The sequence below is a fragment of the Sulfitobacter mediterraneus genome (genome assembly GCF_003054325.1).
Taxonomy (GTDB): Bacteria; Pseudomonadota; Alphaproteobacteria; order Rhodobacterales; family Rhodobacteraceae; genus Sulfitobacter; species Sulfitobacter mediterraneus.
The window spans coordinates 57006-172348 of the sequence record NZ_QBKU01000009.1; the positions used below are offsets into that span (position 1 = coordinate 57006).

A 115343-nucleotide genomic window follows, 5' to 3' on the forward strand; every position below is an offset into this window, starting at 1 on the left:
GACGGCACGCTTTACGCAGAGGATGTGCCTATTTCAGAGATCGCAGCGGCGGTCGGCACCCCATTTTATGTCTATTCGACAGCGACGTTGCAGCGGCATTTCCGTCTGTTTGACGAGGCGCTGGAGGGGACCGAGCATCTGGTCTGCTATGCGATGAAGGCCAATTCCAATCAGGCGGTTCTCAAGACTTTGGCGCAGGCCGGCGCGGGCATGGATGTGGTGTCGGGCGGCGAATACCGCCGGGCGCGGGCCGCAGGTGTGCCAGGCGACAAGATCGTGTTTTCCGGCGTTGGCAAAACCCGCGAGGAAATCAAGCTGGCCCTGACAGGGGGCATTCGCCAGTTCAACGTGGAAAGCGAGCCGGAAATGGCAGTGCTGAGCGCGGTGGCGGATGAGATGGGCGTCACTGCCCCGATCACCATCAGGGTGAACCCCGATGTCGACGCCAAAACCCACGCCAAGATCGCCACCGGCAAATCCGAGAACAAATTTGGCATTCCCATCGCCCGTGCGCGCGAGGTCTACGCCATGGCCGCCGCCCTGCCGGGGCTGGAGATTGTCGGTATCGACGTCCATATCGGCAGCCAGCTGACCGAACTTGCCCCCTATGAGCAGGCCTACCTGAAGGTGGCGGAGCTGACCGAGACACTACGCGCGGACGGCCACACCATCCGGCGGCTGGATCTGGGCGGCGGCCTTGGCATTCCTTATGAGCGCAGCAATGCCGACCCGCCTTTGCCCTCTGACTATGGTGTTATGGTCAAGCGGGTGTTGGGGCATCTTGGTTGCGAGATCGAGATTGAGCCGGGGCGCTTGATCGCCGGAAACGCGGGGCTGATGGTCAGTGAGGTGATCTATGTGAAATCCGGCGAGGGCCGCGATTTTCTGATCATTGACGGGGCGATGAACGATCTGATCCGCCCGGCGATGTATGAGGCCTATCACGACATCGTGCCGGTCATTGAACCCGCCGTCGGGGTCGAACCGCAGCCGATTGATATTGTCGGGCCGGTTTGCGAATCCGGCGATACATTTGCCAAACAGCGCCCGATGCCACCCTTGCAAGCAGGGGATCTGGTCGCCTTTCGCAGTGCAGGCGCTTACGGCGCGGTGATGGCAAGCGAATACAATTCACGCCCCATGATCCCCGAAGTTCTGGTGCATGGTGATCAATTCGCGGTTATCCGCGCAAGGCCGACCTTTGACGAAATGATAAATCGCGATACCATTCCTGAATGGCTTTGATGGCATCTTGCTGACAAGGCTTTCTGGAAAGGTTTGTCATGGCCACATTCACCCCCAATGAACAACGCCGCGCGCTGGCGCGTCTGCGCTGGCCTTTGCGCCTGACACGGGCGGGGATGGTGGCCGAGGTTTTGCTGCGCCGGTTCTGGCCATTGATCAGCATTGTTCTGCTAGGATTGGCCGCGCTGATGCTTGGCCTGCAAGACATTGCACCTGTGGAACTGGTTTGGGGCGCTGCTGCTGCGCTGGTGGTTGCAGGGCTTGGGGCTTTGCTGCGCGGGGTCTGGGGGCTGCGGTTCCCGACCGCGGCTGACGCCATGACGCGGCTGGATCAAAGCCTGCCGGGACGGCCCATTCAGGCGATGCTGGATGATGCGGCCATCGGCACGCAGGACGATGCGGCGATGGCCCTGTGGCGGGCACATAAGGCGCGGATGGCAGCCCGCACCGAGGCCGCCAAAGCCGTGCCTGCGGATCTGCGGATTGCATCGCGTGACCCCTATGCCCTGCGCTATGCCGCGCTGCTGGCCTTTGTCGTGGCACTGGTGTTTGGCTCGTTCCTGCGGGTGGCTTCGGTTGCGGATATGGCGCCGGGCGGCGGTGATCTGGCGGGCGGGCCGGTTTGGGAAGGCTGGGCAGAGCCGCCGCGCTATACCGGCAAGCCGACGCTGTATCTCAATGATCTGGCCGAAGGGGCGCTGGAGCTGCCCGAAGGCACGTTGATCACCCTGCGGTTTTACGGCGATCTGGGGGCCTTGCAATTGGCCGAAACGGTATCTGGCCGCCTTGCCGAAGAAGGGGCGGAAGGCGATGCGCCTGCGCAAGCCGCGCAGGACTTCACGGTTTTGCAGGACGGCGAGATTGCCATCGACGGCCCCGGCGGACGCCGCTGGCAGGTGGCCCTGCGCCCGGATACGGCCCCCGAGGTGGAGGTGATCGGCGATCCGCAAGTGACAGCATTGGGCGAGATGCGCCTGCCGTTTGCTGCGCAGGACGATTACGGCGTTGAGGCAGGCGAGGCGCGTATTATTCTGGATCTGGCAGCGGTGGACCGGCGCTATGGTTTGGCCGCGAATCCCGATCCACGCCCCGAGGTGATCGTGCCCCTGCAAACGCCGATCTCTGGCAATCGGGCGCAGTTCGAAGAGAACCTGATCGACAATTTCTCCAAGCACCCTTGGGCCAACCTGCCGATCAAACTGACGCTCAGCGTGTTGGACGCGGCAGAGCAACAGGGCCAGACCGTGCCGCGCGATATGACACTGCCCGGACGGCGGTTCTTTGCCCCCGCGGCGGCGGCGGTGATCGAGATGCGGCGCGATCTGCTCTGGTCCAAATCCAACGGGCCGCGCATTGCGCAGGTGCTGCGGGCGGTGTCTTATCGCCCGCGCGATGTGTTCCGCACCGAGGTCTCTGCGTTGCGGCTCCGCCGGGTGGTTCGGCAGTTGGAGGTGCATGCCAGCTATGGCCTGTCGGACGAGGTGCAAAGCGAGATTGCCGAAGATCTCTGGGGTCTGGCGCTTGAGCTGGAAGAGGGCGTTTTGGCTGATGCGCTGGACCGGATGCGCCGGGCGCAGGACCGGTTGAACGAGGCGATGAAGAACGGCGCCTCGGACGAAGAGATCGCCGAGCTGATGGACGAGCTGCGCCGGGCGACCGAAGACTATTTGCAGCAATTGCAGCGCCAACAGGCGCAGGAGCAGGAAGAGGGCGGCCCGGAGGGGCAGCAACAGCAACAAAGCGAAGGCATGCAGATGACCCAGGACGATCTGCAAGCCATGATGGACCGTATTCAGGAGCTGATGGAAGAAGGCCGGATGGCCGAGGCCGCCGAAGCGCTGAAAGAATTGCAGGAACTGATGGAAAACATGCGTGTCACCGAAGGGCAGCAGGGCCAGCAAGGCCAGACCCCCGGTGAACAGGCGATGGAAGGGCTGGCCGATACGTTGCGCGAACAGCAGGGTCTGAGCGACAAGGCGTTCCGCGATTTGCAGGAACAATACAACCCCGGCGCACAGGCGGGCGAAAGCGATGGCAACGAGGGCCGCAATGGCGGTCAGGGGCGCGGCCAGAGCCATGAAGGCCAGGGCGGGCGCGGTCAGGGCGAAGGCGAACAGCAAGGCCAGAACGGTGAGGGCGGCGAAGAGGGCGCCCCGCGCGAAGGCGATGGCAACGGCGAGCGTAGTCTGGCCGAACGGCAGCAGGCGCTGCGCGATGAGCTGCGCCGCCAGCAGGGCCGATTGCCCGGTGGCGGCACCGAAGAGGGCGAGGCCGCCCGCGAGGCGCTGGATCGTGCGGGCCGTGCGATGGATCAGGCCGAAGAGGCACTGCGGGGTGGTGATCTGGCCGAGGCCATCGACAATCAGGCGCAAGCCATGGAAGCGCTGCGCGAAAGCATGCGATCACTGGGTGAGGCATTGGCCCAGAACGAGCAGAACCAGCAGCCCGGCCAAGGCGCAACGGAGTCGGATCGCCGCGCCAACAACGAAGACCCGCTGGGCCGCGAACAGGCTGGCAATGGCGCCAACAGTTCGGATGGGCCGCTGGCACAGGGGCCGGACGGCGCGGACCGTGCCCGCCGTTTGCTGGATGAAATTCGCCGCCGCTCCGGCGAGACAGAGCGCCCCGAACTGGAACGTGACTATCTCAACCGGTTGCTGGAACGGTTTTAACGTAAGGTCGGCGTTGTGATCAGGAGGCCGACTGGCTCGCCATTGTGTCGAGCCATGTCAGCAAGCGTTGCAACTGCACATCCAGCATCGCCCGCAGCCCATCCACCCAGGTCACATAGGACGACAGGTAGGGATCTACTTGTGGCAATTGCTGTGCGATCTGCGGCGCAAAGATATAGACCAGCGCCATCACGGACACGATCAGGATCATCAGCGCAAACCCACGGCGGAACCCGCGTTTGCGCTTTTTCACCTCTTGCGGCGCATGGCTGCCATGGGCATCCCGGCTTCCGGCGCTGCGATCACTGTCGCTGCGCAGGGTGGAATTGATTTCGTCGATATCGGGCAGCAATTCACGCCGTGAGGAAAGTGCCGCCGCATTGGCCGCCGCTTCGGACACCGGCTCTGCCTCGCCGCGCATACGCGCCATCCGGCGCTTGGCCTCCAGCGCGCGCTGATCCTGCGCGGCGGCGGGGGCATCCTCTTCGTAGTCATCGTCATCATAGCCGTGTGGCGCAGGATCGTCGCCGGTGTCCAGCCCCAGATCGGGCTGGGTTTCCAGCGCCTGTGCCTGCCGCGCTTGGCGGGCCGCATGTTCGGCCTCTGCCTCTTGGCGCAGGATGTCGGCCACAGCCGGATCAAGCTGGCGGCGCTGCGGCTCTTCTACGGCAGATGGCGGCGGCGGAGGGGGCGCGACCTCTTCATCCTCGTCGGGGGCGCTGTTGCCCAGACCAAGGTCGGTTTCGTCCTCATCGGCAGGGGCGTGATCGGGGTGATGCTGAAACCAGGTCTGACCGCAATTGGAACATTGCACATCGCGTCCGGCCACCGGAACGACTTCGTCCGGCACTTCATACTGCGCGTCACAATTCGGACAGGTCAGCCTCATTTTGTTTCCTGCAACATTACTCAAACCAGATTTAGTATAACACCTGCACCATATGTCCAAGATTCCCACAGGAAAAGTGCAATCTGGGCCGGTTTGGTCCGAAGTGGTGCATTGAAACCCAAGCGATGCTGAGGCACAACAGGTCAATTATAACGGGGTATTTTCGTGATCGAGCTCGAAAACGTGGCCTACAGCTATGGCGGCGGCGAATTGTTATCCGACATATCGCTCAAGCTGGCGCCAGGTTCCTTTCATTTTCTGACCGGCCCATCGGGGGCGGGCAAAACCACATTGATGAAGCTGTGCTACGGTGCCTTGTTGCCTACGGCGGGGCATGTCCGTCTGTTTGGCGCGGATGTGCGCGGGCTGGATCGTGATGACATCGCGCAGATCCGCCGCCGCGTCGGGGTGGTGCATCAGGATGTCAAATTTCTGGATCATTTGGGCGTTTCGGAAAACGTCTGCCTGCCGCTGACCGTGTCGGGGCGTCATGCAGAGGCGGCCAACGGCGATCTGGATGAACTGTTGTCCTGGGTGGGGCTGACCAACCGCGCCGACGCCCTGCCGCCAGAATTGTCGGGCGGTGAACGTCAACGGGCCGCATTGGCGCGCGCTGTGATCATGTCGCCGGATGTGGTGCTGGCGGATGAACCTACGGGCAACATCGATTGGGAAATGTCGCAACGGCTGCTGCGGCTGTTGATCGAGCTGAACAAGATGGGCAAGACCGTGCTGATTGCCACCCATGATCTGAGCCTGATCCGCGCCACCAAGGCACATGTTCAGGCGCGGGTGCTGCGCATTGCCAACCGCCGCGTGCAACTGGCGGGGGCGGACCTATGATCGCCAACATGAAATATCTGCGCGGGTTGATCGCGGGTGATCGGCAAGCGGACCGCGTTGTCCCGCCCTCGGGCTTTACCGCGCAGCTGACCCTGTTTGCTGCGGCGGCGATGGCGTTTCTGGCGGTTTTTGCGCTGGCTCTGTCCCTTGCGGCAGGACGTTTGGCAGACCGTTGGGGCGATGAATTGGCCCGGTCCGCGACCCTGCGCATTGTTGCGCCGCTGGACCAGCGGCAGGCCCAGACCGATGCCGCCCTGCGCATTCTGGAAACCACCAAGGGCGTGGCCAGCGCCCGCGCCCTCACGGATGCCGATCAGCAAGCCTTGTTAGAGCCGTGGTTTGGCCCGGATCTGGCGCTGGACACATTGCCGGTGCCGCGCCTGATCGAAGTGATCGAAAACGACGAAGGCATGGATGCCGCCGGTTTGCGCCTGCGTTTGGCCGCCGAAGTGCCGGGCGCGGTGCTGGATGACCACAGCCGTTGGCGCAAGCCGCTGATTGACGCGGCCGGGCGGCTGCGGATGCTGGGCTGGATCTCAACCCTGTTGATCGCGGCGGCGGTGGCGGCAATGATCACCCTTGCCGCGCAGGCCGCACTGGCCGCCAATGCACAGGTGATCGCGGTGCTGCGCCTTGTCGGGGCGACAGACGATTACATCGCACAGGCCTTCATCCGCCGCTTTACCCTGCGGGCGCTGTCCGGCGCGGCGGTTGGCACGGGCGTTGGGCTGATTGCGATGGTGCTGATGCCCGATGCCTCTGACGCGCCGGGGTTCCTGACGGAGCTTGCGTATCAAGGGGTTCACTGGATCTTTCCGCTGCTCATTCCGGTGCTGGCCGGGGCCGTGGCCTTTGCCGCGACGGGCACAGCCGCGCGGCGGACATTGAGGGAGTTGGCATAATGCTGCAATGGGTGCGTTCGATCATCTATATCATACAGGTCACCATCGCGATGCCGATCATCGGGCTGGCCTTTGCCCCATGGGCGATGTTTTCCAAGGCCGGGGCCTATAAAGCCTGCAAAACCTATGCGGCCTATGCGATGTGGTCGGCCCGCTGGCTGATCGGCTTGCGCAGCGAAGTGCGCGGCGAGGTGCCGCAAGGCGAGGTTCTGGTCGCGGCCAAACACCAGTCATTTCTGGATATCATGATCATTTTTCACGCGCTGCCACGGGCCAAGTTCATCATGAAGCGCGAGATCCACTGGACCCCCGTCATCGGCCAATACACCAAGCGGATGGAGATGATCGCGGTCGATCGCGGCAAACGCGGCAAAGCCATCGCCAAGATGATCGAGGATGTGAATGCGGGCCGCATGGAAGGCGGGCAATTGGTGATCTATTCCCAAGGCACCCGTGTCGCGCCGGGGGCGCATATTCCTTACAAGGTCGGCACCTCTGTGCTTTATGGCCAATTGGGTCAACCCTGCGTGCCTGTGGCCACCAATGCCGGCTACTTCTGGCCGCGCCGGGGGCTTTATCGGCGCCCCGGAGTGGCCGTGGTTGAGTTTCTGACACCGATCGAGCCGGGCCTGACCAAGGAGGCCTTTATGGCCGAGCTGGAAACACGGGTTGAACGGGCCTCGGAAGATCTGCTGCTTGAAGCGGGGTGGAGGAGGCCAGATGTATAAGATCACCGATATCACGGCGCTTGAGACGCTGTATGGGCAGGCAGGCGCACCGTCGTTGCGCAAGGTCGCAGACCGTCTGACGCCGCTTTATCGCAAGTGGATCATGGCCTCAAAACTTTGTGTTCTCAGCACCGCCGGGGCCGAGGGTACGGACGCCAGCCCGCGCGGGGATGATGGCCCCGTGGTAACGGAACTGGATGAATTCACGCTGGCCATGCCCGATTGGCGCGGCAACAACCGATTGGATTCGCTACGCAATATCGTGACGGATGGCCGCGTGTCGCTGATGTTTGTGGTGCCGGGCTCCAACAACGTGGTGCGGATCAATGGCACTGCTTTTCTGACCGATGATGCAGACCTGCGGGCGCGGTTTGAAAAGAAAGGCCGCCAGCCTGCCACTGTGATCGTGATCCAGATCGCGGAGGTCTACACTCAATGCGCCCGCGCCCTGATGCGGGCGGGCACATGGGCGGGTGTGGACGAAAGCACCGGCTTGCCGACTGTGGGCGAAATTCTGGCTCAGATGACCAGCGGAGAAGAGGGCGGTGCCCCCTATGACGCCGCATGGGGCGCGCGGGCCAAAGACACCATGTGGTGACAGGCGATTTGACAGGCACAATCTTTTTTCGACTTTGACCGATTTTCGACACTTTTCCCGATTACTACTGCCGTAGGCAGTGGGAAAGAAAAGAAAATGCAGACAGGAATTGACCTTTTAGACCGCTTCATCGCGCATGCCATGGACATCGTGATGTTTCCGTTCGACTCGCAACAGCGGATCTTTGCGCTGTATCTGGCGTGCTCAGTGGTGATCGCATTTGGGATCTATTTGCTGGCCCGGCGGCGCGGCGCACAGACCGAGGGCGGGTTTCTGCGATTTCTGTTTCCCAAACACGTCTGGCAACACCCTTCGGCTTGGCTTGACCTGCGCTATTTCTTCTTTCATCGCATCTTTGGGCATTTCTTTATTCTGGGGCTTGGCGCGTGGTTTACCGTGCTGCCCTACAAATACATCACTGGCACCGACCAGGTGGTCGCAAAAGCGTTGGAGAATGTGACGCCGCCTCTGTCTGAGCTGGGGCAATCGCTGGGCTTTATGGTTGTTGCGGTGATTGTTGCTGATCTGATCGGCTATGTGGCGCATTACCTGCAGCACAAGTCGGTGTTTCTGTGGCAATTCCACAAGGTGCATCACAGCGCCGAGGTGATGCATCCGGTGTCAAACTACCGAGAACACCCCGTCGATAACCTGTTTTACATCACTTTGAACGGGTTCGGGTACGGGGCGATCCTGGGTCTGGCGACCCTGGTCTATGGTTTCACACCCAGCTTGCCGACCCTGCTTGGCGTGCCTGCGATGCATCTGCTGTTTAATGTGGCGGGGTATAACCTGCGGCATTCGCATATCTGGCTGAAGTGGCCGGGCAAGCTGTCGATGATCTTTCCCTCGCCCGCGCACCACCACGTGCATCACAGCTGCCACCCTGATCACATCGACAGAAACTTTGCCTTCATGCTGCCGATTTGGGACGTGATCTTTGGCACTTACCACATGCCTGAGGACAATCGTGACGTGAAATTCGGGATCGGCAAAGAGGACAAGGGTGAATTCACCAGCTGCGCCCGTCTTTATTGGGTGCCTTGCCGGGATGCTTATCGGGTTGTGCGGCGCCGTTTGCGTCGCAAAAACGGGCAAGCGCAGGCCGCAGCGCCGCAAACACCGAACGTGCCCGCGGAATAATCACGCCAAGCAACCGCGGCAGGCAGCGCCTGCGCGGTTTGTTTTGCAATCCTATCTGGATCTGTGGGGCCGTTAAGAAATGGCGGCGCCGCCGGATCGGAGATGTGAGACAGGTGTCACCCTGCACCCTGAACTGTTCAGTGCGGTCTGCCTGTATGGCAGACCTCGTTTTCCGAATGTGCCACGGAATGTCAGCCCGCAGCGGTGTCGCGACGGGTTGGGTTGTAGGCGGGCAGGGTGAAGGAATGGTGAGGCCAGCGTACGGTGGTCGTTACACTCAAAACCTTTCCAAATGATTAATGCGGTGCTGCCTTGCAAGACAATTCATGGTAGAGGTGATTCTTTACATTTCAACTATGAGAATCGTACATGAAGAATACCATTTCAGCCGCATTGATCGGCGTTGTTGGCCTTGCGGGATGCGCCCAGAAAGCTGAGGACGTCACGGCTACATATATTTCACCGATGGCCTACCAGTCCTACTCTTGCAAACAAATTGCCCAAGAAGCCAGCCGCGTGAGCGGCCGCGTTGGCGAATTGTCTGGCGTTCAAAACAAGAAAGCCAGCGACGATGCTGTCGCGACCGGGATTGCCCTGGTGGTCTTTTGGCCTGCTGCTTTCTTTATCAAGGGCGACAAACAAACCGCAGCTGAACTTGGACGGTTGAAGGGCGAGTTGGAGGCATTGGAGCAAGCAAGCATTCGCAAGAAGTGCGGTATCGTGTTCAAGCGGGCCGTACCAGCGGAGGCCGAGAAAGAAGAAACTGAATAGTGGATCGGTGACGGGTGAGGATCAACTTGCCCGCCACCAAATGCATCAACTGTGGATCGGACCATCGCCGCAGGCCAGCGCGGCCTCGCGCACGGCTTCGGAATAGGTCGGATGGGCGTGACAGGTCAGGGCCAGATCCTGAGCAGATGCGCCAAACTCCATTGCCACACAAATCTCGTGGATCAATTCGCCCGCTGCCGGACCAATGATATGAGCGCCTAGAATGCGGTCGGTTTCTTTGTCTGCGAGAATTTTCACAAACCCTTCACCGGCGAAGTTCGCCTTGGCGCGGGCATTGCCCATAAAGCTGAACTTGCCAACCTTGTAGGCACGGCCTGCTTCTTTGAGGGTGGCTTCGGTTTCACCAACGCTGCCAACCTCGGGGGCGGTGTAGATCACGCCGGGGATCACGCCATAGTTCACATGACCATGCTTGCCCGCAATCACCTCGGCAACGGCCATGCCTTCGTCTTCGGCTTTGTGGGCCAGCATCGGGCCTTCGATCACATCGCCAATGGCATAAACGCCCGGCACCGAAGTTTGCCATGTGCCGTTCACGGCGATCTGGCCGCGTTTGGTCATCTCGACATTCAGCGCCTCAAGACCCAGCCCTTCGACATAGGGTTTGCGCCCCGTTGCGACCAGCACAGTGTCGGCATCCAGCACATGTTCGCTGTCATCCTTGCGCAGCTTGTAATGCACCTTGGCTTTGGTTTTGGTCGCTTCGGTCTTTTGTACCGCGGCGCCCATGACAAATTTCATGCCCTGTTTCTTGAGGGTGCGCTGGAAGGTTTTCTGGACCTCGGGGTCCATGCCGGGGGTGATCGCATCGAGGAATTCGACAACGGTCACTTCGGCGCCCAGGCGGGCATAGACGCTGCCCAGTTCCAGCCCGATCACGCCTGCGCCGATCACCACCAGTTTCTTTGGCACCTTGTTCAAGGTCAGTGCGCCGGTGGAGGTCACGACCACCTTTTCGTCCACTTCGACGCCCGGCAGGGCCGATGGCTCTGACCCGGATGCGATGATGATGCTTTTGGCTTCATGCACCTCTTCGCCCACTTTGACTTTGCCGGCCTCTGGCACGGAACCCCAGCCCTTGAGCCAGTCGATCTTGTTCTTTTTGAACAGGAATTCGATGCCCTTGGTGTTGGTGTCGATGGTGTTTTGCTTGTAGGTCAGCATCTGCTTCCAATCGACAGAGGGGCTTTTGCCCTTCAGACCCATCTCGGCAAAGTTATGTTCGGCCTCATGCAGCATATGCGAGGCATGCAGCAGCGCCTTGGACGGGATACAGCCGACGTTCAGGCAGGTGCCACCAAGGGTTTCGCGCCCTTCGACAACGGCGGTTTTCAGGCCAAGCTGGGCACAGCGGATGGCGGCCACATAGCCGCCGGGGCCTGCGCCGATCACGATGACATCATAGCTGGACATTGGGGGTCTCCTTGGGTGTTTGGGACATGTCTGAATTTGAATTTGTGGATGAGGTTAGGCGCCGCGAGGGGCGCGGGCAAGGGCGGCAGGTCATACAAGCGCCGCCAGCAGCATCAGCGTGGTGGCCAGAAATCCGGCGCTCCAGATGGCAGAGCGGCCGGGGCGCAGGCCCTTGGCATAGGCAGGGATATAGGCCACCCGCGCCGCCAGATAGATCCATGCGCACAGACCGGTAAAACCGGAGTTCTGGCCGGACATTTCGATCACGCCCACAGCGATGGTGAACAGGATCAGCCCCTGAAAATGGTTATCAAAGGCGCGGCCCAGCCGTGCGGTTTGGTCCGACATCGGACGGCTTGGCGCGCGGTCGCGGGGCGACATGGTATAGCCCGGCCCGACCTCGCGGTTGGCAGGCACCGCATAAAGCAAGAACTGCACCACCTGCAAAAGCGCGGCGAGGGTCAGAACGGTGAGTTCGGTGGACATGGACATCAATCCAGTTCAGGGGGCAGGGTCAATGAGAAGGCAGGCCATTTGCACAGGCCCAAACATCAAAGCGCCAGAAGATACAAAACGGCGGTGGCGGCAAAGCCGACCAACCAGGCCAATGTGCGGATCGCAGGCACGCCCAGTGCATAGACCGGCAGATAAATGATCCGCGCCACGAGAAAGAGTTGTGCCACCAACAGGGTGGTTGAGGTGGTCTTGCCCTGCACCACCAAAAGCAGGATCGCGGGGGCAAACAGCGCCATTGCGGTGATCGAATTGGTCAGTGCCCGGTTCATCCGCGCCGTCATGCGCCCCACCTCGCGCGGCTCATCCCGTGCGGACATCAGATAGCCCATCGACAGGGTTTGCAGAGAGCCGAGGACTTGCAGCAGGATCGTCAGCAGAACCAACAGGCCATAAGCGGCGAGGATGGTTGTTTCGGTCATGTCGGGAACTCCTCAAAGATCGCGGTGGGCTTCGGGACGGAAGGGCAGGCCGGGCAGGATGCCCGGCCTACGGGGTCTTTTACAGATCCATCAGCAGGCGGCGTGGATCTTCGAGCATCTCTTTGACGCGGACAAGGAAGGTCACCGCGCCTTTGCCGTCGATGATCCGGTGGTCATAAGACAGCGAGATATACATCATCGGACGGATCACGACCTGACCGCCAATGGCCATCGGACGGTCCTGAATTTTTGCCATCCCGAGGATGCCCGATTGTGGCGGGTTCAGGATCGGCGCCGTCATCAGCGAGCCGTAGACGCCGCCGTTGGAGATGGTGAAGGTGCCGCCGGTCATGTCGGCCATGGTCAATTTGCCATCGCGGGCCTTTTTGCCCATTGCGCCGATAGCCTTTTCGATACCGGCAAAGGACATCGTATCCACGTCGCGGATCACCGGCACAACCAGACCTGTTGGCGTGCCTGCGGCAACGCCCATGTGCACGTAGTTCTTGTAGATCACATCGGTGCCGTCGATCTCGGCGTTGACCTCTGGGATCTCCTTGAGCGCGTGACAGCAAGCCTTGGTGAAGAAGGACATAAAGCCCATGCGCACGCCATGCTTTTTCTCAAAGTCGGCTTTGTAGGTGTTGCGCAGTTCCATCACCTCGGTCATGTCGACCTCGTTGAAGGTGGTCAGGATCGCCGCGGTGTTCTGTGCCTCTTTGAGGCGGCGGGCCATGGTCTGTTTCAGACGGGTCATGCGCACGCGTTCCTCGCGGGATGCATCGTCTGGTGCGGATGCGGCGCGGGCCGGAGCGGCGGCGGGTGCCGGTGCAGAGGCCGCAGCGGAGGTGCCAGCGGCCAAGGCGCGGGCCACGTCGTCTTTCATGATGCGGCCATCGCGGCCAGAGCCTTGGACCTGATCGGGGCTCAGCCCCGCTTCGGCCATGGCTTTCTTGGCAGAGGGGGCATCTTCGACGTCTTTGCCGGTGCCGCCCGAAGGTTGGGCCGCGGGCGCCGGTGCGGCAGCGGATGCGCTGGCCGAAGCCGCCGCGCCCGCGCCGGAGGCGATGACTGCCAGCTTGCCGTTGGCCTCAACCGTGCTGCCTTCGGCGGCGATGATCTCGGTCAATGTGCCAGCGGCGGGTGCGGGCACCTCAACGCTGACCTTGTCGGTTTCCAATTCGCACAGCATTTCATCCTGCGCGACGGTATCGCCGACCTTTTTGAACCAGGTGGAAACCGTCGCCTCTGTCACGGATTCGCCAAGGGTCGGCACCATCACATCAACGGCTGATCCGCTGTCTTGTACAGCGGCGGCTGGCGCGGCCTTGGCTGGTGCGGCGGCGTCTTTGGCGGCGGGCGCGGCAGCGGCGGCGCCACCTTCGGAAATCGTGGCCAGCAATGCGTTTACACCGACAGTTTCGCCCTCGGCGGCAACGATATCGCCAAGAGTGCCAGCGATCGGGCTTGGCACTTCGACGGTGACTTTATCTGTTTCCAACTCGCAGAGCATCTCATCAACAGCCACCGCATCACCGGGTTTCTTGAACCACGTTGCAACGGTTGCCTCGGTAACAGATTCGCCCAGTGTCGGGACGCGTACTTCGCTAGTCATTATGATTTTCCTTTAACGGTAAGCGCCTCGTCCACGAGGGCGGCTTGTTGTGCTTTGTGCTGGCTGGCGAGGCCAGTCGCAGGAGAGGCCGCAGTGGCGCGGCCCGCATAGATCGGGCGGGTGTGCTTGGCTTTGATCCGGCCCAGCACCCATTCGATGTTGGGTTCAATAAAGGTCCAGGCGCCCTGGTTCTTGGGCTCTTCCTGACACCATACCATTTCGGCCTGTTTGAACCGTTCCAGCTCCTTCACCGCGGATTGGGCGGGGAAGGGGTAGAATTGTTCAAAGCGCAGCAGATAAACATCGTCGATGCCGCGCGCGTCACGTTCCTCAAGCAGGTCAAAGTAGACCTTGCCGGAACACATCACGACCCGTTTGATCTTGTTATCTGCCACCAGTTTGGTGTCGGAGTTGCCCTGCTGGGCATCATCCCAGAGCACACGGTGGAAGGAGGATCCGGTGGTGAACTCTTCGGCGCGGCTGACCGCGAGTTTGTGACGCAGCAGCGACTTGGGTGTCATGAGCATCAGCGGCTTGCGGTAGCTGCGGTGCAGTTGGCGGCGCAGGATGTGGAAATAGTTCGCAGGCGTGGTGCAATTGGCGACGATCCAGTTGTCACCGCCGCACATGGTCAGGAACCGTTCCAGACGCGCGGAGGAGTGTTCCGGCCCTTGCCCTTCATAGCCATGCGGCATCAGGCAAACGAGACCCGACATGCGCAGCCATTTGCTTTCGCCCGAGCTGATGAACTGATCGAACATGATCTGCGCACCATTGGCAAAATCGCCAAACTGCGCTTCCCACAGGGTCAGCGCGTTGGGCTCTGCCAGCGAATAGCCATATTCAAAACCCAGCACCGCATATTCAGACAGCATGGAATCGATGACCTCGTATTCGGCCTGACCCTCGCGGATGTTGTTGAGCGGGTAATAGCGTTCTTCGGTCTCCTGATTGACCAGACCGGAATGGCGTTGCGAGAACGTGCCGCGGGTGCTGTCCTGACCGGCGAGGCGCACTTTGTAGCCTTCGGTCAGCAGCGACCCAAAGGCCAGCGCCTCGGCTGTGGCCCAGTCAAAGCCTTCGCCCTCTTTGAACATCTTGGCCTTGGCATCCAGCAAACGCCCCACTGTTTTGTGCAGCGGGAAGCCGTCGGGCGCGGTGGACAATGCGCCGCCAACCTCGTCCATGGTTTTCTTGGCGATGGCGGTTTTGCCGCGCTGGTATTTGTCTTTCTGCTTGTCCAGATGGGACCATTTGCCATCCAGCCAATCAGCCTTGTTGGGGCGAAATTCTTTGCCCGCCTCGAACTCATCGTTCATGCGTTTCTGGAAATCGGCCTTGAGGTCTTCGATTTCGCCCTCAGGCACCAGACCGTCACGGACCAGACGATCAGAATAGAGGCTGAGCGTGGTTTTCTGGTTCTTGATCTTTTTATACATCACCGGGTTGGTGAACATCGGCTCGTCGCCTTCGTTGTGACCAAAGCGGCGGTAGCAGATCAAATCAATCACCACGTCTTTGTGGAACTTCTGGCGGAATTCGGTGGCCACTTTGGCGGCGTGTACCACGGCCTCGGGATCGTCGCCGTTGACGTGGAAGATCGGTGCCTCAACCACCAGCGCATTGTCGGTGGGATAGGGCGAGGAGCGCGAGAAATGCGGCGCGGTGGTGAAACCGATCTGGTTGTTCACCACGATATGCATGGTGCCGCCGGTTTTGTGGCCGCGCAGGCCCGACAGGGCGAAACATTCGGCGACGACACCCTGACCGGCAAAAGCCGCATCGCCGTGCAGCAGGATCGGCATCACCGCGATGCGGTCATGATCGTTCAACTGGTCCTGCTTGGCGCGGACCTTGCCGATCACCACGGGGTTCACCGCCTCAAGGTGGGAGGGGTTTGCCGTCAGGCTGAGGTGGACGGAGTTGCCGTCAAAATCACGGTCGGAGGAAGCGCCGAGATGGTATTTCACATCGCCGGAACCGTCGACGTCTTCGGGTTTGAAGCTGCCGCCCTGAAATTCATTAAAGATCGCGCGGTAGGGTTTCTGCATGACGTTGGCCAGCACCGACAAACGGCCCCGGTGCGGCATGCCGATCACGATATCGCGCACACCCAACTGGCCACCGCGTTTGATCACCTGTTCCATCGCGGGGATCAGGCTTTCGCCGCCATCAAGGCCAAAGCGTTTGGTGCCCATGTATTTCACATGCAGGAATTTCTCAAAACCTTCGGCTTCGACCAGCTTGTTCAGGATCGCTTTTCGGCCCTCTTTTGTGAAGGCGATCTCTTTGCCGTAGCCTTCGATCCGCTCTTTGAGCCAACCGGCCTCTTCAGGGTTGGAGATATGCATGTATTGCAGCGCAAAGGTGCCGCAATAGGTGCGTTTCACGATATCGACGATCTGTTTCATCGTCGCAACTTCGAGGCCAAGCACGTTGTCGATGAAGATCGGGCGGTCCATATCCGCATCGGAGAACCCATAGGATTTTGGGTCAAGTTCGGGGTGGCTGCCCATGTCGCGCATGCCAAGCGGGTCAAGGTCCGCCGCCAAATGCCCGCGAATACGGTAGGCGCGGATCAACATCAGGGCGCGGATACTGTCCAGCACGGCCTGTTTGACCTGATCGTCGGTGATGCTGACGCCTTTTTCGGCGGCCTTTGACTTGATCTTGTTCCCGGCGGCGGTGGCCTCTTCGGCTTCGGGCCAAACACCGGTCAACGCGCCCATCACCTCGCCAACGGGGGCGGGGGGCCAATCGGGCCGCGCCCAAGACGGGCCAGCAGCCTCAGCCGTGACATCGCCGGAGGTGTCGCCCATCGCCCCAAAAAACGCCTGCCATGCCGCATCCACTGCATTGGGATCATTGGCATAGCGGGCATACATCTGTTCGAGGTATTCGCCGTTTTCCCCTTCGAGGAAGGAAGAGGCGTGGAATTGGTCGTTGCCGGGTTGTTCGGTCATGGGAATACCTCGTTTGAGTTAGGACCGTATGTCTTGGGGCCGGAATATGGAGCAGGCGCTGCCCAATCGGGCAGGGGCGCAGGCCGGACACAATTGCCCGGCCTGCGATTTTTGGTTTAGCCTTTTGCGATGGCTTCTTTCACCGCTTCGCCCAGTGTTGCGGGGCTTTCGGCGACGGTAATGCCCGCGGACATCATCGCTTCGATCTTGTCTTCGGCGCCGCCTTTGCCGCCCGCAACAATTGCGCCGGCGTGGCCCATGCGGCGGCCGGGAGGGGCGGTGCGGCCCGCGATGAAACCGGCGGTTGGCTTCCAACGGCCTTTTTTCTTTTCATCGGCGAGGAATTGCGCCGCTTCTTCTTCGGCAGAGCCGCCGATTTCGCCGATCATGATAATTGACTGGGTCTCGTCATCGGCGAGGAACATTTCCAGCACGTCGATGTGTTCGGTGCCTTTGATCGGGTCGCCGCCGATACCCACAGCCGAGGACTGGCCATAGCCCAGATCGGTGGTCTGCTTGACCGCCTCATACGTCAGCGTGCCGGAGCGCGAGACAACACCGCAGGAGCCGCGTTTGTGGATGTGGCCGGGCATGATGCCGATTTTGCAGGCGTCAGGCGTGATCACGCCGGGGCAGTTTGGCCCGATCAGGCGGGATTTGGACCCTTCAAGGGCACGCTGCACGCGCATCATGTCCAGCACCGGGATGCCTTCGGTGATGCAAACGATCAATTCCATCTCGGCGTCGATTGCCTCAAGAATGGAATCGGCGGCAAAGGGGGGCGGCACGTAGATCACCGATGCGTTGGCTTCGGTCACATCTTTGGCCTCGTGCACGGAGTTGAACACCGGCAGGTCGAGATGGGTCTGGCCACCTTTGCCCGGTGTCACGCCGCCGACCATTTTGGTGCCATAGGCAATCGCCTGTTCGGTGTGGAATGTCCCCTGAGAGCCGGTGAGGCCCTGACAGATCACGCGAGTATTTTCGTCTACAAGTACGGCCATTGGTTTTCCTTAGTTAGCGGGCAGGGGCTGCGCGTTCGGGATGAACGCAAAACGCCTGCGGGTCATTTGAATGGTGAGCGGGTTGCCATCGCGCCGGTCTGCCGGAGCGGCAGGTGGGGCAAGGCGGTCAAGGGTTTGGGCGGAAACAGACGAGATCATGCCGTTCCCTCCGGTGATTTGCGCAGCAACACCGAGACGTTGTCATCAAGGGGCAAGGTCACGCGGTTGATCAGCGTTGTCGAAAATCCGGCGCGTCTGGCGGTGTCCGTCAGGGTGGCCAGCGTGAAATAGTTGACGTGGTCAGGATAGCGAAAGCCGCACCACTTCGGGCCAATCGCCTTGCGGTTCAGCGAGCCGTAGTTGGGCACACGCACAAACACACCGCCGCTGTCCTTGAGCGCCCGGTGCGCACCGCGCAGCACCGACATCACGTTGGTTTCATGCTCAAGATAGGAGAACATCACGATGCCATCAAACTGGCCCTCGTCGAATTTCCAGATCGCCTCGGCCCCGGCGCCGTGGATGCAATATCCGCCGGATTTGCGCATTTCGCTGTCGGCGCGGGCATGCAAGGCGGTGGACAATTCGATGCCATAGGGGGTCATTGGCGGTTTGATCCGCGCCCCTGCGCCGCAACCGATGTCCAGCACATGACCATCGTTAAACCAGCGCCGGAAAGACGCGGTCTTGTCGCGGGTCATGCCCAGTTTGGTCCGGATGGCCCGCACATATGGGCTCAGCGGAGTGGACCCTTTGGTGGCGGTTTTCTTTTCTTCGTAGGTTTTTTCCCAAGCGAAGTCTTCTTCGAGGGCGGCGTATTCTGCGGGGTTGCGCAGATAGACCAGATTGCAGCCCGCGCAGGACACCATTTGCCAGTGATCGGGGGAATAGTCGGGCAGCGGGGTGCAGGTTGCACTGCTGCACACCGGACACTTGCGCAGCTCGGGCGCGGCATCGGGGGCGGGCAGTTCGGCACCGGGGAGGGCATGTAGCGTGGCGCTCATGATCCGTCCTCCGGCAGGCCAAGCCCGGCATAGAGGCGATCAACGCCCATGTAGGTCTGAACCCTGCCTTGCGCCGCGCGGGTGCCAACCTGCACAACCGCCACACGCCCGCGCAGCAATTCCCGCCCTTCGATCAGGGCGGTGCCGTCGTCTGCGGTATGGGTGTCGGGCAACGGGATCTTGGTGCCGAAAACCGGCGGTGTCGCCATCTGCACGCGCAGGGCTTTGATCGCGGCAGTGCTGTGATCGCCGTCAAAGGAGACCTCGCAGCGCCGTTCCACGCCCTGTGGTGCACCGTCAGGGCGCGGCTCTAGGCTGTCATCCCAGAAGGTCAGAGCAAAGGGCGCGTCATCAACGCCCATATTGGCCCGCGCCTGTGCCTCTGTCTGGCCAGCCTTGAAACACCAAGCGTTGAAGGTGTCGATGGCGGTATGGGCCGATCCCTGCGCAACAGCAACAGACGCCGCCCCGAAAAGGGCGATGCCTGCAAGCAGTGTTGCGGAGGATCTGGTGATGGCACTCATACCGATATCTTCACCTTAGATGGCTAAGCCGAAGCTTAACCCTTAACAGCCTGCACGATCTTCTGTGCGCCGTCTTTCAGGTCGTCGGCGGCGATCACATCAACGTCGGAATTGTTGATGATGTCCTTGCCTTCCTGCACGTTGGTCCCTTCGAGGCGCACAACCAGTGGCACCTTGAGGCCAACCTCTTTCACAGCGGCGACAACGCCTTCTGCGATCACATCGCAGCGCATGATGCCGCCGAAGATGTTCACGAGGATGCCTTTGACCTGTGGGTCGGAAGTGATGATCTTGAAGGCTTCGGTCACTTTCTCTTTGGTCGCGCCGCCGCCCACATCGAGGAAGTTGGCAGGCTCGGCCCCGTAGAGTTTGATGATGTCCATGGTGGCCATCGCCAGACCCGCGCCGTTCACCATGCAGCCGATTTCACCGTCAAGCGCGATGTAGTTCAGATCGTATTTGGAGGCTTCGAGTTCTTTGGGATCTTCTTCGGTCACATCGCGCAGTTCGGCGATGTCGGCGTGGCGGTAGATCGCGTTGCCGTCAAAGGACACTTTGGCGTCCAGCACTTTGAGATCACCGGAATCCGTGACGATCAGCGGGTTGATCTCAAGCATTTCCATGTCTTTTTCCATGAACGCTTTGTACAGCAGACCCATCAGGCCAACGCATTGCTTGACCTGCTTGCCCTCCAGACCCAGCGAGAACGCGATGCGGCGGCCATGGAAGGCTTGGTAACCTGTGGCCGGATCAACAGAGAAGCTGAGGATTTTTTCAGGGGTGCTGGCGGCGACCTCTTCGATGTCCATGCCGCCCTCGGTGGAGCAAACGAAGGACACGCGGGATGTCTGGCGATCGACCAGCAGGGCGAGGTAAAGCTCGGTCTCGATGCCGGAGCCGTCTTCGATATAGATGCGGTTGACCTGTTTGCCGACCGGGCCGGTCTGATGGGTGACCAAGGTGCGGCCGAGCATCTTTTTGGCTTCTTCAGCGGCTTCTTCCACGGATTTGGTCAGACGCACACCGCCTGCTTCGCCAGCGTCGGCCTCTTTGAATTTGCCTTTGCCGCGGCCACCTGCGTGGATCTGGGCTTTAATCACCCAAAGTGGGCCGTCAAGTTCACCGGCGGCGGATTTGGCGTCTTCGGCTTTGAGCACGACGCGGCCATCGGATACAGGGGCGCCATAGCTGCGCAGGAGGGCTTTCGCCTGGTATTCGTGGATGTTCATGAAAAACGGTCCCGTTTTGGTTCAAGTCACCGTGCAGTATGCCGATGAATCTTATGGTTCGGTAAAGGTTTTTCGCAGTTTGCCTCATATTACCAGTATAAAGTGACATTTGTGATCACACGAGAAAAAAGTGTGATCACAAAAACTGGGGATTATGCGAATCCCCAACAAAATATGAAGGTCATTCGATGTTTTGGGCGGCGCGTTCAAAAAGGTGCGACTCAAGTTCGAGACACATTGTAATCGTTTGATCCGCCGGATCGTAGAATGCGTTGGCCTCGCCGCAGGGTTCGGCACGGATGGTCACAGGATAGGGCAGGGTCAGCTGATCGTTCAAGGCCGCGACCTCGGTTGCGATCACATCTTGCAGGGGGGAGGGGCCAGCATCCTCAAACACCAAGGATGCGCCGCCACCATTCTGAGTGATGTCGTCCAGCACCGGCCCCCAACTGGCCAGCGCAAGATCAAATTCCTCGGCGCAGGTTTCGGCGCGGTCTTGTGGCAGGTCAAGATCCACCGCGATGTCCGCGCGCAATTCCGGGTCCGCGCCGTAGAACAGGCAAACGAGGTTATAGTGCCTTTGCAAGTCGGGGCCGTGGACATCCCACCAGAGCGGCTCTTCCCCCTCTGTCGCGGCAGCCTCGTCCAGAAAACCAAAGGCCGCGTCGCGGGCGATGGACTGCGCGGTGTCTTCCTCAAACAGCGCATCAATCAGCAGGATTGACGCGGTGTCGGCGGCGTCCTCTTCCTGGCCAAAGACGGGTAGGGCCATGACATCAATCAAAGCATGGCCCAATTCGTGATAGAAGATCGAGATCAGGTTGGCCTCGACATAGGCCTGAGTCTCTGTGGGTGATTGCGCAGCAGCGGGACCGTTCAGCGCCATGGCGGCGAAAAGAGAAAAGCCCCGCAGCCAGATCACAGCGGCATCAACGCCCAATAGTCGAGATCGAGCAGCACATCGGGCAGGTATTTGCCGTCCGCCCCGCGCAGGGCAAAGGGATCGCCGCCTTTGGTCGCCACCAGTCGAAGCCGGATTGCACCGACGCCGGGCGCATCCGTTTCGGCTTTGTCTAGCACCTCGGACCAGGCCCGCACGGTGTCGCCGGACAGGCAAGGGTTGGCATGGGCGCCGCCATTGAGGCCCGCAATCATCTGCGCATTGGCCAGCCCGTTGAAAGACAGCGCCCGCGCCATCGAGATCACATGCCCGCCATAGATCAGGCGGCTGCCATCGGGGCGGGCGGAGGTGTCGAAATGCACTTTGGCGGTGTTCTGCCACAGGCGGGTGGCCATCATATGTTCGGCCTCTTCGATGGTCACGCCATCGACATGGTCGATCTGTTCGCCGATCTCATAGTCGCCCCAGCGGTGCGGCTCGCCCGCGAGGGTGAAATCGTAGTTGGAGAAATCCAGCCCCGTCGGCACCACCAGTTGATCCGGGGTCAGCGCCTTTGGCAGATCGGGGATCACGGTTTCGGGCGCGGGGGCATCCAGATCGCGTTTGCGCACCATCACCCAGCGCACATATTCCAGCACGGTTTCATCCCGTTGGTTCACCCCGGTGGTGCGCACATAGACCACACCGGATTTGCCGTTGGAGTTTTGTTTGAGGCCGATCACTTCGGATTGGCTGCGCAGGGTGTCGCCGGGCCAGACAGGGGCCAGCCAGCGCCCTTGGGCATAGCCCAGATTGGCCACCGCATTGAGCGAGACATCCGGCACGGTTTTGCCAAAGACGATGTGAAAGGCGATCAGATCATCCAGCGGGCTGGCAGGCAGGCCGCTGTTTTTGGCGAATTGGTCGGAGGAATAAAGCGCATGCCGCGCGGGGTAGAGCATATGATAAAGCGCCCGTTCGCCCCCCGAAACGGTGCGCGGCACCGCGTGGTGCAGGGTCTCGCCCAGGCGGTAGTCTTCGAAAAAGCGCCCTGTGTTGGTCTTGGCCATCAGTGTGCCCCCAGCTTGGTTTCGGGGGTATAGGTGCCATCGACCTCTTTCACCACGGATTGGCCGCAGCGCATGACGCCCGCCTTGTGATCCCATGTCTGGGTGGGCGATCCGTAAAGTTCCCAGCCTTTGTTCAAGGCATCGGTGACCTTGTGGCAGAATGCGGATGTGTCCTCTTCGGAGAGGAAGCGATAGAGTTTCATGGCAATTTCCTTAGCCGAAGGGGTTGTAGCCGAGCCAGCTGTGGACAAGGCCGATCACGGCCAAAAGCACCAGGGAGATGACAAGGAACATCGCGTCCTTGGCGATGCTGCCCTTTTGTGGCGGGGTCCAGCCAGGTTCGGCACGGTTGATCACGACCATTTCGGCCAGCGCCCAGACGAGCAGCCCGCCAAAGAGCACCACCGAAGGTGTGTCGCCATTGACCAGCAGGTGGGCTATCGCCCAAAGCGAAAAGCCGGTCAGCATCGGGTGGCGCATCTTGTAAAAGATCGCCCCTTTGGAGGGGCCGGGGCTGACGAAATAGAGCGCGGCAACCATCAGCAGGTTGTTGATCCCCGTCAGGGCAGAGGTGCGGCCCCAGAAGAATGTGCCGTCCCACATCCGGTAGCCGAAGATCATCAGCAGGATGGAGAGGCCGATGGCCAGTGCCACAAAGCCTTTGCCCTTTTCGCCAAGGGCCGCGCGTTGGGCGGGGAGGGCGCGTTTGTAGAAATGGGCGGCCGCCCAGAGGGCGAGGCCGAGGAAAAGAAGGATCATGACGGGTTACTCCTGCTGAAGGGCTTGGATCGCTTCCAGTTTTGCCAGTGTTTCACGGGCAGTTGCAACATGCAGGTTTTCGACAATACGTCCATCGACCACCGCAACCCCCTGACCGGAGGCTTCGGTTTCTTCAAAGGCGGCGATTTGGCGGCGGGCCAGATCGGCCTCTTCTTGCGAAGGGGAGAAGGCGGCATTGGCCACGGCAAGCTGTGCCGGATGGATCAGGGTTTTGCCGTCAAAGCCCATGTCGCGGCCCTGATCGCTTTCGATTTTGAGACCGTCGTCATCTTTGAAGGCGTTATACACACCATCAATAATCGCAATCTGATGCGCCTTGGCGGCCAGAACGCAGAGGCCGAGACCCGTCATCAGTGGCAGGCGGTCAGCGCGGGTGCGGGTTTGCAGGTCTTTGTTCAGATCGTTGGTGCCCATGACCATCGCCTCAAGCTGGGGATGTGCGCCGATGGCCCCGGCGTTGAGCATGGCCATCGGGGTTTCCATCATGGCCCAAAGCGGGGTGTCGCCCACCAGAGCGGCCAGTGCATCGAGATCGGCAGGGCTGCCGACCTTGGGCAGCAGGATGGCATCGGCGTCCATCTTGGCGGCGGCGCGGGCGTCATCAGCGCCCCATTCGGTGTCCAGACCGTTGATGCGGATCACCTTGTAGCGCGCGCCATATCCGCCCTCGGCCAAAGCCGCCGCGAGGGTTTCGCGGGCTGATACTTTTTCTTCGGGCGTGACTGCGTCTTCGAGATCAAAAATGATCGCATCGCACGCCAAAGTCCGCGCCTTGTCCAGCGCACGGGGCTTGGAGCCGGGGATATAAAGGACAGAACGCAGGGGGCGGGTGATCTTGGGCATGGGCAGCTCCGTTCGAGGGCGCAGATGCGCCGGGGTCATAAAGTTGCGCACAAAGGGGCATTTCTTTCAGAAAAGTTCAAGCCAAAACGTGCCGCGCTGCAGCAAAAATCAAATGCAACAGGTATGAGGGCGCATCATTAACCTTAATTTCAGTCCTCTGACGCAGGCTGGCCCCGTCACCTTTCGTGGCTTGGGCACTCACCGCGCAAACGCCGGATCGCCTGATCGGAAGTGCAGACATGTCATAACCGGGCTCGCCCCCCGTTCTGCCGGCAATACCGGACAGGTCATGAACCGGAGGCGCCGCCTTTTGAATGAAGGCAATGGAATGCAACGTATGGACAAATATTTGAAACTTATCGGGCTGACCGCCGCGGCGGTCTTTTATCTGGCTGCGGTCACGGATGCAGCGGCGCAATCGTCGCGCAATTGCGGGCCGCGCATTGCGGTGGTTGAACGATTGGCCGAAGGGTACGGAGAGACCCGGCAATCCATGGGCCTTGGCGCGAACAACGCGGTGGTTGAGGTTTTTGCCTCTGAAGAGACCGGCAGCTGGACCATCACCATCACACGGCCAGGCGGCTTGACCTGCTTGGTCGCGTCGGGTCAGGCGTTTGAAGAGGTGGCCGAGGCGCTGCCGACCAGCGATGAGGATGCCTGAGGCAAGAAGGCCGATCTGAACAATACCAAAAGGCGGGCTTTGGCCCGCTTTTTCTATGTCAGACCATCCCAGATCAATTTTGATCCGGTGACAACCAGCAGCACATAGGTCAGCGCAAAGAACAGCCGTTCCGGAACCAGCACATGCGCCCGCACGCCCAGCCATGTGCCCAGAATCGCAAAGGGCGCAAGGATCAGATTGGCCAGCAAGGTTTGCGCAGTGAACATGCCAAGCGCGGCATAAGGCACAAATTTGATGATATTGAGAATCCAGAACAACAGGACCGTGGTGGCCTGATACTGCGTCTTGTTCAGATCGCGGGTGAGCAGGAAAATGGCGGCAGGCGGGCCGCCTGCGTGGCTGACGAAGGTGGTAAAGCCGACCACGGTGCCGATCACCACACCCGCCCAATCGGGCATGCGTTGTTGAGCCAGACGGACGATCCCGAGCTTGAGCGCCATTTGCCAAAGCACAAAACCCACCGAGACACCGCCGATCAAGAGCCGGAACACATCGGGAGACGCCACCCGATATAGGGCCGCGCCAAGGATCACACCCGGCACGCCGCCTAGCACCAAAAGCCGCACGTCCGGCACGCTCCATTTGCGCCAATAGGGTTTGAGAGATCCCGCGTCGATCAACATGAGCAGCGGCAACATCACCCCAAGCGCCAGCCCAGGTTCAATCACCAGCGCCAGCACAGTGGCCGACGCAAAGGCCGCGCCAGAGCCAAAACCGGCCTTGGACACCCCGGCAAACACCACCGCCGCGCCTGCGATGCATAAAAACCAGAGGTCAAAGGTGATCATGGCGGCGGGGCTTCACATTTTTTCGAGAACGACCGGAACAAGACCGGCAATGCGGCGTTAGGTCCACACTCGGTAACGTTAACTTAGTAACTCTTAGGAGAACAGTACAATGAAACGCTTTCTGACAACAACAGCCGTAGCTTTGACCCTGTCCAGCGCCGCCTTTGCAGGCAGCCATTCGGGCATGATCACAACTGTAGAAGCTGAGAAAAGCGACTTTTTCGCATCCGACCTGATCGGCATGCGGATCTACAATTCCGAAACAGATATTGACCCCATGACGCCCCTTGCGGACGGCGCGGAGCGTGAATGGGATGACATCGGCGAGATCAACGACATCATCATCAGCGAGAGCGGCGATGTGCGGGCGGTGATCCTGGGTGTGGGTGGTTTCCTTGGTTTGGGGGAACGTGACGTGAGCGTCTCAATGGATGACATCAAGGTGCTGCGCGAAGCGGGCGACAGCGGGGACCGTTTTCTGGTTGTGACGACCTCAAAGGAAATGCTGGAGAAAGCCCCCGCTTTTGAGCGCGAGATGGAGCAGGCAGCAAACAACATCAAAGCCGAGACACATGCGATGGCCGAAACAGCCGAAGCCGAAGCGACGGATCTGAAACAAGATCTGGTTGCCTCTGCCAATGACGCGGCAGAGGGCGTTGAAACCCGCATCAAAGAGGTCGCGCAGGAAACCGAAGCCGAAGCAGAGCAACTGACGGCAGAGGCGGACGCGGCGATCGACGCGCCAGTTCTGGGCCGCCCGATGGTAGAGCGTGACGGATTTGAGCCGATGGACATCGACGTGGCGCGGGCCGATCCGCTGACGGCGGAAAAGATCCAAGGCGCCGCTGTGATGGGCCAGAACGACGAATCCGTAGGCGAAATTGACGCATTGGTCCTGACCGACAAGGGCGAGGTGGCCGAGGTCGTGATCAATGTGGGCGGCTTTTTGGGTCTAGGGGAAAAGCCGGTCGCAGTTCCCTTTGAACAGTTGCAGATTCTGCGCGATGTCGATGGCGATGATCTGCGGATTTACATCGACGCCAACGAAGCGGCGTTGAAGGCCAAGCCCGAATACAAGGGCTAAGGAACCCGTTTCGTTCGGGCAAAGCCCGGACAATCAGTTAGTATGTTAAAGAGTATGGGCCATCGCATTTGCGGTGGCCCGTTTTTATTGCATTTGTGATCACGAATTCTTAACCACCTGCGGCGTTTAAGCCTGTCTTGATCGCGCAACTTGCAGCGCGGCGCGCATTTCGCTATCTCACGCGCAACGTAACCTGGACGGAGACATATCATGGCCAGACCCAAAATCGCGCTCATTGGCGCCGGTCAAATCGGCGGCACCCTTGCCCACCTCGCAGCATTGAAAGAACTCGGCGACGTTGTTCTGTTCGACATCGCAGAAGGCATCCCGGAGGGCAAAGCGCTCGATATCGCAGAATCGGGCCCATCAGCCAAGTTCGACGCCAACATGTCCGGCACCCAAGATTATGCCGATATCGCGGGCGCAGATGTGTGCATCGTGACCGCAGGTGTGGCCCGCAAACCGGGCATGAGCCGCGACGATCTGCTTGGCATCAACCTCAAGGTCATGAAATCCGTGGGCGAAGGCATTGCCAAACACGCGCCGGACGCCTTTGTGATCTGCATCACCAACCCGCTTGATGCGATGGTCTGGGCCTTGCGCGAATTTTCTGGCCTGCCACATGGCAAGGTGTGCGGCATGGCCGGTGTGCTGGACAGCGCCCGCTTCCGTCATTTCCTGGCAAGCGAATTTGACGTCTCCATGAAAGACGTCACAGCATTCGTGCTGGGCGGTCATGGCGATACCATGGTGCCACTGGTGCGCTATTCCACAGTTGCCGGTATCCCGCTGCCGGATCTGGTGAAGATGGGCTGGACCACGCAAGAGAAGCTGGACGCGATTGTGCAGCGGACCCGTGATGGCGGCGCCGAGATTGTTGGCCTGCTGAAAACTGGTTCTGCATTCTATGCGCCCGCGACATCGGCGATCGAGATGGCAGAAAGCTATTTGAAAGACCAAAAGCGCGTCTTGCCTTGTGCAGCCTATGTTGATGGCGCTTACGGTTTGGACGGGTTCTATGTTGGTGTGCCAACAGTGATCGGCGCAGGCGGGATCGAGCGTGTTGTGGAGATTTCCATGAACAAGGACGAACAGGCGATGTTCGACAGCTCGGTCAACGCGGTTAAAGGTCTGGTCGACGCCTGCAAAGGGATCGACGGCAGCCTGAAATAAGGTTTGCATTGAGAGATTGAGGAAGGGCGTGCCGCTGGGCGCGCCCTTTTTTGTTTGAGTGGGCCCGGAACAAGGCGTAGCCGCCGGGCCATCGGCGGCCCGCCCCACGGGTCGGCGATTTTGATGGGTGGTTGGGGGCTGGTGGGCGCGCGTGCGCTTGGCTGCGATAAAGTGCCGAACTGCGAAGGTTGGTCGCCCACCCGCAGGCCGCCGATGGCCCTGTGACGCTTGCTGAAATCTTGTACTTTCCTCTGTTTTTGCGAGATGCGCACTCTTAGCCCGGAACAAGGCGTAGCCGCCGGGCCATCGTCGGCCCGCCCCACGGGTCGGCGATTTTGATGGGTGGTTGGGGGCTGGTGGGCGCGCGTGCGCTTAGCTGCCATAAAGTGCCGAACTGCGATGTTTGATCGCCCATCCGCAGGCCGCCGATGGCCCTTTGTGCCAATCTCAGGATTGTGTGATGCGCAGGCGGGCGCGGTGATCTAACCTGCGGCCATGCGTGTGCTTTTGACTCTTCTGGCGTTGCTGGCCCGTCCTGCCCTGGCCTGTGAACTGGCGCTGGTTTTGGCGGTGGATGTCTCCGGCTCGGTTGACCGGGATGAATACCGCATCCAGATGGACGGGCTGGCTGCGGCCCTGTCAGACGGCATTGTGACGGAAGCCTTGGTTGAGCAACAGGCCAGGGTGACGTTGATCCAATGGTCTGGCACCTCGCGGCAGGAACAGACGATCCCCTGGACCGTGATCACAGATTTTTCAGATGTTGCGGCGCTGGCAGAACAGGTCGCTCATGCACCACGGCGCTGGCACAATTATTCAACGGCCATTGGCGAGGCGCTGACCCTGTCTGCACAGGTCTTGGAGACCGCGACAGAGTGCCGCCGCAAGGTGGTGGATGTGTCGGGGGATGGCAAATCCAATGAAGGGATTGCCCCGGCAGATGTTCTGCCACAGATGCGGGGCAAGGGCATCATTGTGAACGCTTTGGCCATTGAGACTGACGATACGGACCTTACGGCCTACTTTTTTGAGAATCTCATTTCCGGCGAAGGCGCTTTTGTTATCACAGCCAACGGTTTTGAAGACTATCCGGCCCAGATCCGGCGCAAATTGCAGCGTGAAACCACCAAACAACTGAGTCTTGCTCTGCCATTTGAGTGAGCGTGTGATCACAGTGGATTATCGTGTGATCACAAAACGCAAGAATCGCTACTATTTTGAAAAAAATGTGCCTAGATGCGCCAACAAACCGCGCCCATACCCCCGCTAGACCCGTGACAGGCCGTAAAAAAACGCTATCACTGGGGTAACCAACAGCAAAGGACCTGTGCCATGGCCGATGTAAACCGGGGCAACCGCCCGCTGTCGCCTCATTTGTCGATCTACCGACCGCAACTGACGTCGATGTCATCCATCCTGACCCGGATCACCGGCAATGCGATGCTGGTGGCGGCGTTGTTGATTGTCTGGTGGTTCCTGTCTGCGGCCACCTCGCCTGCATATTTTGAGATTGTGAACGGCCTGCTGACCTGCTGGTTCGGTGATCTGGTCATGTTCTTCTCGGTGCTGGGGCTTTGGTATCACACGCTGGCCGGGATACGGCACCTGATCTGGGACAACGGCTATGCGCTGGACATTCCTACGGCTGAAAAACTGGGCTGGGCCGTGATCTTTGGGTCTATCCTGCTCACCCTGATCACTGTCGTGATCGTTTAAGGAGGTCTGAGAAATGGCATATCTTACCGACCGCAAACGCGCCCGTGGCCTTGGCTCTGCCAAAACCGGCACGGCGCACTTCTGGGCCATGAAGGTCAGCTCTGTTGCGCTGCTGATCCTCATTCCGTTTTTTGTGTTCACCTTCGGGTCGGCGCTGGGCGGAAGCTATGAGGAAATCCTTGCCTATTACAGCCGCCCGTTCCCGGCGATTGTGGCGGCCCTGACCATTCTGGTGGGCTTTAAACATTTCAATGATGGCGTGCAGGTTCTGATCGAGGACTATGTGCATGGCACCAGCCAAAAAGTGGCGATCATCCTGATGACCTGCCTGAGCTACGGCGCAGCGGCGGTTGGCGTTTTTGCCATCGCCAAGCTGGCGCTCTGATCCAAACATTCCCACGGGAGACCGAATAATGGCCGCATATGAATATGAAACCCACGAATATGACGTGGTTGTGGTGGGTGCCGGCGGCGCCGGTTTGCGCGCAACCCTCGGGATGGCGGAACAGGGGCTGCGCACGGCCTGTGTGTCCAAAGTGTTTCCGACCCGTTCGCACACCGTTGCGGCGCAGGGCGGGATTGCCGCCAGCCTCAGCAATATGGGCCCGGACAACTGGCAGTGGCATATGTATGACACGGTCAAAGGGTCTGACTGGCTGGGCGACACGGACGCGATGGAATATCTGGCGCGTGAGGCCCCCAAGGCCGTTTACGAGCTGGAGCATTACGGCGTGCCGTTCTCGCGCACCGAAGAGGGCAAGATTTATCAGCGGCCCTTTGGCGGTCACACCACCGAATTTGGCGAAGGCCCCCCGGTACAGCGAACCTGCGCCGCGGCGGACCGGACCGGCCATGCGATTTTGCACACCCTTTATGGGCAAAGCCTGAAGAACAACGCGGAATTCTACATCGAATATTTCGCCATCGACCTGATCATGTCCGACGATGGTGTCTGCCAAGGCGTTTTGTGCTGGAAGCTGGACGATGGCACCATGCATCTGTTCAGCGCCAAGATGGTTGTGCTGGCCACGGGCGGCTATGGCCGCGCCTATTTCAGCGCCACTTCGGCCCACACCTGCACCGGTGATGGCGGCGGCATGACGGCCCGTGCGGGCCTGCCGTTGCAAGACATGGAGTTTGTGCAGTTCCACCCCACAGGGATCTACGGCGCGGGCTGTTTGATCACCGAAGGGGCGCGGGGCGAGGGCGGATATCTGACCAACTCCGAAGGGGAGCGGTTCATGGAACGCTATGCGCCGACCTACAAGGATCTGGCGTCACGTGACGTGGTAAGCCGCTGCATGACCATGGAAATCCGCGAAGGGCGCGGCGTCGGCGAAAATGGCGATCACATCCATTTGCACCTCAACCACCTGCCGCCCGAAACGCTGGATCTGCGCCTGCCGGGCATTTCCGAAAGCGCGCGCATCTTTGCCGGTGTCGATCTGACCAAAGAGCCGATCCCGGTACTGCCAACCGTGCATTACAACATGGGCGGCATTCCGACGAACTATTGGGGCGAGGTTCTGGCCCCAACCAAGGACAGCCCTGATGCAATCTCGCCCGGTCTGATGGCCGTGGGTGAGGCGGGCTGTGCCTCTGTGCATGGGGCGAACCGTTTGGGTTCAAACTCGCTGATTGACCTTGTGGTCTTTGGCCGTGCCGCTGCAATCCGCGCGGCTGAGATCGTCGATCCCAAAACCGCAGTGCCAACGCCAAATCAGGCCTCTGTCGATGCGGCCTTTGATCGGTTTGACGGGCTGCGCCATGCCAAGGGCGGCGTGCCAACTGCGGATCTGCGCCTTGAGATGCAAAAAACCATGCAGGCTGATGCGGCGGTGTTCCGCACCGACAAGACGCTCGAAGAGGGCCGTCAAAAAATGGTCGCCGTGGCGGACAAGATGGCCGATCTGCATGTCACCGACCGGTCGCTGGTCTGGAACTCTGACCTGATGGAAACGCTGGAACTGACCAACCTGATGCCAAATGCGGTGGCCACAATCACCGCAGCGGCGGCGCGTAAGGAAAGCCGGGGCGCACATGCCCATGAGGATTACCCTGATCGCGACGACAAAAAGTGGCGCAAGCACAGCCTGTGCTGGTTTGAGGGCAACGCGGCCAAGCTGGGCGACCGGCCTGTGCATCTTGATCCGCTGACCCAAAAAGACGAAGGCGGCATCGACCTCAAGAAAATCGCACCCAAAGCGCGGGTGTACTAAGCCGATGCGTCTGGTGGCCCTTGTTCTTTGCGCGGCAACGCTGGCGGCCTGCACCGAGGTGGAGCAGGCCGTGGACAACACCGCGCGGCGCGGGGCCAAGGGGGTGGTGACAGAAACCCTTGCCACCCGTTTCCCGCAGGTGCCCAAAGAGCTGATCACGCCCTTCACCGATTGCATCATCGACAATTCCTCGGCCGTGGAAATCCGCGAATATGCCAAGGCTGCCGTGGTGGGTGTGGACGATGGCACGGTCGAAACCGTGCGCACAGTGTTGGGACGGCCCGAAACCGCCGCCTGTTTGCAGGCCAAGGTGCTGGCCTCCGCCACAACGTAGGGCGGACAAAAATTTACATCCTGCGCCCCGGCGCAGGGCCAAGTGAAACGCCCCAAGGGGCAGATGAGATGACACAGGAGACGCGAAATGGTTCAGCTGACGCTCCCCAAAAACTCCCGCATGACGAGCGGGAAGACATGGCCCAAGCCGCAAGGCGCCACCAACCTGCGTGAGTTCCAGATTTACCGCTGGAACCCCGATGACGGCAAAAACCCGGCGATAGACACTTATTTTGTGGATATGGACAGCTGCGGACCGATGATTTTGGACGCGCTGATCAAGATCAAGAACGAGATTGATCCAACGCTGACTTTCCGCCGGTCTTGCCGCGAAGGGATCTGCGGATCCTGTGCGATGAACATCGACGGGATCAACACGCTGGCCTGTACCTACGGTATGGAAGAGATCAAAGGTGTGGTCAAAATCTATCCGCTGCCGCATATGCCTGTGGTCAAGGATTTGATCCCCGATCTTAACCACTTCTATGCGCAGCACGCCAGTATCCAGCCCTGGCTTGAGACCGACACGCCCGCCCCTGCAAAGGAATGGAAACAGTCGATTGACGACCGTGCCAAGCTGGACGGTTTGTATGAGTGCATCATGTGCGCCTGCTGTTCCACGTCCTGCCCCAGCTATTGGTGGAACGGTGACCGCTACCTTGGGCCAGCAGCGTTGTTGCATGCCTATCGCTGGATCATCGACAGCCGCGATGAGGCCACGGGGGAGCGTCTGGATGAATTGGAAGATCCGTTCAAACTGTACCGCTGCCACACCATCATGAACTGCGCCAAGACCTGCCCCAAGGGTTTGAACCCTGCTGCAGCGATTGCGAACATCAAGAAACTGATGCTCGAACGCACCGTTTGAGCCTGATCCCAGCCCCCTTGCGGGGCTGGATATCGCCCTATGCCCCTATTCATTGCCTTTGTGATCGCTGTGATCGTCGTTGCCATCGTGGCGCGGCGCAATGCCGGCACGCGCTTGTGCCGTTGGCGCGAAGATCGCGCGGGCAGCAAAGGTGCCTTGGTCAAATACAATTGCATCAACTGCGGGGCAGAGGCATTCCGCAGCACCGGCAAGCCGGATCGCTGTCTGAGCGGGCAACCCAAATCGGGTTTGTGAGCATAGCCAATCCCTGACCCAGCGTCCGGCTCGACAGAATGGTTTGATCCTGCTTACCTAACGGCAAAGCGGGGGACCAAATGAGCGACAGTAATTTTCAGGCAGACGTGATCATCGTGGGTGCAGGACTGGCCGGGATGGTGGCCGCCCATGGGGCCGTGCAACGCGGGCGCAAGGTATTGCTGTTGGATCAGGAGGCGCCGCAATCTCTGGGTGGTCAGGCATTTTGGTCGCTTGGCGGTTTGTTCATGGTAGACACCCCCGAGCAACGCCGTTTGGGCATCAAGGACAGTGCTGAACTGGCGTTGAGTGATTGGATGGGATCGGCGCAGTTTGACCGCGCTGAGGATGCCAATCCCCGCGCCTATGCCGAAGGGTTCATCGATTGGGCCGCAGGCGGCATGCGCCAATGGTGTTACGATCTGGGTATGCGCTGGTTTCCGGTGGTCGGTTGGGCCGAACGCGGCGGCGAACAGGCCCATGGGCATGGCAACTCGGTGCCGCGGTTTCACATCACCTGGGGCACCGGCACCGGGGTTGTGGCCCCCTTTGCCAAGCGGATGAAGGAATATGCAGCGCAAGGCAGTTTGCAACTGGGGTTCCGGCACCGGGTGGCGGATCTGATCTCGACCGATGGGCGGATCACAGGCGTGCGCGGCGACATTTTGGAAAACAGCACCGAGGCACGGGGCAAAAGCACCACGCGCGACGTGATCGGCAGCTTTGAACACAGCGCTGATGCGGTGGTTTTGACCACGGGCGGGATCGGCGGCAACCATGACGTGGTGCGCAAACATTGGCCCGCCGAACGGCTTGGGCCAGCGCCGGATGTGATGGTTGCGGGCGTGCCGGATTATGTGGATGGCAAGATGCACGAGATTGCGCGGCAGGCGGGTGCGGGCCTGATCAACGAAGACCGGATGTGGCACTATTGCGAGGGTCTGCAAAACTGGAATCCGATCTGGCCCAATCATGGCATTCGCATTCTGCCCGGCCCGTCTTCACTTTGGTTTGATGCCAAGGGCGACCGGATGGAAGCGCCGTATTTGCCGGGTTTTGACACCCTTGGCACGTTGAAACGCATTCTGAGCGTCGGGCAGCATTCGTGGTTTATCCTGACGCAAAAGATCATCGAAAAGGAATTTGCCCTGTCAGGGTCGGAGCAGAACCCGGACCTAACCGATGGTGGCTGGCGTGACGTTTTGAAGGCCCGATTGGGCAAGGGGGCGACACCAGCGGTGGAGGCGTTCAAGAAAAATGGCGCGGATTTCATCGTGGCGGATGATCTGGAAACGCTGGTGGCAGGGATGAACAGACTGACCCCGGATGCGCCTGTGGCGCTGGATCATATTCGCGGGCAAATCAAAGCGCGGGATCTGCAATTGACCAACCCCTTTGCCAAGGACGCACAGATCACCGCCATTCGCGGCGCCCGTAATTATCGCGGCGACAAGTTGATCCGCACGGCCAAACCCCATGCAATCCTTGATCCGGAAAACGGCCCGTTGATTGCGGTGCGTTTGAATGTGCTGACGCGAAAATCGCTGGGCGGGTTGCACACAGACATGCAGGGCAGGGTGCTGACGCCCGCGGGCGATGTTCTGGAGGGGCTTTTTGCGGCTGGCGAGGTCTGCGGCTTTGGTGGCGGCGGCTATCATGGCTACAACGCGCTTGAGGGGACGTTTCTGGGCGGGTGCCTCTATTCAGGGCGCATCGCCGGGCAGAACGCCTGAAGCAGGCTTTACAGGGGCGCAGCCCTGCGGCACCGTTGGCCAAATGTCGAAAGGATGCCAGATGACCACCACGCCTGATGATGCCGAAGCCCGCCGCGCCGTGAAGCCTGTGATCTGCTATCCGGTGGAAACCCTGCCGCAGCCGGATATGGCACTGCTGACAGGTGCGCGGCAGGATCTGCGCAAAACCGGCGAAGTCTTGGTACAGCCCCGCGATGCGGCGACGTTCACAGTGCCAGCAGGGCATTTTTTCCGCATTACTTCGGTGGAAGGGTCACAGGTGGGGGATCTGAACCTGTGGAACGCCAATGATCTGAACGAACGGTTTTATTCCGGCAAGACCCGCGCCCTGCATGGCACCCATATCACCACGGGGGAGCGGATGTGGTCGTCCTTTCCCGGCATGCGGCCCATGGCGACGATCAGCCATGACACATTGGGCTGGTACGGGATCGATGCCTATGGTGGATCGGTGCATGATGTGATCGGCACCCGCTGTGATCCTTATACCCATAACCTGCTGAAAGGCGGGCATTATCACCATTGCTGCCATTCCAACCTGACCCGCGCCATGGCGGCGCATCTGGGTGTGCCTGTACGGGAGGCTGAGCCGTTGGTGCATGATGTGTTAAACGTGTTCATGTGTACCGGGTTCACCCGCGATACCGGCCAGTATTTCATGAAGGCCAGCCCGGTCCGGCCCGGCGACTATCTGGAATTCTTTGCCGAGATGGATCTGCTTGGCGCGCTTAGCGCCTGTCCCGGCGGGGATTGTTCGGCAGAACATTCATCGGATGCTGCCGCCTGCTACCCGTTGTTGGTAGAGGTGTTTGCGCCGCAGGACGGGGCGCTGGACGGTTGGACCCCTCCGCCCGTCAACGGGTATGATCGCAGACATGGCGCATGACCAGCGACCGACACGCCCTATGTGCTGGCTTATTGATCAGATTTGAAGGGCAGCGCACGGCCGAGGTGGGGGCAAAGCCCCCGCCTGGGGGCGGGCGGGTGCTGCCCGGCGGTGCCGGGCGAAGAAGACCCTAAGCAAACGCCGCTTCAAGCGCGATCTCGACCATATCGCCAAAGGTCTTTTCACGATCTTCGGATGGCAGCGCCTCACCGGTTTGCAAATGGTCCGAGACCGTCAGAACCGCCAGCGCACGGCGACCATGGCGGGCGGCAAGCGTGTAAAGCTCTGCCGCTTCCATTTCGACGCCAAGAATGCCATGGCGCACCATCTGTTCGTCCAGATCAGGACGTTCGGCATAAAACACATCTGACGAATAGATGCCGCCGACATGGGTTGTGCATCCCTTGCCCTCGGACGCGGCAACAGCGGCGCGCAACAGCGACCAATCGGCGGTGGGGGCATAGTTCACTTCTTTGAAAATGCCGGAAGACGGCGATGTGATTGTGCTGGCGGTCATGGCGATGATCACGTCACGAATACCAACCTGCGGCTGCATTCCGCCGCAAGACCCGATGCGGATCAGGGTTTTGGCGTCATAATCGCGAATCAGTTCATTGGCGTAGATCGACAATGATGGCATCCCCATACCGGAGCCTTGGATGGTCACGCGGTTGCCTTTCCACGTGCCGGTAAAGCCCAACATGCCGCGCACTTCGTTGACCAGTTCGGCCCCCTCCAGAAAGGTCTCAGCCGCCCATTTGGCGCGGTAAGGATCGCCGGGCATGAGGACTGTTTCGGCGATCTCGCCGGGCTTGGCTCCGATATGGACGGTCATTGGAATCTCCGCTTTTGACAGGAGTGTAACCTGCCTTTCCGGCGGCGCGGGGGCAAGGGGATTGTCAGAATGCAGGCAGGTAAAGGGCCGGTTGCGTGCAACCGGCCCATTTCACGATTTGACAAATAATGAAGAGAATTGCCGCTCTGGAATTGCACCCGCATTCAGAATGCAATTAGAAGGCGTTTCAATTCCCCATTAAGATGTATTAACTTCAAATAGCCATCGTTTCTGGTGCAGTGCCATTTTCAACCGCGGCGCGATACCAATTGGGTTGGCGTCCCTTTCCCGTCCATGTCTGTGACGGATCTTCGGGGTTTGCGAATTGCGGCTTGCCCTTCTTGGCAGGTGCTTTTGCCTTGGTTTTCCGAGGCTTGGATGCCCCTTTGATTTCGGCAGACAATTCATTGAGAGAAAAGCCGTATTCGGCTGCGGCTTTCTCTGCGGCTTTGCGGGCTTTTGCGCGGTCGCGGGCGCGGGCATTTGCCAGAGCTTTCTTGGCATCGCCAACCAGTTTTTCCAATTCCTTGGAGGTCAGTGATTTCAGATCGATTTTCATGCGTGCAGGTCCATTTCCTAATTCGGAGATGGACCTACACTAATTGCGAAAAGATTAAAATGATATTGAAATGGAGGAGGCCTATTCCGCCGCCACCGCTTCGGGATCGGCGAGGGTGACGATATCGCCCATGATCACGTTCAATTCAAAATCCTTGGGCGTATAGACCCGCGCCACGCCCATCGCAGACAGGCGGGCGGCGTCATCGTCGGGGATGATCCCGCCGACGATCACTGGAATATGGCCCAGACCGGCCTCGCGCATTTGGGTCATCAGATCTTCGACCAGCGGAATATGCGAGCCCGACAGGATCGACAGGCCAACCACATGGGCATCGTCCTTTTGTGCGGCTTCGACGATTTCAGCCGGGGTCAGTCGGATGCCCTCGTAAGAGATGTCCATGCCGCAATCGCGGGCGCGGACAGCAATCTGTTCGGCGCCGTTGGAATGGCCATCAAGGCCGGGTTTGCCGACGAGGAATTTCAAGCGGCGGCCCAGACGGTCACTGACCGCATCAACGGCACTGCGCAGATCATCCAGACCTTCGGTCTTGTTGGACTGACCTGCGGCGACGCCGGTTGGCCCGCGATATTCACCATGCACCGCCCGCATTTGCGCGGCCCATTCGCCGGTGGTCACACCCGCCTTGGCGGCGGCAATTGACGGTTCCATCACATTGCGCCCTTCGGCAGCGGCGGCCCGCAGATCGGCCAGCGCCGCATTCACGGTGGCTTCATCCCGGTCCGCCCGCCATTGGTTCAGCCGCTCAATCTGTTCGGCTTCGACCGCAGGGTCCACAACCATGATGCCGCCATCGCCGGTCATCAGCGGCGACGGTTCGCCCTGCTGCCATTTGTTGACGCCCACAACCACGGTTTCGCCAGCCTCAATCCGGCCAAGGCGTTCGGCGTTGCTTTCGACCAAACGGCCTTTCATATAGTCGATGGCGGAGATTGCGCCGCCCATACCGTCAAGATTGGCCAGTTCGGCGCGCGCCCCGTCTTTGAGCGCCTCGACCTTGGCATCGACGGCGGGATTGCCGTCAAACAGATCGTCAAATTCCAGCAAATCGGTTTCATAGGCGAGGATCTGTTGCATGCGCATCGACCATTGCTGATCCCAGGGGCGCGGCAGGCCAAGCGCCTCATTCCATGCGGGCAATTGCACAGCACGGGCGCGGGCCTTTTTGGAAAGGGTCACGGCCAGCATTTCGATGAGAATGCGGTAGACGTTGTTTTCTGGTTGCTGTTCGGTCAGGCCAAGGGAATTGACCTGCACACCATAGCGGAAGCGGCGGTATTTCGGATCTTGCACGCCATAGCGGGTTTCGAGGATTTCATCCCACAGATCGACGAAGGCGCGCATTTTGCACATCTCGGTCACGAAACGGATGCCCGCGTTCACGAAGAACGAAATGCGGCCAGCGAGTGCGGGGAAGTCTTCCGCAGGGACGCGCGGCTTGAGCGCATCGAGAACGGCGGTCGCGGTGGCCAAGGCAAAGGCCAGTTCCTGCTCGGGCGTCGCGCCGGCCTCTTGCAGGTGATAGGAACAGACGTTCATCGGGTTCCATTTGGGCACGTTGGTATAGCAGTACTCGGCCACATCCGCGATCATCTTGAGCGAGGGGGCAGGCGGGCAGATATAGGTGCCACGGCTGAGGTATTCCTTGATCAGATCGTTCTGAACCGTGCCTTGCAGGGCGGAAACATCCGCGCCCTGTTCCTCAGCCGCCGCGATATACAGGGCCAAAAGCCACGGCGCGGTGGCGTTGATGGTCATCGAGGTGTTCATCTGTTCCAGCGGGATATCCTTGAACAGCATCCGCATGTCGCCCAGATGGCTGACCGGTACGCCCACCTTGCCGACCTCGCCGCGCGACAACACGTGATCACTGTCATATCCGGTCTGGGTGGGCAGATCGAAAGCCACGGACAGGCCGGTTTGCCCTTTGGCCAGATTGGCCCGATAAAGCGCATTGGACGCCGCCGCGGTGGAGTGGCCCGCATAGGTGCGGATCAACCAAGGGCGGTCGGCCTTGGGCGCTGCGGTTGCATCTTTGCGGTCGGTCTTTGGGTCTGACATGGCGGGCCTCGCTGAATCGGTCGGGCAATATTCTTGCGTTTGATTGTGTTTACGAGACACTTTATACCAATGTCAATTCGCTGCAATGCGGCATGTGCCGGTGCAGCATCTTTTTTCAACTCTGCCTGCCAAAGATGCAAAAGGGCCTGTGGGTTGGCCTGTGTTTTGGCCGCAAAGGGCGGCCCCGCGTGCAGATAGATATTGTTCTTGAGCGCGGGCACTGCGAGGGTGCAGGCATGACCCAGACGGTGCAGCTGCCACTTTGGCTTTTTATCCTGATTTTGCTGTTTGCGGCGATGACGGCGCTGAGCCATTTTCTTTTGCCGTCCGTGCGCTGGTTCTTTCGGCGGCGGCTGGAGCGGGCGGTGGCGCGGCTCAACACACGGCTCAAGCGCCCGATTGAGCCGTTCAAGCTGGCGCGGCGCTATGACATGATCCAGCGGCTGATTTATGATCCCGAAGTGACGCATGAGATAGTGGTCTATGCCCGCGAACATGGAGTGCCGGAAAACGTGGCCTTTCAAAAGGCCCGCGACTATGCCCGCGAAATCGTGCCGAGCTTTTCGGCCTTTGCTTATTTCAGCTTTGGCATCCGGGTGGCGCGGTTGTTGGCCAACGCGGTGTACCGGATCAAAACCGCCGACAGCAATGACCGGATCTTCGATGCGATCCCCAAGGAAGCGACAATTGTTTATGTAATGAACCACCGGTCCAACATGGACTACGTGTTGGTGACCTATCTGGCGGCTCGGGATTCGGCGCTGGCCTATGCGGTGGGGGAATGGGCGCGGGTTTGGCCGCTCAGCCGGTTGATAAAATCCATGGGGGCCTATTTCATCCGCCGCAAATCGCGCGGGGCGCTCTATCGCAAGGTTCTGGCACGATATGTGCAGATGGCCACGGCGGGGGGCGTCAATCAGGCGATGTATCCCGAAGGCGGGCTGAGCTTGAACGGCAAGTTGCAGCCGCCGCGGATGGGGTTGCTGTCCTATGTCGCGGACGGGTTTGACCCTGAGGGCGAGCGGGACGTGGTGCTGGTGCCGGTGGCCATCAACTATGATCGGGTGCTGGAAGACACGGTTCTGATTGCCGCTGACCAACGGGGCGACCGGCGCTTCGGGGCGCGGATCACCGTGGTGTTGCGGTTTGTGTTGCGCAAGCTGTGGCAGCGGTTGACCCGGCAGGAAACCCGATTTGGCATGGCGGCGGTTGCCTTTGGTGCGCCGATGTCGCTGCGGGAGGCGGGGCCGGACGCAAGTATTGAGCAGATCTCCGAAGATCTGATGGGCCGGATTTCGCAGACCATGCCGGTGCTGTCGGTGCCGGTGGTGGCCTATGCCCTGCTGGAACAGACCGATGGCTATAGCCCTGATGCGCTGAAAGCGCGGGTTGGTGCATTGCTTGAAATGGTGCCGCAGGCCAACCGGGTGATCAAAGCCGATGCGATTGATTTTGAGCTGGGCCGCGCGATTGCCGGGCTGGTGGCGCGGCAAATTATCGAAATGCGGGATGGGAAATGGCACATGGCAGAGGGGCAAGCGCCGGTTTTGCAGTTCTACGCCAACTCCATTGCGCATTTTTTGCCCGAGAATGCTGCGCTTGCACAGGAAATTTCTGCACCCGCTGGGTCATAAAGTTTCAAAAAGTGCCGTTGAGAGGTTGCATTGTTTCGCGCCCGCCAATATTCCATGGGCAAGCGATTTGATTCTGCATCGCGGCAAAACGCAAGAAACGCAACGCATAGACCAGCCGACAGGAGGCCCATCATGGCACTCGATACATCCATCGCGCAGTACGACGCACCGGAAAAAGATCTCTATGAAATGGGCGAAATGCCCCCGATGGGCCATGTCCCGAAACAGATGTACGCATGGGCCATCCGCCGCGAACGCCACGGCGATCCGGACAGCGCCATGTTGCAAGAAGTTGTTGATGTGCCACAGCTTGATAGCCATGACGTGTTGGTTTTGGTGATGGCCGCAGGCATCAACTACAACGGTGTCTGGGCCGCACGCGGCGTGCCGATCAGCCCCTTTGATGGCCACAAGCAGCCCTACCACATTGCGGGCTCCGATGCTTCGGGCATCGTTTGGGCCGTGGGTGACAAGGTCAAGCGTTGGAAAGTTGGCGATGAGGTGGTGATCCACTGCAACCAGGATGATGGTGATGATGAGGAATGCAACGGCGGCGATCCGATGTATTCGCCAAGCCAGCGTATCTGGGGTTATGAGACACCGGACGGGTCGTTCAGCCAGTTCACCCGCGTTCAGGCACAGCAGCTTATGCCGCGCCCCAAGCACCTGACTTGGGAAGAAAGCGCCTGTTACACGCTGACGCTGGCCACTGCCTACCGGATGCTGTTTGGGCATGAGCCGCATGACCTGAAGCCGGGCCAGAACGTATTGGTCTGGGGGGCATCTGGCGGTCTTGGCTCTTATGCGATCCAGTTGATCAATACGGCGGGTGCCAACGCGATCGGGGTGATCTCTGACGAAAGCAAGCGCGACTTTGTGATGGATCTGGGTGCCAAGGGTGTCTTGAACCGCAAAGATTTTAATTGCTGGGGCCAGTTGCCTGAGGTTGGCAGCGATGAATATGCCACCTGGTTTGCCGAGACCCGCAAGTTTGGCAAGGCAATCTGGGATATCACCGGCAAAGGTGTGAACGTCGATATGGTGTTTGAACACCCCGGCGAGGCAACTTTCCCCGTGTCCACGTTCGTGGTGAAAAAGGGCGGCATGGTTGTCATCTGTGCGGGCACAACAGGTTTCAACCTGACTTTTGATGTCCGCTATATGTGGATGCACCAGAAGCGTTTGCAGGGCAGCCACTTTGCCCATCTCAAGCAGGCTGCATCAGCCAATAAGTTGATGCTGGAGCGTCGCCTTGATCCATGTATGTCCGAAGTGTTCACATGGGCCGATCTGCCCGAGGCGCACATGAAGATGATGCGCAACGAGCATAAGCCGGGCAACATGTCCGTGCTGGTACAGGCACCGACAACCGGCCTGCGCACGTTGGAAGACGCGCTCGACGCACGTTAACCTCCGGTTAGCGATAAATTGAAAAGAATGGCCTGTGGATCAAATGACGATTCGCGGGCCATTTTTGTATTCAGGATCAATACTTTGGATTTTGAGCGATCACATCACGGTGAGACCACAAGTTGACGCTGCGTAAGCTCGGCGTGTCTCGCTTTTGGGTTGTGTTAACTCGCTATTAATTTTTGAGGGGAGCGTGTAAAGATGCAAACAGATTGGATTTTAGATGTTCTGGCTGACCTGAAAACCTTTGCAATGTCCAGCGACCTGCCCAAGTTGGCGGCCCAGTTGGACAACAGCGCAGTGGTTGCCGTGGCCGAGATATCAGCATTGCAAGAAAGACGACTTATTTTAGGTCATGATAACGACAAAGAAATTAAATCCCGTCCTCAAGGCACTGGCCTGCGCTGACACAATTGAGGATCTCAAAGACGCCTGTATCGAATTGCGCGATATGCTGCAGATTGATCATGTTTCATACTATTGTTTTGGGCCCGGTGACGGGCTTTATGGCTATGCCACCTATTCGATGGAATGGAAGGCCCGCTATGCGCAGGAACAATATATGCGCATTGATCCGGTGTTGATCGGCGGCAGCTCTCGCTTTCAGCCCTTCAATTGGGGTGATCTTGATTGGACCCCCAAAGCGGCCCGCAAATTCCGGGTCGAAGCCGCAGTTCATGGTGTTGGATCGCAGGGGTACTCTGTCCCGGTGCATGGACCAAAGGGGCAGTTTGCGCTGTTTTCCGTCAATCACTCTTGCGAGGACGCGGAATGGGCCGCCTTTACACGCAAACATCAGAACAGTTTTATCCTGCTGTCGCACTTTTTTAACCAAAAAGCGCTTGAGGTGGTTGCGAACGTGGACGAACAGCCGACCAAGGCGTTGTCTCCGCGGGAATTGGGCGCGATGACCTTGCTGGCGCGGGGGCTCAGCCGGGCCGAGGTCGCCAAAGATCTGGACATTTCCGAGCATACGTTGCGCGTCTATATCGAAAGCGCTCGCAGCAAGCTGAACGCCCAGAACACCACCCATGCGGTGGCGCGAGCGCTGAGCCGGGGATTGATCGTCGCCTGACCGATCTGGGGCGAGAATCCGATTCAAGTTCGATCCGAAAAGATCTAGTGTCGCGGCATGACATTGACCCCCGTGACCTATTCCGATGATCAAGCCGCCGCTTATGATAGCGTCACCGAAATGCTGCGCCATGCGGGGATTGATCTGGACGACAGCCTGTTGATGCCCCCCTCTGGCGGCGCCGATCAGGTGATGGCCGTGACCGGCAAGGCCGGATCGGGGAAAACTCTATTGCTGGCAGAGCTTTACAAGGCGTTGGAGCAGGCCGGCGTTGAGGTCGTATCGGGCGATTACGAGTCGCGTAAACGCAAGGACAAACGCACTTTGGCGATCCTTGCGCCAACCAACAAGGCCGCGTCGGTGCTGCGGCTGCGCGGGGTGCCAGCCACCACGATCCACCGCATTCTCTATACCCCTGTCTATGACCCCGAATATGAAAAAATCGCCGAGTGGCTGGCGGGCAGCGGCGAGCGACCGGAGATTGAGGGCCTGACCGATCTGGCGCTCGACCGTGCGGCGGCGTTCTATGCAGGCAACAAATCCATTCCGGGCGCTTTGGCGGCCGCGGGTTTGCGCGGATCGGATTTCATCACCGGTTGGAAACGCCGGGAAGAGCCGTTGGACATCGGATTTGTCGATGAATCCTCGATGTTGGATGACAAACAATTCGAAGACCTCAAAGAGATCTTTCCGACGCTGCTGTTGTTTGGCGATCCGGCGCAGCTTGCGCCCGTCAATCAATCCGGCACCATGGTGTTTGAAAAACTCCCTGAAAAGCGGGTTCTGACCCTCAACCGCATTCACCGGCAAGAGGCGGACAACCCGATCCTTGATCTGGCCCATGCTTTGGCAGATCCCGATCTGGGGTTCGAGGATTTTGAACGGATGATCGAAGCGGCCTCTCAAAAGGATGAACGCGTGGTCTGGGGCCAGCGGGTTGAGGTGGATTTGATGGCGCGTTCACCTGTGCTGGTTTGGCGCAACGCCACGCGTATCCGACTGATCAATGCCTTTCGCGCCGTCCATGGAGCGCCCGAAGATGCGCTTCTGGCCGGAGAGCCCTTGATCTGTGACGGCATCGAGCTGCCGCTGAAGCATCGCAAGAAACGGCTCGATCTTGAGGCCCGTGGATTGATCAAAGGGGCGCAGGTTGTGTTTCTGGGCGAGGGGCGCAAGCCGGGGTTCAGCCGACTGCATGTGATGGGCGCCGAAGATCCGCAGGTGTCGGCGGCCTCCATCGTCAAGATCGAAAAACCCGATGAGGAAGAGCCGTTTATCCCCTTTGCCGCCCGTATGGGGGCCACGTTCCTGCATGGGGCGGCGGTGACCATTCACAAGGCGCAGGGCAGCCAGTGGGAAACGGTGCAGGTCTTTGCGCCCGATCTATACGCGGCTGCGCGGATGGGCCGGATGGAGGCAGGACAGCCCCTATGGAAGCGTCTGGCCTATGTGGCGATCACCCGTGCGCAGGAACGTCTGATCTGGGTGGTGCGCAACCGGTTGTCGAAACCCACCGGACCGCTGGTGGTGGATGATCTGCGCGCGACACCGGTTGCGCCCCTGACCCTTGATCCCACAACGGAGGATTTTGCATGACGTCGATTATCATCACCGGTGCCAGCTCCGGCATTGGCCGCGCCACGGCAGAGCTTTTCTTGCGCGAAGGCTGGCGTGTGGGTTTGATCGCGCGGCGGGCCGAGGTTTTGGATGAGATGGCGGCGGCGCATAAAAACGCAGTGGCCTTGCCAGCGGATGTGACGGATGCCGATGCGATGCAGGCGGCCTTTGACCGCTTTGGCGAACTGGATGTGTTGTTCAACAATGCCGGTATGTTTGGCCCCGCTGGCCCGATTGATGAGGTTGCCTTGGAGGACTGGGCGCAGGTCATGGGTGTGAACCTGAACGGCATGTTCATCGCCGCGCGTCTGGCCTTTGCGCGGATGCGGGCGCAGGGTGGCGGGCGGATCATCAACAACGGATCGCTGTCGGCCCATGTGCCGCGCCCCGGATCGGTGTGTTACACCACAACCAAACACGCGATTACCGGATTGACGCGGTCGCTTTCGTTGGATGGCCGGGAATTGAACATCGCCTGCGGGCAGATCGACATAGGCAATGCCGAAAGCGAGCTGGTGGCGACGTTGAAGGAAAAGCAGCCGGAGATGCAAACCATGGATGTGGATCATGCCGCAAAATCGGTGCTGCATATGGCGCAGCTGCCGCTGGAGGCGAATGTGCAATTCCTGACAGTGATGGCGACCAAGATGCCCTATATCGGACGCGGGTAGGGGGCAGCCTAGGCCCGCACCCAGGCGCAGCCGCCGATGGTCTTTGAACTACCGGCGGAACACCGAGAAGATCGCGGAAGCGCCCCAGCCTGCGGCGATGGCAATGGCCAGTGACATCAAGCCATAGAGAAACGCGTTTTCCCGCGACAGGGTAAACAGCCAGCGTTCTAGCCCGACCTTGCGCACGTCGATAATGGTCTCGTATTGCGCAACCACATTGCCGCTGCGGGTCAAGAAAATCCGGGTGTCATAGGCCCCTTCGGTCAGGGCTGCGGGCAGGCGCACGGCGGCGCGGAACAGGGTCTGTTCGTCCACGGTCACGCCGCCTTCGATCACCTGATATTGTTCGGCAGCTTTGCGAATGCGGATCAATGCCTGGGTAAAGCTCGCGGCATCTGCGATCTCCATTGGCGCACCCACAGAGCGGATCGCGCGGGGGATCGACACCTTGTGGCGCAGGTCTTCTGTCCGTTTCAGAACGTCAGCCATCGGCGCACTTGTCACCACGGCGTAGTAACTCGGGGCGCGGTCCACCTCGACGGCTTCGGTGTTCACCCAGATGCCAAACCGCTTTTCCTTGCGGCGCACGATCACCGGCTCTGACGGGCCGGACACTGTCATCACCACTTGCAGCTCTGGACCGTCGGGGATGGGCTGATCACGTTTGACCGCGCCATAGACCAGGATTTCGGAGCCGTTGAAATTGGTGGTGATGGACACCTCAGCCTGGCTGAGGCCCAGCACGATTTCCTCGTTGGCTCGTGCCGGAAGCGCCAGCAGCAGCGCCGCCAGCAAGAGGGGCAAAAGCGCCCGCATCAGTGGCCACCTGCCGCGCCAAGCGAGAAGACCTCACTTGGCTGCAAAAGCAGATCCAGCGCCAGCTTGCCGCAGACCGCCAGCACCATCAGCGCCAGCAGGATGCGCAGCTGTTCGGCCTTCATCTTGACGCCAATACGGGTGCCGATTTGTGCGCCGATCACACCGCCGACCAACAGCAGAACCGCCAAGACGATGTCCACGGTGTAGTTGGTTGTGGCGTGCAACATGGTGGTGAACGCAGTCACAAAAATGATCTGGAACAGGGATGTGCCCACAACCACTTTGGTCGGCATGCCCAGCAGATAGATCATCGCAGGCACCATGATAAAGCCGCCGCCAACGCCCATGATCGCGGCCAGAATGCCCACGGCGATCCCCACAATCACCGGCGGGATCACCGAAATATAGAGGCCAGACACGCGAAAGCGCATCTTGAATGGCAGGCCGTGAATCCAGTTGTGTTTCTTGCGAGCGGGCGGCTTGCCGCGTTTGGTGTTGCGGATCGCCTTGAGCGATTCAAAGAACATCAGCCCGCCGATGACGCCCAGAAAGACCACATAGCAAAGCTTGACCAGCAGATCGACCTGACCCTGCGCCTTGAGGTAGTTGAACACCATCACACCCAGTGCCGCACCGATCAGACCCCCGATAAGCAGCACCGTGCCCATCCTGAGATCCACGGTCCTTCGCTTGAAATGGGCAAGAACGCCGGAGAAGGAGGACGCCACAATCTGGTTCGCCTCGGTGGCCACAGCCACGGCGGGCGGGATGCCGATAAAGAACAACAGCGGCGTCATCAAAAAGCCGCCGCCCACGCCAAACATGCCAGACAGAACGCCCACAAGACCGCCGAGCCCCAACAGAAGGAAGGCATTGACCGAAACTTCGGCGATGGGAAGGTAGATTTGCATGGCATCCCTTAGCGCAAGTTAACGCGGGAAATCAACCATGCCTGCTGCCATGCGGCGAAATGGGCTCATCACCCTTGATAAACTGGACTTATCTGCCGCTGATTTGGGCTGTCTGACCCCCCTTCCGGGGGGCCGAAACTTAGCGTTCCTTGACGTAGGGTTCACCGCCGGCGCGGGGGGGAATCGCCTTGCCGACAAAACCGGCCAGAATGATCACCGTCATCAGATAAGGCAGGGCGCCCAAAAGCTGGCCTTGGACCTTCATGCCGATCACGCTTTCGATCACGTCGGGGCGGGTCTCCAGCGCGCCAAACAGACCAAACAGCAGTGTTGCCCAAAGCGCATACCATGGCCGCCACTTGGCAAAGATCAACGCCGCCAGCGCGATAAACCCGCGCCCGGCAGACATGTCCTTGACAAAGCCTGCCTGCAAGGCCGTGCTGAGGTATGCGCCCGCAATGCCGCACAGGATGCCGCAGATCGCCACCGCCGCATAACGCAGCCCGATCACCGAAACGCCAGCCGTGTCCACCGCCGCGGGGTTTTCCCCCACCGCCCGCAGACGCAAGCCAAAGCGGGTCCGATACAGCAGCCACCACGTCAGCGGCACAGCGGCCAATGCCATGTAGACCAGTATGGAATGGCCCGAGATCAGTTCCGAATAGAGCGGCCCGATGATCGGCACATTCGCCATGGCATCTGCGCCGGGCAGGGTGATCCCCTCAAACCGGGCATCCCCCGTCAGTGAGGGCGTGCGCCCGCCTTGCTTGAACCAATCCTGTGCAATCAGCACGGTCATGCCAGCGGCAAGGAAATTGATCGCCACACCAGAAATCAACTGATTGCCGCGGAACGTGATAGAGGCGACCCCGTGTAGCGCGCTGAGCATCAGCGATGCACCAATGCCTGCTAGCAGGCCAAGCCAGACGGAGCCGGTGACAGAAGCCAGCGCAGCGGAAAAGAACGCGGCGGCCAGCATCTTGCCCTCAAGGCCGATGTCAAAAATACCCGCGCGTTCGCTGAAAAGGCCCGCAAGACAGGCCAGCAGCAAAGGCGTGGCCAGACGGACAGAGCTGTCGAGCAGCTGGATGAGCGTCATATAATCCATCAGTTCGCCCCCGCCGCTTTGTTCCGGCGCAGGGCCAGGAACATCCGTTCCAGCGGCATCCGCACCATGTTGTCCAGCGCCCCGGTGAACAGGATCACCAGCGCCTGAATAACCACGATCAATTCACGCGGGATCGAGGTCCAAAGCGCCAGTTCGGCCCCGCCCTGATAGAGAAAGCCAAAGAGAATCGCGGCGATGAACACCCCTAGCGGATGCGACCGCCCCATCAGCGCCACGGCGATGCCGATGAAACCGGCCCCTTCGGTGGCGTTCAGCACCAGCCTTTCGGCCTCGCCCATGACGTTGTTGATCGCCATCATCCCGGCCAAAGCGCCCGAGATGATCATTGCGATCATGGTGATCTTGAAGGGCGAGATGCCTGCGTATTTGGCACCGCTTTCGGATTCGCCATAGCTGCGGATCTCGAACCCCAGACGGGTGCGCCAGATCAGGAGCCACAGCGCAAAACAGGCCGCAATCGCCACCAGAAGCGAGACATTGGCCGGAGCCGATTTGGAAAAGGCGATGCCAAAGGGCGCCAGCAGATCATGCAGCGTCGGCAGGTTGGTGGCCTCGCGGAAATGTGCGGTGGCGGGATCCATGCTGCCCTTGGGGCGCATCAGATTGACCAGCAGATAGTTCAGCAATGAGGCGGCGATAAAGTTGAACATGATCGTGGTGATCACGATATGGCTGCCGCGTTTGACCTGAAGCCAGGCCGGGATTGCGGCCCAGACCGCGCCAAACAGGCCCGCCATCGCCGCCGCGCCAATCAACGCCACAGACCAATGCGGCCAAGGGATATAGAGACAGGCAATCGCCACGCCCAGACCGCCCAGCATCGCCTGACCTTCGCCGCCGATGTTGAACAGACGCGCGTGAAAAGCGATGGCCACAGCCAGCCCGGTGAACATAAAGTTCGTCGCGTAATAAAGCGTATAGCCCCAGCCGTAGGTTGAGCCGAGCGCCCCATTGACCATCAGCTTGGCCGCGCCCCAGACAAAATCAAGCCGGGCGCCGATGCGGTCCATCATGGTGATGGCGGTGTCGGGGACATCCGCGATGGCAAAGACGACCAATCCGGAAATAAACGCCGCAAGCAGCAGGGAAATGAACGGCACGAGGATCACTTCGGCCCATTTTGGCATCACATCCATGTCAGACCTCCTTGCCTGCGTCGCCGCCCGCATGGGCGAGGTTTTCTTCGATCTCATCAACAGAATGGGCGTTGGCGGTGTCGGTGATCCCCGCCATCAGCAGGCCCAGTTCTTTCTCGTCGGTCTGATCCGGCATCCGCTCGCCCATCACTTGTCCGTCAAACATCACCGCAATCCGGTCACTGAGCGCGAGGATCTCTTCGAGTTCAACCGAGACCAGCAAGATCGCCTTGCCCTGATCACGCAGCGCGACGATTTGTTGGTGGATAAATTCAATCGCGCCGATATCGACGCCGCGTGTCGGCTGGCCAATCAACAACAGATCGGGGTTCCGCTCAATCTCGCGGGCCAGCACGATTTTCTGCTGATTGCCGCCGGAGAAGTTCTTGGCTGCCAGATTGGGGTCGGGCGGGCGCACATCAAAGCGTTCCATCTTTTCGGCGGTGTCCGCCTTGATCGCGGCGTTGTCCATCAACATGGCGTTCTTTTGGTAAGACGCATCGTGGTGATAGCCAAAGGCGGTGTTTTCCCAAGCGTGGAAATTCATGATCAGGCCTTCACGCTGGCGGTCTTCGGGTACATGGGCCACGCCCCGCGCACGGCGCGACTGGCCGTCCGAATGCCGGCCTGACAGATCAAGCGGCTGACCGTTCAGGAGCAATTCGCCGGTGCCGTCCTGATAGCCGCCCAGCACCTCAAGCAATTCTGACTGACCATTGCCTGCAACGCCTGCAATCCCTACGATCTCGCCCGCGCGGACCCGCAAATCAATGCCGCGCAAGCGTTCGACGCCTTTTTCGTCTTTCACTTTGAGGTTTTTGACATCCAGCACCACGTCACCGGGTGTGGCGGGCTTTTTATCGACCCGCAGCAATACTTTACGCCCCACCATCAGCTCTGCCAGTTCGGCAGGCGAGGTTTCGGAGGTTTTAACGGTCGCGGTCATCTCGCCGCGCCGCATCACCGACACGGTGTCGGTGGTTTCCATGATCTCGCGCAGTTTGTGGGTGATCAGGATGATGGTTTTGCCTTCGGACCGCAGCCGCCCCAGAATGCGGAACAGCTGGTCCGCTTCGGCAGGGGTCAGAACCCCGGTGGGTTCATCAAGGATCAGGATATCGGCCTGCCGGTATAGCGCCTTGAGGATCTCGACCCGCTGTTGCATCCCAACGCCAATGTCCTGGACCAGCGCATCGGGTTCCACATTCAGCCCATAGTCATTGGCCAGTTCGATCAAGGTGCGCCGCGCCTTGGCTAGCGAGGGCTTGAGCAGCCCGCCGTCTTCGGCGCCGAGGATGATATTCTCAAGCACGGTGAAATTCTCGACCAGCTTGAAATGCTGGAAAACCATACCGATGCCGGATGCAATGGCGGCCTGACTGTCGGTGATATTGGCCTTTTTGCCGCCGATAAAGATCTCGCCGGCGTCGGCCTTGTAAAAGCCATAGAGGATCGACATCAGCGTGGATTTGCCCGCGCCGTTTTCGCCGATGATACCGTGAATGGTGCCGGGCATCACCCGGATCGAAATGTCTTTGTTGGCCTGAACCGGCCCAAAGGCCTTGGATATGCCTTTCAGCTCAATCGCTGGTGCCTGATTGGCCATATGTCCCCCCGGAGTTGAGAGGGCCGCGCCGATTTCTCAGCGCGGCCCATGTCGTATTGTCTTGAAACGGACTTTAGAAGTCCAGCGCTGGGCAGCTGTCGTTGGCGTAGTAGGCCACAACTTCCAGCTCACCGTCGATGATCTTCTGACGCGCGTCTTCAACGGAGGCTTTCATCGCGTCGCTAACCAGAGGTGCGTTGTTGTCATCCATTGCGTAGCCCACGCCCTCTTCGGCCAGACCCAGAACCATGGAACCGGTCACACCGTCAGCGCCGTTTTTCATGGCGTTATACACGGCCACGTCCACACGCTTGAGCATAGACGTCAGAACCTTGCCCGGATGCAGGTGGTTTTGGTTGCTGTCCACACCGATGGACAGGATGTCTTCGTCCGCTGCGGTTTGCAGAACGCCAACACCCGTGCCGCCCGCGGCCGCATAAACAACATCAGCGCCCTGGCTGATCTGCGCTTTGGTCAGCTCGGAGCCTTTGACCGGGTCATTCCATGCAGAAGGTGTCGTGCCGGTCATGTTGGCCACGATCTTGATGTCAGGGTTCACCGCTTTGGCGCCCTGAGCATAGCCGCAACCGAAGTGACGGATCAGCGGGATGTCCATACCGCCGATAAAGCCGATGGTGCCGGACTTGGACGCCTGAGCGGCCAGCATGCCCACCAGATAAGAGCCTTCGTGTTCCTGGAAGCTGATCATCTGCACGTTGGCAGGGATCTCTGGCAGCCAGCCATCGATGTTCACAAATTTGGTGTCGGGATAGTCGCCCGCAACCGCATCAACAGGTGTCGCGAAAGCAAAACCAGTGGTGATGATCGGGTTTGCACCGGCCTCGGCAAAGCGGCGCAGGGCCTGCTCACGCTGGGCTTCGGACTGCAATTCAATCTCGCGGAAGGTGCCGCCGGTTTCTTCGGCCCAACGCTGTGCGCCGTTAAAGGCGGCTTCGTTGAAGGACTTGTCGAACTTGCCGCCCAGATCGAAGATCAGCGCAGGTTCGGCCAATGCGGCGCCGGCACTCAGCGCCAATGCGGCGGCAGCACCCATAAATTTGGTCATAAGGGTCATATTTGTCTCCCAGGTTTATACTGTTGGGGCGCGGCCTATGTTGGCCGATTGCCCAAGATCAATAGATCAGAGCCAATTTAGGCGGTATGCGGGGGGGAGGGTCAACCGCTTTCTGGCATTTTACCGTGTGAAACACCGCCATGACCAAGGGTCACGGCACGGCGCATCACAATGGCATCGGCCTTTGTACCATTGCTCCGGCTGTAATAGGCGGCGCGGCGTCCGGCCTCGATAAATTTGAACTTCTGGTAAAGATTTATCGCAGGTTGATTGTCGGATGCGACCTCAAGAAAGGCGGTTTCGGTGTCAGTGGGCAGGGTTTCAAGCCAGTTTTGCAGCAGTTTCTGGCCGATTCCCTTGCCCTGATGGCCGGGATCAACGGCAAGCGTCAGCAGCTCGCTTTCACCGGCCAGCGTACGAGTGAGCGCAAAGCCGGACGCGTGGTCAAAGCAGTGAACAAAGCGGTTTTGGGCCAGTTCGGAGAATTCCTCAGCCGACCATGGACGCTCACGCAGGAAAGCGGCGCGGTGCAATTGTGCCATCCGCGCCGGTGTCACGGCAAAATGGCCGGAGGGGCATCACGCGCGGGGGCCGCATCCGCAGGGCGCAGATAGAGAGGGGCAGGGCGGTCAGTCGCAGCGGTGTAACGCTGCGCGGTGATATGGGCGATCGCCTCGGCAACGGGCAGGACCGGCGGCTGGCCCCCAACGCCGATCAACGGCCCATCGAAGGGGGGCAAGGCGTCTGTTTCATACAAGGCAGGTTCGGCCAAAGACGGATTTGCGATGCCTTGCACAAAAACCTGACCGCGCCGGGCATCTACCGCACAAGCGCAAGGTCCGTCCTGCCCAAACGCCAGCGCGTCAAAGTTGGACACCCCCACCGAAGGCACGCCAAGACCCAATGCCAAACCGCGGGCGGCGGACACCGAAATGCGAATGCCGGTGAAATTGCCGGGGCCGACACCGACACCGATGGCATCAAGATCCTGAAAGCTTTTGCCGCTGGCCTGCAATAGCTCTTCACAAAGGCCAAGCAGGCGTTCGGCCTGTCCTTTGGACATCTCTTCGACTGCGCTTTGAAGGATCTGGCCATCGGACAGCAAAGCGGCCGCGCAATGCGCGGCCGATGTGTCAAACGCCAGAATAAGTGGGCGATCAGGCAACCGGGCGCACCTCGGTCACTTCTGGAATATAATGGCGCAGCAGGTTTTCGATGCCCATTTTCAGGGTCAATGTCGAGGAAGGGCAACCCGCGCAGGCGCCTTGCATGTGCAGGTAAACCACGCCGCGGTCAAAGCCGTGGAATGTGATGTCGCCGCCATCCTGTGCCACGGCAGGGCGCACACGACTGTCCAGCAGTTCTTTGATCTGGCCGACAATCTCGCCATCTTCGCCGTCATGCGCGGCATGGCCAGAGCTGGCCTCGTGACCCTCGCCCATGACCGGCTGGCCGGACTGGAAATGTTCCATGATCGCGCCCAGAAGGGCAGGTTTGATGTGGTCCCATTCGATGCTGTCGGCCTTGGTCACGGTGACAAAATCAGTACCAAAGAACACGCCTGTCACGCCATCCACCGCAAACAGCCGCGTGGCCAACGGGGACGAACCCGCCGTATCAGGGGTTGGGAAATCCGCCGTGCCCATTTCCAGAACGGATTGACCGGGCAGGAATTTCAACGTGGCCGGGTTCGGGGTGGATTCGGTTTGAATAAACATCGCTGTGTCCTCAGATGGCTTGGCTTTGATATGCGCCTTGAGGGGCGAAGTGTCAAGATTTGGAACGATTCTAAACGCTGCAATCAGGTGATCGCCTCAAGCCGTTCCTTGCTCAGATCGCCGGGCACAATGGTGATCGGCACCGGCAAAGTGCCGGCAGAGCGGGACATTTGCGTGACCAATGGGCCGGGCCCTTTTTTCTTGTCTGAGCTGGCACCCAGAACCAGCACGCCAATTTCAGGATCATCGGCAATCTGTTGAATGATCTCATCGACGGGTTGACCTTCGCGGATCACCAATTCTGGATCGACACCTTGTTTGTCGCGCATCCATTTGGCGAAAACCTCAAAATGGACCTCAATCCGCTCACGGGCCTCTTCGCGCATGATGTCACCAACGCCGATCCAATGGTTGAACTCTTCCGGCGGTATCACCGCCAGAACCTCAACCCCGCCGCCCGTGTGAGCAGCCCTGAGCGCGGCAAAACGCATGGCATTGAGGCATTCTGTACTGTCGTCCAAGACAACAAGGAACTTGCGCATTTTCTGGTCTCCCTTGAGGGCGGATCATGACCTCAGTTCAGGCGCAGGGCAATCGCTATCTGCGGCTGGTGTGATCGGAATTGGGGGCCTGGACAGGCCGTTTACCGTTCGGAGGCGGCCCAGTCCCAATACATTTCGCGTACCCGGCGGGTCACGGGATTGGCGTTTGCGCCCACCTCGTAAGCGGTGTCGTCAAAGGCTTTGACCGGGGTGACTTTCATCATGTTGCCGGACAGGAATACCTCGTCCGCATCATGGAAATCGTCAAAGGACAGGACGGTTTCATGCACCTTGATGCCATCGGCCTGCATGTTCTTGATGTGCCGCGCACGAGTAATGCCCGCCAGGAAGGTGCCATTGGGGATCGGTGTGAACACTTCGCCGTCCTTGACCATAAACGCATTGGCAGAGGCACTTTCGGCGACATTGCCGGCCGCATCGGCCACCAAAGCATTGCCGAACCCTTTGGAACGGGCCTCGACCATCATGCGGGCGTTGTTGGGATAGAGACAGCCGGCCTTGGCGTTCACAACATTGTCCTCAAGCACCGGACGGCGGAAACGGGTGCGGGTCAGGGTTGTTGCGGCCTCGGGCGGGGCCATCGGGATCTCTTCGAGGCTGATGGCAAAACCGGTTGCCCCTTCGCGCGGCACGATGCCTAGATCGTCCCCCGCCAGCGCCCAATACATCGGGCGGATGTAGACGGCGCTGTCGCGGCCATAGCTTTTCAAGCCCTCGCGGACCATCTCGATCATGTCGTCGGTTTCAACGGTTGGCGTAATCATCAGCGCCTTGGCGGACCGATTGATCCGGGCGCAATGCGCCTCAAGATCGGGGGACAGCCCGTCAAACAGGCGTGCGCCGTCAAACACGGTGGTGCCCAGCCATGCGCCGTGATCGGCGGCATTGATCACGGTCTTGTCGCCGTCATGCCAGCGGCCGTCGTAATAGGTTTTGATGTTGGTTCCGGTGGCCATCTTGGTTGGTCCTGTTCTTATGGTGCGCTGCGATAGATGCCCTCGGGCAGATTCAGCGCCGCCGTCAAATCGCGCAGCTGATCTGGAGAAAGGGTGATTTTGGACACGCGGTCGGTGCGCGGATCCCATTGTTCAAAGGTGATCTCGCCTGCAAATGCCTGCACTGTCACATCTTCTCGGAGGGGGGCGCTGCCTTCGTCCACAAGGGTGATCACCGTGGCGTCGAATTCGTGTTCAATGGTAAACATGGGGCAAACCTGATGGTTTCGGCGGAGCATTGCAAGCGCTGTGTCACGTGGTGGTGATCGGGGTGGCTCTCTGTGCGGGGCGTGCTAGATTACTGCACAGCAGATGTTGCCCAAAGGACGTTGGCAAATGATCAAAAAGACGATGTGTGCGATTGCCGCCGTGGCGGTGCTGGCAGCCTGCGAAGTGGTGCCCGTACAGACCGAAGCGCAAGGCGGTGCGGTGCAGGCCAAACCCTCCGCGCCGACATTGACGCAATCACAGGCCGCACGGAGTTTTGCGCGGGTGGTTCAGACCGTTGAGCCGGTGGCAGAGCGTGAATGCCGGGTGCGGACCTCTGGTGTGAATTGCGATTTCAACATCATTATTGACGATCGTCCGAACCAACCGTCGAATGCATATCAGACATTGGACAAAAAGGGCCGCCCTGTGGTGGTCTTTACTCTGCCGCTCATCCGTGATGCTCGCAACGCCGATGAACTGGCCTTTGTCCTAGGTCATGAGACCGCGCATCACATTGCGGGCCATATTGAACGCCAGCAGCAAAACGCGGTGGCCGGTGCGGTGATTTTTGCCGGATTGGCCACGCTGACCGGCGGCGACGCAAATGCGGTTCGGTCGGCGCAAAAGTTGGGTGCGCAGGTCGGCGCGCGGACCTATTCCAAGGATTTTGAACTGGAGGCAGATGCGCTGGGCACCATCATCACCGCCAAGGCAGGCTATAACCCGATACGGGGAGCGGAGTTCTTTACCCGTATTCCCGATCCGGGTGACAAATTCCTTGGCACCCACCCGCCCAACGCTGCGCGGATCAAGATCGTGCGCCAAACCGCTGCGGGGCTTTGATCAGTCGGTGGTGGTGGCTTTGGCGGCTGATGTGACCTAAACTGCGGGGACAAACCAACCGCAGGAGAGACCGATGAGCCGCAGCATTTTCACCCGCAGGGCTTGGATCGCCGGAGCTATGGCGGCTTGCCTGGCTGCTCCTGCAGCGGCGCAAACTATTGGAATCTCTGGTGTTTTCACTGCTGAAGGGCGCAACCCTGATGGGTCGGCCTATTCCGGTGTGGCAGTTGTGAACGAACAAAACGGATCGGTGCAGGTCACTTGGACTGTGGGCAGTCAGACCTACGCAGGCAGCGGCGTGCGGGATGGACAGATTGTGGTGATCAACTGGGGGCAGGCGCATCCCGTGATTTATGTGGTGATGGCCAACGGCAATCTGCATGGCACTTGGCAAAACGGCACCGCGTTAGAGCGTTTGACCCGGCGCTGAGAGACACCGATATGCACAAGAAACTGGGCGTGATCCTAAGCGATCGCGGATCGAAATATGCGGTGTCCGGCGGGCCTGCCAAGAACCGGGCCGAGGTAGACGCCCTGCTGAAATCGCTCAAGCGGGACAAAGCCTATGCCAAGGCGACGCATAACACTTGGGGGGTTCTGTTCGCAGACGGCACGCCGCTCAAGGGCGATGACGGGGAATCGGGCGCAGGCATGGTGATCTTGCGGATGCTGGAACGCGAAGGCCTGACCGATCACGTGATTGTTGTGACCCGCTGGTACGGCGGCAAACATCTGGGCGGCGACCGGTTTCGCCATGTGCAGACCTGTGTAAGCGCCTATATCGACGGCGCGTGAGCCCAAAGGCTTAGCAAAATCGCGGCAAAGAAACAGGCCGAGGCGACCAGTACAAACCCATGCCAGATCGCATTTTGGAATCGCATTCCCTTGTGGACATAGACAAAGGTGCCAACTGAATAGGTCAGCCCGCCCGCCACGATCAGCGCCAATGCGCCGCCCGGCAGTGTCATCCACATCGGCCAGATCAGCAGAACCGACAGCCAGCCCATCAGCAGATAAAGCGCCAATGACCCGCGCCCGTCTGTGCCCCAGAACCACAGTTTGGCCACCGCGCCAAGGGCTGCCAGCGCCCAGACGATGCCAAGGATACCATAGGCAAACCCCGATCCGATCACCATCACCAATGGCGTGTAAGTTCCTGCAATCTTAAAGTAAATTGCGGCGTGGTCGATCCTATTCAGCACCGGACGCAGCCCGTCATACGGGGTCAGGTGGTAAATCGCCGATGCCATAAACGCAAAAATCATGCAGCCGGCATACAGCCCCGTCGAGGCCAGCGCTGTGCCGCTTTGTGCCGCTTGGATCAACAGGATCACCGAGGCTGGCACCGCCAGCAACAGACCCGCCACATGTACCGCGCCATCGGCCAGGGTTTCCGCTTTGGAGTAAGGATAAGCCATAGGCCAAGCCTAGCAGCGGTTTGTAAACACGCCATGCATGACCCTGGGGAAAGCCGAAGTTTAGGCGCGTTTTTGCCGCCAGAGGTGCCAACGATAGATCAGCGGCGCCAGCAGGTGGTCATAGCTCAGGACCGCCAGCCGATTGATTCCCGGCAGCGCGACCAGCCGTGCAAGCCAGCGATAGCGCGGGATCTCCTGCCACAACGCGATAAAGGCCGGAATGCCCAAAAACGTCTGTCCGTTTTTGCGCAGATGCAGCCGCCGGGCGGCCTGATCACCGTCTATGCCCCAATCAGCCAGCTTGGCCGGATCGTTCAGGTCATCATACCGGATCGGGATCGCGGCCTTGGTGCTGGCCTTGGCGTAATGATCCATCTCGCGGCTGCAAACCGGGCATTGGCCGTTGTACAAAACTTTGGTGTCGCTGCTCATAACGGTCCAGATAGGGCGCGGCGGCCCTGTGGCAAAGGCTCAGCGCGGTTTATTGCTGTCGATCCAGCGCGACATCATGGTTTTGTCGCGAAAACACTCGGGCGGCACCGGGTTGCGTTTGAGCCGCGCAATGCGTTCGGCAAAGGCCACCTGTTTGGAAGAAGGATAATTGCTGAACCGGCCCTGCGGTGCGGGCGCTTTGTGCGCGTCGATCCACTTGGACAGCGCCGCCCGGTCGGCCGTGATCCCATCAGGCAGCGCCGCGCCGGATTTGGCGGACAGCACGCGGGCATAGGCGATCTGTTTCTCCGTCGCGGGCTGCGCGGCGGATGTGTGCGGTTCGGCCTCGACCGGCGCGGCCCCGCGTGCGGGGGAAAACAGACCGGGAAATGAGGGTTGGAAGGACATGATATGCACCTCTCTTAACGATTGGTTAAGATGTAGAACATATAGGGAACATTTTCAAGGGGGAGGAGAACAACGGTAGTTTGACCACCCTCGAAACACAACACGCGCAGTGCTGCGGCAGACCGCGGGGTGGCGCATCTGGCCTAACAGTTTGGCAATTTATGTTGGATGATTAGGGCTTGGTATCGAGAGGGCGCACCCGGTCGCAAAAGCGCCAGACCGGTGGGGCGGTCTGGCGCTGCACGGCGGCTACGCCTTGATTCCGTGCAAAGGGAGAGTTGCTGGGCAAAAGGGCCTAAACCACCCGCCCCCAAAGATCATATTCGCCGGCCTCTTCCACCTCGACCGTGACCAGATCACCAACCTTCAGATCCGCAAACCCTTCGTCAATGAACAGGTTCCCGTCGATCTCCGGTGCGTCCGCCTTGGTGCGGCAGGTTGCGGCCTCTTCGTCCACCTCATCCACGATCACCTGCAGGGTCTGACCCACGTTGGCCTCCAACTTGGCTTCGGAAATTGCCTGCGCCTTGGCCATGAAACGGTCCCAACGGTCCTGTTTGACCTCGGGCGCCACATGGTCAGGCAGGGCGTTTGATCGCGCGCCTTCGACGTTTTCATATTGAAAACAGCCGACCCGGTCGAGCTGCGCCTCGTCCATCCAATCCAGCAGGGTCTGGAACTCTGCCTCGGTCTCACCCGGATAGCCGACAATAAACGTGGACCGCAGGGTTATATCAGGGCAAACATCGCGCCAAGCAGCGATTTCATCCAGCGTTCGGGACGCCGCCGCAGGCCGCGCCATGCGTTTGAGAACATCGGGATGCGCATGTTGGAACGGGATGTCGAGATAGGGCAGGATCAGCCCCTCGGCCATCAGCGGGATCAGTTGGCGCACATGCGGGTAGGGGTAAACATAATGCAGTCGCACCCAAAGATCGCGCCCGGCACCAAGCGCCCCAAGATCACGCGCCAGATCGGTGATATGGGCGCGGTGGCCGCGATCCTCGGCATGTTTGATGTCCACGCCGTAAGCCGAGGTGTCTTGCGAAATCACCAGCAGTTCTTTGACGCCATTATCCACCAGCCGCTCTGCCTCGCGGATCACCGCGTGGGCGGGACGCGATTGCAGCCGCCCGCGCATGTCGGGGATGATGCAGAACTTGCACTTGTGATTGCAGCCCTCGGAAATCTTGAGATAGCTGTAATGGCGCGGGGTCAGCGAGACTTGCTGTGCGGGCAGCAGATCCACAAAAGGATCCGGGCTGGGCGGCACGGCGCCATGCACGGCATCCAGCACCTGTTCGTATTGATGCGGACCGGTCACCGCCAGAATGCGCGGGTGATGTTCGCGGATGTAATCGGGTTCCGCCCCAAGGCATCCGGTGACAATCACCTTGCCGTTTTCGGTCAATGCCTCGCCAATGGCATCAAGGCTTTCGGCCTTGGCGCTGTCAAGAAATCCACATGTGTTCACGATCACCGCATCGGCCCCGGCATAATCGGGGGATACCCCATAGCCTTCGGCGCGCAGGCGCGTCAGGATGCGTTCACTGTCCACCAATGCCTTGGGACAACCAAGAGAGACCATACCGATGGTCGGCTGGCCGGGGCGGGAAGGATCGCTGATTTTGGCTTTGGGGGCCAGATCAGGGCGCAGATTGGGTGGGTTTGTGCTCATCCAATGGGCTATAAGGCAAGCAAAGGGGCGGTGAAAGCCCCCGCAAAACAGGAGAGCGGCAATGAAATGGATCATGCGGATTTTGGGGCTGGTGGTTTTGGTGGCTGTGCTGGTCGTCGTGGGGGTTTTGATGCTGCCTGCGGACAAGATCGCGCAGATCGCAGGGGACCAGCTGCGCAAGGTGACGGGGCGCGATGTGACGATCAGCGGCGATGTTTCCATGACCTTCTGGCCGGTGCTGGGCGTGACAGCGGGTGGGCTTGAGGTTGGCAATGCCAGCTGGGCCAAGGACGGCGCGATGCTCAGCACCACGAACGCGGCCATCGGGGTGGATGCCTCGGCCCTGCTGCGCGGCGAGATCCGGATCACAAACATCGAGGCACAAAGCCCGACGATCCGGTTGGAAAGCCGCAAGGATGGGCGGGCCAGCTGGGAATTCACCGATGCCACAGGCGCAGCACAGATCGAGACTGAAACCTCGCCCGCGCGGCCAGCCAAGGCGGTGACCATTCAAAAGCTCAAGATCACCGATGCCACGTTGATTTTTGACGCGGAAGGGTCGGATCTGGTGTCTTATCAAGGGGTTGATCTGGCGCTGGATTGGCCGGATGCCAATGGTGCGGCGGATATTGCGGCGGCCCTGCGCCCCGCCCGCGACAAGGTTAACATCGGCGCCCGCATTGAAAATTTCGGATCATTCCTGACCGGCACGGTGCAGCCTTTGCGGGCCAAGATCACGGCCAAGGGGGGCGAGTTGAGCCTTCAGGGACGCGGATCTCTGGAAGGGGCGGTTGCGGGTGGATTTGCGCTTCAGGCCGGGAACACGGCAACGTTTCTGGCGCAACTGGGGGCAGGCGCTGTGGAACTGCCCAAGGGGCTGGGGCAAAGCCTGAATGTCACCGCCGATCTGACGCTGACACCCGATAGGCGTTTGGCACTGCGGGATCTGGTGGCGGATCTGGGCGGCAACACCCTGCGAGGCGGGGTCGATGTGGCGCTGAACGGTGTGCCGCAGATCAATGCGCAACTGAACGCCGGGGCGCTGGATCTGCGCAGCCTCACCGAAGGCGGCGAGGGCGGCGGCAGCAATGCCGGGCCGGGTTGGCCCAAAGACCGGATTGATGCCTCGGGACTTGCGGCGTTCAACGGCACCATTGCCCTGAACGCGAGCAGTATTGATCTGGGCGCATTGTCCCTTGGCCCCACGCGCACGGTACTGCGCAACGACAGATCGCGGATGGTGTTCGAGCTGCGCGAGGTCAACGCCTATGACGGCAAACTGGCGGGGGAGTTTGTGATGAACAACCGCAACGGCCTGTCCGTGGGCGGCAAATTGCAGGCGCTGGGCGTGCAGATGCAGCCTTTGTTGGCCGATCTGGCTGATCTGAGCCGGTTTCGCGGGCAGGGCAACGCCTCGCTCTCGTTCCTCGGGGTGGGGCAAAGCGTGGATGCGATCATGCGCTCTCTCAGCGGTGAGGGCAGCCTCAAGGTGGGGCGCGGGGCCATCGAAGGGATCGACCTTGACGCACTGCTTGGCTCGTTTGATGTGGAGGGCGGCACCACCGTGTTTGACAGCCTGAACGCCAGCTATGCGATCAAGGGCGGGGTGCTGCGCAATTCTGATCTGCTGATGCTGCTGCCCAACTTTAACGCGGCGGGCGCAGGCGAGATCAATCTGGGCGCACAAACACTGGATTACACTGTCACGCCCAAGGCGCTGCGGGTGAACGGGGATCGCGGGCTGGCGGTGCCTGTGCGGATTTACGGGCCATGGGCCGATCCCAGAATCCGGCCTGATCTGAAAGCGGCGGTGGACCTGAACTTCCAGAAAGAAAAGGAAGAAGCCAAAGCCAAGGTTGAGGCCAAGGTCCAGCAAAAGATCGAAAAAGAACTGGGTGTGAAGGTCGAGGACGGCCAGTCCATCGAAGAGGCGGTCAAAGACGGGATCGAGGACAAGTTGAAAAAGGAACTGCTGAGCATCTTTGATTGACGTGTCAGGGGTACAATTTCCTATACGATCCTAGTGGCGGTCCGGCCTGTGCTGCGCTATGTCAGGCCAGACCACATGCCCGATTTCATGAAGGAGCTGCCGTTATGGCCACCGATCTTTTCAACAGTTTCATGACCGGCCCCGATGAAAAGGGCCGTTTTGGTGATTTTGGCGGGCGTTTCGTATCCGAGACGTTGATGCCGCTGATCCTTGAGCTGGAACAGCAGTACGAAAAGGCCAAGACCGACGACAGCTTCTGGGCAGAGATGAATGACCTCTGGACGCATTACGTGGGCCGGCCCAGCCCATTGTATCATGCGGAGCGCCTGACCGAACATCTCGGCGGTGCCAAGGTTTACATGAAACGCGACGAGCTGAACCATACAGGCGCGCATAAGATCAACAACGTGCTGGGCCAGATCATTCTGGCACGCCGCATGGGCAAGAAAAGGATCATCGCCGAGACCGGCGCGGGCCAGCATGGGGTCGCCACGGCGACTGTCTGTGCCAAGTTCGGGCTCAAATGTGTGGTCTACATGGGCGCCCATGATGTGGAACGTCAGGCGCCGAATGTGTTTCGGATGCGTTTGCTGGGCGCCGAAGTGGTGCCTGTGACCTCGGGGCGCGGTACGTTGAAAGACGCGATGAACGATGCGCTGCGCGACTGGGTGACCAATGTGCGCGATACGTTTTATTGCATCGGCACGGTGGCAGGGCCGCACCCCTATCCGGCCATGGTGCGCGATTTCCAGAGCATCATCGGCAAGGAAGTGCGCGAACAAATGACCGCCGCCGAGGGCCGTTTCCCCGATACAGTGATCGCCGCCATTGGTGGTGGGTCCAACGCGATGGGCCTGTTTTACCCGTTCCTTGATGACAAGGAGGTGGGTATCATCGGAGTTGAGGCCGGCGGCAAAGGTGTGAACGCCAAGATGGAGCATTGCGCATCGCTGACCGGCGGACGCCCCGGCGTGCTGCATGGCAACCGGACCTATCTGTTGCAGGATGACGATGGCCAGATCCTTGAAGGCTTCAGCATTTCAGCGGGGCTGGATTATCCCGGCATCGGGCCAGAGCATGCGTGGCTGCACGAGATTGGCCGGGCGAAATATGTCTCCATCACGGATGTGGAGGCGCTGGAGGCGTTCCAGCTGTGTTGTGAGTTGGAGGGGATTATCCCTGCGCTGGAGCCATCGCATGCGCTAGCCCATGTGATGAAGATCGCACCGGAATTGCCCAAAGATCACATCATCTGCATGAACATGTGCGGGCGCGGCGACAAGGATATCTTTACCGTGGCCAAGGCGCTGGGTTTTGAGATGGGTGAGTTCGCCTAGGTTTTCCAGCGGCCCCCAAACGCGCAGTCATTGGGCCCCAGCCCCCAAACAAGAGATCATTGGGCCCCAGCCCCCAAACAAGAGATCATCGGGGGCCAGCCCCCAAACCCCCGGAGGTATTTAGGGCCAAAAAAGGGGGGCAGGGTCAGTCTTTGGATGGCCTTTGTAATGCGTGATCTTTAAGGGTTTGCAAGGGCACCACGTCCAAGGCGCGAATGTGCGTGGCTTCGAGGGAGACCTTGGGCCCGCATCCCTCATCGGCCGCTTGCAGGAACCGGCCCGCGCAGAGGCACCATGTGTCGCCGGGGTTCAGACCATCAAATCCGAACTCGGGCCGCGGGGTGCTGAGGTCATTGCCGACATATTTCGAATAGGCGAGAAATTCGGCGGTCATTATAGCGCAGACCGTGTGGCTGCCGTGATCTTCGGCGCAGGTGTTGCACATTCCATCGCGGTAAAAGCCGGTGACAGGATCGGTGCCGCATAACGCAAGCGGGCCGTTCAGGACATTGATGCTTTGATCAGGTTCCATGGTCCCTCACAGGTTTTCGGCGATCAGGCGGAAGATGTCGATGTTGCGCTGGCTGACGCCTGCCTCGCGGAATTTTCGGTCGGCGGCGTTGGTGGCGATCACCACGTTGCGGGCGGTGTCGATATAAAGATATTGGCCGTAGACCCCGCGTGCCATGTATTCGCCCGGCGCGGCTCCTTGAGGGATCCACCATTGGTAGCCATAGCCGATTTTGCCCGGCGCAGTGGGGGCGCTGGCAGCGGTTGAGGCCGCGACCCAGGCCGCTGGAACGATCTGTTGGCCTTGCCACTCACCGCCTTGGGCGAACATCTGGGCAAAGCGGGCGTAATCGCGGGTGGTCAGGTTCAGACCGCCCAGAACAAAGGCGGTGCCAACGCCATCGGTGACGTAATAGGGGCTGCGCTCCAACCCCAGAGGCACGATGATTTTCTCGCTGAGCAGGTCGGCAATGCTGCGCCCTGTTGCGCCGCGCACCACCATGCCGATCACATGGGTGTCGATGGAAACATATTGCCATTGCTGGCCGGGTTCAGCCAAGCGTTCGGTCAAATCTGCGGTGAAGTCATCCATCTTGCCGCCCAAGGCAAGGATACGGCCCATCCGGTTGATGTCGGAGTTTTTGTCGAGGTAATCCTCGTCAAAGGTCACGCCGCTGGACATTTGCAGGACATTGCGCAGGGTCGCGCCGTCGTAGGCGCTGCCCTTGAGTTGCGGTGCATATTGGGTGACCGGATCGTCGAGAGAGGCGATTTTGCCTTCGTCCAGCAAGATACCAACAAGCGCCGAGAGATAGCTTTTGGCGACCGACCACGAGATCCGCAGATCATCCGGCCCGGTGCCCTGAAAGTAGTTCTCATAGACGATGTCGCCATCCTTGAGCACCACAAGCGCGGTGACGGCCCGGTCGGTGATCCATTGATTGACCTGCGATGGCAGGGTGGTTTCGGGGCCATAATCCAGCGCCGTGGTCGGGCCATTGCCGCGCGGCACTGGGGTGGTCAGAAAGGCCGCGTCCATATGGCTGAAGTTCGAGACAATCTTTTCTGCGCTGAACAGGGAGTTCACCGCCAGCAGGCGCGTGATCTCTTCGAGTTTCCACAGGCCAACGACCACAGCCGCCAGAACCAGCGCCAAAAGCAGCCGACCCAGCCATTTACCGAACCTACGCATCATGATCCCCCATCTGTCCCTGCATCATCCAAGCACAGGCGGGTCTTTGATGCCAAGCTTTACCCTGCGTAGTCCCAGTTGATCCAACGACCATGGAAATCGGCCCGCCCCAGATTGAGCGTGAGTTCACCGGGCCAAAGCCGCAGCACCAGTGCCGCGCCGATCTTGCCTGTGGTGTCGCCATCACTTTCCATCGACAGCCACGCCAGCGGGCGCCGGGCGGTGGCCTTTGCCCCTGCGGCCTCGATCAACGCACGGCCACGGTCCTGTGCGGCTTTGGGAAAGTATTGCCATGCGACCGTGTGCTGGATCAGGTGGAGCTGTCCGTCGGGGGCATCGTCAAGGCGTGGTCCCAGCCAGTCAATTGCATCGCCTCTCGTCAGCGGCGCATTGGCCACGCTTGCCGCTGCACGGGTCAGGGCAAGCCGTTCGGGTTGATCGGGCCAGAGATATGCCGAGAGGCGCAGCAGGTCATCGCCGGTGGTTGGGTCAAGCGGATTGAGGTCCACGCCAGCGCGATCCGCGATGATCGGCGTTGTTTCCGGGGGCAGGGCGCCATCCCACTCTGGGTTCAGAACCAAAGCCGGATCGGAGGCGCCAAAGCGCACCCCGCCAGCGTCAACAGCAAAATGATCCCACATCAGGTTGAGACCGCCACTTGCGCCCAATTCGCTTAGCCGGATGGGCAGGTCAAAATGGGTCGTGGCGACATGGGCACCCGCGATCAAGGCAGCGGAACGGCGTACCTCGTTGGTTTGGGGGGCGCTGTCTGTCCAGTCCAGCATGAACGCCTCGCGCTTTTGGAGGGCCGCCAGAACACCGTCCCGCAGATCGCTGTCAGAGGCGGCATGGGGCGGGTAAAGCGCGGCAAGCTCGGGGGATTGGCCGCTCAGCACCAGCGCGTGCAGCCCACCTGCGATGCGCAGCGGCAGCGAGTGGCCCGCAGGCCCGATATCACCGTCAAAGCCTGCCATCTTGGTGGCCAAAGCACCGGTCGCGGGCCAATGCTCTGCGAGGATGGTCAAGAGCTGGCCCATGAAAGGCGAGCCCAAGCCTGCGCAAGCGTCGGCTTGGGCGCGGAAGGCTTGTGTTAGGTTCACTTGAACTTCTCCATCAGTTTTTGAAACGGAGACTTTTGCGGTTCTTCAACGGCTTCTGTCGGGGTAGGGTCCGGCGCCTTTGCCGACTTGGGGCCTTTGGTGCCAGTACCGGACCGGGGCGGGTTCACCCGCATGGCCACGGCGTTCAAGAACTTTGCGGTGTCGCCCGCCGCCAGATAGGTCGCGCCATCGCTGATCCCGCGCAGCACATCGTCAAGCCAATCCGCGTCGGCCTTGGGGAAATCGCGCAGCACATACCCCGGCACCGCATCCTTGTGACCAGGATGGCCAACCCCAAGGCGCACGCGGTCATACTCCGGCCCGATATGGGCATGGATTGAACGCAACCCATTGTGCCCCGCATGGCCGCCGCCGCTTTTGCATTTGACCTTGCCGGGGGCGAGGTCGATCTCGTCGTGCAGCACGATCACATCTGCCGGGTCCAGCTTGTAGAACCGCATCGCGGCCTGCACCGATTGGCCTGAGTTGTTCATAAAGGTTTCAGGTTTCAGCAAGACGGCCCGGTCAGAGCCAAAACGCCCCTCGCTGACGCTCCCCTGATGTTTGCCCTTCCACGGGGCAAATCCATGATCCGCCGCGATCTGGTCAAGGGCCATAAAGCCGATGTTGTGCCGGTTGCGGGCGTATTTGCCACCGGGGTTGCCGAGACCAACAATCAATTTCATCACATCACTCCTGAACTGGGCGGCACTGTAACGCTGCTGTGCGGCGAGGGGAATGCTCGGGATGGCAGAAAACCTATGGATCTGCTGGCAGGTTGTCCCGCTTTTGGCGCAGGAACCGCAGAACCGCGAGATCAGTGGTCAGGGATATTGCCTTGTTAAAACAACAATTTGCCAATTTGAGGTCCGCCAGTTACAGCGCAAAATCCGCACGCGCGGCCCACAAGGGTTGAAAGCCGCTGCCGGTTTGGGCCTCGACCCTGTCCAGCGCCTCCAACCCTGCTTGCGCACCGTGCAATCGTGCTGTGACCACCGCCTGTGCGACCATTGCGCCCGCTGTGGGGGCCAGTTGCAACAGCGCATGGTAGAGCTTGTTCAGCGCGGTCCAATCGGTTTGCCCACTGTCCTTTCGGGTCATGTGAACCGCTTCTATCGCAGCCTCAATCTGAAAGCGGCCCCATTGACCCAAACTATGGGCCAGTGTCAGTTGGCGATTGCCATAGGCGATCAACCGATCATCCCAAAGGGTCACGTCCTGTTGCGGCGTTGGCACCAAACTGCGGTTTTGAACACGCGCCTGCGCCCTTGCATGGCTGAGCGCGATCAGCGCCGCCAGCCCTTTGATCTCTGGGTCATCCGGCAACAACTGTGCCAACAAGTCCGCGAGATATAGCGCCTCTTCTCCCATGCCATCACTTGGGTCGAGCCAGTCATGGGCGTGCACGGCATAGATCGCTTCGGCAATTGCGGTGCTGCGCAAGGGCAGTTGATCGGCGTCCGGAATTTGAAATGGAATGCCCGCATCGCGGATCTTGGCCTTGGCCCGCACCAGCCGTTTGGCCAGCGCCGCAGGCGAGACCATGAAGAGCCGCGCGATGGTCTTTGCGTCGATCCCCAATACCGTTTGCAGCATCAAAGGGGTGTGCAGGTCCGCTGCGATGGCCGGGTGGGCGCAGACCATCAGCAGGGCCAACCGTTCGTCCGGGAATGTGCTGTCATCTGCGTCGGTATCCGGCATGTCGGGGATCTCGCTTTGCGTGGGAAACCGGGTTTGGCGGCGCTGATGATCGGTTAGATGATTGCGCGCCACCGAAAGCAACCATGCATCGGGATTGTCCGGTACGCCCTTGGCGGGCCAATGGGTCAACGCGCGGGCGAACGCAGTCGAGAGCGCGTCTTCGGCCAGGGCAATGTCATGGGTGCGGGCCGACAGAAACGCCAGCAACCGCCCATAGGATGTCCGCGCCGCCATTTCGGCAGCGCGGGCGGCTTGGGTCATTCCCCGCCCATCGCCGAGGCGCGAATTTCGACCTTGCCAGTCTTTGCAGCGGGGCATTTTTCGGCCCATGCCATCGCGGCATCCAGATCAGGCACATCAATCACGAAATATCCGCCCAAGGTTTCCTTGGTGTCGGCAAAGGGGCCATCCTGCACCTGCTTGCTGCCGCCTTTGACCGACAGGGTTGTGGCGGTCTGCACCGGTTGCAGCCAATCGGTGTCCACAAACACGCCCGCCTCGTGCAGCGCACCGATATAGGCGCCATAAACCTCTTTTTCGGCCGCCCAATCATCAGGGGTCATATGGGCCAGATCAGCGGGGTCCGTATAAAGCAAAAATGTGTAACGCATTGTTCTATCCTTTGGTCTCAATAAATCAGGTTGCGGATGCCAAATTGGTCAGGCCCTGCTCAAAAGTCTTGCCGATCATGCCATCCATGAAAAGGCCAAAGACGCGCGCCACCGGGTTAAAGCCGAGATCCATGTCCATGCTCCAGGTCACATCCGTGCCATGGGCCGTTGCCACAGCCTTGATCATCTGTGTGGGTTGGCCCATGGCGCCCAGATCAATGTCATAACGCACGGCGTCGGCGCTGATTTCTGCAACTGTCTGTCGGCCTGTCCCGTCCTTGCCATCAAAATCAAAGCCGGATCCAACGCCGGATTGTGGTCCAAAGTGGCTGATCTTGAGGGCCGGATCTGCCGTCAGATAGGGGTTAAATCGCTGATAGCCTTCGTTGGATCTGGCCAGTGCCAGCACCGCGGCTGGATCTGCGTCGATCGCCGCGTGGCGTTCGACATGAATGTGGCGGGGCAACAGAAGCGTGCCGGCGGCGGTCAATGCGAGAAGGCCTGTGCCCCCTGCGAGAATGGTCCAAATGGTCATGATGTCCTCTCAATCTGTGTAGGAAAGCCTTGATGCTTTCATAGACATGACGAACGGGCAGACCGCAGATGGACATTGGTGGGAGATTTTTTTGAAATTTTCTCACGGCGGGGCACCGAAAAAAACAAAAGGGGCCGCAGATGCGACCCCTTTCAGCACTTGCGCATGGCGCGTGGTGCTTATTCTTCGCCGTCAGATTGCTCTGTGGATGGCACTTCGTCTGCTGCGACTTCTTCTTCGTCATCGTCGGACTGGCTGGCCAGACCGGAAGGCGCGGACACCTGAGCGATAACAAAGTCACGGTCGATTGTTGGCTTGGCACCTTCTGGCAATTTCACGTCGGAAATTGTCAGGTTGTCGCCGATTTCCAGTGCAGACACGTCAATGACGAGGCTTTCTGGAATGTCAGCAGCGGTCACAACCAGTTCAACTTCTGGACGGACCAGCGTCAGAACGCCGCCCATTTTCAGACCGGGCGATTCTTCTTCGCCGTGCACTTCAACGTTGATGAACAGGTTCACCTTTGTGGTGCGCTTGAGACGCATGAAATCAACATGCGTTGGCAGGTCTTTTACAACGTGGCGCTGAACGTCGCGGCAGATCACACGAACATCATCGTGACCTTCGACTTTCATGTTGAACAGGGTGGACTTGAACCGGCCCTTGCGCAGCATTGTCAGCAGCTTGTTGAAAGGAATGTTGATCGGCAGCGGGTCGTTGTCGCCCCCGAACACAATACCTGGTACCATACCGTCACGGCGCGCCTGACGAGCGGCGCCCTTGCCTGTCCCCGTGCGAACCTGGGCTTCAAGATCTGGAATCTCTCCGGCCATTTTAATCTCCAATATATTTAGGGCGGGAATCCTCCAAGGCTGTATTCCCGCGTGAAGCCGCGCGTATAGACGCCTTTTGCCGGTGTGGAAAGAGCAAAACCGCATCCGCGCTCTTGGCCTTTGCGGCAAGCCGTGGCAAGCCCGTTCCATGAGCTTGAAAAACGATCTTTATTTGACCCGAAAACCCCTGGCCGGATTTCTGGCTATTGGCATGACTTGGGCTGTGTATTTCGCCCAGATGCCGGTGATCAAGGCCAATGTGGAGGCCTCGGACGGGGCCTACGGCGCGGCGGTGCTGTTTTCCGCCTTCGGGGCGCTGGCGGCGATGTGGCTGGCGCCAGCCTGTCAGAAATACGCCAAGGGGCTGGCCCTGCCATTGGGCATTGCAGCGCTGGGGCTGGGGATGTTCGGGGCAGGGGCGGCGGCCAGTCTGGCGTTTCTCACGATTGCGCTGTTGCTGGCGTCTGCGGGGTCCGGGGTTGTGGACGTCCTGATCAACGCGCGTGTGTCCGAGATCGAAGAACGCTCCGGCAGGTCGCTGATGAACCTCAATCATGCGCTTTATTCCTTTGCCTATGCAGGCGGGGCGCTGGCGACCGGGGCGCTGCGTAGTTTGGAAGTCACGCCGGTGCCGGTGTTTGCCGGGGTCTGCGTGATACTTGTCTTCTTCGCTTGGGCCTCCAACGGGGTTGCACCAGATGTGCAGGATATGCCGGACACGCCACACAACGGCCTGCCGCATCTTCTGGTCTTTCTGGTGGGGTTGGTCGTCATGATGGCCTTTTTGGCCGAGGCGGCCTCAGAGGGGTGGTCGGCCCTGCATCTAGAGCGGACCTTGGGCGGCTCAGCCGGAGAGGGGGCCATGGGGCCCGCGCTTTTGGGGCTGACCATGGGCATCGGGCGGCTCAGTGGGCATGCCTTGTCGCGGTGGTTGCGTGATACGCATTTGATGCTGGTGGCGTCCTTGGTCTCTGCTGCCGGGCTGGTGCTGGCGGCACTGGCAGGCAGTGTCGCAGTGGCGCTTACCGGCTTTGCGATTGCTGGGCTGGGCATATCGGTGGTTGCGCCATTGGCGCTGGCGCTGATCGGGCGGGTCGTTGCCCCGCAAGTGCGGCTGGCGGCGATCAGCCGCGCATCCGTTCTGGGCTATGGCGCGTTCTTCTTCGGGCCGCCGCTGATGGGGTTGATTGCCGAAGGGTTCGGCCTGCGCACGGCTTTTGGCGCAATTGCTGCAATGCTCTGCCTGACCGCACTGGCGCTGATCCCTGCCGTGGCGCGGCGTGTGGCCTACGCCCGCGCGTGATGCAGATAGCCATCTGCGGCCATCAACCGGTCATACAGCGCAAATTCATCGGCCCGCGCCGCCCGCAGAAGTGCGGCAACATCATCGCTTAGCGGGGCATCCATGGTGGGTGAGACATTCTTGGGCGCGATCTCGACCGTGTCTTCGAGCCGTTCGGACAAAAACTGCCGGAATGCCAACTGGTTTTCATAGGCAAACAGATGTTCAACCTGCACCGCGCCATTGCCATCGGTGAGGAAATTGAACTGTGTGCCGATCTGGGCATAGGGGGGCGGATCATCCGAAATGACCGCCCGCACATAGGCGTCAAAACTGATGCCATCGGTGCTCAAATCGCTGCCCTTAAGCCGGGCCGCCGTGCGGTATTTGTACCAGCTGCGGATCTGGTCCACCGGATCGCGCATCACCGCCAAAGGTTCGGGGAAAACGCCAAAGGTGTCTGCCAGAAACGGGCCGATTTTACGCATATACCGCTGGGCATTGATATGTTTGCGATTGCGCGAAAAGACCACCTCTGCCTTGGGGCGCAGGGCCATCTCGACGGCGGTTGTGCCGGTTTTGGGGACCGCCAGAAAGGCCAGCCTATGCCGCAGAAAAATCAACATAGACCAGACCTATCAGGGGTGGCTCAAGACTGCCAGACCCCGCCAAAATCCTGCGGCACCAAAAGGTTGTGGCGCCCCAGATCGGTGACCTGTGTTTCCCCGCACAGCGCCATGGTGGTGTCCAGCTCGCGGTGAATGACTTCAAGCGCGGTTGTCACGCCCTTTTGCCCCATCGCCCCCAGACCATAGACAAAGGCGCGCCCGATAAAGGTGCCCTTGGCCCCCATCGCCAGCGCCTTAAGCACGTCCTGACCAGAGCGGATGCCGCTGTCCAGATGCACCTCAACCTGATCACCAACTGCATCCAGAATGGACGGCAGCGCGGCGATGGAACTCAGCGCTCCGTCAAGCTGGCGGCCGCCATGGTTGGAGACAATGATCGCATCCGCTCCGACCTTGAGCGCCATTTTGGCGTCTTCGGCGTCCAGAATACCCTTGAGGATCACCTTGCCGCCCCATTGCTCCTTAAGCTTGGCAACTTTGTTCCAATCCAATGACGGATCAAATTGTTCTGCTGTCCAAGCGCCAAGGCTGGAAGCGTCAGAGATGCCCTCCACATGGCCAACGATATTGCCAAACTCGCGCCGCTGCGCCCGCAACATTTCCAAACCCCACGACCATTTGGTCGCCAGATTGGCCATGGTCTTGAGCGTCAGTTTTGGCGGGGCGGACAGCCCGTTTTTCAGATCCTTGTGGCGTTGTCCCAGAATTTGCAGATCCAGCGTGATCACCAGCGCCGAACAATTGGCGTCTTTGGCCCTTTGGATCAGGCGGCTGACGTAATCTTGATCGCGCATGGTATAAAGCTGAAACCAGAAGGGTGCGCCCGTTGCCTCGGCGACATCCTCGATGGAGTTGATGGACATCGTCGAAAGGGTGAATGGCACCCCGAAATCCCGCGCCGCCTTGGCCGCTTTGATCTCGCCATCAGCATGTTGCATGCCGGTCAGGCCAACCGGGGCCAACGCCACGGGCATTGCCACATCCTGCCCGATCATTTGGCTGGCGGTGCTGCGCCCGGACATGTCGACCGCCACGCGTTGACGCAGGCGCAATTGGTCAAAATCAGAGGTGTTCTCGCGGAAAGTCTGCTCCGTCCAACTGCCGGATTCGCAATAATCATAGAACATGCGCGGCACGCGGCGTTCGTAGATGCGTTTGAGATCATTGATGTTCGTGATGACGGGCATGGTGTTTCGCTCCATATTGGTAATGTTTGCTTACCAATCAGAGTGGCAAAGATCAAATTTCTTTTTTTTGCAGGGTTGATTGGTGCGATATCGCACCATATATGTAGTTCGAAATCGCACTAAATGGAGATGAAGATGACCCTTACCAGACGAAAAGCCTTAACGCTGATTGGCGGCGGCACTGTGTTGGCGGCAACGGGAACGATTGGCGGTTGCAGCGCGATCACCACCCCAAACACGGCGATACGGCCATGGGCTTTGGCGGGCGAATATGACGACCCGCGGCTCAATGCGCTGAGCTTTGCACTGCTTGCGCCGAACCCGCACAATCTGCAACCGTGGCAAGTGCGGCTGGAAGGGAGCAATGGCCTGACCCTGATGCGCGACAGCACCAAAGCCCTGCCGGAGACCGATCCGCTGGACCGGCAGATCTTTATCGGATTGGGGTGTTTCATTGAACAGATGGAACTGGCTGCAGGCGCGGCGGGATACAGAACCAAGGTGAAGCTGTTCCCCGAAGGTCCACGCGGCCCGGTTGCCTATGCGGCGCTGGCGCAGGGCGGCAAGGCTGATCCCTTGGCGGCACAGATCCTGAAGCGGGGGTCGTGCAAAGAACCCTTTGAGGATCGCGCAGTGCCTGCCGTTCTGGCCAATCAACTGGAGCTTTTGGCGGATATCTACACAGATCCCGCAGAAGTCGCCCAATTGCGTAAACTGACCATTGATGCCTGGATGGTCGAAACCATGACCCCCCGCACGATGCAGGAAAGCGTGGATCTGATGCGGATGGGCAAGGCCGAGATCAACGCCAACCCCGACGGGATTGATCTGGGCGGTGCCTATATGGAAGGGCTGATGCTGGCCGGACTGCTCAGCCGTGAAATCCTGTCCGACCCAGACAGCAAAGGGTTCAAACAAGGTCTGAAGATGTACCATGATATGCTGATGGCCACGCCCGCCTATGCGGTGATCACCACCAAAGGCAACAGCCGGGCAGATCAGATTGCAGCGGGGCGCCGGTGGCTTCGGCTCAATCTGGCGACCACGGGCATGGGGCTGTCGTTGCATCCAGTCAGTCAGGCGTTACAGGAATATCCCGAAATGAAGGCGCATTACGCGCAGGCCCATCAAACGCTTGCGACCAAGGGGCAGACGGTTCAAATGCTGGGGCGCTTGGGCTATGGTCCTGCTACACAGCGCACGCCGCGTTGGCCACTGGAGACCAAGCTGATTGACGCATGAGTTCGACCCCGCCATGATCTTCGACTTTTTCAAAGAGGTCGGGATCATCGAACAACTCAGCCGCGCCCGACTTGAGGCGCGGTTGCCGGATGGATTGATCGCCCCGCATTTTGCGGTGCTCAACCATTTGACAGTGCGGGGGGATGGCGCAGTGCCCATCGACATGGCCCGCGCCTTTCAAATTCCAAAGACCTCGATGACCCATACGATCAAAGGGCTTGTGCAGCATGGGTTGGTCGAAATGCGCTCCAACCCCGATGATGGGCGGTCCAAACAGGTCTGGTTAACGGACAAGGGCATTGCGATGCGCCAAGAGGTGATCAACGCGCTTGGCGCAGATTTTGCCCTGCTGGCCGAGGGGTTTGACATGGCCGCGCTGGCCCGGATCAAACCCACCCTGACCGCATTGCGCGAATACCTTGATGATGCCCGCGATGTGACGGCGGGCGGTTAGGCCCTCAAGCCCGGTGTGCGCCATCTGAAAGGGTTTTCACAAAAGCCAGAACATCCGCCGTGCTGTCGCCTGCCGCGATGCGCGACACGATGGCAGAGCCGACCACGACACCATCTGCAACGCCTGCGATGGCTTCGGACTTTGCCGGGGTGTTTACGCCAAATCCCACAATGACAGGCAGGCCGCTGGCCTTTTGGATGCGTGTGACCTCGGGGGCCACGTCGCCCGCTTCGGCCTCAGCCGCGCCGGTGATGCCGGTGATCGAGACATAATAAACAAAGCCCGAAGTGTTCTGCACAACCCGTGGCAAACGCTTGTCATCGGTGGTTGGCGTCGCCAGACGGATGAAGTTGAGCCCGGCAGCCTGTGCAGGCAGGCACAGCTCTTCGTCTTCTTCGGGGGGCAGATCCACCACGATCAACCCGTCAATGCCCGCCGCCTTGGCTGCCACCAGAAACGCATCGACCCCCATCGAATAGATCGGATTGTAATACCCCATCAGAACAATCGGTGTGGTGTCGTCATCTTTGCGGAACTCTGTTGCCATCTCAAGGGTGCGGTTGAGCGTCATGCCCGCTTCGAGGGCGCGCTGGCCAGCGAGTTGGATCGTCGGGCCATCGGCCATTGGATCCGTGAAGGGCAGGCCCAGTTCGATCACGTCCACGCCAGCCTCAGGCAAGCCGCGCATCACGGCCAAAGAGGCATCAAAATCGGGGTCACCGGCCATGATATAGGACACAAAGGCTTTCTTGCCCTTGGCTTTGAGATCGGCAAATTTTGCGTCAATACGGGTCATGTCGGTGGCCTTTCAATGCTGTTGCCTTCGGCAATGCCCAAAACCGCCGGGGAAATCAATCCGCCACGCGGGGCAGGGGGCATTTTTGCATCTCCAGAGGGGCCAATTTACCTGCTCTCTTCAAATTTCGGCCCGGCGCCTTATCTAAGAGGGATGAATTATGTACTTGCCCTTTTTCTGCCGCCGCTTTCCATCCTGCTTTTGGGGCGGGTGTTTCTGAGCATCGTTGTGTTCCTGATCTGGGTGCCCGCGATATTGTTCACTGGCGGGCTGACCCATCCGATGTTTGTGCTGCTGGCCTGGATCTTGATCTATCAGACCCATGAGGACCGCCGCTATAAACGCGACGCCCGCTGAGGCTTGCGCAACGCCCTGCAAACCCCTAGGACAGCCCCTGATCTAAAAAGGACGGTATCATGGGTTTCAAGATGGGTATTGTGGGGCTGCCGAATGTGGGCAAATCCACCCTTTTCAACGCGCTGACCCGCACGGCGGCGGCGCAGGCGGCAAATTTTCCGTTCTGCACCATCGAACCCAACGTTGGAGAGGTGGCTGTGCCGGACGCGCGGCTGGATAAATTGGCGGCGATTGCTGGCTCCAAACAGATCATCCCGACGCGGATGACCTTTGTGGACATTGCCGGCCTCGTCAAAGGTGCCTCCAAGGGCGAAGGTCTGGGCAACCAGTTCCTCGCCAACATCCGCGAAGTGGATGCCATCGCCCATGTGCTGCGCTGTTTTGAAGACGGCGATGTGACCCATGTCGAAGGCCGCGTTGATCCGGTTGCCGATGCAGAAACCATCGACACTGAATTGATGCTTGCCGACATTGAAAGCATCGAAAAGCGCTTGCAAAACATCGTGCGCAAAGTGCGCGGCGGTGACAAAGAGGCCGTTCAGCAGGAACGCCTGATGCGCATGGCACTAGAGGCGTTGGAGGCAGGCAATCCTGCGCGTGTGGTCGAGGTGGACGAGGAAGACGCCAAAGCCTGGCGCATGCTGCAACTGCTGACCACCAAACCCGTGCTTTATGTGTGCAACGTTGGCGAAAGCGAAGCGGCAGAGGGCAATGATTTCTCAGCCAAAGTGGCCGAGATGGCGGCCGCGCAGGGCAACGCCCATGTGATCATCTCCGCCCAGATCGAAGAAGAGATCAGCCAGCTGGAAGCCGACGAAGCCGATATGTTCCTTGAGGAGATGGGCCTGAAAGAAGCGGGTCTCGACCGTTTGATCCGTGCAGGTTATGAGCTGCTGCATCTGGAAACCTATTTCACCGTCGGCCCCAAAGAGGCCCGCGCCTGGACCATCAAAACCGGCACCTCCGCGCCCAAAGCGGCCGGTGTGATCCACGGCGATTTCGAAAAAGGCTTCATCCGCGCCGAGACCATTGCCTATGACGATTTTGTGTCTTTGGGCGGCGAGGGGCCTGCAAAAGAGGCAGGCAAAATGCGCGCCGAGGGTAAGGCCTATACCGTCAAAGACGGCGATGTGCTGCACTTCTTGTTTAATACTTAAGCGCGTTCTGCTGCGTCGATCTTGGCCAACAAGTCGTCGCAGCGCTGCGTCTGATACTCGGACCCTTCCACAAAAATCGCCCGCGCCTGCGCTAAATAGTGTCGTGCCTCAACCAAATGCGCGGGGTTAGGATCGACTGTATATCGCGCAACGGCCAGATCGGCGATGTTCCATTGCAGACGTGCCCATTGGAAGGGAGCATGCGTTTTCAAATCGACCCCTTCACAGGCGGCATATCCCTCTCTGGCCGCGTCAAAAAAGGATGCCTTACCGGCAATCTCTCCGCGCCACCTCAGCGCAACGGCGAGATTGTTCTGTGTCGTCTCCCAGTCAAGCGGGTCTCTAGTCCTGTCTTTTAGGCTGAGTGCAGCTGTCAAGGCTTCTCCGGCCTCTTGCAACGTTGCATCGCTTCGGGTGAGTTCACCGAGGGATTGTAGCGATGATCCGAGGTTGTGCCAAGCGGCTTTCTGGTTCTCATCGCTTTCCGCAATATGCATTTTTAATGACGCGCGGTGCGCTTTGACTGCGTCTTCCAAGAATGTTGGATCATTTGCGCGCTCACCCATTTCTTCTAGAACACAGCCAAGACCACCCTGTGACGCGGCCCAATTCGCAGGTTCTTTTTCCTTGTTCGTCTTGCTGATTGCCGCAGTGAACGCTGTTCTGGCGATGCGCAAGTGCCTATCCTTTGTCGAGCGTTCCGCAAGGCGAAAATGACACCAACTTAAGGTATGCAGTGCCGAAGCCTCTAGCCGCCTTTTACCTTTCGCCCGGTCGTCGTAGTTGGCTTTGGCAAGGGCGAGCGCAACAGTGAGCGCAAACATATCCCCAACTTTGTCGCCCTCATCTCGCCAAGCCTGCGCAAGTCTGTTCAACGCCCAAAACACGCCGCCGGGCGCGGCTTGCCGGTACTGATCTGCAATCAGCCGTTTCGCCGCAAGATCAGGTCGATTGCGCAGGCGGTCTTGGTTCAGTTGCTTTTTCAGATGCAGCGCGGCCACCTGATCAAGCCGGTCCTGTTCCTCATCCAGTAACCGAGCCGCCTCGTCAAAGTCGCCATCATCGTTTAGCGCATCAACCTGCCACATCAGGGCCGCAAACTGTGCATCTGCGTTGCCCGCAAGTGCTGCAATATCCTTGTTCCGCACCAATTCTTCCAAGGCCGCCCGCACGCTGACATAGGCAGTCTCGCGGTCCTTGTGATCGCCTTCGGTAAAGCGGTTGGCGAGTTGGATCAAAAGATCATCCGTTGCACCTGCGGTCGCGCCCTCACGGCGCAAACGATCTACAACCTGATCGGCTTCCTGCTCGGCTTTCGTCTCGCCGCTCTCGGCGGTTTCTTCGGCATCAAGGAATTTGTCGAGCCAGCTTTCGTCAAGTTCCAGCAGTTTTACAAATCGACCGACAGACGTGAACCCAAGCGCCTCTTTTTGCCCCTTCTCCACCTTCGAGATGATCGAGTTTCCGACAGGAGGGTCAAAGGCGTCGCCAAGTTGTTTTTGATTCCATCCCCGCTTGCCACGCGCAAGTTTCACTGCGCGCCCGAAGGCTTTCAAAATATCCGGGTCAACTTTAGGCAGCTTTTCTCAAATTCGGGAAATCCCAGACCACTCTTAGCCAACTTGGGCATCTTTGAGCTGCCGCGTCAGACGTCCCAATCCTCCATATTTAAAGGTGTCATGACAACGTCTTAACCCAAAGGCGGGCCCGTCGCATTTAAAGGAACATATCCAATGATGTGGCAACTTCAACCAATGATTGCGTGGATGATGTCCGCGCAAGGCAGCAACGTAACCTTCGCATTGATCTGCACACTCGCACTTTGCGGTATCCCGGTGCGTTGGGTGGTCGTACTGACGATCATCTTGCACCTCAGTCTGGCTTTCGCCAGCGGCAGTGCTTCGGCCGCCCTCTGAACCAGCAAGAGGGGCAGGGACACCCCGTTCCCGCCCTAGAGCACCCCCGAAATTGCACCGCCCCCGTGTACGGGAGTGAACAGGGGGTGCACGCATGGCACTGCCTTTCAAAATCATGGCAAAAACCCCCTTGCCCTCCTCAGATCCCACAGCTAAACGGGTCAGCGGAGACGTGGCCGAGTGGTCGAAGGCGCTCCCCTGCTAAAGACCTGCGTTTCCACGCAGAGTGTTGATTTAGTTATGTAAATTTGCCTGATGCGCGAAACTGTACGGATTTTGCACAGCTCGTTGCTCGCTTCCTAGTTAAATTTGAACCTTCGTCGGAGCGAGAAGCCGATGAACAATAACAAAGCAATAGTGGTGATCCCATGGACCAGCATTAGGGTAGCGCTCGCAATGTTTGACGGAATGACTAGGCTTCGAGGAGAGATGCCAGCATACGGGAATACTAAGTTGGATAATGCTGCGACAAGCGCCCTAGACCAATCGTTCAGGTCTTTGACCCATTGAGGAGCGCTAGTCGCCGAGGTGGTGCCGCAGCACCATAGGGCAATCCACAAAACCGCAGTGGAAATGAACAACCAGAAAAGAGCTTTTTGGGGTCGCAATCCATAGTCGCAGGCAAATTTCCAAACTAGGAGCGCAAATTTCTCAAGGCCGGGCTCGGAGGTGGTGTACTCAAGCCCCAACTCAGTCCCCCTAGCCAAATGAGCTAGGTTAGACATGCCATACCTCTGCGCCCAGTTATGTAAGTCCCGATAGCTCTGAAGGCTAGCTTGCGGCGCATAGTAAATTTGGCTGTCAGCAGCCTTCACTACTTCCTGCAATGCGGTTCCGGTTTCAGCCTCCATCTCAAAGGGCCTGTTATCGAATACAAGATCAAAAGGCTTCCGGTCATCTGAATCTTCGAAGCGTAAATTAAGTATGCGGCAGTTTCTAAATTCAGCTTGTGTCTGCGAGACGTTACGGTCCAGTCGCAACTCTCCAATCACACAGTTTTCTATCAAAACAGTTTGATGGTCTTGATGAGTGCCAAAAAGAGTCAGTTGCCCCAGCTTGCAATTCTTGACTTCTAGCCGCTGACCAGAAAAATGAAGCCGATCAATAGATGCGTTCCAAATCACAAGATTGGAATGTCTTTTGAACTCCAGAAGTTTGAAGAGCTTTTTTGATTTGCTGGTAAGCGTTCGGTATGGATCCTGAGGGGAATCGGCTATGAAGGAGTTGATCTCGTCCATCGCCTCCCACTTTTCTTCAAACTGGGCCTGAGAAATGTTTGTGCCTTTACGGTCTTTAGCTTGGCCTTTTTCCAGTATGATCTGGATACCGGGCTGGTCGCGGTGTTTTGGCAGATTTTTGTAGAGAGCTGCCGAGCCTTTAGGTATCATGTTGAAAAACTGCCTCTTGCTAAGATCAGCGCGGATTTTGCCAGTACTCTCCATTGTAAATCTGTGTTGCTCAAATCTGTGCTCCTCGTCGAAACGAAAGTCCGGATCAGCTATCCCGACAGGTTACTTGTGCTCCAAAAACTAGTCCACCATTGAAGAGTAACTCTACTTAAAGAGCACGCGATCGTGCTTCTAGTCAACTTAAGATAGTTTCCCTTCGAAAGGGAGCGCCCTCGATGTAAATTCTGTTCCTATACATCAGGTTAGACCCCTCCCAAATGCGATTTGCACGGGATCTGCACACAAGTATCAGACGAGGTGTTTTTGCACGGATTTTGCACCGGTTTTGCACGAATTGTAGAAAAATGCCGATGAAACTCGTGGAAAATCAATAAAATCATGGACTTACAAATAGTGAAGAAATTTTCAATAAACCCCTTGTAATTACAGGGGGTTACAAGGCATACGGGTCAGCGGAGACGTGGCCGAGTGGTCGAAGGCGCTCCCCTGCTAAGGGAGTAGGCCCGGAAGGGTCTCGAGGGTTCGAATCCCTTCGTCTCCGCCACCATACCCCGAAATGTGAAGCCATCCGCCATGCTCGGGCGTTGATGTGGCGTTAGCCGTTTGGGCGACGGGTGCATGCGCCGATGGGTCTGCATTGCACCGCCAATATACTGCGCTCATGATCTGGCTGCCGAGAGATGCCTCACGGCGCGGGCGATGATGCGTTCTTCGTCGGTTGGGATCACCATCACCTTGGTCTGGCCCAATCCAATGTCGCTCGCGTTGCGAATGTTCAGTGCGGGGTCGATTTCAATGCCTAGAAATTCTAGCCCATCGCCAATGCGTTGTCTGATTTCGGCGGCGTTTTCGCCGATGCCGCCGCAAAACACCAGCGCGTCCAGACCGCCAAGGACGGCCGCCAATGCGCCCACCTCGCGCCGTGCCCGGAATACGTAGTAGTCAATGGCCTGCTGCGCCTCAGGCATTTCCGAGGCCAGAAGGCTGCGCATATCGCTGGTCAGGCCCGACAGGCCCAACAGCCCGCTGCCTTCGTAAAGCATTTGCATCACCTCATGCGGTGGCAATCCTTCTTGTTCGATCAGATATAACACCACGCCGGGATCAATCTGCCCGCACCTTGTGCCCATGGGCAACCCGTCGAGCGCGGAAAACCCCATGGTGGACCCAACGCTGCGCCCCGCCCGGATGGCGCACATCGACGCGCCGTTGCCCAGATGTGCCACGATGATCCGGCCTTGGTGCAACTCGGGATGATCGCGTTTGATCACCCCGGTGATGTAATCATAGCTCAGCCCGTGAAACCCGTACCTCCGGATTCCCGCGTCGTAATAGCGGCGGGGGATTGCGAAGGTATCGTTGACCCAAGGATGGCCGCGATGAAAGGCCGTATCAAAACAACCGACCTGAACGGCGTTGGGAAAGGCCTGCTGGGCTACGGCAACGGCGGCGAGGTTATGCGGCTGGTGCAAGGGGGCGAGGGACCTCAGATCGGACAGGGCCGCCAGTACATCTTGGGTCAGGATAACCGGCGCGGAAAACTGCGGGCCGCCATGCACAATGCGGTGGCCGACGCCAGTGATGGTGAGATCGGCCAGCGGCCCCGTTAGTGCTTCGATCACCCGCGTCAGGGCGTCGGCCTGGGTCGGCGCGGCAACTTTTGTTGCGGTTGTACCTTCGGACGTTGTGAGGATGAGCCGCGCAGCGGTGCCGATGCCGTCGATCTGGCCATGCAACAGCTCAACCGGGTCAGCAGCATCGCGGTAAAGCCCGAATTTCATCGAGGACGAACCGGCGTTGAGGGTCAAAATGCCAGTCATCGTATTTTTCCTTGCTCTGAATGCCTCATCATATCCCGGTCACTCACCCGCCGCGAGAGGCTGCAAGGCGAATATTCCTGTGCCGTCGCCCCCGATTTACACAGCAATTGATTAAGACGCTTTCGTGACATTTGGCAGGATCTTTTGTTTTCGGGCGGCGAATTAGGGCAAGAAATTGCGGTTTGGGCAACAATCGCATTGGCTAAGGTCGGCGGATATCGGCGCAACCTGTCGCGGTGCAGCGCTAGATCGCCCACAGCATATGGTGAAAATCGCAAAAATCGGCGGTGATCCGCCCTTGCGCGGCGGAAAGCGGCCTTTCTGACAATTGCTCGAATTCGAACATAGATTTTTCACGTTTTGCGGGAATCAATGGACGCCAACAATAAATGTGGCCACGGGTCTGAAGCCAGACCGGGCCGCACAATAACCTTGGGAGAGACCAAATGGCGGACAACGTAACCGGAACAAAATTTAGCGAAACAGCGATCCTTGGCAGCGGCGCACAGACCGTTGATATGGGGGCGGGCAATGATCGCATCATTTCCTACGCTGATGGAGGAGAGCCTGACCCGGCGCAGACGAACGGCGCAGAAGGGCGGGTTTATCCGCCTGTCACGGGCGGGACGGATGACATTCTGACCGGCGGGGCAGGCCGCGATACGTTTGAGTTCCGTGCGCTGATCAATGCCAAGGAAAGCGTCGTTGGCGCCCACACCAGCAGCTCTGGCCGCGTCAATTGGGGCGGCGTTGCGGGGGAAAACGACAACGTCCATGATCACTGGGTCGAAGGGTTCGGCCTCGACACGATCACCGATTACAGCAAGGCCGAAGGCGACAAGATCAAAATCACCGGCCATACGATGACAATTGGCGACATCACCTATGGATCGGATGAGGCCGGCGCGTTTTCCCTGATCACGGTCTACAGCCAGCAAGGCGACGGCGGTGCGGGCGGGGCCAATACGGCCACCGGTGCCCATGACGAAGATCCGCTGGGCCAGATCAAGGTTTACGGCGACAAGGTTGAACTGGCCGATCTGATTGTCGAGAAAAACAATGAGGGCATCGACCGGCTGGAGACGGCAGATGCGGTCTATGCCCCGATTGACCTTGGCATCACGCAGGTTGTCGCCAGCAACACCGATGACACCAGCTATACCGGGTCAATCCACCGGCAGACCGACCGGATCTCAATTGGTGAGGGGTCGCAAGCCGTGGATGCGGGCGGCGGCAATGACATCATCTACAGCTTTTCCGATGGCGGAGAGCCGGATCCAGCCCAGACCGAAGGCGCAGCGGGCCGGGTGAATGACCCGGTCCCGGCAGATCAATCGGATGACATCATCAAAGGCGGGCAGGGGCGTGATACTTTTGCCTTTCGTCTGTTGCTGAATGCCAAACAAGAGATTCAGGACGAACACACCCGCAGCGACGGCGAGGTGAACTGGCGGCGCGTGGCAGGTGAAAACGACAACGTCCATGACCACTGGGTTGAGGGGATCGGCAATGATGTGATCCTCGATTTCTCCAATCAGGATGGTGACAAAATCGACATTCGCGGTCACACGGTGGAGGTCGCCGCGATCACCTATGGTGCGGACGAGGGCGGCGATTTCAGCCTGATCCAGCTGCGGTCCCAGCAGGGTGATGGCGGTGCGGGCGGCGAAAATACCGCTACAGGCGCCCATGACGAAGACCTGTTGGGCACGATCAAGGTCTACGGCGACAAGGTGACCAAAGAGAATATCACGCTTAAGGCGAATGTGTTCTATGGCGTTGATCAGCTTGAGGATATCGCCGCCGCCGAAGCCGACGGTCTGGCCGACAATGACGCGCCGCAGATTAAGCATCCACAATGGGGCATTGAAAACCCCGAAAGCTTTGAGCGGACATTCGAAGGCACCGCACGAGGCGACATGTTCAAAGCGGGCAGTGGCACTCAGATCATTGAGGCTGGCGGCGGCAATGACCGCATTCTCTCTTACGGCGATGCAGGAGAGCCGGACCCAGCTCAGACCGATGGCACCGAGGGGCGGATCAACCCGGCCATTGGCGCGGCAGGGTCAGACGATTATTTCTTTGGCGGCGCGGGCGCGGACCGCTTTGAATTCTATGCGCTTCTGAATGGACGGGCCGAAGTGGTGGCCCAGCACACTGGCAGTACCGGCGACATCAACTGGCGCGGGGTTGCGGGCGAAAACGACAATGTTCACGATCACTGGGTCGAAGGCTTTGGCGTTGATACGATCCTCGATTTCTCGAAAGAAGAAGGCGACAAGATCCTTGTGCGGGGTCACACCGTCGAGATTGCCGAAGTGACGTATGGCACTGATGAAGGCGGTGCATTCTCGTCCATTCGTGTGATCAGCCAGCAAGGGAATGGCGGCGCGGGCGGGGCCAACACGGCCACCGGCGCCCATGACGAAGACCCGCTGGGCATCATTAAGGTCTATGGCGACAAGGTCACCAAGGAGGACATCACCGTGAAGCGTGACGGGGTGTTTGACGGCGGTGATCAACTGGCGGAAACCGACAAGCTGGCCGATTACAACGGCGGCACCCAAGCGTTCCAGATCACAGAAAATGGTGCGGTGCTGGAGACAGCGCCCGATGACGTCAAGACGACTGACCGGATTGAGCTGGGCTCAGGTGCGCAGCAGGTTTTTGCCGGATTGGGCAGCGATTACATCCGTGTCTATGCCGATGGTGGTGAGCCGGACCCGGCCCAGACAGATGGCGCAGGACGGATCACAGATCCGGTTGATCCGGCGCTCTCGACCGACATCGTGTCGGGCGGCCAGCATCGCGATACCTTTATGTTCAACTATCTGCTGGATGCCACCGACGTTGTGCTGGCCCGTCACACCCGCGAAGATGGCAGCATCAACTGGCGCAAGGTCGCGGGTGAAAATGATGCGGTGCATGATCATTGGGTCGAAAGCGGCGGCGATGATGTTGTCCTCGATTTTTCCAATCAGGACAGAGACAGAATTGAATTGCGCGGTCACACGGTAGAATTGGCCGAGATTACCTATGGCGCGGACGAGGGCGGTGATTTCTCCCTGCTCCATGTCCGTTCGCAACAGGGCGACGGCGGCGGTGCCCATGACGAAGACAGCCTCGGCACCGTGAAGATCTATGGCGACACCGTTACCGAAGAGGACGTGCGGGTCACGGCCAAAGGGGTCTTTGACGGGATCGACATTCTGGAATCCATCGAGGGGCTGCCGAACCATATTGCGGGCGACAAAGATGCCAACATGCTGAGCGGCACCGCAGAGGCGGACAATATCCACGGCAACAACGGCAATGATTTTGTGATGGCTGGGGATGGCGACGATTTCATTTTTGGCGAAGGCCACAATGATCTGCTGTTTGGCGGCGCGGGCAATGACTGGATCGAAGGCGGCTGGGGCAGCGATGCGCTGTTTGGTGAAATGGGCGAGGATACGCTGGTCTCCAACAGCGGCCATGACAACATGTCAGGCGGCAGTGAGGCCGATACATTCCTGTTCATGGACGGCACACGCGGCGGCCAGATCTTTGATTGGGAAGATGGTGCCGACAAAATCGACTTTTCCCGCATGGACGCAGTGCAGGGGATGGATGACGTGATGATCCTGCAATTGACCGACACCGCGGCGCGGGTGAGCTTTACCAATGACGCGGGCAAAGAAGGCAACATCGGTGTGATCGGGGTGAGCGGCTTTACCCTGTCAGACGATGATTTCAATTTCTAAGTTATAGCGTCACCGCCAATGCCCCGTCCAGCTATCTTGGGCGGGGCATTTGTCTATCCACTGTAGTCATACCACGTCAGGCAATTCGCCAAGGCTCAGACGCAGGCGAGCCCCGCATCCAATGCGGACAGGATCGTATCAGCCTCCGCTTCGCTGAGCACCAATGGCGGCGACAGGATCAGGTTGGGGCCGGACACCCGTACCATTGCACCGCTTTGATACGCACCTTCTTGCACTGCCAGCGCGGAGGCCCCGTCAATCGGAGCCTTGGTGGAACGATCACTGACCATCTCAATCGCCGTCATCAAGCCATGTCCGCCGCGCACGTCGCCGATGATATCGTATTTCTCCATCAAGGCCTTGCATCCGTCAAAAAGCTGCGTTCCCCTTGCTGCGGCATTGTCCACGACGTTCAATCGCTTGGTTTCTGCCAGACAAGCGAGCGCCGCCGCCGCGCCGACAGGATGGCCCGAATAGGTGTAGCCATGGCCGATCTTGGCGGAAGGGTTGCCCTCGAACACATCCACCATGCGATGGCCGATCATCACCGCGCCAAAGGGAAAATAACCATTGGTGATCGCCTTGGCAGTACACATCATATCCGGCTGAATGCCCCAAAGCCGCGCACCCGACCATGCGCCGGTCCGGCCATAGGCGGTAATCACCTCATCGGTGATCAGCAAAATGCCATGCCGGTTGCAGATCTCCTGAACCATTGGCGCAAAGGATTTGTGCGGTGGAATGACCCCGCCTGCGCCCAAAATCGGCTCCATGATCATCGCGGCGATGGTGCCCGCGCCTTGAAAGGCGATCTCGTCCTCCAAGGCCTGAACACAAAGCTGCGCCAGCCTTTCGGGATCACTTTCGTTAAACGGGTTCCGGTAGGTGTAGGGCGCCGGAATGTGGAAGCAGCCGGGCAAAAGCGGCTCATAAGCGGTGCGGAAATTGGCATTGCCGTTGACGGACGCGCCGCCGATATGGGTGCCGTGATAACCCTTCTTGAGGCTCAAAAACTTGGTGCGCCCGGCCTCTCCGCGCAGCTTGTGATACTGCCGCGCCAGGCGCAGGGCCGTTTCCACAGAATCCGATCCGCCAGAGGTAAAGAACGCCCGCGCCATCCCGTCAGGTTCAAAGAATTCCGACAGCTCAAAAGACAGCTCAATCGCCACATCGTTGGATGTGCCGCGGAACGTCGAATAATAGGGCAGGGTGTCCAATTGCGCGGCCATCGCATCTTTGACGGGCTGGCAGGAATACCCCAGATTGACGTTCCACAGCCCGCCAACACCATCCACGACCGTATGCCCATCAATGTCCGTGACGCAGACGCCGCTGGATCCAGTGATGATTTTGGGCGGGTTGTCGATGCTGTCCTGCGGTGAGGTCATCGGATGCCACATCAGCCGCCCGTTGTTTTCTTTGAGGAAGTTGGAGTCTTTCATGATGTGCTTTCCAATACGTTCGAACGTGACAGTGAAGTGGCCCATGCGGCCTCGATTTCGGCAGGGACGGTGCCGCCCCAATTTCGGGTGATGTCGCGGCTCGCCTCTATCAGGTTTTCTTTGACCTTGGCCTCAAGGCTCGGTGAAAACCGGGAGGCGACGCAGGCCACTGAGACCGCACCCGCAAAACGGCCAGATTGGTCAAAGACCGGGGCTGAAACGCCCTGGATGTCATCCTCATAACAGCGGTCGGATCGCCCAAAACCGCTGTGCCGCACCGCCTCGACTGTCTGACGCAATGCATCCTCTGTTGCGATGGTGCGGCCCGTAAAAACCTGCAATCTTGCAACCGCCGCGGGCCAAAGGCCAGATGGCCCAAAGGCCAAAGCACAAAGCCCCGATGCTGTGGCATGAAGCGGGAAAGATTGCACATCAATGATCGCGCGTGTGCTGTGATGTTGCGATTCTCTGGACACCAGTGGATAGACGGTGGTGCCCGAAAGCACGGAAACATGGGCGGTCTCGCCTGTTGTATCGACCAACCCATCGAGCACGGTTTCGGCCCCCGCTTTGCGCGGTACGGTCTCTTCGCGGATCTGTGCGAGTTGCAGCAGCGCTGGCCCAAGGCGGTAATGCTTGGTCGCCGGGTTTTGTTCCACAAATCCAGCATCTTCAAGTGCTTGCAAGTGCCGATACGTCGTCGCCTTGTCGCGCCCGGCCTGCCTGCACAGCTGGGACAACCCGATCTCGGGTTGGGCCGGTGTGAAATACGCCAAAAGCTCTAGCGTTTTCGTAGTGGACGACATGGAGGGTCTCTCTCTTTGCGGCTGCCTTGAGAAAAAGTTTGACAGACGGTGGTTAACAAGGCAACCTTTTTATGAAACGTCGGTTCAATATGTGAACCATATCAGGGAGAGACCAATGAATAAGTTTTCAATGTCTGTGACGGCTTTGGCCTTGGCCATGACTGCCGTTGCTGGAACTGCGCAGGCCGAGTACCCCGAAAAACCGGTCGAATTTGTTGTGCCGTGGCCTCCGGGTGATCTTGAGGATGTCCTGACGCGCATGATCGCCGAGGATTTCTCCGAAACTTACGGTGTGCCAACTGCCGTGGTGAACAAGCCGGGCGGCGGCGGTGGCCCTTTCCCTGGTGCAATCGAAGTGGCCAATGCGCCCGCTGATGGCTATACGATCGGATCGTTCATCATCGCCATTCCAGTGGTCGGACCGCAGATCGGCATTCCAGAGTTGAACCCGGACCCCTTTGTTCCGCTGGGCAATTTCCTGACCTATCCGTTTGTCATCGCGGCAGGCGGCAATGCCCCTTATGACGACATGGCCGGATTGGCCGCCCATGCCGCAGGTAATGATGTGGTGCTTGGACACTTCGGTGCACCGCTGGTGCCTACGCAGGTGACACTGGGTCTGGCCAAATCCATGGGCTTTTCCTACTCCTCTGACGCGGCTTTTGATGCGCTGGATTGCAACACCTTGGCCTCTGGCGATGTGGACGTGATCAACACCACGCTGCAATTGATCCTGCCCTGTCTGGATGATGTCAAAGTGCTGGCCTCCATCGGATCAGAGCGGATTGCGCTGACGCCGGATGCGCCCACTGTGGCAGAACTGGCGCCGGATCTGGACGTGGCGCTGTGGAATGGCTTGTTCGTGCATGCCGACACCCCGCAAGATGCCCGCGAAAAGATCATCGCCGTTGCGCAAAAGACCATGATGTCGGAGCGCGCGCAGAAGCTGGCGGCCGAAACCGGCGCATTGGTCTATTGGCAAGCCGCCGATGACGTGGCCGCGCAGATCGAAAAAGACATTGAGACCATGGGCCGCATCGAAGGTATGCTGTCCGAATAACCAAACAGCGTTCCGCCGGGCGACATTGTCGGCCCGGCGGAATGGTCGGTCATTGGGGGGTGATCCATGTCGCGCGTCAAAACGCTGCAATCTTTGTTCAAACGATACCGCCGCCCCGGCGATATCGTTTTTGCTTGGGTTCTGTTGATCATCTCGGTATTTTTGCTGTCCCAATTGTTTGAGCAAACGGCCTATAAGCCGCGCGGCAAACTCTTTGCGCAACCACGGTTTTGGCCCGCCGTGTCGTTGATGGGCATGGCCGGGTTTGCCGCGTTTCATTTGCTCGGTTCGGCGCTATCCGAACGGATCGAGGGGCGTTGGCGCGAGGTTTGGACGTGGATTGCGGCGTTGGAGTATGCGGGGTGGTTCATCGCATATGCCGCGCTTGTTCCCTTGGGGGGCTATTTGCCGACAACGCTGGTTTTTGCGCTGGCTCTGACACTGCGCGCCGGATACCGCAGCGCCCGCATGTTGATCGCGGCCGGAGCCTGCGCGGTGATTATCGTCCTGCTGTTCAAAACCCTGTTGCGGGTGAACCTGCCCGCAGGGCGGATCTACGAGCTGCTGCCGGATGGGCTGCGCCCGTTCATGTTGACCTATTTCTGATCGGATCACGTTATGGAAAACCTGCTTGCCGGGGCTGAAATGCTGGCCCGATGGGATGTTTTGGTTGCGCTTTTGGTCGGCTCGATCGGGGGGGTGATCATTGGCGCAATTCCCGGTGTTGGTCCTGCGGTGGCCATTGCGATCCTGCTGCCCGCGACCTTCTCGCTTGATCCGATTGTCGGGCTGACGATGCTTCTGGGGATCTATGGATCATCCATGTATGGCGGCGCGATCCCGGCAATCTTGATCAATACACCGGGCACAGCCGTGAATGCGCTGACCTCTTATGACGGCTATCCGATGACGCAGGCCGGCGAAGGGCACCGCGCCCTGTCCTTGGCCTATAGCGCATCGTTTTGGGGTGGCATCTTTGGGATTGGCTGCCTGATTTTGCTGTCCCCTGTTTTGGCGTTGATCGCGCCCATGTTCGGCTCCCGCGAGATTTTTCTTGCGGCGTTTCTGGGTATTCTACTGGTGATCCTTGCACATCGCGGCCAGATCTTCGCGGCTGGGTTTCTGGCGATGTTCGGTATCTTTCTGCAGACCGTTGGCTTGGACGCAGTGACCTATACCCAGCGCTACACCTTCGGCTTTTCGTTCCTCAGCTCTGGCATCAACTTGATTGTTGTGGTTCTGGGCCTCTTCGCGCTCAGCCAAGCGTTCTTCCTGCTCACCGCACCAGACAGCAGCCCGGACGCCAAGCCGGTCACCGGAAAACTGACCGCAGGCTTCAAAGAGCTGCTCAAGCACAAAAGGGTGGCGACGGTGTCCTCCAGCTTTGGCGTGCTTTTGGGCATGATCCCCGGCACGGGTGAGTTTACGGCCCAATTCATGAGCTATACCTACGCGCAAAAAACCTCTGCCAAGCCTGATGATTTTGGCAAAGGATCCCCCGAAGGTTTGATCGCATCTGAGGCGGCCAACAACGCGGTGCCAGCCGCCGCGATGATCCCGCTTTTGGCGCTGGGCATCCCCGGTGAGGCGCTGACCGCGATGATGCTTTCGGTGTTCTACATCCACAATGTGATCCCCGGTCCACAGCTGTTCCAGAACCAGATTGATCTGGTTTACGGGCTCTATTTTGCCCTGATCCTGCTGAATGTGATCGTGATGGTGTTCTTGCTGTTCTCAACAAATTTGCTGACCAAGATCATTCGCGTGCCAACCCGATTTTTGGGGGTGGTGATCCTGATCCTTTCGTTTGTCGGGGTCTATTCGCTGCGCAATTCGCTGACGGATTGTATGATTTCGGCGGGGTTCGGTGTTCTTGGTCTGATCCTGAAGCGGCTGAACCTGCCGATTGTGCCAATCATTCTGGGGATGGTTCTGGGCGGCATCATGGAGGTCAAGCTGCGCTCGGCCCTGCCGCGCCTCAAGACGCCGCTGGATATGATTGACCGGCCCATTTCCTTTATTCTCTTTGTGATCATCCTGTTGGTGGTCGCCCTGCATATCCGCACCCTGGTCAGAGAGTTTCGCGCTCACCAGCCCGAAGAGGACCACGACATGCATGACAGTCAAACACGGTAGGCCCATGGATCAAGATAGTATCAATGCACTGCGGGATCAGCCCGTTCCGGTTTTTCATCACCTGATCGAAGGGCGGCATGTGCCCGCCTCTGATGGCGGGCTGATGGATGTTCTGTCGCCCCGCAACGGGCGGGTTTTGACGCAGATCGCTGATGGTACCGCGGCTGACATGAACGCCGCCATCGCTTCGGCACGGGCGGCATTTGAGGATGGCCGCTGGGCCGGACAAGCGCCCGCAGACCGGAAAAAGGTGCTGATGAAATGGGCCGATCTGATCGACGCCCATGCGCTTGAACTCGCCGTGCTGGGCGTGCGCGACAACGGCACCGAGATCAGCATGGCCCGCAAAGCAGAGCCCGGATCAGCCGCCGCCACGATCCGTTATTACGCCGAAGCGCTCGATAAGATCTATGGTGAGATTGCGACGACATCATCTGACATTCTGGGCCTGATCCACAAAGAGCCGGTGGGCGTGGTCGGTGCGATCATTCCGTGGAACTTTCCGATGATGATCGGCGCCTGGAAGCTGGGTCCGGCGCTGGCGATGGGCAATTCGGTTGTTCTGAAGCCCTCCGAGACCGCGTCGTTGTCATTGATGCGGATGGCCGATCTGGCGCTTGAGGCAGGGCTTCCGCCGGGTGTTTTGAACGCGGTCACCGGCGCGGGCGCAGTCGTTGGCGAGGCCATGGGCCTGTCGATGGATGTGGATGTGTTGGTCTTTACGGGTTCGGGTGCCACGGGCCGGCGCCTGATGGAATATGCAGCAAAGTCCAATATGAAACGGGTCTATCTTGAGCTTGGCGGCAAATCCCCAAACATCATTTTTGCCGATGCCCCCGATCTGGATGAGGCGGCCAAGGTTGCCGCTGCTGGTATCTTTCGCAATGCCGGACAGGTCTGTGTCGCAGGGTCGCGCCTGTTGGTTGAGGCCTCAATTCACGTTGAATTTGTCGCTGCCGTCGCCCGCGCCACCAAAGCTATGCAGGTCGGCGACCCACTTGATTTGACCACCAACATCGGCGCGGTGAACTCGGAGCCACAGTTGCAGCAAAATCTGGATTTCCTGCGCAAAGCGGAACAGGAAGGCGGCGAGATTGTCAGGGGTGGCAGTCGTATCCTGCAAGAGACCGGCGGGTATTTCATGGACCCCGCCATCGTGACGGGTGTGACCCCGGACGCGACATTGGCCCAAAAGGAGGTATTCGGCCCGGTCTTGGCCGTTACCCCGTATGAAGACGAAGACGCCGCCGTGCGCATCGCCAATTCAACTGTCTATGGATTGGCGGGTGCGGTCTGGACATCAAACCTTTCCCGCGCCCACCGCATGGTGCGTGCCGTGCGCACCGGGGTGATGCATGTGAACACATACGGCGGCGCAGACGGTACAGTGCCTTTGGGCGGTGTCGGGCAATCGGGCAATGGGGCGGACAAATCCCTTCATGCGATTGAAAAATACATCAATCTGAAGACCGCTTGGATCAAACTCTAAAGGGGGTGCATATGACAGAGAAAACCATTCTGGTGATCGGCACTTATGACACCAAAGACGACGAGCTGGGATTTCTGGCAGATGTGATCCGCGGGCAGGGTGGGCGCGTTCTGACGATGGATGTCTCCGTTTTGGGCGATCCCTCAAAGCCTTGTGATTATTCCAAACATGACGTGGCCCAAGAGGGCGGCAGCAGTATCGCGGCGGCGATTGCGTCGGGGGATGAAAACCGCGCGATGCAGATCATGGCGGCGGGGACCGCCTTGCTTGCTGCACGGCTCAATTCTGAAGGGGCTTTTGACGGGATGATCGTGCTGGGCGGTACAATGGGCACTGATCTGGCGTTGGATGTCTGTTCTGCGCTGCCGCTGGGCGTGCCCAAATACATCGTCTCGACCGTGTCGTTTTCGCCGTTGATCCCGGCAGAGCGATTGGCGGCAGATACGCAGATGATCCTGTGGGCGGGCGGGCTTTATGGCCTCAACTCGGTTTGCAAAGCCTCGCTGAGCCAAGCCGCCGGTGCGGTGCTGGGTGCGGCGCGGGCGGTGCAAAAGCCCGACCCGGACAAGCCAATGATCGGCATGACCTCGCTTGGGACATCGGCGCTCAAATATGTGATCCCGCTCAAGCCTGCGCTGGAAGAGCGCGGATATGAGGTGGCCGTTTTCCATGCCACAGGGATGGGCGGGCGCGCCTTCGAAAGTCTCGCCGGGCAGGGGGCGTTTGCCTGTGTCTTTGACTTTTGCACGCAGGAACTGGGCAACCATATTCACGGCTCCAATATCTCGGCGGGGGCGGACCGGCTGACCAATGCAGGCCAGAACGGCACACCCCAGATTGTTGCGCCGGGATGTTACGATCTGGTGGATATTGTCGGCTGGCAGCCCTTGCCCGGCAAATGGTCCGATCACCCCAGTCACGAACACAACCGGCTTTTGACGTCTGTTGTTCTGAACGCGGCAGAGCGGATTGCGGTGGCGCAGGCCCATTGTACTCAACTGGCTTCGGCCAAAGCCCCGGTTGAGGTTCTGCTGCCAGAGCTTGGCTTGGGTGAATGGGATCGCGAAGGCGCGGATTTGCATGACGCGGATGGATTGGCAACGTTTCTAGCCGCACTGGAAGGCGGCCTGCCACCGCAGGTCAAAGCGCATCGCCTTGATTGCCACATCAATGATGCCGGATTTGCTGACAAGGCGCTGGAGATCTTTGATGATTGGCGGGCCAAGAACCTAGTTTGAGGAACCGGGATCAAGCTGCGCCAAAAGGTCCAGCAGGGATTCATAGTTGTCATCGCCCAATGCGGCCCTGAAACCCGCCACGATCTGGGCCGCTTGATCGGCGCGGTCGTCGATGATTTTCTGCCCCGCTTCGGTGATCTCGATCAGCTGGCGCCGCCGGTCGATCTCGTCGCGAGTCTGGGTGATCAAACCCTTGTTGCGCAGGGTTGTTGCGATACGGGTCAGGCTTGGAAACAGCAGGCTGGCCCGGTCCGCCAAAGTGGATGTGTCAAGTGATCCGTGTTCGGCCAACACCCGCAGAACGCGCCATTGTTGTTCGGTGATCCCGGTTTCTGACAACATCTCGCGGATCGGTGCCATCACGCCCTCGCGGGCACGGATCAGCGCGATAGGCAGGGAACGGGACGTCGAAGGAAGCGGATGGGTCATCGGATGCTTTCATTGAGTGGCGCAGGATCTGTTGCCCTGCTTGGGATTGGGCCTTGTGGGAAATATCAATTGTTTGCGCCCTGATGCCAAGAGTGGTTTCCTCTGCAAGTTGTCCAAGTGACCGGATGAAGTGAAATTGTTAGCAGCGGGCTTGACAAAACGACGATTAATTTATTAACTTCACAATTATTAACATGTTAAGGAAATCATGTGCCGCACTTCCACATCGACTATTCCGCCAACCTTGAAACGGTTCTGGATATTGCACAGTTGTGCGAAGTGATCCGCGCAACCGCCGCAGAGATTGAAACCTTTCAGATGGCCGGCATCCGTGTGCGGGCAATGCGGGCGGATCATGTCGCAATCGCGGATGGCGCGGCAAAACATGGGTACCTTGATCTGTCGGTGCGCCTGCGGGCGGGCCGTGCTGAGGCAGTCAAACAGGATGCTATCACGCGGGTCTTTGCAGCCCTCAAAGACTTTGCAGCCCCGACCATGGCCACCCATTCCATCGCGCTTTCTGCAGAAATCCGCGATATTGACGCCGACCTCTCCCCAAAATTCGGCAACATCCGCGACCATCTGGAGGACAACGCATGAGCGTGCTTGACGACAACATCACCAAGCTGGACGGATATTTGGACCGGTTCCGTAGCGGCGGGATCAAAAACCGCATTGCGGGGCAAGACTGCGCTGGCAGTGCGGGCGTGTTTCAAACCCTCTCGCCAGTTGATAAATCGGTCATCTGCGATGTGGCAGAGGGCAGCGCCGAAGATATTGACCGCGCTGCCAAAGCCGCCGCTGATGCCTTTCCGGCATGGCGCGATATGCCCGCGCCTGAACGCAAACGCATACTGATCCGAGTGGCCGAAGGGATCGAAGCCCGCGCCGAAGAGATCGCCCTGTGCGAATGCTGGGACACCGGTCAGGCGTTCAAGTTCATGTCCAAAGCCGCCCTGCGCGGCGCGGAGAACTTTCGCTATTTTGCGGATCAGGTGGTGCAGGCGCGGGACGGACAATTGCTGCAATCGCCAACCTTGATGAATGTCACAACCCGCAAACCCATAGGCCCTGTTGGCGTGATCACCCCTTGGAACACACCCTTTATGCTGTCGACATGGAAAATCGCGCCAGCGCTGGCCGCCGGTTGCACCGTGGTACACAAACCTGCCGAAGCTTCCCCCCTGACTGCGCGTTTGCTGGTTGAGATCGCCGAGGAGGCGGGCCTACCACCGGGCGTGTTGAACACCGTCAACGGCTTTGGCGAAGCGGCGGGCAAGGCGCTGTGTGAGCATCCCGATATCAAGGCCATCGCCTTGGTCGGAGAAAGCCGCACGGGGTCTATGATCATCAAACAGGGGGCAGATACGCTCAAACGCAATCATCTGGAATTGGGCGGCAAGAACCCGGTGATCGTTTTTGAAGATGCGGATCTGGACCGCGCCTTGGATGCAGTGATCTTTATGATCTATTCGATCAACGGCGAACGCTGCACTTCGTCCTCGCGGTTGTTGATCCAAGACAGCATCCGCGCCGATTTTGAGTCCAAGCTTGTCGAACGGGTGAACAACATCAAAGTGGGGCACCCCCTTGATCCGACAACGGAAATTGGCCCGCTGATCAGCCGCGAACATTTTGACAAAGTGACCAGCTATTTTGACATCGCCGCCCAAGATGGCGCAACCATAGCCGCAGGCGGCGCCGCGATTGGCGACGAAGGATATTTCGTCAAACCGACCCTCTTTACCAATGCCCGCAACGACATGCGCATCGCCCAAGAGGAAATCTTTGGCCCGGTTCTGACCTCGATCCCGTTCGAGACTGAGGCGGAGGCACTGGCGCTGGCCAATGACACGGCCTACGGACTGACCGGATACCTATGGACAAATGACCTGACCCGCGCCCTGCGCTTTACCGAGGCACTGGAGGCGGGAATGATCTGGGTCAATTCTGAGAACGTGAGGCACCTGCCCACCCCCTTTGGCGGGGTCAAGGCCAGCGGCATTGGCCGCGATGGCGGTGATTGGTCTTTTGATTTCTACATGGAGCAAAAGCACATCGGTTTCGCCACCGGAGCGCATAAAATCACCCGCCTTGGCGCGTTGTAAGGAGATCAGACCATGCCTGTACCTGCCCCGAACCTTTACCCTGATTTCAACACCATCCGGCTGTCTCATATCTGTTTGAACGTCAAAGATCTTGCGGTCTCCAAGGCGTTCTACACTGATACTCTTGGTCTTCAGGTCACTGATGAGAACGCCGATCATGTCTATCTGCGCGCAATGGAGGAACGCGGTCACCATTGCATCATCCTGCAAAAGTCCGACCAACCCGGCACGGTTGAGGTGATGGGGTTCAAAACCTTTGACGAGGATGATCTGGACAAAGCCGAAGCCTATTTTCGCGCCAAGGGCCGCCCGACATCATGGGTGGATCGCCCTTATCAGGGGCGCACCTTGCTGACCTCTGACAACATGGGCATTCCACTGGAGTTCTATCACAAGATGGACCGCCTTGCGCCGATCCACCAAAAATATGCGCTCTATCGCGGGGTCAAACCTTTGCGGATCGACCATTTCAACTGCTTTTCTCATGACGTTGATGCCTCTGTTGCCTTCTATAGCGACTTTGGCTTTCGAGTGACGGAATACACCGAAGACGAAGACAGCAACCGGCTTTGGGCGGCGTGGATGCACCGCAAGGGCGGCGTGCATGACATGGCGTTTACCAATGGCACTGGCCCGCGCATGCATCATGTTGCGTTCTGGGTGCCGACGCCGATGAACATCATTGATCTATTGGATCTGATGGCAACCACCGGCTATGTCGACAACATCGAACGCGGGCCGGGCCGGCACGGAATTTCAAATGCGTTTTTCCTTTATGTGCTGGACCCGGACGGCCACCGGATTGAAATCTATTGCTCCGACTATCAAACCGTTGATCCGGATCTGGAGCCGATCAAATGGGATCTGCAAGACCCGCAGCGCCAAACCCTTTGGGGGGCGGCGGCGCCCGAAAGCTGGTTCAAACATGGGAGCCGGTTTGTGGATGTGGACACGCAAGACTCCGATATTCAGGCCAGCCCGATCATCGCGCCCTGACGGTGCACCCGCCGCGTGGCATTGACCCGCGGCCCACATAAAGTCAGCAATGGCTGAAACACCGGAGGCTCCCCCATGGACTGGGATGAATTCGCCCATTGGGGCGCGCATATTTCGAATTGGTCAGCAGATTATCACAAAACCCTGCGGGACCGACCTGTGCGGGCGCAAACTGCCTTTGGGGAAACTGCCGCGCAATTGCCGCAAGCGCCGCCTGATGGGGCGGAGGCAATGGACTGCATCATGGCGGATTTCGAGAACATCGTGATGCCGGGGATCACCCATTGGCAGCATCCTCGATTTTTTGCATATTTTCCGGCCAATGCTGCGCCGCCCTCAATGCTGGCGGAAATGCTGGTCACGACCATCGCCTCGCAATGTATGCTTTGGCAGACCTCCCCCGCCGCGACCGAGGTCGAAACCGTCATGGTGCAATGGCTGCGTCAGGCGCTTGGGTTGTCCGAAGGCTTTACCGGTGTGATCCAAGACAGCGCGTCTTCTGCGACGCTTTCGGCGGTGCTGACGATGCGGGAACGGGCGACGGGATTCACCGGTAACCGCGACGGAATCGCAGGCAAGGGGCACTTGCGGATCTATTGTTCCGATCAGGTGCATTCGTCGATTGATCGCGCTTGTTGGGTGTCGGGCATCGGGCAGGCCAACCTTGTCAAAATACCGGGCACAGGCCCGCGCCACGGGATGGACGCCGCCGCCTTGCAAGCGGCGATCACCGCAGACCGCGCCGCCGGACACACCCCCGCTGGTATCATCGCGATCACCGGCGGCACAGGTATTGGTGCCTGCGATACGCTTGGCCCCATTCTGGAGGTCGCAAAGGCCGAAGACCTTTACACCCATCTGGATGCGGCTTGGGCCGGGGCGGCGATGATCTGCCCCGAGCTGCACGCGGATTTCTGGGCCGATGTGGATGGTTTCGACAGCATCGTGTTCAACCCGCATAAATGGCTTGGTGCCCAGTTTGACTGTTCGGTGCAGTTCCTGCGCGATGCACAACCGCAGCTCAACACGCTGAAGATTGAGCCCGAGTACCTCAAGACCACGGGCGAAAGCGTGACCAATTATTCGGAATGGACGATCCCGCTGGGCCGCCGGTTTCGGGCGCTCAAGATATGGTTCTTGATCCGGTCTTACGGGTTGGACGGGTTGCGCGACCGTATTCGCAATCACATCCTTTGGGCAGGAGAAGTCTGCGAGGCTATCCGCAAATTGGACGGGTTTGAGATCGTGACCGACCCGATCCTGAGCCTGTTTTCCTTTCGCTGTCCGGGATCTGATGATGATCAGCAGCGGCTTGTTGATGCGCTTAACGGCGATGGCCGGATCTATGTCACCCAAGGCAGTTTTGCAGGGCGCAAGATCATCCGCTTTCAGGTGGGGCAGTTCGACACAACCCGCGCCGATGTGATGATGGCAGAAACAGTGATCCGTGACGTGTGGGAGAAAATGCAATGAAGTTCGCGACATACACCGTGGATGGGGTGATGCACTACGGTGCTGCGGTTGATGGCGGCATGATCCCCCTCAATGATACTTTTCCGCAATGGAACAGCCTATTGGACGTGGTGAAAGCTGGCGGGCTGAACGATCTGGAAGTGGCCGCGCAGGGACAAACCCCGATACACCAAGAGTTCCAATATGAGATGGTGCTGCCAAACGCGCCGCGCATTCTCTGCGTCGGAGTGAATTTTCCCGACCGCAACGCCGAATACAAAGACGGCAGCGAACAGCCAAAATTCATGTCGCTGTTCCCGCGTTTTGCCAGTGGCTTTACCGGCCATGATCGCCCGCTGATCCGCCCGCCCGAAAGCCATATGCTGGATTATGAAGGTGAGGTTGCGATTGTCATCGGCAAAGCGGGCCGCCGGATTGCGCAGAAAGATGCTTATGATCACATCGCTGCGCTGACCCTGTGCAACGAAGGGACAATCCGCGATTGGGTGCGCCATGCCAAGTTTAACGTCACCCAAGGCAAGAATTGGGATTGTTCAGGGGCGATTGGCCCGTGGCTCGTGCCGTTCCGCGATGCGGCTCAGCTGGACGATGCACGGATCATCACTCGCGTGAATGGCGAAGTCCGGCAGGATGATGTGTTGTCCCGCATGATGCACCCCATCCGCCGCGAGATCGAGTATATCTCAACCTTCATGACCCTGCAGCCCGGCGATATCATCGTCACCGGCACGCCCACAGGCTCCGGCGCGCGGCTTGATCCGCCGCAGTACCTCGCCCCCGGTGATGTGGTCGAGGTCGAGGTGAACGGCATCGGCACCCTGCGCAATACCGTCGAGGATGAAGCGACATGACCCCGCAAGAACATGACGTCGCCGCCGCCGATCTGTTGAACGCCGAAGCCACCGGCAGGCAGATTGGCCTGCTCACCAAACGCCACCCAGAAATGGGCATGGATGATGCCTATGCCATCCAGAACGCGATTTATCGTGCCAAGCTGGATCAAGGGCGCCGCGTGACGGGGTGGAAAATCGGATTGACCTCCAAGGCGATGCAATATGCGCTGAATATCGACATCCCGGACAGCGGTATCCTGTTCGACGATATGATGTTCGACACAGGCGCGGTGATCCCTAAGGGCCGTTTTATCCAACCCCGGATCGAGGCCGAGATCGCCTTTGTCATCAAGGCACCTCTGGGCGGGGCCGATGTCACCCGCGCCGCAGTTCTCGCCGCAACAGATTATGTCGCGCCGTCGATTGAGATTCTGGACACACGGATCATGCGTGCCGACCCCGAGACCGGCCAAACCCGCAAGATTTTTGATACCATCAGCGATAATGCCGCCAATGCAGGCGTTGTTTTAGGGGCTGAGCGGCATGCGGTAGATGATTTCGATCTGCGCTGGGTCGGCGCGATCACCAGCCGCAATGACGAAGTCGAGGAAACCGGACTTGGCGCAGGGGTTTTGAATGATCCGGTCGAAAGCGTTGTCTGGCTGGCACGGCGCATGGCCCAATACGGGCAAAGCATCGAACCGGGGCAAGTCATCCTGTCCGGCAGTTTCATCCGCCCGGTGGAATGCCCCAGCGGTGCAAAGATCAGCGCTGATTTTGGCGCCTTTGGACGGGTGGATTTGTCGTTTGAATAGCGTCGTGGCCCAGTCGTCAAAGCACCGTGCACCATCGGGCACGTGATTGCGCTATACGATCCGATATTGGCGTCATCACCCTAGGAATGGATCATCAACAACGCCGACCAACTGCAAGATCAATGCGCCACTGTCAGCAGCAGAAGCTTCGGCGTAGTCTGCATCAATTCCGGCAATTGCGGTATCAATGCTGTTGTCGTCACCGCGCACAAACAGCTGCATCGCGGCGGCGGCATCATCCACGTCGGACAACCCTTTGATCACGGCAAAATAGGTGCCGATGTCGGTCTTGGTGCTGAGGTAGCTGCGATCCTGCAATTGCAGTTCGACAAAGCTTTGGCTGGCGTCTTGTGGTGGCTCCGCTTTGGCACCGCGCAGCACCTCAAGGATGAACGCATCGCGGCCAACCCCGCCGCTGTCGAGCTGACCCACCCAGAAGTTGAGCCCATCCTGATCGGCGGCGCGGCCCAGCACATTGGCATAGACCTGCGTTGCAAACTCAAGATTGGAGGCGTCCGGCGCATAGGTTGCCCGCGTTTCATCTTGATCGAGGAAAAAGGTCGCAGTCTCTTCGAGGCTCGTGCCATCCGCAAAGGCCGATCCCCAGAAGTACAGGCCAAGCGCGTCCGGCGCGCGGTTGAAATACGCGATATAGAGTTCGATGAACGTGTTGATCTCATCCGCGTTCAGGCCGGTGATGCCTTGGATGATAGACAAATCAAGGGTGGCGTCGTCAAAAATGCTGACGCCGGTCGAAAACGCGAGAGTTTCCACGCCTGTCAAGCTGTCGGTCCCTTGGCCGTCGGTCATCCGGTCTTCAGCAGAGATCGTGCCATCTTGCGCCAGTCGCAGAGTGTAGCGGCCCATGCCGGCATCAAAATGCGCCACATCGCCGATGCCATCGCCGCCATCTAGAGTATCGTCGCCTTTGCCGCCAAAAAGGTGGTCATTGCCAGCATTGCCGGTCAAGTTGTCCGCGCCGTCAAATCCAAAAAGAATGTCATCGCCGAGACCTCCGTCGAAGCTGTCATCGCCTTGGGTCAGGTAGAACCAGTCGCCCCGTTCTGACCCTGTTGCGATACCATTCGGGCTGACTGCAAAACTTGGGTCAGAATTGCGTGACCCGACGACCAGATCGTCCAAGGCGCCATCCAGACCGGGCAGGGCGGTGACCAAAGCCGCGACAAGCGCCTGAGACTGCGCATTTGCCTGGGCCTCAAACCCCGCGGCGCTTGCGGCCCCCTGATCCATCAGCTGTGCGCCAAAGGATTGCAGGCTTTGCAGGGCTTGCGCCGCTGCGGCTTTGGCGGCAGCTATGGCTGCATCGAAATCCTCGGGTTCTGCCCCTTGGGACAACAAGGCATCTATCAATCCATCCCGCCCATTGAGGTCTGACAGGATCGCCAGCGCCGCCGCTTCGCCAAGCTGGTCGAAAAGGTCATCTAAGGTTGCGCCGCTGACACTGCCATTGCCGGTGTCGGTCGAGGCCCAAGCGCCCGTCGCGTCGTCCACGACAAAGTTTGGCGAGGCATGGCCCGCCTCATCCTCGGCCCACAAATACGCATCCAGCCGATCCTGATAGGAGGCAAACAATTGCTCAATCTCTGTGGCGCCGCCGCCGGTGCCATTGCCAAAATCGTAGTCGGGGTTGATGGAAATGATAAAGGCCTCCATCGTGACATCCGGCGCAGCATTCGCCACGAAAGATCGCCCCAGATTGATGGAGGCAAAGGCCGTGTCGAAATCCTGATCAATCAGGGCCTGAACAATCGCCAGAGCTTCTGCATCGACCTGCTGGGAAATGAAAGAAAAGAGGTTGACCAAAGTCCCGACCGGAATGTCCCGCAGCGCCTGTTCCGAGGCGTCGAGCGAGGCCAAGTACTCACTGACAGTCAGGCTCAAAGCATCGTCAATAACAGGGAGTAAGGGCCGGCTGGTGACCTGCAATAGGCTGCGAAGCTGCGCGTAGGACGCATTGAATTGAATCTCGAATTGGTCAAGCGGGTTCACAGCGCAGTTCCTTAACACAAGCAATCGTACTGGCCTCTCTCTACACCAGCTTTGGCACCGCCGTCACCTTGGATCTGGAGCGCAGCACCAACGATTTCGTCATAGGATGCTGCTGGAATACCCTGTCCGCCATTTCAAAGCGACGGCCAAGAGGGCGTTCCACACCACAAGCGAAACCGCAGTCGCTATCGCTGCGCCTTCCATGCCATAACGCGGCACCAAAGCCAGATTAAGCGTTGCATTGACCAATACCGCAGTCGACACGCCAATCAGCGTGAGCTTTTGATGACCCGTCATATTCAGGACCAGTGCCACCGGACCAAAACAGGCGTTTGCAAGCTGCCCCAAAGTCAGGATGACCAAAGCCCAATAGGCCCCGCCAAAGCTGTCGTCGAAAATGACCGTCAGAAGAGCACCGCCAAACGCCCAGATGATCAAAGCGCCGCCGATACCGAAGGCCGTGATGATCCGCGCTGCCTTGGTGATCATGGTCTGAAGTTGTGTGCTGTTCCCCTCGGCGTGCATCTTGGCGATCTGCGGCATGATCACAGTGTTGACCGCGCCAAGACCGAACACGGTGATTGTGGAGAGGACCGTTGCGGCCTTGTAGAGACCGACCTGCGCGTCGGTGCTCAGGATGCCGAGCATCACAATATCAAGGTTGTTGTTGATCAACTGTACGCTTGCAATGGCTCCGAATGACAAGCTGGAGACGGTCAATGCACGGCTTTGGGTGGTCTTGGACTGGCCCCTCCCTTGTGGCCAGAAACGAAAGTCCGATCCTCGTTTGAGCAAGACCAAAGAGAGTGCGGCATCCGCCAGCAGGGTCAACGCAAAGATCAGCAAGGCCGTTGACACCGATAACGAGGGCGCTTCGCTGGCGATCCAGACGACTGCCAAAACTGTTATCGTCAGCAGTGGCCGCAGCACATGTTCGGGAAGCTGGCTTTGCACCGTGTGCCCCATGCCATGCAATACACCGCTGAGCAATTTTGGCGCAGGCAAAAGCAGATAGATCCCAAGACCCAGCGCCATGTGCCATTGCAGAGCCGGGTCGTTGATCCCCCATGCGATCCAGACGGCCAAAGCAACAGCAAACACGCCGGTGGCCCAGATCGCGCGGTGCAAGGCCCATGCCCAGATTTGCACGCTGTGCCCTGTGCCTGCATGGGCGCGGGCGTAGGAGATCTCGCGCACCAATGTTTGCCGCAGCCCGAACGCCAGCGGCATGGACAAAACCGTCACAACCGCAAGAACAAAGGCGTATTCACCAAACTTTTCGGGTTGCAGCAGCCGCGCGATGATCGCGGTAGCAACCGCGCCAAAGATCAGGCCGCACACCCGAATGACCATGGTCGCTAAAGTCTGGCGCTTTTCCATTTGGTCTTTGGTTTCCTTTGCCGCGCCCGGGGCCGCGTTTTAAGGTGTCCGCTAAAAGAACGCGGACAGAGAAAACTCAAAATAACTGTTCCCGTCCACAGAAGAGAGCGGATCTGTCAGGCTGTCGGACACCACATGGTTGGCATTTAGTCCCACCCGAAAGCGGTCGCCAATCCGGCGTGACGCCGACAGGGTGTAAATTTGAGATTTCTCATCAAGGTCATAAAACACCCCTAAATTGAAGCGACTGTCGTTTGTGTCATTGGCAATAAAATTCACACCGACAAACAGATCGTCGTCATAGACGGTAACCGATTGGCGGCCGCCCCGGTCATCATAGTGATATTCCAGAGCGAGAGTCAGAGTGCCATCGCCGCCCATCAGGTTGTGAAAGGAATGATCGCCCCCGACGATTGCACCAACAAAGCTTTCGCCAGAGGCGTCGCGCAGGAACCCCTCAAAGCGCAATTGGGTGTTGCCTTCGGCATAAACTGTGGTCAAGCCAAGCTGCTTGATTTCTTGGTAATAGGGCGTCACGGCGGTGAACGCGTCCGTGCCTGCATCCGCGGCGGCTTTTGTCACTGTCTTTCCGCTTTCGTATCCGGCCAGAACATCGGCGTTGAACTGCGCGCAGGCCGAGGCGCTGACGATGGTGTCGGCGAGAATACAGCCGGGCATGCGCAGGGACTCGCGGTTGGTGCCCTGATAGGCGGATACGCCGATGTCCAATGACCCGTCGCCCAGCGAAAATTCATGCGTGTATCGCAGCGCAAAATCGGGGCTGTTGCTGTCTTCGTAGCGGACCAATCCATCATCGGTATAGAACGGGCCGCGCTGGCGGGTGGCGCGGCCACCAAAATTGCCCCGCACACTGTCGCTCAACGCATAAAAACTGAATGTGCCGATATCCGTAAACAGGTTCGCATTGGCCATCGGTGTGCCGATCAGGTCGCTGTTGCCGACCTGATTGGTTCTATTCTTGGCGTTCATCACGTTGACGATGGTACGGCCATTGCTGACGCCCCAATCCTCTACGTTGTACCCCAGAACCAGATCCCAGTTTTCAAAACTTCTGGTGAAATATGCCTTTTGAATGTTGAAGAGAGACCGGTCGTTTTCGTCGTCGTTTAGGCCCGCGAATTGAAAGACAACCTCGCCCGCACCCACGCCAAAGTTGCCGTTCAGCTGAAAGCCGACAAATGGGTGAAACCCGGCATCGGCTTGCCCTGCATATTGGCCATCGTCAAAGTAGTAGCGATATCCAACGTCAAGCCGCCCACTGAGGTTCAGCGGATTGTTTTCCGCCCATGCCTGAGTGGCCAAAGCAGAAGCGAAAACAGCCGCTGTGCAAAGACGTTTCATACCCAACTTAACCCCGACCTAACTGTCATTCAGACGGGCACAGTATCGCAGCAATAACCCGGCGCAATCACATGCCCGCCGCGGGGGGAACAAACTTAACCATTGGTGCGAGATCGACACGCCTTTGGCTGGACATCAGGGCCTTTTGAGCAAGTTGGAATTTTCCCCGTCCCGACACTGTTGCTCCGCCCTGTTTGTGCTAAACGTAAAATTCTTGGGGAGAATGCAACGGACCGTTTTGGCGGCGATGCATTTTGGTGCGCGATAGGAAGACACGGATGAAAGATCAAAACTGCGACGCTGCAGCCGGTATTCATGAGCCGATTGCCATCGTTGGCATGTCCTGCAATCTGCCTGGCGACAACCGAACTCCAGCCGAGTTTTTCGATTTTCTGTTGAAGAAACAATGCGGTATTGTTGAAATCCCCAAAGACCGATGGGGTGTTGACGTCTTTTATGATCCCGATCCGGCAGCGATCGCCAAATCGGTGAGCAAATGGGCGGGCTTTATCAAAGATGTTCGTGGGTTTGATGCCAAGTTTTTTGGCATTTCCCCGCGCGAAGCCGCTGGCATGGATCCGCAGCAACGTTTGGTTTTGCAAGGTGCGGTTGAGGCGATGATGGATGCGCAAATTCCGCTAGAAGAATTTGCCCGAAAAAGCACCGGCGTTTTTATCGGGATCTCACAATCTGAGTACCGCACCCTGCAAGAAATGCGTATCACCAGTACCGAAAGCTATGCTGGCACCGGTTATGCGCTTTGTATCAGTGCCAACCGGATCTCGCATCGGTTGAACCTCACCGGGCCTAGCTATGCAGTTGATACGGCTTGCTCGTCCTCGCTGACGGCGCTGGATCAGGCGGTGCAAAACCTGCGCACCGGGGCTTGCGATATGGCGATTGTGGGCGGCGTGAATGCCATGACCCATCCTTCGCCGTTTTTGGCATTTTCCAAGGCTGGCATGATCTCTCCGACGGGGCGCATCTCGACCTTTGATGCCGCCGCCAACGGATTTGTGCGGGGCGAAGGCGCAGGTATGATCGTAATCAAACCGCTCAGCCATGCGCAGGCCGACGGCGACCGCATCCATGCCGTCATCGAAGGCACGGCGGCCAATCAGGACGGATCGACCAATACGATCACCGCGCCGAACCAGCAGGCTCAAACAGCGATGTTGCGCAGCCTGTTCAACGCGGCACCAATTGGCCCTGAACAAATCGGCTTTATTGAAGCCCACGGAACCGGAACACCCATTGGCGATCCGATTGAGGCAGGCGCAATTGGGACGGTGATCGGCCAGAATGCCCCGGACCATCCTGTCTATATTGGGTCAAGCAAGGCCAATGTTGGCCACCTTGAAAGCGGCGCTGGCATTACTGGTTTGATCAAGGCCGCGATGGCCGTGAAAACGGGCGTTGTGCCGCCCAACATCCACTTCAAAGACCCAAACCCATATATCCCGTTCGATGCCTTAAACCTCGAAGTCCCGGTCAAACCCGAGGCATTCCCGGATCGGGATGGACCGAATTATGCGGTGGTCAATTCTTTTGGCTTTGGTGGCGCAAACGCCTGTGCGCTGCTGTCCGCGCCGCCCGCGAAATCCTATGATTACCATCCGGTCGCGGCACAGCCATCAACAGCGCCCCTTGCAGGTGGCGAAGACGGATTTCCGCACTTGATTCCGGTGTCCGGCGCAACCGAAGAGGCCCTGCAAGCCAACGGGGCGGCGCTTTTGGAGGCTATGCGCGGCAAGGGGGCGTTGGCCAAAACAACGCTATCTGACATCGCAGCGGCTCTTGCCACCAAGCGCAGCCATCTGATGTACCGCGCTGTGATACTGGCCCATACCACCGCGCAGCTCAAAAAAGCGCTCAAGTCACTGGCCTCGGGCGAGAGTGACGCCCCCAACATCATCACCGGGCAAAAGCAGACCAGCAACAAACTGTGCTTCACCTTCTCGGGGCAAGGCAGCCAATGGTGGGGCATGGCCCGCGACTTGCTGGAACGCAACGCCGTGTTTTCGGATGCTGTTGACGCCTTTGATGCAGAGTTTATTCCGGTGGCTGGGTGGTCGATCCGCGCAGAACTCCTCAAGGATCAAGACAGCAGCCGCATTGACGACACTACCGTCACCCAGCCGGCGCTTTTTGCCATTCAATCGGGCCTCGCCGCGCTTTGGAAAGAATTTGGCGTTGAGCCGGATATGGTTGCGGGCCACTCCATCGGAGAGGCGGCTGCCAGCTACATCACCAATGGTCTGTCGCTGAGCGGTGCCGCCAAATTCCTGTCCAAGCGCGGCGTGATCCGTGACCAGCTGGGCGCCAAAGGCGCGATGGCGGCCATCGGCATGAATCAAGCTGACGTAGAGGCGATCCTGCCGACACATGGCAAATTGGGTATTGCTGCGATCAATGGCCCCGGCTCGACCACAATCAGCGGCGACTATGATGCCCTGCACGAGTTTGTGGAAGAGTTCGAGATGCTCAACCCCGATACCTTCATCAGGGCGCTCACCGTCGATACTGCTTGGCATTCGTATCATCTGGACGCTGGCGAGGGCTGGTTCCGCCGCGAGATGGCGACGATTGATTGGTCTGTGCCAACCTTGCCTTTCATTTCGACGGTCACGGGGCGGCCAGAAACGAAATTTGACACAGACTATGGCTGGCTCAACCTGCGGCGGCCAGTGCGTTATCAGGCGGCGATTGAGACCGCCATCGACATGGGCGCAAACCTGTTTCTGGAGCTGGGCCCGGCGGCAACCCTTGCTGGCCCCACTAAAAGCACCGCACTCGAAGCGGGCGCGTCGGTCACTGTCCTGAATTCGATCAATCGCAAGAATGACGACTTTGAGACCATGGCACGCGGCGCAGCAGCGCTTTTTGCCATGGGCTATCCACTGAACTGGCAGGCGATCACGGGCGCGCCAAGATGCCATGTCGAATTGCCGCAAAACCAATGGGTGGAAGAACCGTTTTGGCAAGACAGTGAAGAAAGCCGTGGTCTGTTGTTCACGCCTGTTAAACACCCTTTTTTGGGAATGCCGGAACGCGGCAATGGCACAACTTGGACATCCGAGATCAACCTCAAGGCTTATCCCTATCTCAAAGATCACCGGATGCAGTCCGATGTGATTTTCCCCGCCGCAGGTTATGTCGACACGATGATTGCCCTGTGCCGCGATCAGTTTGGCCCCGACAAAATCATCGAGGTGGAAAACGCGGTTATCCACGAGGCCTTGTTCATCAATGCGGATGACGAGGTACTGTTCAGCAATGTCTACGATCCCGAACGAGGGCGTGTGAAACTTTATTCGCGGATCCGCGACGCCCAGGATGATTGGGTGCTGCGCAGCGAAGCGAAAGTGCGTGTTCTGGATGTGAAGGCACCGAAAGCTCGGCCCTTTGATCCTGAAGATCCATCTTATGAAAAGATCGACGCAGCCTACGTCTATGATGTCGATGCCTCCACAGGATTGATAAACTACGGCACAGCGTTTCAGACTGTCGAAGACCTGTGGATGTCACGTTCCAAAACCGTCGCGCGGATTATCCTGCGCAAAGAGGGCGAGCCGACCAAAGACCGGCACCATTTGCACCCCACGATGTTCGACGGCTGTCTGCAAATTCTTGAACCAAGCATGACGCTCAAAAAGGTTGCGCAGGGCCGTCAGCCCGGTGATCCGGTTTGCCTGCCAGTTGGAGTGGGCCGGATGCGCGTGTATTCGGATTTCCCGGATGAGGTGATTGTCAGGGCTGATCAGTTCAAAAACACCAATGGCTCAGACGCCTCCGTTGGCTTTACCGTGATGGATCTGGACGGCAATGTTCTCATGGTGGTTGAGGACGTGCGGGTAAAGCTGTTGCCGTCAAAGCAGGCCGAAGAAGCGGGCGACAGCGTTCCGGCACATTTTGTCCGGCAAGACATTGTGGAACTGCGCGAACCTTTGGGCGCAGATCCGAACACAGGGCACTGGATCGTTCTGACGCACGGCGGCGCGGACGAACCCGAGTTGATTGCGGCGATGCAAGAGCTTGGCGCTGATGTTCGCTGCATCGCGAGGGATGTGTTGGGCGATGATCCCGGCGGCGCATTGGCCGATATGCTGGGCACCCAGATCGAAAACGGCGGCCTGAGCGGTATTGTTGTGGGCTGGCCGCTTGGCCTAAGCGAGGCGACCGAAGACACTGGAACAAACACGTTGTTCGAACCTATAGACGCTTGCGTAAAAGACATCATCTCGCTTGGCGAGTTGATGGATTATGCCCGTGCTGGCACCAATGGATTGCCTGACTTTGTCTTTCTGACCTCGGGTGCCTATCCCGACACAAACGGCAAAGCACGCGGCGCAGCGATCCTTTCACAAATGCCGATCGCTGCCATGGTGCGCGGGCTGGCAACCGAAGCGCCCGAATACAATGTGCGCGTGATTGATGCCGATGCAGATGCGCAAATAGCGCCGCAGCTGTTGGCCCGTCACATCCTAACGCCCAGTCCGGATACCGAAATCATCCTGCGCGGCGGCACATGTCTCGCGCCGCGCTTGCATCATGCCGACCCTCAGGATTTTGACCCCAAAATGCTGAGTGTCTTGTCAAGCGATGCCGTGACCAACTTTCACGCGACCATGCCATCACCCGGCGTGATCGACCAAGTTGGCTTGGTCGAAATCCCGCTTGCCCCCATTGGGCCAGAGGAGGTGCGTGTGCGCGTTTCTGCGGTGGGCCTGAATTTCCGCGATATTATGGCGGTCACAGGACTATTGCCCATCGAAGCCGAGCCAGAGCCCGCATGGCAAAACCTCGGGTTGGAATTTGGCGGCACAATCGAAGCGGTTGGCACTGAGGTCAGTCGCTTTCAGCCTGGCGATCGGGTGATGGGCCTTGGCAAACGGTGCCTGCAACGTTTCATGACCATCCATCCTGATGCTTTGACGCTGGTGCCTGATCACATCTCGCTGGCCGAGGCATCCACCATTCCCAGTGCATTTGCGACGGCGCATTACGCGCTCAACCACGTGGGCCGGATGCGCAAAGGCGAGAAAGTATTTATCCACGTGGCAACAGGCGGTGTGGGCACGGCGGCAGTTCAACTGGCGCAAGCAGCCGGTGCCGAGATTTTTGCGACAGCAGGCAGCCCGACCAAACGGCGGCACCTAAAGGCGTTGGGCGTGCAGCATGTGATGGATTCCCGTTCGCTGAAGTTCGCCGATGATGTGATGCGGATCACCAAGGGCAAGGGCGTTGATATTCTGCTCAATTCCCTGCCGGGGGACTTTATCGCCAAGGGGCTTGATATCATGGCGCCCTATGGCCGGTTTCTTGAGATTGGCAAACGCGATGTCTACGAAGACGCCGCCATTGGCATGAAGGTACTGCGCCGCAATGTGTCCCTGAGTGTGCTCGACCTTGCCGCGATGGGCGAGGAACGGCCGGATTTGATGGCAGACCTCTTTGCCGAACTGGCCGAGATGTTGACTGCGCAATCCCTGACAGCTCTGCCTCTGACGGAATTCCCGGTGAGCCGGGTAAGCGATGCGATCCGCTTTATGAGCCAGGCCAAACATATGGGCAAAGTGGTCGTCTCTATGGATGCAGACCGCTTTGAGATCCGGCGCGATGACAATCGCGCGGTAACGCTATCTAATGATGCCAGCTATCTTGTGACCGGCGGCACTGGCGGCTTTAGCCTGAGCGTTGCTGATTGGCTTTCCCGTGTCGGGGCAGGACACCTGATCCTTGCGTCCCGGTCCGGCAAAATTGCCAAAGCGGACGAAAAGAAGATCAAGAAACTTCGCGATCGTGGCACCGAAGTTTCGGTTGTTGCGCTGGATATCAGTGACACTGATGCGGTAGATCAGTTTGTCAGCGCCGTGCAGGCCAGTGACCGCCCGCTCAAAGGTGTGGTGCATGGCGCGGCGGTGATCAAAGATGGATTTGCCAACCAGCTCACGCCAGATATGATCACCGATGTTCTGTCCCCCAAGATCAAGGGGGCGTGGAATTTGCACCGCGCCTTTGCCGCCACCGGAACCGAACCGGATTTCATGATCGGTTTTTCCTCCATTGCGCAGGCAACGGGATCGGCTGGGCAGACCAACTATATTGCCGGCAATGCATTTTTGGACGCGCTGGCACATTACCGGTTGTCCATGGGCCGACCGGGCACCGCCATCGATTGGGGTGTGATTGCAGATGCCGGGTTTGTGTCCCGCAACAGCGCATTGGCGTCCTATCTGGAAAGCGTGGGCCAATTCGGGCTTGATCGCAAAGACACAGACGCCGCGATGGAACTGGCAATTGCCCGCGATGCGCCGACCTTTGTCTATTCCCGTGCTGATTGGGCGCAGGTGGCCCGCGCCAACCCAGCACTTGGCACGTCGCCGCGTCTGGCCAGCGTTCTTGTTGCAACGGGGGGTGGCACAACCGAAATTCGGGCGCGTCTGATGCAATTGTCGGGCGACGAATTGATCGCGGAGGCCGAAGATTACATCAAGGACGAGATCATCAACGTCCTGAAGATCGAAAAGAGCGTCATTCAGGTGGAGCGCCCGATGAGCGAGCTTGGCCTCGACAGCCTGTCATCGTTCGAACTGAAGATCCGCATTGAAACGGCCCTGCAAGCCTCGATCCCTGTGTCAAAGTTTTTGCAAGCACCGTCTATTCGCGAGTTATCTACGATGCTTGCCGCCGAGATCGAATTGATCCGCCGGGCCGAGGCGGCCGCTTTGGCGCAAGGCGAGGCATCAGGTGAAACCGTTGGCGATGCAAAAACATCCACCGGATTTGCCGCGAGTAATCGGCAGATTGGCTTGCTGCGGGATGCTGCCGCGCCGATGACATCGCCGTGCGCACTGGCCGCCATGGAACATTCGGCAATCTGCACGCTTGATGAGCAAACCAGCGTTGAGGATCTTGAAAAGGCCCTTCGCAAGCTGGAGCGCCGCCATCCGATGTTAACGATGCGCGTGGGCGCGGACGGGCAGATCATCTCTGACGGTCCCGGTGTCACCTTGGCCGAAGAACCTGTTGAGGCGCTGCTGGACGTGGCGAACAGTGAATGGGCGCGGCTGTCCTGGCAGCAAAAGGGTGATCAGACGATCCTTGCCTTGCGCCTGCACCACGCGGCAGGGGATGCGGCTTCGGCGGATCTGCTTTTGCATGAGATTGCACAGGTTTTGGCAGGTGAAGCGCTGCCAAAACCGATGCCGCGCCGCAAGCTCTTGTCATATCTGGCCAACAGCCGCTTTGACGCGGAAGACCCTGCCTCGCAGCAAGATCGTGCGTTCTGGTGGTATGCGCTCACGGCGACGCCGGCCCGCCCTGTGCCGTTTGGCACGCGCAGCCGCGCCCTTGTTCCGGCGCTGGCGGGCCGCAACCACGGACAAGCGGAGGCCATCACGAACAAGGTCTCGGGGACGCCTGCAACCTCTGTCTTGCTTCGCGCATTCGCAACCGCCTTGCGTGACGCAAGCCGCAGCACTGGTCCTGTTCTGATTGGGCGGAAAACCTCATTGCGCGCGGGTTTGCCAAAAGGATCGGCCATTGGCCCCTTTGAGATCGAGCAACCGCTGCCGGTTCCGACCACCCGTGCAGGACGTGCTGATCTGGCTCAGTTTGAGCGTGTTCTGGCCGCGGCGGACAGGCACCGCAAGTTTGACAGCCATGTCGCCGCAGCAGAGTTTACAGCTGCCTTTGAAGACTGGGATGTCTCGCCGTTCCAGTTCCTTTTTGAAGAGGTTGACGCATTGTCCAGCGCCGCGCCACAAAACCTGCTGCATGATGTCTGTTTGCAGGTGTGCAAGCATGAGGGGCAGACCCAGTTGCGCCTGGTTTACGACTCCGATGTCGTTGCGCCGCAGACCGCGCAGTCGGTGTCACACGCCCTGATGGCAGATCTATCGCAGGTAGAACGCGTCTGATGACAGGCAAACAGATAGAGGCCCAAGCAGCACAGCCAACAATCTATCCGGCCACAACCTGGCAACAATACCTGTTGGATGAGGCAACCCATCCCGACTGTACCGACGATCTGCGGGACAGGTTTATCCTGTCCAATGCCTTTCTGGTGCAGCCCAAAGTCGATCTGCGTCGCTTGCGCCGGGCTGTGGAAAAACTCCGCGAGCGACACGATAGCCTGCGCATTCGGCTTTGCCAAATCAAAGGCAAATGGCGTGCCGTGATTGACCCGCCACACGGTGAAACCATCCACGAAGTGGATTTAGGCGATCTGGACGACGAAGATTTCTTGCCCGCGGTTTCGGCGATTGCCAATGCGCCGATGCCGTTGATTGACGCCCCCCTCGCCGAGGTCATCGTGGCCCATTGCGGCATGCGCGGCGATGTCCTGATTACGCGGGTGCATCATGCGATCACTGATGGGTACGGCATGGTGGTCCTCACTGAGGATCTGACGAAATTCCTGATCGGGCTGCCGGTTACGGGCAAGGCAGTATCACACACCGACTACATTAAGCGGTTTCAATCCCCCCGACCCAGCCATGCAGCCAAGACCGAAGCCTTTTGGGAGGCATTGCACCGCGACCTGCCGCCAGAACCCAATGTCGGGCGCAAGGCAAAGGGGATCGAACCGCTGTCTTATGCGCTGGGAAAGGTCGACCAACGGCAACTGTTCTGCCGGGCAACTCCAGACAGCCTTCGAGCATTCGAAGCAGCGGCCAGAGCGGCGAACCTCAGCGCAACAACGCTCTTGTTCGCGGCCTACCTCGAGGCGATCTGTCAGTGCTACGGTCTGGACCGGCTGATGTTTATGGTTGCGATCTCTCGCAGTGATCCGGCCCTTGATACCTATGTGGGGGATCACACGCTTGATCCGTTTTTGCCATATCGCAGCTTCGGATCATTGCGGATCATTGACGCGGCCAAAGCTCTTGCCGACACCTTTGCCGAGGCGATGACCCATCTGCCATCTGATGCGGCACGTCGGGGAACGCCCTATCAGCGGGAGCTGATCGCGCGAGGATGCAATCCCAGCCAGTTTTCTGTCCACCAACCCCGCGCCATGTCCCGCCAAGACAGATCCATGTTCAGCGAGGGGTTTTATGCGGGGGTAGGTGTCACCCAAAAGATCGGGCCATTCACGCTTGAGGCATTGGACACTTCGGTCCGGCGGCGGCGATTTGCTGACATGCGGCTTGAGGCCGGATCGGCCAAGGTTCGCACCGGGTTTGGCCTGTCTTACGACGGGATCAGCTATACCGAGAACGAAGCCCGCGCGATTACCGACAGGATCTGCGACCTGCTGGATCTAGACCTGATTGATACGGAATTGACATGACCGTAAATCCGGA

At 59.1% G+C, this 115343-nt stretch carries 107 protein-coding genes and 1 tRNA gene (2 of these 108 cut by a window edge); 53 read left to right on the forward strand and 55 right to left on the reverse strand.

The genetic code is table 11. From position 1 onward, the window contains the following. Window positions 1–1245: the 3' portion of a diaminopimelate decarboxylase gene (gene lysA, locus C8N31_RS14640; protein WP_025046621.1), read on the forward strand. It extends 21 nt beyond the left edge of the window; 1245 of the gene's 1266 nt are visible here — the last part of the coding sequence; its start codon lies beyond the left edge, outside the window; it ends in the stop codon at window positions 1243–1245. Window positions 1246–1283: 38 nt separating this feature from the next. Continuing rightward, window positions 1284–3917: a TIGR02302 family protein gene (locus C8N31_RS14645; RefSeq protein ID WP_025046620.1), complete on the forward strand. Its 2634-nt coding sequence runs from the start codon at window positions 1284–1286 to the stop codon at window positions 3915–3917. Between the two features lie 19 nt (window positions 3918–3936). On the opposite strand, the gene C8N31_RS14650 is transcribed toward C8N31_RS14645, so the two are convergent. Continuing rightward, window positions 3937–4806 (reverse strand): zinc-ribbon domain-containing protein, encoded by an 870-nt coding sequence (locus C8N31_RS14650; RefSeq protein ID WP_025046619.1) that lies wholly within the window; start codon window positions 4804–4806, stop codon window positions 3937–3939. Between the two features lie 165 nt (window positions 4807–4971). Between C8N31_RS14650 and C8N31_RS14655 the strand changes: the two genes are divergently transcribed. The 6 genes from C8N31_RS14655 (at window position 4972) to C8N31_RS14680 (ending at window position 9791) form a co-directional block, all read left to right on the forward strand. Then, window positions 4972–5649, forward strand: coding sequence for a cell division ATP-binding protein FtsE (locus C8N31_RS14655; RefSeq protein ID WP_025046618.1), 678 nt, complete (start codon window positions 4972–4974; stop codon window positions 5647–5649). 8 nt (window positions 5650–5657) lie between these two features. Further along, window positions 5658–6551 (forward strand): cell division protein FtsX, encoded by an 894-nt coding sequence (locus tag C8N31_RS14660; protein WP_025046617.1) that lies wholly within the window; start codon window positions 5658–5660, stop codon window positions 6549–6551. After that, window positions 6551–7279 carry a lysophospholipid acyltransferase family protein gene (locus C8N31_RS14665; RefSeq protein WP_025046616.1) on the forward strand — a complete coding sequence of 243 codons (729 nt, stop codon included), beginning with the start codon at window positions 6551–6553 and terminating at the stop codon, window positions 7277–7279. The genes C8N31_RS14660 and C8N31_RS14665 overlap by 1 nt, the downstream gene beginning before the upstream one ends. Beyond that, window positions 7272–7877 carry a pyridoxamine 5'-phosphate oxidase family protein gene (locus tag C8N31_RS14670; RefSeq protein WP_025046615.1) on the forward strand — a complete coding sequence of 202 codons (606 nt, stop codon included), beginning with the start codon at window positions 7272–7274 and terminating at the stop codon, window positions 7875–7877. The genes C8N31_RS14665 and C8N31_RS14670 overlap by 8 nt, the downstream gene beginning before the upstream one ends. A 153-nt stretch (window positions 7878–8030) precedes the next feature. After that, complete coding sequence (locus tag C8N31_RS14675) at window positions 8031–9020, forward strand: sterol desaturase family protein (RefSeq protein WP_170116168.1); 990 nt, start codon at window positions 8031–8033, stop codon at window positions 9018–9020. 393 nt (window positions 9021–9413) lie between these two features. Continuing rightward, the gene (locus C8N31_RS14680) at window positions 9414–9791 is read left to right on the forward strand and encodes a hypothetical protein (RefSeq protein ID WP_197021491.1); all 378 of its coding nucleotides are present in this window, start codon (window positions 9414–9416) and stop codon (window positions 9789–9791) included. A gap of 45 nt (window positions 9792–9836) precedes the next feature. Here C8N31_RS14680 and lpdA read toward each other — a convergent pair whose 3' ends face one another. From lpdA to C8N31_RS14750, 14 genes are all read right to left on the reverse strand, one after another. Further along, on the reverse strand, window positions 9837–11225 hold the full coding sequence (lpdA, locus tag C8N31_RS14685; protein WP_025046612.1) for a dihydrolipoyl dehydrogenase: 1389 nt from the start codon (window positions 11223–11225) through the stop codon (window positions 9837–9839). A 90-nt stretch (window positions 11226–11315) separates the two neighbouring features. Then, window positions 11316–11711: an MAPEG family protein gene (locus C8N31_RS14690; protein WP_025046611.1), complete on the reverse strand. Its 396-nt coding sequence runs from the start codon at window positions 11709–11711 to the stop codon at window positions 11316–11318. A 65-nt stretch (window positions 11712–11776) separates the two neighbouring features. Then, entirely contained in the window at window positions 11777–12160 is a 384-nt protein-coding gene (locus C8N31_RS14695) for an MAPEG family protein (protein ID WP_025046610.1), read from the reverse strand. Window positions 12161–12239: 79 nt separating this feature from the next. Further along, entirely contained in the window at window positions 12240–13775 is a 1536-nt protein-coding gene (odhB, locus tag C8N31_RS14700; RefSeq protein WP_025046609.1) for a 2-oxoglutarate dehydrogenase complex dihydrolipoyllysine-residue succinyltransferase, read from the reverse strand. Continuing rightward, window positions 13775–16738 carry a 2-oxoglutarate dehydrogenase E1 component gene (locus C8N31_RS14705; protein ID WP_025046608.1) on the reverse strand — a complete coding sequence of 988 codons (2964 nt, stop codon included), beginning with the start codon at window positions 16736–16738 and terminating at the stop codon, window positions 13775–13777. Before C8N31_RS14705 ends, odhB begins: the two co-directional genes overlap by 1 nt. Before the next feature lie 116 nt (window positions 16739–16854). Next, window positions 16855–17742: a succinate--CoA ligase subunit alpha gene (gene sucD / locus C8N31_RS14710; protein ID WP_025046607.1), complete on the reverse strand. Its 888-nt coding sequence runs from the start codon at window positions 17740–17742 to the stop codon at window positions 16855–16857. A gap of 155 nt (window positions 17743–17897) precedes the next feature. Beyond that, window positions 17898–18746, reverse strand: a complete 849-nt coding sequence (locus C8N31_RS14715) for a class I SAM-dependent methyltransferase (protein ID WP_025046606.1) — start codon at window positions 18744–18746, stop codon at window positions 17898–17900. After that, window positions 18743–19270, reverse strand: coding sequence for a hypothetical protein (locus C8N31_RS14720; RefSeq protein ID WP_025046605.1), 528 nt, complete (start codon window positions 19268–19270; stop codon window positions 18743–18745). Before C8N31_RS14720 ends, C8N31_RS14715 begins: the two co-directional genes overlap by 4 nt. Window positions 19271–19305: 35 nt before the next feature. Beyond that, window positions 19306–20499, reverse strand: a complete 1194-nt coding sequence (gene sucC / locus C8N31_RS14725) for an ADP-forming succinate--CoA ligase subunit beta (RefSeq protein ID WP_025046604.1) — start codon at window positions 20497–20499, stop codon at window positions 19306–19308. A 181-nt stretch (window positions 20500–20680) separates the two neighbouring features. Then, window positions 20681–21385: a DUF4344 domain-containing metallopeptidase gene (locus tag C8N31_RS14730; RefSeq protein ID WP_051544555.1), complete on the reverse strand. Its 705-nt coding sequence runs from the start codon at window positions 21383–21385 to the stop codon at window positions 20681–20683. A gap of 32 nt (window positions 21386–21417) precedes the next feature. Continuing rightward, a complete protein-coding gene (locus tag C8N31_RS14735; protein ID WP_025046602.1) occupies window positions 21418–22449 on the reverse strand; it encodes a MaoC family dehydratase in 1032 nt (343 codons plus the stop codon). Continuing rightward, on the reverse strand, window positions 22449–22652 hold the full coding sequence (locus C8N31_RS14740; RefSeq protein WP_025046601.1) for a DUF1737 domain-containing protein: 204 nt from the start codon (window positions 22650–22652) through the stop codon (window positions 22449–22451). The genes C8N31_RS14735 and C8N31_RS14740 overlap by 1 nt, the downstream gene beginning before the upstream one ends. A gap of 10 nt (window positions 22653–22662) precedes the next feature. Then, a complete protein-coding gene (locus tag C8N31_RS14745; RefSeq protein ID WP_025046600.1) occupies window positions 22663–23208 on the reverse strand; it encodes an NnrU family protein in 546 nt (181 codons plus the stop codon). 6 nt (window positions 23209–23214) lie between these two features. After that, a complete protein-coding gene (locus C8N31_RS14750) occupies window positions 23215–24072 on the reverse strand; it encodes an HpcH/HpaI aldolase/citrate lyase family protein (protein ID WP_025046599.1) in 858 nt (285 codons plus the stop codon). A gap of 328 nt (window positions 24073–24400) precedes the next feature. Here C8N31_RS14750 and C8N31_RS14755 point away from each other — a divergent pair, with 328 nt between their 5' ends. Continuing rightward, window positions 24401–24733: a hypothetical protein gene (locus C8N31_RS14755; protein WP_037908654.1), complete on the forward strand. Its 333-nt coding sequence runs from the start codon at window positions 24401–24403 to the stop codon at window positions 24731–24733. A gap of 53 nt (window positions 24734–24786) precedes the next feature. Here the strand turns inward: C8N31_RS14755 and C8N31_RS14760 are convergent, their stop codons facing one another. Beyond that, entirely contained in the window at window positions 24787–25542 is a 756-nt protein-coding gene (locus tag C8N31_RS14760; RefSeq protein ID WP_025046597.1) for a sulfite exporter TauE/SafE family protein, read from the reverse strand. Window positions 25543–25651: 109 nt separating this feature from the next. On the opposite strand from C8N31_RS14760, the gene C8N31_RS14765 reads away from it, so the two are divergent. The 11 genes from C8N31_RS14765 to C8N31_RS14815 all read left to right on the forward strand — a co-directional run bounded on the left by C8N31_RS14765 (window position 25652) and on the right by C8N31_RS14815 (window position 35830). Then, entirely contained in the window at window positions 25652–26626 is a 975-nt protein-coding gene (locus C8N31_RS14765; RefSeq protein WP_025046596.1) for a PRC-barrel domain-containing protein, read from the forward strand. 210 nt (window positions 26627–26836) lie between these two features. Then, complete coding sequence (gene mdh / locus C8N31_RS14770; RefSeq protein WP_025046595.1) at window positions 26837–27799, forward strand: malate dehydrogenase; 963 nt, start codon at window positions 26837–26839, stop codon at window positions 27797–27799. Window positions 27800–28294: 495 nt separating this feature from the next. Beyond that, window positions 28295–28960: a DUF1194 domain-containing protein gene (locus C8N31_RS14775; protein ID WP_025046594.1), complete on the forward strand. Its 666-nt coding sequence runs from the start codon at window positions 28295–28297 to the stop codon at window positions 28958–28960. Window positions 28961–29131: 171 nt separating this feature from the next. Then, on the forward strand, window positions 29132–29515 hold the full coding sequence (sdhC, locus tag C8N31_RS14780; protein ID WP_025046593.1) for a succinate dehydrogenase, cytochrome b556 subunit: 384 nt from the start codon (window positions 29132–29134) through the stop codon (window positions 29513–29515). Between the two features lie 13 nt (window positions 29516–29528). Beyond that, window positions 29529–29900, forward strand: a complete 372-nt coding sequence (gene sdhD, locus C8N31_RS14785; protein WP_025046592.1) for a succinate dehydrogenase, hydrophobic membrane anchor protein — start codon at window positions 29529–29531, stop codon at window positions 29898–29900. Window positions 29901–29928: 28 nt separating this feature from the next. Further along, window positions 29929–31734, forward strand: a complete 1806-nt coding sequence (sdhA, locus tag C8N31_RS14790; RefSeq protein ID WP_025046591.1) for a succinate dehydrogenase flavoprotein subunit — start codon at window positions 29929–29931, stop codon at window positions 31732–31734. A 4-nt stretch (window positions 31735–31738) separates the two neighbouring features. Beyond that, complete coding sequence (locus C8N31_RS14795) at window positions 31739–32068, forward strand: hypothetical protein (protein ID WP_025046590.1); 330 nt, start codon at window positions 31739–31741, stop codon at window positions 32066–32068. An 87-nt stretch (window positions 32069–32155) separates the two neighbouring features. Continuing rightward, window positions 32156–32935 carry a succinate dehydrogenase iron-sulfur subunit gene (locus C8N31_RS14800; protein ID WP_025046589.1) on the forward strand — a complete coding sequence of 260 codons (780 nt, stop codon included), beginning with the start codon at window positions 32156–32158 and terminating at the stop codon, window positions 32933–32935. Window positions 32936–32974: 39 nt separating this feature from the next. Continuing rightward, on the forward strand, window positions 32975–33190 hold the full coding sequence (locus C8N31_RS14805; protein ID WP_025046588.1) for a hypothetical protein: 216 nt from the start codon (window positions 32975–32977) through the stop codon (window positions 33188–33190). 80 nt (window positions 33191–33270) lie between these two features. Continuing rightward, a complete protein-coding gene (locus C8N31_RS14810) occupies window positions 33271–34923 on the forward strand; it encodes an FAD-binding dehydrogenase (protein WP_025046587.1) in 1653 nt (550 codons plus the stop codon). 61 nt (window positions 34924–34984) lie between these two features. Beyond that, window positions 34985–35830, forward strand: a complete 846-nt coding sequence (locus C8N31_RS14815) for an urea carboxylase-associated family protein (RefSeq protein ID WP_025046586.1) — start codon at window positions 34985–34987, stop codon at window positions 35828–35830. Window positions 35831–35960: 130 nt separating this feature from the next. Here the strand turns inward: C8N31_RS14815 and deoD are convergent, their stop codons facing one another. The 3 genes from deoD to C8N31_RS14830 all read right to left on the reverse strand — a co-directional run bounded on the left by deoD (window position 35961) and on the right by C8N31_RS14830 (window position 39306). Continuing rightward, window positions 35961–36665, reverse strand: coding sequence for a purine-nucleoside phosphorylase (gene deoD / locus C8N31_RS14820; RefSeq protein ID WP_025046585.1), 705 nt, complete (start codon window positions 36663–36665; stop codon window positions 35961–35963). A 214-nt stretch (window positions 36666–36879) separates the two neighbouring features. After that, window positions 36880–37224 carry an H-NS histone family protein gene (locus tag C8N31_RS14825; RefSeq protein ID WP_025046584.1) on the reverse strand — a complete coding sequence of 115 codons (345 nt, stop codon included), beginning with the start codon at window positions 37222–37224 and terminating at the stop codon, window positions 36880–36882. 81 nt (window positions 37225–37305) lie between these two features. After that, entirely contained in the window at window positions 37306–39306 is a 2001-nt protein-coding gene (locus C8N31_RS14830; protein ID WP_025046583.1) for a protein meaA, read from the reverse strand. A gap of 236 nt (window positions 39307–39542) precedes the next feature. Here C8N31_RS14830 and C8N31_RS14835 point away from each other — a divergent pair, with 236 nt between their 5' ends. From C8N31_RS14835 to C8N31_RS14860, 6 genes are all read left to right on the forward strand, one after another. Then, on the forward strand, window positions 39543–40940 hold the full coding sequence (locus C8N31_RS14835; protein WP_025046582.1) for a 1-acyl-sn-glycerol-3-phosphate acyltransferase: 1398 nt from the start codon (window positions 39543–39545) through the stop codon (window positions 40938–40940). A 132-nt stretch (window positions 40941–41072) separates the two neighbouring features. After that, a complete protein-coding gene (gene ccrA, locus C8N31_RS14840; protein ID WP_025046581.1) occupies window positions 41073–42350 on the forward strand; it encodes a crotonyl-CoA carboxylase/reductase in 1278 nt (425 codons plus the stop codon). Between the two features lie 201 nt (window positions 42351–42551). Continuing rightward, window positions 42552–42758, forward strand: coding sequence for a hypothetical protein (locus C8N31_RS14845; protein WP_025046580.1), 207 nt, complete (start codon window positions 42552–42554; stop codon window positions 42756–42758). After that, on the forward strand, window positions 42706–43425 hold the full coding sequence (locus tag C8N31_RS14850; protein ID WP_025046579.1) for a helix-turn-helix transcriptional regulator: 720 nt from the start codon (window positions 42706–42708) through the stop codon (window positions 43423–43425). The genes C8N31_RS14845 and C8N31_RS14850 overlap by 53 nt, the downstream gene beginning before the upstream one ends. Window positions 43426–43482: 57 nt before the next feature. Next, on the forward strand, window positions 43483–45021 hold the full coding sequence (locus tag C8N31_RS14855) for an ATP-dependent DNA helicase (protein WP_025046578.1): 1539 nt from the start codon (window positions 43483–43485) through the stop codon (window positions 45019–45021). Next, window positions 45018–45713, forward strand: a complete 696-nt coding sequence (locus C8N31_RS14860) for an SDR family oxidoreductase (RefSeq protein ID WP_025046577.1) — start codon at window positions 45018–45020, stop codon at window positions 45711–45713. The genes C8N31_RS14855 and C8N31_RS14860 overlap by 4 nt, the downstream gene beginning before the upstream one ends. A gap of 48 nt (window positions 45714–45761) precedes the next feature. On the opposite strand, the gene C8N31_RS14865 is transcribed toward C8N31_RS14860, so the two are convergent. The 12 genes from C8N31_RS14865 to C8N31_RS14920 form a co-directional block, all read right to left on the reverse strand. Then, window positions 45762–46529, reverse strand: coding sequence for a TIGR02186 family protein (locus C8N31_RS14865; protein WP_025046576.1), 768 nt, complete (start codon window positions 46527–46529; stop codon window positions 45762–45764). Beyond that, window positions 46529–47443, reverse strand: coding sequence for a sulfite exporter TauE/SafE family protein (locus tag C8N31_RS14870; protein ID WP_025046575.1), 915 nt, complete (start codon window positions 47441–47443; stop codon window positions 46529–46531). The genes C8N31_RS14865 and C8N31_RS14870 overlap by 1 nt, the downstream gene beginning before the upstream one ends. A gap of 139 nt (window positions 47444–47582) precedes the next feature. Then, window positions 47583–48551 carry an ABC transporter permease gene (locus tag C8N31_RS14875; protein ID WP_025046574.1) on the reverse strand — a complete coding sequence of 323 codons (969 nt, stop codon included), beginning with the start codon at window positions 48549–48551 and terminating at the stop codon, window positions 47583–47585. After that, window positions 48551–49708: an ABC transporter permease gene (locus C8N31_RS14880; RefSeq protein ID WP_025046573.1), complete on the reverse strand. Its 1158-nt coding sequence runs from the start codon at window positions 49706–49708 to the stop codon at window positions 48551–48553. The genes C8N31_RS14875 and C8N31_RS14880 overlap by 1 nt, the downstream gene beginning before the upstream one ends. A gap of 1 nt (window position 49709) precedes the next feature. Beyond that, the gene (locus tag C8N31_RS14885; protein ID WP_025046572.1) at window positions 49710–51314 is read right to left on the reverse strand and encodes an ABC transporter ATP-binding protein; all 1605 of its coding nucleotides are present in this window, start codon (window positions 51312–51314) and stop codon (window positions 49710–49712) included. A 73-nt stretch (window positions 51315–51387) separates the two neighbouring features. Further along, window positions 51388–52389 carry a BMP family lipoprotein gene (locus C8N31_RS14890; protein ID WP_025046571.1) on the reverse strand — a complete coding sequence of 334 codons (1002 nt, stop codon included), beginning with the start codon at window positions 52387–52389 and terminating at the stop codon, window positions 51388–51390. Between the two features lie 101 nt (window positions 52390–52490). Beyond that, window positions 52491–52931, reverse strand: a complete 441-nt coding sequence (locus C8N31_RS14895) for a GNAT family N-acetyltransferase (RefSeq protein WP_231476673.1) — start codon at window positions 52929–52931, stop codon at window positions 52491–52493. An 11-nt stretch (window positions 52932–52942) separates the two neighbouring features. Further along, the gene (gene tsaB / locus C8N31_RS14900) at window positions 52943–53554 is read right to left on the reverse strand and encodes a tRNA (adenosine(37)-N6)-threonylcarbamoyltransferase complex dimerization subunit type 1 TsaB (RefSeq protein WP_025046569.1); all 612 of its coding nucleotides are present in this window, start codon (window positions 53552–53554) and stop codon (window positions 52943–52945) included. Continuing rightward, a complete protein-coding gene (locus C8N31_RS14905; protein WP_025046568.1) occupies window positions 53547–54107 on the reverse strand; it encodes a NifU family protein in 561 nt (186 codons plus the stop codon). The genes tsaB and C8N31_RS14905 overlap by 8 nt, the downstream gene beginning before the upstream one ends. A gap of 83 nt (window positions 54108–54190) precedes the next feature. Next, window positions 54191–54649, reverse strand: coding sequence for a universal stress protein (locus C8N31_RS14910; protein WP_025046567.1), 459 nt, complete (start codon window positions 54647–54649; stop codon window positions 54191–54193). A 101-nt stretch (window positions 54650–54750) separates the two neighbouring features. Further along, window positions 54751–55626, reverse strand: a complete 876-nt coding sequence (locus C8N31_RS14915) for a branched-chain amino acid aminotransferase (protein WP_025046566.1) — start codon at window positions 55624–55626, stop codon at window positions 54751–54753. Between the two features lie 17 nt (window positions 55627–55643). After that, entirely contained in the window at window positions 55644–55874 is a 231-nt protein-coding gene (locus C8N31_RS14920) for a hypothetical protein (RefSeq protein ID WP_025046565.1), read from the reverse strand. A gap of 127 nt (window positions 55875–56001) precedes the next feature. Between C8N31_RS14920 and C8N31_RS14925 the strand changes: the two genes are divergently transcribed. From C8N31_RS14925 to C8N31_RS14935, 3 genes are all read left to right on the forward strand, one after another. After that, window positions 56002–56718 (forward strand): M48 family metallopeptidase, encoded by a 717-nt coding sequence (locus C8N31_RS14925; RefSeq protein WP_025046564.1) that lies wholly within the window; start codon window positions 56002–56004, stop codon window positions 56716–56718. 73 nt (window positions 56719–56791) lie between these two features. Next, entirely contained in the window at window positions 56792–57148 is a 357-nt protein-coding gene (gene lfb1, locus C8N31_RS14930; RefSeq protein WP_025046563.1) for an LIC10280 family protein, read from the forward strand. Between the two features lie 11 nt (window positions 57149–57159). After that, window positions 57160–57513 carry a YigZ family protein gene (locus C8N31_RS14935; RefSeq protein WP_025046562.1) on the forward strand — a complete coding sequence of 118 codons (354 nt, stop codon included), beginning with the start codon at window positions 57160–57162 and terminating at the stop codon, window positions 57511–57513. Here the strand turns inward: C8N31_RS14935 and trhA are convergent. From trhA to rimO, 4 genes are all read right to left on the reverse strand, one after another. Further along, the gene (gene trhA, locus C8N31_RS14940) at window positions 57495–58136 is read right to left on the reverse strand and encodes a PAQR family membrane homeostasis protein TrhA (protein WP_025046561.1); all 642 of its coding nucleotides are present in this window, start codon (window positions 58134–58136) and stop codon (window positions 57495–57497) included. The two genes, C8N31_RS14935 and trhA, sit on opposite strands and share 19 nt — an antisense overlap. Before the next feature lie 60 nt (window positions 58137–58196). After that, window positions 58197–58568 carry a thiol-disulfide oxidoreductase DCC family protein gene (locus tag C8N31_RS14945; RefSeq protein WP_025046560.1) on the reverse strand — a complete coding sequence of 124 codons (372 nt, stop codon included), beginning with the start codon at window positions 58566–58568 and terminating at the stop codon, window positions 58197–58199. 39 nt (window positions 58569–58607) lie between these two features. After that, window positions 58608–58976: a hypothetical protein gene (locus C8N31_RS14950; protein WP_037917547.1), complete on the reverse strand. Its 369-nt coding sequence runs from the start codon at window positions 58974–58976 to the stop codon at window positions 58608–58610. Window positions 58977–59271: 295 nt separating this feature from the next. Beyond that, window positions 59272–60654 (reverse strand): 30S ribosomal protein S12 methylthiotransferase RimO, encoded by a 1383-nt coding sequence (gene rimO, locus C8N31_RS14955; RefSeq protein WP_025046558.1) that lies wholly within the window; start codon window positions 60652–60654, stop codon window positions 59272–59274. A gap of 61 nt (window positions 60655–60715) precedes the next feature. On the opposite strand from rimO, the gene C8N31_RS14960 reads away from it, so the two are divergent. After that, window positions 60716–62644, forward strand: a complete 1929-nt coding sequence (locus tag C8N31_RS14960) for an AsmA family protein (protein WP_025046557.1) — start codon at window positions 60716–60718, stop codon at window positions 62642–62644. 104 nt (window positions 62645–62748) lie between these two features. Beyond that, on the forward strand, window positions 62749–63981 hold the full coding sequence (gene trpB / locus C8N31_RS14965; RefSeq protein ID WP_025046556.1) for a tryptophan synthase subunit beta: 1233 nt from the start codon (window positions 62749–62751) through the stop codon (window positions 63979–63981). A 145-nt stretch (window positions 63982–64126) separates the two neighbouring features. Here trpB and C8N31_RS14970 read toward each other — a convergent pair whose 3' ends face one another. From C8N31_RS14970 to C8N31_RS15005, 8 genes are all read right to left on the reverse strand, one after another. Further along, a complete protein-coding gene (locus C8N31_RS14970; protein WP_025046555.1) occupies window positions 64127–64513 on the reverse strand; it encodes a DUF2237 family protein in 387 nt (128 codons plus the stop codon). 6 nt (window positions 64514–64519) lie between these two features. Further along, on the reverse strand, window positions 64520–65683 hold the full coding sequence (locus C8N31_RS14975) for a serine hydrolase domain-containing protein (protein WP_025046554.1): 1164 nt from the start codon (window positions 65681–65683) through the stop codon (window positions 64520–64522). Between the two features lie 59 nt (window positions 65684–65742). Continuing rightward, on the reverse strand, window positions 65743–66783 hold the full coding sequence (locus tag C8N31_RS14980; protein ID WP_025046553.1) for a DUF2332 domain-containing protein: 1041 nt from the start codon (window positions 66781–66783) through the stop codon (window positions 65743–65745). Further along, window positions 66780–67469: an aminoacyl-tRNA hydrolase gene (pth, locus tag C8N31_RS14985; protein WP_025046552.1), complete on the reverse strand. Its 690-nt coding sequence runs from the start codon at window positions 67467–67469 to the stop codon at window positions 66780–66782. The genes C8N31_RS14980 and pth overlap by 4 nt, the downstream gene beginning before the upstream one ends. Before the next feature lie 190 nt (window positions 67470–67659). Next, window positions 67660–68745 carry an RNA polymerase sigma factor gene (locus tag C8N31_RS14990; protein WP_197021490.1) on the reverse strand — a complete coding sequence of 362 codons (1086 nt, stop codon included), beginning with the start codon at window positions 68743–68745 and terminating at the stop codon, window positions 67660–67662. Next, window positions 68742–69095 carry a YciI family protein gene (locus C8N31_RS14995; protein ID WP_025046551.1) on the reverse strand — a complete coding sequence of 118 codons (354 nt, stop codon included), beginning with the start codon at window positions 69093–69095 and terminating at the stop codon, window positions 68742–68744. The genes C8N31_RS14990 and C8N31_RS14995 overlap by 4 nt, the downstream gene beginning before the upstream one ends. A gap of 25 nt (window positions 69096–69120) precedes the next feature. After that, a complete protein-coding gene (locus C8N31_RS15000) occupies window positions 69121–69630 on the reverse strand; it encodes an SRPBCC family protein (RefSeq protein ID WP_025046550.1) in 510 nt (169 codons plus the stop codon). Between the two features lie 179 nt (window positions 69631–69809). Further along, window positions 69810–70463, reverse strand: coding sequence for a 50S ribosomal protein L25/general stress protein Ctc (locus tag C8N31_RS15005; protein ID WP_025046549.1), 654 nt, complete (start codon window positions 70461–70463; stop codon window positions 69810–69812). Window positions 70464–70611: 148 nt separating this feature from the next. On the opposite strand from C8N31_RS15005, the gene C8N31_RS15010 reads away from it, so the two are divergent. Then, window positions 70612–71766: an MFS transporter gene (locus tag C8N31_RS15010; protein WP_025046548.1), complete on the forward strand. Its 1155-nt coding sequence runs from the start codon at window positions 70612–70614 to the stop codon at window positions 71764–71766. On the opposite strand, the gene C8N31_RS15015 is transcribed toward C8N31_RS15010, so the two are convergent. Continuing rightward, on the reverse strand, window positions 71751–72371 hold the full coding sequence (locus C8N31_RS15015) for a hypothetical protein (RefSeq protein ID WP_025046547.1): 621 nt from the start codon (window positions 72369–72371) through the stop codon (window positions 71751–71753). The genes C8N31_RS15010 and C8N31_RS15015 overlap by 16 nt on opposite strands. 23 nt (window positions 72372–72394) lie before the next feature. Next, window positions 72395–73561 (reverse strand): alpha-hydroxy acid oxidase, encoded by a 1167-nt coding sequence (locus C8N31_RS15020; protein WP_025046546.1) that lies wholly within the window; start codon window positions 73559–73561, stop codon window positions 72395–72397. Window positions 73562–73696: 135 nt separating this feature from the next. Between C8N31_RS15020 and C8N31_RS15025 the strand changes: the two genes are divergently transcribed. Both C8N31_RS15025 and C8N31_RS15030 read left to right on the forward strand, forming a co-directional pair. Next, entirely contained in the window at window positions 73697–74803 is a 1107-nt protein-coding gene (locus C8N31_RS15025; protein ID WP_025046545.1) for an Acg family FMN-binding oxidoreductase, read from the forward strand. A 13-nt stretch (window positions 74804–74816) separates the two neighbouring features. After that, window positions 74817–75257, forward strand: coding sequence for a MarR family winged helix-turn-helix transcriptional regulator (locus C8N31_RS15030; protein WP_037917543.1), 441 nt, complete (start codon window positions 74817–74819; stop codon window positions 75255–75257). Window positions 75258–75261: 4 nt separating this feature from the next. On the opposite strand, the gene trpA is transcribed toward C8N31_RS15030, so the two are convergent. Further along, complete coding sequence (trpA, locus tag C8N31_RS15035; protein ID WP_025046543.1) at window positions 75262–76053, reverse strand: tryptophan synthase subunit alpha; 792 nt, start codon at window positions 76051–76053, stop codon at window positions 75262–75264. 153 nt (window positions 76054–76206) lie between these two features. Between trpA and C8N31_RS15040 the strand changes: the two genes are divergently transcribed. Then, window positions 76207–76410: a hypothetical protein gene (locus C8N31_RS15040; protein ID WP_025046542.1), complete on the forward strand. Its 204-nt coding sequence runs from the start codon at window positions 76207–76209 to the stop codon at window positions 76408–76410. A 59-nt stretch (window positions 76411–76469) separates the two neighbouring features. Further along, window positions 76470–77567, forward strand: coding sequence for a redox-regulated ATPase YchF (gene ychF, locus C8N31_RS15045; RefSeq protein WP_025046541.1), 1098 nt, complete (start codon window positions 76470–76472; stop codon window positions 77565–77567). Here the strand turns inward: ychF and C8N31_RS15050 are convergent. Then, window positions 77564–79012, reverse strand: a complete 1449-nt coding sequence (locus tag C8N31_RS15050) for a tetratricopeptide repeat protein (protein ID WP_156026843.1) — start codon at window positions 79010–79012, stop codon at window positions 77564–77566. The genes ychF and C8N31_RS15050 overlap by 4 nt on opposite strands. 288 nt (window positions 79013–79300) lie before the next feature. On the opposite strand from C8N31_RS15050, the gene C8N31_RS15055 reads away from it, so the two are divergent. Beyond that, window positions 79301–79483 carry a hypothetical protein gene (locus C8N31_RS15055; protein WP_025046539.1) on the forward strand — a complete coding sequence of 61 codons (183 nt, stop codon included), beginning with the start codon at window positions 79301–79303 and terminating at the stop codon, window positions 79481–79483. A gap of 299 nt (window positions 79484–79782) precedes the next feature. Here C8N31_RS15055 and C8N31_RS15060 read toward each other — a convergent pair whose 3' ends face one another. Continuing rightward, entirely contained in the window at window positions 79783–80925 is a 1143-nt protein-coding gene (locus C8N31_RS15060) for a hypothetical protein (protein ID WP_025046538.1), read from the reverse strand. A gap of 421 nt (window positions 80926–81346) precedes the next feature. Here C8N31_RS15060 and C8N31_RS15065 point away from each other — a divergent pair. Further along, window positions 81347–81436: transfer RNA gene (locus C8N31_RS15065), tRNA-Ser, on the forward strand. Window positions 81437–81551: 115 nt separating this feature from the next. Here the strand turns inward: C8N31_RS15065 and C8N31_RS15070 are convergent. Beyond that, window positions 81552–82712 carry an acetate/propionate family kinase gene (locus C8N31_RS15070; protein ID WP_025046537.1) on the reverse strand — a complete coding sequence of 387 codons (1161 nt, stop codon included), beginning with the start codon at window positions 82710–82712 and terminating at the stop codon, window positions 81552–81554. 446 nt (window positions 82713–83158) lie between these two features. Here C8N31_RS15070 and C8N31_RS15075 point away from each other — a divergent pair, with 446 nt between their 5' ends. After that, window positions 83159–86455 carry a calcium-binding protein gene (locus C8N31_RS15075; RefSeq protein WP_025046536.1) on the forward strand — a complete coding sequence of 1099 codons (3297 nt, stop codon included), beginning with the start codon at window positions 83159–83161 and terminating at the stop codon, window positions 86453–86455. Window positions 86456–86550: 95 nt separating this feature from the next. Here C8N31_RS15075 and C8N31_RS15080 read toward each other — a convergent pair whose 3' ends face one another. Then, on the reverse strand, window positions 86551–87897 hold the full coding sequence (locus C8N31_RS15080; protein WP_025046535.1) for an aspartate aminotransferase family protein: 1347 nt from the start codon (window positions 87895–87897) through the stop codon (window positions 86551–86553). Further along, window positions 87894–88703 carry an IclR family transcriptional regulator gene (locus C8N31_RS15085; protein ID WP_025046534.1) on the reverse strand — a complete coding sequence of 270 codons (810 nt, stop codon included), beginning with the start codon at window positions 88701–88703 and terminating at the stop codon, window positions 87894–87896. The genes C8N31_RS15080 and C8N31_RS15085 overlap by 4 nt, the downstream gene beginning before the upstream one ends. Window positions 88704–88818: 115 nt before the next feature. Between C8N31_RS15085 and C8N31_RS15090 the strand changes: the two genes are divergently transcribed. The 5 genes from C8N31_RS15090 (at window position 88819) to C8N31_RS15110 (ending at window position 94626) form a co-directional block, all read left to right on the forward strand. Continuing rightward, window positions 88819–89763 (forward strand): tripartite tricarboxylate transporter substrate binding protein, encoded by a 945-nt coding sequence (locus C8N31_RS15090; RefSeq protein ID WP_025046533.1) that lies wholly within the window; start codon window positions 88819–88821, stop codon window positions 89761–89763. Between the two features lie 66 nt (window positions 89764–89829). Next, the gene (locus tag C8N31_RS15095; RefSeq protein ID WP_025046532.1) at window positions 89830–90369 is read left to right on the forward strand and encodes a tripartite tricarboxylate transporter TctB family protein; all 540 of its coding nucleotides are present in this window, start codon (window positions 89830–89832) and stop codon (window positions 90367–90369) included. A gap of 12 nt (window positions 90370–90381) precedes the next feature. After that, window positions 90382–91899, forward strand: coding sequence for a tripartite tricarboxylate transporter permease (locus C8N31_RS15100; RefSeq protein WP_025046531.1), 1518 nt, complete (start codon window positions 90382–90384; stop codon window positions 91897–91899). Window positions 91900–91903: 4 nt separating this feature from the next. After that, complete coding sequence (locus C8N31_RS15105) at window positions 91904–93388, forward strand: aldehyde dehydrogenase (RefSeq protein WP_025046530.1); 1485 nt, start codon at window positions 91904–91906, stop codon at window positions 93386–93388. Between the two features lie 11 nt (window positions 93389–93399). Beyond that, window positions 93400–94626, forward strand: coding sequence for a Tm-1-like ATP-binding domain-containing protein (locus C8N31_RS15110; RefSeq protein WP_025046529.1), 1227 nt, complete (start codon window positions 93400–93402; stop codon window positions 94624–94626). Here the strand turns inward: C8N31_RS15110 and hpaR are convergent. Beyond that, entirely contained in the window at window positions 94618–95055 is a 438-nt protein-coding gene (gene hpaR, locus C8N31_RS15115; protein ID WP_025046528.1) for a homoprotocatechuate degradation operon regulator HpaR, read from the reverse strand. The two genes, C8N31_RS15110 and hpaR, sit on opposite strands and share 9 nt — an antisense overlap. 210 nt (window positions 95056–95265) lie before the next feature. On the opposite strand from hpaR, the gene C8N31_RS15120 reads away from it, so the two are divergent. The 6 genes from C8N31_RS15120 to hpaH all read left to right on the forward strand — a co-directional run bounded on the left by C8N31_RS15120 (window position 95266) and on the right by hpaH (window position 101280). Beyond that, complete coding sequence (locus C8N31_RS15120) at window positions 95266–95655, forward strand: 5-carboxymethyl-2-hydroxymuconate Delta-isomerase (RefSeq protein WP_025046527.1); 390 nt, start codon at window positions 95266–95268, stop codon at window positions 95653–95655. After that, entirely contained in the window at window positions 95652–97163 is a 1512-nt protein-coding gene (hpaE, locus tag C8N31_RS15125; protein WP_025046526.1) for a 5-carboxymethyl-2-hydroxymuconate semialdehyde dehydrogenase, read from the forward strand. Before C8N31_RS15120 ends, hpaE begins: the two co-directional genes overlap by 4 nt. Window positions 97164–97175: 12 nt before the next feature. Continuing rightward, the gene (hpaD, locus tag C8N31_RS15130; protein ID WP_025046525.1) at window positions 97176–98159 is read left to right on the forward strand and encodes a 3,4-dihydroxyphenylacetate 2,3-dioxygenase; all 984 of its coding nucleotides are present in this window, start codon (window positions 97176–97178) and stop codon (window positions 98157–98159) included. Between the two features lie 75 nt (window positions 98160–98234). Next, window positions 98235–99632, forward strand: coding sequence for a pyridoxal phosphate-dependent decarboxylase family protein (locus C8N31_RS15135; protein ID WP_025046524.1), 1398 nt, complete (start codon window positions 98235–98237; stop codon window positions 99630–99632). Continuing rightward, window positions 99629–100483, forward strand: a complete 855-nt coding sequence (locus C8N31_RS15140) for a fumarylacetoacetate hydrolase family protein (RefSeq protein WP_025046523.1) — start codon at window positions 99629–99631, stop codon at window positions 100481–100483. The genes C8N31_RS15135 and C8N31_RS15140 overlap by 4 nt, the downstream gene beginning before the upstream one ends. After that, entirely contained in the window at window positions 100480–101280 is an 801-nt protein-coding gene (hpaH, locus tag C8N31_RS15145) for a 2-oxo-hept-4-ene-1,7-dioate hydratase (protein WP_025046522.1), read from the forward strand. Before C8N31_RS15140 ends, hpaH begins: the two co-directional genes overlap by 4 nt. 75 nt (window positions 101281–101355) lie before the next feature. Here the strand turns inward: hpaH and C8N31_RS15150 are convergent, their stop codons facing one another. From C8N31_RS15150 to C8N31_RS15160, 3 genes are all read right to left on the reverse strand, one after another. Continuing rightward, window positions 101356–103290, reverse strand: a complete 1935-nt coding sequence (locus tag C8N31_RS15150; RefSeq protein WP_025046521.1) for a DUF4214 domain-containing protein — start codon at window positions 103288–103290, stop codon at window positions 101356–101358. A 99-nt stretch (window positions 103291–103389) separates the two neighbouring features. Then, entirely contained in the window at window positions 103390–104670 is a 1281-nt protein-coding gene (locus C8N31_RS15155; protein ID WP_081785620.1) for a flippase, read from the reverse strand. A 51-nt stretch (window positions 104671–104721) separates the two neighbouring features. Then, a complete protein-coding gene (locus C8N31_RS15160) occupies window positions 104722–106032 on the reverse strand; it encodes a hypothetical protein (RefSeq protein ID WP_025046519.1) in 1311 nt (436 codons plus the stop codon). A 278-nt stretch (window positions 106033–106310) separates the two neighbouring features. Between C8N31_RS15160 and C8N31_RS15165 the strand changes: the two genes are divergently transcribed. The 3 genes in view from C8N31_RS15165 to C8N31_RS15175 are tightly spaced (each overlapping or abutting the next) and all read left to right on the forward strand, a layout consistent with a single transcriptional unit that may run on beyond the window. After that, a complete protein-coding gene (locus C8N31_RS15165) occupies window positions 106311–113954 on the forward strand; it encodes a type I polyketide synthase (RefSeq protein ID WP_025046518.1) in 7644 nt (2547 codons plus the stop codon). Then, a complete protein-coding gene (locus tag C8N31_RS15170; protein WP_025046517.1) occupies window positions 113954–115330 on the forward strand; it encodes a condensation domain-containing protein in 1377 nt (458 codons plus the stop codon). Before C8N31_RS15165 ends, C8N31_RS15170 begins: the two co-directional genes overlap by 1 nt. Further along, window positions 115327–115343 carry the beginning of a sulfotransferase family protein gene (locus tag C8N31_RS15175; protein WP_025046516.1) on the forward strand. 1156 nt of this gene lie beyond the right edge of the window, so only the first 17 of its 1173 coding nucleotides appear in the window; it begins with the start codon at window positions 115327–115329; its stop codon lies beyond the right edge, outside the window. The genes C8N31_RS15170 and C8N31_RS15175 overlap by 4 nt, the downstream gene beginning before the upstream one ends.

Excerpts from the sequence above, each read along its gene's own strand:
- C8N31_RS15055 (WP_025046539.1), top strand. The coding sequence starts at position 79,301 with ATGATGTGGCAACTTCAACCAATGATTGCGTGGATGATGTCCGCGCAA.
- C8N31_RS15000 (WP_025046550.1), bottom strand. The coding sequence starts at position 69,630 with ATGACCATTTGGACCATTCTCGCAGGGGGCACAGGCCTTCTCGCATTG.
- C8N31_RS14715 (WP_025046606.1), bottom strand. The coding sequence starts at position 18,746 with ATGAGCGCCACGCTACATGCCCTCCCCGGTGCCGAACTGCCCGCCCCC.
- hpaH (WP_025046522.1), top strand. The coding sequence starts at position 100,480 with ATGACCCCGCAAGAACATGACGTCGCCGCCGCCGATCTGTTGAACGCC.
- C8N31_RS14970 (WP_025046555.1), bottom strand. The coding sequence starts at position 64,513 with ATGGAACCTGATCAAAGCATCAATGTCCTGAACGGCCCGCTTGCGTTA.
- hpaE (WP_025046526.1), top strand. The coding sequence starts at position 95,652 with ATGAGCGTGCTTGACGACAACATCACCAAGCTGGACGGATATTTGGAC.
- C8N31_RS14855 (WP_025046578.1), top strand. The coding sequence starts at position 43,483 with ATGACATTGACCCCCGTGACCTATTCCGATGATCAAGCCGCCGCTTAT.
- hpaD (WP_025046525.1), top strand. The coding sequence starts at position 97,176 with ATGCCTGTACCTGCCCCGAACCTTTACCCTGATTTCAACACCATCCGG.
- C8N31_RS14745 (WP_025046600.1), bottom strand. The coding sequence starts at position 23,208 with ATGATCCTTCTTTTCCTCGGCCTCGCCCTCTGGGCGGCCGCCCATTTC.
- ccrA (WP_025046581.1), top strand. The coding sequence starts at position 41,073 with ATGGCACTCGATACATCCATCGCGCAGTACGACGCACCGGAAAAAGAT.
- C8N31_RS14990 (WP_197021490.1), bottom strand. The coding sequence starts at position 68,745 with ATGACCCAAGCCGCCCGCGCTGCCGAAATGGCGGCGCGGACATCCTAT.
- C8N31_RS15160 (WP_025046519.1), bottom strand. The coding sequence starts at position 106,032 with ATGAAACGTCTTTGCACAGCGGCTGTTTTCGCTTCTGCTTTGGCCACT.
- C8N31_RS15030 (WP_037917543.1), top strand. The coding sequence starts at position 74,817 with ATGATCTTCGACTTTTTCAAAGAGGTCGGGATCATCGAACAACTCAGC.
- C8N31_RS14875 (WP_025046574.1), bottom strand. The coding sequence starts at position 48,551 with ATGGATTATATGACGCTCATCCAGCTGCTCGACAGCTCTGTCCGTCTG.
- C8N31_RS15020 (WP_025046546.1), bottom strand. The coding sequence starts at position 73,561 with ATGCCCGTCATCACGAACATCAATGATCTCAAACGCATCTACGAACGC.
- C8N31_RS15070 (WP_025046537.1), bottom strand. The coding sequence starts at position 82,712 with ATGACTGGCATTTTGACCCTCAACGCCGGTTCGTCCTCGATGAAATTC.
- ychF (WP_025046541.1), top strand. The coding sequence starts at position 76,470 with ATGGGTTTCAAGATGGGTATTGTGGGGCTGCCGAATGTGGGCAAATCC.
- C8N31_RS15140 (WP_025046523.1), top strand. The coding sequence starts at position 99,629 with ATGAAGTTCGCGACATACACCGTGGATGGGGTGATGCACTACGGTGCT.
- C8N31_RS15075 (WP_025046536.1), top strand. The coding sequence starts at position 83,159 with ATGGCGGACAACGTAACCGGAACAAAATTTAGCGAAACAGCGATCCTT.
- lfb1 (WP_025046563.1), top strand. The coding sequence starts at position 56,792 with ATGAGCCGCAGCATTTTCACCCGCAGGGCTTGGATCGCCGGAGCTATG.
- C8N31_RS14720 (WP_025046605.1), bottom strand. The coding sequence starts at position 19,270 with ATGAGTGCCATCACCAGATCCTCCGCAACACTGCTTGCAGGCATCGCC.
- C8N31_RS14865 (WP_025046576.1), bottom strand. The coding sequence starts at position 46,529 with ATGCGGGCGCTTTTGCCCCTCTTGCTGGCGGCGCTGCTGCTGGCGCTT.
- C8N31_RS15080 (WP_025046535.1), bottom strand. The coding sequence starts at position 87,897 with ATGAAAGACTCCAACTTCCTCAAAGAAAACAACGGGCGGCTGATGTGG.
- C8N31_RS14825 (WP_025046584.1), bottom strand. The coding sequence starts at position 37,224 with ATGAAAATCGATCTGAAATCACTGACCTCCAAGGAATTGGAAAAACTG.
- C8N31_RS15165 (WP_025046518.1), top strand. The coding sequence starts at position 106,311 with ATGAAAGATCAAAACTGCGACGCTGCAGCCGGTATTCATGAGCCGATT.
- C8N31_RS14705 (WP_025046608.1), bottom strand. The coding sequence starts at position 16,738 with ATGACCGAACAACCCGGCAACGACCAATTCCACGCCTCTTCCTTCCTC.
- sdhA (WP_025046591.1), top strand. The coding sequence starts at position 29,929 with ATGGCCGCATATGAATATGAAACCCACGAATATGACGTGGTTGTGGTG.
- rimO (WP_025046558.1), bottom strand. The coding sequence starts at position 60,654 with ATGAGCACAAACCCACCCAATCTGCGCCCTGATCTGGCCCCCAAAGCC.
- C8N31_RS15090 (WP_025046533.1), top strand. The coding sequence starts at position 88,819 with ATGAATAAGTTTTCAATGTCTGTGACGGCTTTGGCCTTGGCCATGACT.
- trpB (WP_025046556.1), top strand. The coding sequence starts at position 62,749 with ATGGCCACCGATCTTTTCAACAGTTTCATGACCGGCCCCGATGAAAAG.
- C8N31_RS14795 (WP_025046590.1), top strand. The coding sequence starts at position 31,739 with ATGCGTCTGGTGGCCCTTGTTCTTTGCGCGGCAACGCTGGCGGCCTGC.
- C8N31_RS14665 (WP_025046616.1), top strand. The coding sequence starts at position 6,551 with ATGCTGCAATGGGTGCGTTCGATCATCTATATCATACAGGTCACCATC.
- C8N31_RS14740 (WP_025046601.1), bottom strand. The coding sequence starts at position 22,652 with ATGAAACTCTATCGCTTCCTCTCCGAAGAGGACACATCCGCATTCTGC.
- C8N31_RS14860 (WP_025046577.1), top strand. The coding sequence starts at position 45,018 with ATGACGTCGATTATCATCACCGGTGCCAGCTCCGGCATTGGCCGCGCC.
- C8N31_RS14695 (WP_025046610.1), bottom strand. The coding sequence starts at position 12,160 with ATGACCGAAACAACCATCCTCGCCGCTTATGGCCTGTTGGTTCTGCTG.
- sdhC (WP_025046593.1), top strand. The coding sequence starts at position 29,132 with ATGGCCGATGTAAACCGGGGCAACCGCCCGCTGTCGCCTCATTTGTCG.
- C8N31_RS14950 (WP_037917547.1), bottom strand. The coding sequence starts at position 58,976 with ATGTCCTTCCAACCCTCATTTCCCGGTCTGTTTTCCCCCGCACGCGGG.
- C8N31_RS14810 (WP_025046587.1), top strand. The coding sequence starts at position 33,271 with ATGAGCGACAGTAATTTTCAGGCAGACGTGATCATCGTGGGTGCAGGA.
- C8N31_RS14775 (WP_025046594.1), top strand. The coding sequence starts at position 28,295 with ATGCGTGTGCTTTTGACTCTTCTGGCGTTGCTGGCCCGTCCTGCCCTG.
- odhB (WP_025046609.1), bottom strand. The coding sequence starts at position 13,775 with ATGACTAGCGAAGTACGCGTCCCGACACTGGGCGAATCTGTTACCGAG.
- C8N31_RS15025 (WP_025046545.1), top strand. The coding sequence starts at position 73,697 with ATGACCCTTACCAGACGAAAAGCCTTAACGCTGATTGGCGGCGGCACT.
- C8N31_RS15095 (WP_025046532.1), top strand. The coding sequence starts at position 89,830 with ATGTCGCGCGTCAAAACGCTGCAATCTTTGTTCAAACGATACCGCCGC.
- C8N31_RS14885 (WP_025046572.1), bottom strand. The coding sequence starts at position 51,314 with ATGGCCAATCAGGCACCAGCGATTGAGCTGAAAGGCATATCCAAGGCC.
- C8N31_RS14845 (WP_025046580.1), top strand. The coding sequence starts at position 42,552 with ATGCAAACAGATTGGATTTTAGATGTTCTGGCTGACCTGAAAACCTTT.
- C8N31_RS15040 (WP_025046542.1), top strand. The coding sequence starts at position 76,207 with ATGAATTATGTACTTGCCCTTTTTCTGCCGCCGCTTTCCATCCTGCTT.
- C8N31_RS14815 (WP_025046586.1), top strand. The coding sequence starts at position 34,985 with ATGACCACCACGCCTGATGATGCCGAAGCCCGCCGCGCCGTGAAGCCT.
- C8N31_RS14760 (WP_025046597.1), bottom strand. The coding sequence starts at position 25,542 with ATGATCACCTTTGACCTCTGGTTTTTATGCATCGCAGGCGCGGCGGTG.
- C8N31_RS15085 (WP_025046534.1), bottom strand. The coding sequence starts at position 88,703 with ATGTCGTCCACTACGAAAACGCTAGAGCTTTTGGCGTATTTCACACCG.
- C8N31_RS15010 (WP_025046548.1), top strand. The coding sequence starts at position 70,612 with ATGAGCTTGAAAAACGATCTTTATTTGACCCGAAAACCCCTGGCCGGA.
- C8N31_RS14835 (WP_025046582.1), top strand. The coding sequence starts at position 39,543 with ATGACCCAGACGGTGCAGCTGCCACTTTGGCTTTTTATCCTGATTTTG.
- C8N31_RS14920 (WP_025046565.1), bottom strand. The coding sequence starts at position 55,874 with ATGTTTACCATTGAACACGAATTCGACGCCACGGTGATCACCCTTGTG.
- C8N31_RS15170 (WP_025046517.1), top strand. The coding sequence starts at position 113,954 with ATGACAGGCAAACAGATAGAGGCCCAAGCAGCACAGCCAACAATCTAT.
- C8N31_RS14910 (WP_025046567.1), bottom strand. The coding sequence starts at position 54,649 with ATGCGCAAGTTCCTTGTTGTCTTGGACGACAGTACAGAATGCCTCAAT.
- trpA (WP_025046543.1), bottom strand. The coding sequence starts at position 76,053 with ATGACCCGTATTGACGCAAAATTTGCCGATCTCAAAGCCAAGGGCAAG.
- C8N31_RS15155 (WP_081785620.1), bottom strand. The coding sequence starts at position 104,670 with ATGGAAAAGCGCCAGACTTTAGCGACCATGGTCATTCGGGTGTGCGGC.
- C8N31_RS15110 (WP_025046529.1), top strand. The coding sequence starts at position 93,400 with ATGACAGAGAAAACCATTCTGGTGATCGGCACTTATGACACCAAAGAC.
- lpdA (WP_025046612.1), bottom strand. The coding sequence starts at position 11,225 with ATGTCCAGCTATGATGTCATCGTGATCGGCGCAGGCCCCGGCGGCTAT.
- C8N31_RS14935 (WP_025046562.1), top strand. The coding sequence starts at position 57,160 with ATGCACAAGAAACTGGGCGTGATCCTAAGCGATCGCGGATCGAAATAT.
- C8N31_RS14830 (WP_025046583.1), bottom strand. The coding sequence starts at position 39,306 with ATGTCAGACCCAAAGACCGACCGCAAAGATGCAACCGCAGCGCCCAAG.
- C8N31_RS14905 (WP_025046568.1), bottom strand. The coding sequence starts at position 54,107 with ATGTTTATTCAAACCGAATCCACCCCGAACCCGGCCACGTTGAAATTC.
- C8N31_RS14660 (WP_025046617.1), top strand. The coding sequence starts at position 5,658 with ATGAAATATCTGCGCGGGTTGATCGCGGGTGATCGGCAAGCGGACCGC.
- sucC (WP_025046604.1), bottom strand. The coding sequence starts at position 20,499 with ATGAACATCCACGAATACCAGGCGAAAGCCCTCCTGCGCAGCTATGGC.
- C8N31_RS14730 (WP_051544555.1), bottom strand. The coding sequence starts at position 21,385 with ATGGCGCTGAACGGTCCCGCTGCTGCGCAATCACCCACAGAGACTCAG.
- C8N31_RS14890 (WP_025046571.1), bottom strand. The coding sequence starts at position 52,389 with ATGACCCTTATGACCAAATTTATGGGTGCTGCCGCCGCATTGGCGCTG.
- mdh (WP_025046595.1), top strand. The coding sequence starts at position 26,837 with ATGGCCAGACCCAAAATCGCGCTCATTGGCGCCGGTCAAATCGGCGGC.
- C8N31_RS14805 (WP_025046588.1), top strand. The coding sequence starts at position 32,975 with ATGCCCCTATTCATTGCCTTTGTGATCGCTGTGATCGTCGTTGCCATC.
- C8N31_RS14670 (WP_025046615.1), top strand. The coding sequence starts at position 7,272 with ATGTATAAGATCACCGATATCACGGCGCTTGAGACGCTGTATGGGCAG.
- C8N31_RS15005 (WP_025046549.1), bottom strand. The coding sequence starts at position 70,463 with ATGGCCGGAGAGATTCCAGATCTTGAAGCCCAGGTTCGCACGGGGACA.
- C8N31_RS14800 (WP_025046589.1), top strand. The coding sequence starts at position 32,156 with ATGGTTCAGCTGACGCTCCCCAAAAACTCCCGCATGACGAGCGGGAAG.
- C8N31_RS14870 (WP_025046575.1), bottom strand. The coding sequence starts at position 47,443 with ATGCAAATCTACCTTCCCATCGCCGAAGTTTCGGTCAATGCCTTCCTT.
- C8N31_RS14960 (WP_025046557.1), top strand. The coding sequence starts at position 60,716 with ATGAAATGGATCATGCGGATTTTGGGGCTGGTGGTTTTGGTGGCTGTG.
- hpaR (WP_025046528.1), bottom strand. The coding sequence starts at position 95,055 with ATGACCCATCCGCTTCCTTCGACGTCCCGTTCCCTGCCTATCGCGCTG.
- C8N31_RS14880 (WP_025046573.1), bottom strand. The coding sequence starts at position 49,708 with ATGGATGTGATGCCAAAATGGGCCGAAGTGATCCTCGTGCCGTTCATT.
- C8N31_RS14995 (WP_025046551.1), bottom strand. The coding sequence starts at position 69,095 with ATGCGTTACACATTTTTGCTTTATACGGACCCCGCTGATCTGGCCCAT.
- C8N31_RS14755 (WP_037908654.1), top strand. The coding sequence starts at position 24,401 with ATGCAACGTATGGACAAATATTTGAAACTTATCGGGCTGACCGCCGCG.
- C8N31_RS14645 (WP_025046620.1), top strand. The coding sequence starts at position 1,284 with ATGGCCACATTCACCCCCAATGAACAACGCCGCGCGCTGGCGCGTCTG.
- C8N31_RS14975 (WP_025046554.1), bottom strand. The coding sequence starts at position 65,683 with ATGCGTAGGTTCGGTAAATGGCTGGGTCGGCTGCTTTTGGCGCTGGTT.
- C8N31_RS14895 (WP_231476673.1), bottom strand. The coding sequence starts at position 52,931 with ATGGCACAATTGCACCGCGCCGCTTTCCTGCGTGAGCGTCCATGGTCG.
- C8N31_RS15105 (WP_025046530.1), top strand. The coding sequence starts at position 91,904 with ATGGATCAAGATAGTATCAATGCACTGCGGGATCAGCCCGTTCCGGTT.
- C8N31_RS14945 (WP_025046560.1), bottom strand. The coding sequence starts at position 58,568 with ATGAGCAGCGACACCAAAGTTTTGTACAACGGCCAATGCCCGGTTTGC.
- C8N31_RS14765 (WP_025046596.1), top strand. The coding sequence starts at position 25,652 with ATGAAACGCTTTCTGACAACAACAGCCGTAGCTTTGACCCTGTCCAGC.
- C8N31_RS14675 (WP_170116168.1), top strand. The coding sequence starts at position 8,031 with ATGTTTCCGTTCGACTCGCAACAGCGGATCTTTGCGCTGTATCTGGCG.
- C8N31_RS15015 (WP_025046547.1), bottom strand. The coding sequence starts at position 72,371 with ATGTTGATTTTTCTGCGGCATAGGCTGGCCTTTCTGGCGGTCCCCAAA.
- C8N31_RS14925 (WP_025046564.1), top strand. The coding sequence starts at position 56,002 with ATGATCAAAAAGACGATGTGTGCGATTGCCGCCGTGGCGGTGCTGGCA.
- sucD (WP_025046607.1), bottom strand. The coding sequence starts at position 17,742 with ATGGCCGTACTTGTAGACGAAAATACTCGCGTGATCTGTCAGGGCCTC.
- trhA (WP_025046561.1), bottom strand. The coding sequence starts at position 58,136 with ATGGCTTATCCTTACTCCAAAGCGGAAACCCTGGCCGATGGCGCGGTA.
- deoD (WP_025046585.1), bottom strand. The coding sequence starts at position 36,665 with ATGACCGTCCATATCGGAGCCAAGCCCGGCGAGATCGCCGAAACAGTC.
- C8N31_RS14850 (WP_025046579.1), top strand. The coding sequence starts at position 42,706 with ATGATAACGACAAAGAAATTAAATCCCGTCCTCAAGGCACTGGCCTGC.
- C8N31_RS14690 (WP_025046611.1), bottom strand. The coding sequence starts at position 11,711 with ATGTCCACCGAACTCACCGTTCTGACCCTCGCCGCGCTTTTGCAGGTG.
- C8N31_RS14650 (WP_025046619.1), bottom strand. The coding sequence starts at position 4,806 with ATGAGGCTGACCTGTCCGAATTGTGACGCGCAGTATGAAGTGCCGGAC.
- C8N31_RS14750 (WP_025046599.1), bottom strand. The coding sequence starts at position 24,072 with ATGCCCAAGATCACCCGCCCCCTGCGTTCTGTCCTTTATATCCCCGGC.
- C8N31_RS14735 (WP_025046602.1), bottom strand. The coding sequence starts at position 22,449 with ATGGCCAAGACCAACACAGGGCGCTTTTTCGAAGACTACCGCCTGGGC.
- sdhD (WP_025046592.1), top strand. The coding sequence starts at position 29,529 with ATGGCATATCTTACCGACCGCAAACGCGCCCGTGGCCTTGGCTCTGCC.
- C8N31_RS15135 (WP_025046524.1), top strand. The coding sequence starts at position 98,235 with ATGGACTGGGATGAATTCGCCCATTGGGGCGCGCATATTTCGAATTGG.
- C8N31_RS15100 (WP_025046531.1), top strand. The coding sequence starts at position 90,382 with ATGGAAAACCTGCTTGCCGGGGCTGAAATGCTGGCCCGATGGGATGTT.
- C8N31_RS14915 (WP_025046566.1), bottom strand. The coding sequence starts at position 55,626 with ATGGCCACCGGAACCAACATCAAAACCTATTACGACGGCCGCTGGCAT.
- C8N31_RS15060 (WP_025046538.1), bottom strand. The coding sequence starts at position 80,925 with ATGGAGAGTACTGGCAAAATCCGCGCTGATCTTAGCAAGAGGCAGTTT.
- pth (WP_025046552.1), bottom strand. The coding sequence starts at position 67,469 with ATGAAATTGATTGTTGGTCTCGGCAACCCCGGTGGCAAATACGCCCGC.